This window comes from Endozoicomonas sp. ALB091 (assembly GCF_049310265.1).
In the GTDB taxonomy this organism is placed as follows: Bacteria; Pseudomonadota; Gammaproteobacteria; order Pseudomonadales; family Endozoicomonadaceae; genus Endozoicomonas.
Genome location: NZ_JBLYNQ010000008.1, coordinates 692059 through 807401 on the forward strand (window position 1 = coordinate 692059; position 115343 = coordinate 807401).

The 115343-nt window shown below is 49.7% G+C and carries 94 protein-coding genes, 1 other RNA gene, 1 pseudogene and 1 riboswitch (2 of these 97 only partly in view); of the genes and pseudogenes, 47 read left to right on the forward strand and 49 right to left on the reverse strand.

From position 1 onward, the window contains the following. The 3 genes from ACO6UX_RS19320 to hisD form a co-directional block, all read left to right on the forward strand. Positions 1 to 161: the end of a hypothetical protein gene (locus ACO6UX_RS19320; RefSeq protein WP_422449991.1), read on the forward strand. The gene continues 11629 nt to the left of window position 1, outside the view; 161 of the gene's 11790 nt are visible here — the last part of the coding sequence; the start codon falls outside the window, past its left edge; it ends in the stop codon at positions 159 to 161. Between the two features lie 518 nt (positions 162 to 679). Next, complete coding sequence (gene hisG, locus ACO6UX_RS19325; protein WP_422449992.1) at positions 680 to 1336, forward strand: ATP phosphoribosyltransferase; 657 nt, start codon at positions 680 to 682, stop codon at positions 1334 to 1336. After that, complete coding sequence (gene hisD, locus ACO6UX_RS19330; RefSeq protein WP_422449993.1) at positions 1333 to 2661, forward strand: histidinol dehydrogenase; 1329 nt, start codon at positions 1333 to 1335, stop codon at positions 2659 to 2661. The genes hisG and hisD overlap by 4 nt, the downstream gene beginning before the upstream one ends. A gap of 371 nt (positions 2662 to 3032) precedes the next feature. On the opposite strand, the gene ACO6UX_RS19335 is transcribed toward hisD, so the two are convergent. The 4 genes from ACO6UX_RS19335 to ACO6UX_RS19350 form a co-directional block, all read right to left on the reverse strand. Further along, positions 3033 to 3971 carry a hypothetical protein gene (locus ACO6UX_RS19335; RefSeq protein ID WP_422449994.1) on the reverse strand — a complete coding sequence of 313 codons (939 nt, stop codon included), beginning with the start codon at positions 3969 to 3971 and terminating at the stop codon, positions 3033 to 3035. A 316-nt stretch (positions 3972 to 4287) separates the two neighbouring features. After that, entirely contained in the window at positions 4288 to 5199 is a 912-nt protein-coding gene (locus tag ACO6UX_RS19340; protein ID WP_422449995.1) for a BadF/BadG/BcrA/BcrD ATPase family protein, read from the reverse strand. Positions 5200 to 5427: 228 nt separating this feature from the next. Further along, entirely contained in the window at positions 5428 to 6924 is a 1497-nt protein-coding gene (locus ACO6UX_RS19345; protein WP_422449996.1) for a CoA-acylating methylmalonate-semialdehyde dehydrogenase, read from the reverse strand. A gap of 216 nt (positions 6925 to 7140) precedes the next feature. Further along, positions 7141 to 8793: a BCCT family transporter gene (locus ACO6UX_RS19350; RefSeq protein ID WP_422449997.1), complete on the reverse strand. Its 1653-nt coding sequence runs from the start codon at positions 8791 to 8793 to the stop codon at positions 7141 to 7143. 856 nt (positions 8794 to 9649) lie between these two features. Between ACO6UX_RS19350 and gcvA the strand changes: the two genes are divergently transcribed. From gcvA to ACO6UX_RS19385, 7 genes are all read left to right on the forward strand, one after another. Next, positions 9650 to 10555: a transcriptional regulator GcvA gene (gcvA, locus tag ACO6UX_RS19355; RefSeq protein ID WP_422449998.1), complete on the forward strand. Its 906-nt coding sequence runs from the start codon at positions 9650 to 9652 to the stop codon at positions 10553 to 10555. A 239-nt stretch (positions 10556 to 10794) separates the two neighbouring features. Continuing rightward, the gene (locus ACO6UX_RS19360) at positions 10795 to 13293 is read left to right on the forward strand and encodes a CoA transferase (protein WP_422449999.1); all 2499 of its coding nucleotides are present in this window, start codon (positions 10795 to 10797) and stop codon (positions 13291 to 13293) included. 179 nt (positions 13294 to 13472) lie between these two features. Then, on the forward strand, positions 13473 to 15794 hold the full coding sequence (locus ACO6UX_RS19365; RefSeq protein WP_422450000.1) for an ankyrin repeat domain-containing protein: 2322 nt from the start codon (positions 13473 to 13475) through the stop codon (positions 15792 to 15794). Positions 15795 to 15798: 4 nt separating this feature from the next. Next, positions 15799 to 18393: an ankyrin repeat domain-containing protein gene (locus ACO6UX_RS19370; RefSeq protein WP_422450001.1), complete on the forward strand. Its 2595-nt coding sequence runs from the start codon at positions 15799 to 15801 to the stop codon at positions 18391 to 18393. Between the two features lie 4 nt (positions 18394 to 18397). Next, positions 18398 to 20881 (forward strand): ankyrin repeat domain-containing protein, encoded by a 2484-nt coding sequence (locus tag ACO6UX_RS19375; RefSeq protein WP_422450002.1) that lies wholly within the window; start codon positions 18398 to 18400, stop codon positions 20879 to 20881. A 4-nt stretch (positions 20882 to 20885) separates the two neighbouring features. Then, the gene (locus tag ACO6UX_RS19380; protein WP_422450003.1) at positions 20886 to 22169 is read left to right on the forward strand and encodes an ankyrin repeat domain-containing protein; all 1284 of its coding nucleotides are present in this window, start codon (positions 20886 to 20888) and stop codon (positions 22167 to 22169) included. 125 nt (positions 22170 to 22294) lie between these two features. Next, positions 22295 to 23113: a hypothetical protein gene (locus ACO6UX_RS19385; RefSeq protein ID WP_422450004.1), complete on the forward strand. Its 819-nt coding sequence runs from the start codon at positions 22295 to 22297 to the stop codon at positions 23111 to 23113. A gap of 203 nt (positions 23114 to 23316) precedes the next feature. On the opposite strand, the gene ACO6UX_RS19390 is transcribed toward ACO6UX_RS19385, so the two are convergent. After that, positions 23317 to 24426, reverse strand: a complete 1110-nt coding sequence (locus ACO6UX_RS19390) for a S1C family serine protease (RefSeq protein ID WP_422450005.1) — start codon at positions 24424 to 24426, stop codon at positions 23317 to 23319. A gap of 92 nt (positions 24427 to 24518) precedes the next feature. Between ACO6UX_RS19390 and ACO6UX_RS19395 the strand changes: the two genes are divergently transcribed. The 4 genes from ACO6UX_RS19395 (at position 24519) to cysN (ending at position 29661) form a co-directional block, all read left to right on the forward strand. After that, positions 24519 to 25307 (forward strand): Nif3-like dinuclear metal center hexameric protein, encoded by a 789-nt coding sequence (locus ACO6UX_RS19395; protein ID WP_422450006.1) that lies wholly within the window; start codon positions 24519 to 24521, stop codon positions 25305 to 25307. 261 nt (positions 25308 to 25568) lie between these two features. Then, positions 25569 to 26885 (forward strand): anaerobic C4-dicarboxylate transporter family protein, encoded by a 1317-nt coding sequence (locus tag ACO6UX_RS19400; protein WP_422450007.1) that lies wholly within the window; start codon positions 25569 to 25571, stop codon positions 26883 to 26885. Positions 26886 to 27157: 272 nt separating this feature from the next. Further along, complete coding sequence (gene cysD, locus ACO6UX_RS19405) at positions 27158 to 28066, forward strand: sulfate adenylyltransferase subunit CysD (protein WP_422450008.1); 909 nt, start codon at positions 27158 to 27160, stop codon at positions 28064 to 28066. Then, entirely contained in the window at positions 28066 to 29661 is a 1596-nt protein-coding gene (cysN, locus tag ACO6UX_RS19410) for a sulfate adenylyltransferase subunit CysN (protein ID WP_422450009.1), read from the forward strand. Before cysD ends, cysN begins: the two co-directional genes overlap by 1 nt. A gap of 269 nt (positions 29662 to 29930) precedes the next feature. Here cysN and ACO6UX_RS19415 read toward each other — a convergent pair whose 3' ends face one another. Then, positions 29931 to 30440 carry a hypothetical protein gene (locus ACO6UX_RS19415; protein ID WP_422450010.1) on the reverse strand — a complete coding sequence of 170 codons (510 nt, stop codon included), beginning with the start codon at positions 30438 to 30440 and terminating at the stop codon, positions 29931 to 29933. Positions 30441 to 30903: 463 nt separating this feature from the next. On the opposite strand from ACO6UX_RS19415, the gene ACO6UX_RS19420 reads away from it, so the two are divergent. Together ACO6UX_RS19420 and tdh are read left to right on the forward strand one after the other, a co-directional pair. Further along, the gene (locus ACO6UX_RS19420) at positions 30904 to 32112 is read left to right on the forward strand and encodes a glycine C-acetyltransferase (RefSeq protein ID WP_422450011.1); all 1209 of its coding nucleotides are present in this window, start codon (positions 30904 to 30906) and stop codon (positions 32110 to 32112) included. Between the two features lie 53 nt (positions 32113 to 32165). Beyond that, positions 32166 to 33191, forward strand: coding sequence for an L-threonine 3-dehydrogenase (gene tdh, locus ACO6UX_RS19425; RefSeq protein ID WP_422450550.1), 1026 nt, complete (start codon positions 32166 to 32168; stop codon positions 33189 to 33191). 59 nt (positions 33192 to 33250) lie between these two features. Here tdh and folE read toward each other — a convergent pair whose 3' ends face one another. Then, complete coding sequence (gene folE, locus ACO6UX_RS19430; RefSeq protein WP_101745113.1) at positions 33251 to 33802, reverse strand: GTP cyclohydrolase I FolE; 552 nt, start codon at positions 33800 to 33802, stop codon at positions 33251 to 33253. Positions 33803 to 34105: 303 nt separating this feature from the next. On the opposite strand from folE, the gene ACO6UX_RS19435 reads away from it, so the two are divergent. The 4 genes from ACO6UX_RS19435 (at position 34106) to ACO6UX_RS19450 (ending at position 38439) form a co-directional block, all read left to right on the forward strand. Continuing rightward, the gene (locus ACO6UX_RS19435; RefSeq protein WP_422450012.1) at positions 34106 to 35131 is read left to right on the forward strand and encodes an amino acid ABC transporter substrate-binding protein; all 1026 of its coding nucleotides are present in this window, start codon (positions 34106 to 34108) and stop codon (positions 35129 to 35131) included. 182 nt (positions 35132 to 35313) lie between these two features. Continuing rightward, the gene (locus ACO6UX_RS19440) at positions 35314 to 36483 is read left to right on the forward strand and encodes an amino acid ABC transporter permease (protein ID WP_422450551.1); all 1170 of its coding nucleotides are present in this window, start codon (positions 35314 to 35316) and stop codon (positions 36481 to 36483) included. 14 nt (positions 36484 to 36497) lie between these two features. Then, complete coding sequence (locus tag ACO6UX_RS19445) at positions 36498 to 37586, forward strand: amino acid ABC transporter permease (RefSeq protein ID WP_422450552.1); 1089 nt, start codon at positions 36498 to 36500, stop codon at positions 37584 to 37586. Between the two features lie 22 nt (positions 37587 to 37608). Continuing rightward, entirely contained in the window at positions 37609 to 38439 is an 831-nt protein-coding gene (locus tag ACO6UX_RS19450; protein WP_422450013.1) for an amino acid ABC transporter ATP-binding protein, read from the forward strand. Positions 38440 to 38701: 262 nt separating this feature from the next. Here the strand turns inward: ACO6UX_RS19450 and ACO6UX_RS19455 are convergent, their stop codons facing one another. Both ACO6UX_RS19455 and ACO6UX_RS19460 read right to left on the reverse strand, forming a co-directional pair. Beyond that, on the reverse strand, positions 38702 to 39997 hold the full coding sequence (locus tag ACO6UX_RS19455) for an OmpP1/FadL family transporter (RefSeq protein WP_422450014.1): 1296 nt from the start codon (positions 39995 to 39997) through the stop codon (positions 38702 to 38704). A gap of 490 nt (positions 39998 to 40487) precedes the next feature. Continuing rightward, positions 40488 to 40951: pseudogene (locus tag ACO6UX_RS19460) on the reverse strand (transposase); the annotation flags it as partial. 385 nt (positions 40952 to 41336) lie between these two features. Between ACO6UX_RS19460 and ACO6UX_RS19465 the strand changes: the two are divergent. Then, positions 41337 to 41912 (forward strand): hypothetical protein, encoded by a 576-nt coding sequence (locus ACO6UX_RS19465; protein WP_422450015.1) that lies wholly within the window; start codon positions 41337 to 41339, stop codon positions 41910 to 41912. Positions 41913 to 42100: 188 nt separating this feature from the next. Here the strand turns inward: ACO6UX_RS19465 and ACO6UX_RS19470 are convergent, their stop codons facing one another. The 11 genes from ACO6UX_RS19470 to nrdA all read right to left on the reverse strand — a co-directional run bounded on the left by ACO6UX_RS19470 (position 42101) and on the right by nrdA (position 56867). Next, positions 42101 to 44749 carry a hypothetical protein gene (locus tag ACO6UX_RS19470; RefSeq protein ID WP_422450016.1) on the reverse strand — a complete coding sequence of 883 codons (2649 nt, stop codon included), beginning with the start codon at positions 44747 to 44749 and terminating at the stop codon, positions 42101 to 42103. A gap of 90 nt (positions 44750 to 44839) precedes the next feature. Continuing rightward, the gene (gene yaaA / locus ACO6UX_RS19475; protein ID WP_422450017.1) at positions 44840 to 45628 is read right to left on the reverse strand and encodes a peroxide stress protein YaaA; all 789 of its coding nucleotides are present in this window, start codon (positions 45626 to 45628) and stop codon (positions 44840 to 44842) included. Between the two features lie 202 nt (positions 45629 to 45830). Beyond that, entirely contained in the window at positions 45831 to 47234 is a 1404-nt protein-coding gene (locus tag ACO6UX_RS19480) for a PhoH family protein (RefSeq protein ID WP_422450018.1), read from the reverse strand. Positions 47235 to 47504: 270 nt separating this feature from the next. Next, on the reverse strand, positions 47505 to 48911 hold the full coding sequence (gene rhlB, locus ACO6UX_RS19485) for an ATP-dependent RNA helicase RhlB (protein WP_422450019.1): 1407 nt from the start codon (positions 48909 to 48911) through the stop codon (positions 47505 to 47507). A gap of 345 nt (positions 48912 to 49256) precedes the next feature. Beyond that, complete coding sequence (locus ACO6UX_RS19490; protein ID WP_422450020.1) at positions 49257 to 49568, reverse strand: hypothetical protein; 312 nt, start codon at positions 49566 to 49568, stop codon at positions 49257 to 49259. Positions 49569 to 49727: 159 nt separating this feature from the next. Further along, the gene (gene pyrI / locus ACO6UX_RS19495; protein WP_101747838.1) at positions 49728 to 50186 is read right to left on the reverse strand and encodes an aspartate carbamoyltransferase regulatory subunit; all 459 of its coding nucleotides are present in this window, start codon (positions 50184 to 50186) and stop codon (positions 49728 to 49730) included. Between the two features lie 10 nt (positions 50187 to 50196). Further along, entirely contained in the window at positions 50197 to 51129 is a 933-nt protein-coding gene (gene pyrB, locus ACO6UX_RS19500; protein WP_422450021.1) for an aspartate carbamoyltransferase, read from the reverse strand. A gap of 362 nt (positions 51130 to 51491) precedes the next feature. After that, the gene (locus ACO6UX_RS19505; RefSeq protein ID WP_422450022.1) at positions 51492 to 52649 is read right to left on the reverse strand and encodes a hypothetical protein; all 1158 of its coding nucleotides are present in this window, start codon (positions 52647 to 52649) and stop codon (positions 51492 to 51494) included. Positions 52650 to 52780: 131 nt separating this feature from the next. Beyond that, positions 52781 to 53065 carry a class I ribonucleotide reductase maintenance protein YfaE gene (gene yfaE / locus ACO6UX_RS19510; protein WP_101747835.1) on the reverse strand — a complete coding sequence of 95 codons (285 nt, stop codon included), beginning with the start codon at positions 53063 to 53065 and terminating at the stop codon, positions 52781 to 52783. 91 nt (positions 53066 to 53156) lie between these two features. Further along, positions 53157 to 54287: a class Ia ribonucleoside-diphosphate reductase subunit beta gene (nrdB, locus tag ACO6UX_RS19515; protein ID WP_422450023.1), complete on the reverse strand. Its 1131-nt coding sequence runs from the start codon at positions 54285 to 54287 to the stop codon at positions 53157 to 53159. A gap of 309 nt (positions 54288 to 54596) precedes the next feature. Continuing rightward, entirely contained in the window at positions 54597 to 56867 is a 2271-nt protein-coding gene (gene nrdA, locus ACO6UX_RS19520) for a class 1a ribonucleoside-diphosphate reductase subunit alpha (protein WP_422450024.1), read from the reverse strand. Between the two features lie 817 nt (positions 56868 to 57684). On the opposite strand from nrdA, the gene ACO6UX_RS19525 reads away from it, so the two are divergent. After that, a complete protein-coding gene (locus tag ACO6UX_RS19525) occupies positions 57685 to 58401 on the forward strand; it encodes a winged helix-turn-helix domain-containing protein (RefSeq protein WP_422450025.1) in 717 nt (238 codons plus the stop codon). A gap of 28 nt (positions 58402 to 58429) precedes the next feature. Then, positions 58430 to 60016 (forward strand): ATP-binding protein, encoded by a 1587-nt coding sequence (locus tag ACO6UX_RS19530; protein ID WP_422450026.1) that lies wholly within the window; start codon positions 58430 to 58432, stop codon positions 60014 to 60016. On the opposite strand, the gene ACO6UX_RS19535 is transcribed toward ACO6UX_RS19530, so the two are convergent. After that, positions 59906 to 62050 carry a MutS-related protein gene (locus ACO6UX_RS19535; RefSeq protein WP_422450027.1) on the reverse strand — a complete coding sequence of 715 codons (2145 nt, stop codon included), beginning with the start codon at positions 62048 to 62050 and terminating at the stop codon, positions 59906 to 59908. The genes ACO6UX_RS19530 and ACO6UX_RS19535 overlap by 111 nt on opposite strands. 228 nt (positions 62051 to 62278) lie before the next feature. Between ACO6UX_RS19535 and ACO6UX_RS19540 the strand changes: the two genes are divergently transcribed. Next, positions 62279 to 62674, forward strand: a complete 396-nt coding sequence (locus ACO6UX_RS19540; protein ID WP_422450028.1) for an acyl-CoA thioesterase — start codon at positions 62279 to 62281, stop codon at positions 62672 to 62674. Positions 62675 to 62716: 42 nt separating this feature from the next. Here the strand turns inward: ACO6UX_RS19540 and ACO6UX_RS19545 are convergent, their stop codons facing one another. Continuing rightward, positions 62717 to 63310 (reverse strand): DoxX family protein, encoded by a 594-nt coding sequence (locus ACO6UX_RS19545; protein ID WP_422450029.1) that lies wholly within the window; start codon positions 63308 to 63310, stop codon positions 62717 to 62719. Between the two features lie 102 nt (positions 63311 to 63412). Between ACO6UX_RS19545 and ACO6UX_RS19550 the strand changes: the two genes are divergently transcribed. After that, entirely contained in the window at positions 63413 to 64009 is a 597-nt protein-coding gene (locus ACO6UX_RS19550; RefSeq protein WP_422450030.1) for an RNA polymerase sigma factor, read from the forward strand. Further along, the gene (locus tag ACO6UX_RS19555) at positions 64003 to 64248 is read left to right on the forward strand and encodes a zf-HC2 domain-containing protein (RefSeq protein WP_422450031.1); all 246 of its coding nucleotides are present in this window, start codon (positions 64003 to 64005) and stop codon (positions 64246 to 64248) included. Before ACO6UX_RS19550 ends, ACO6UX_RS19555 begins: the two co-directional genes overlap by 7 nt. 247 nt (positions 64249 to 64495) lie before the next feature. Here the strand turns inward: ACO6UX_RS19555 and ACO6UX_RS19560 are convergent, their stop codons facing one another. From ACO6UX_RS19560 to ACO6UX_RS19575, 4 genes are all read right to left on the reverse strand, one after another. Further along, positions 64496 to 65251, reverse strand: coding sequence for a DNA-binding domain-containing protein (locus ACO6UX_RS19560; RefSeq protein WP_422450032.1), 756 nt, complete (start codon positions 65249 to 65251; stop codon positions 64496 to 64498). Beyond that, positions 65244 to 66095, reverse strand: a complete 852-nt coding sequence (locus ACO6UX_RS19565; protein ID WP_422450033.1) for a DUF692 domain-containing protein — start codon at positions 66093 to 66095, stop codon at positions 65244 to 65246. The genes ACO6UX_RS19560 and ACO6UX_RS19565 overlap by 8 nt, the downstream gene beginning before the upstream one ends. Next, a complete protein-coding gene (locus ACO6UX_RS19570; protein WP_422450034.1) occupies positions 66095 to 66445 on the reverse strand; it encodes a hypothetical protein in 351 nt (116 codons plus the stop codon). The genes ACO6UX_RS19565 and ACO6UX_RS19570 overlap by 1 nt, the downstream gene beginning before the upstream one ends. A 140-nt stretch (positions 66446 to 66585) precedes the next feature. Further along, entirely contained in the window at positions 66586 to 67644 is a 1059-nt protein-coding gene (locus tag ACO6UX_RS19575) for an aldose epimerase family protein (protein WP_422450035.1), read from the reverse strand. A 417-nt stretch (positions 67645 to 68061) separates the two neighbouring features. Here ACO6UX_RS19575 and ssrA point away from each other — a divergent pair. Further along, positions 68062 to 68446, forward strand: a transfer-messenger RNA (tmRNA) gene (ssrA, locus tag ACO6UX_RS19580). Positions 68447 to 68716: 270 nt separating this feature from the next. On the opposite strand, the gene ACO6UX_RS19585 is transcribed toward ssrA, so the two are convergent. The 4 genes from ACO6UX_RS19585 to ACO6UX_RS19600 all read right to left on the reverse strand — a co-directional run bounded on the left by ACO6UX_RS19585 (position 68717) and on the right by ACO6UX_RS19600 (position 73216). Then, positions 68717 to 69100, reverse strand: coding sequence for a hypothetical protein (locus ACO6UX_RS19585; protein ID WP_422450036.1), 384 nt, complete (start codon positions 69098 to 69100; stop codon positions 68717 to 68719). A 50-nt stretch (positions 69101 to 69150) separates the two neighbouring features. Then, positions 69151 to 69447, reverse strand: a complete 297-nt coding sequence (locus ACO6UX_RS19590; protein WP_422450037.1) for a hypothetical protein — start codon at positions 69445 to 69447, stop codon at positions 69151 to 69153. 623 nt (positions 69448 to 70070) lie between these two features. Continuing rightward, positions 70071 to 70766, reverse strand: coding sequence for a hypothetical protein (locus tag ACO6UX_RS19595; RefSeq protein ID WP_422450038.1), 696 nt, complete (start codon positions 70764 to 70766; stop codon positions 70071 to 70073). A gap of 167 nt (positions 70767 to 70933) precedes the next feature. Beyond that, positions 70934 to 73216, reverse strand: coding sequence for a hypothetical protein (locus ACO6UX_RS19600; protein ID WP_422450039.1), 2283 nt, complete (start codon positions 73214 to 73216; stop codon positions 70934 to 70936). 700 nt (positions 73217 to 73916) lie between these two features. On the opposite strand from ACO6UX_RS19600, the gene ACO6UX_RS19605 reads away from it, so the two are divergent. Beyond that, positions 73917 to 75413 carry an Eco57I restriction-modification methylase domain-containing protein gene (locus ACO6UX_RS19605; RefSeq protein ID WP_422450040.1) on the forward strand — a complete coding sequence of 499 codons (1497 nt, stop codon included), beginning with the start codon at positions 73917 to 73919 and terminating at the stop codon, positions 75411 to 75413. Between the two features lie 69 nt (positions 75414 to 75482). Here ACO6UX_RS19605 and ACO6UX_RS19610 read toward each other — a convergent pair whose 3' ends face one another. Further along, positions 75483 to 75878 (reverse strand): hypothetical protein, encoded by a 396-nt coding sequence (locus ACO6UX_RS19610; RefSeq protein WP_422450041.1) that lies wholly within the window; start codon positions 75876 to 75878, stop codon positions 75483 to 75485. Between the two features lie 284 nt (positions 75879 to 76162). Between ACO6UX_RS19610 and ACO6UX_RS19615 the strand changes: the two genes are divergently transcribed. Both ACO6UX_RS19615 and ACO6UX_RS19620 read left to right on the forward strand, forming a co-directional pair. After that, positions 76163 to 76417, forward strand: a complete 255-nt coding sequence (locus tag ACO6UX_RS19615) for a hypothetical protein (protein WP_101745073.1) — start codon at positions 76163 to 76165, stop codon at positions 76415 to 76417. 163 nt (positions 76418 to 76580) lie between these two features. Beyond that, positions 76581 to 77540, forward strand: coding sequence for a transposase (locus ACO6UX_RS19620; RefSeq protein ID WP_422450042.1), 960 nt, complete (start codon positions 76581 to 76583; stop codon positions 77538 to 77540). 268 nt (positions 77541 to 77808) lie between these two features. Here ACO6UX_RS19620 and ACO6UX_RS19625 read toward each other — a convergent pair whose 3' ends face one another. After that, positions 77809 to 79944 carry a hypothetical protein gene (locus tag ACO6UX_RS19625; RefSeq protein WP_422450043.1) on the reverse strand — a complete coding sequence of 712 codons (2136 nt, stop codon included), beginning with the start codon at positions 79942 to 79944 and terminating at the stop codon, positions 77809 to 77811. Between the two features lie 361 nt (positions 79945 to 80305). Here ACO6UX_RS19625 and ACO6UX_RS19630 point away from each other — a divergent pair, with 361 nt between their 5' ends. Continuing rightward, positions 80306 to 80761, forward strand: coding sequence for a YcgN family cysteine cluster protein (locus ACO6UX_RS19630; protein WP_422450044.1), 456 nt, complete (start codon positions 80306 to 80308; stop codon positions 80759 to 80761). Positions 80762 to 80785: 24 nt separating this feature from the next. On the opposite strand, the gene ACO6UX_RS19635 is transcribed toward ACO6UX_RS19630, so the two are convergent. Continuing rightward, positions 80786 to 81544 carry an HpcH/HpaI aldolase family protein gene (locus ACO6UX_RS19635; protein WP_422450045.1) on the reverse strand — a complete coding sequence of 253 codons (759 nt, stop codon included), beginning with the start codon at positions 81542 to 81544 and terminating at the stop codon, positions 80786 to 80788. Positions 81545 to 81770: 226 nt separating this feature from the next. On the opposite strand from ACO6UX_RS19635, the gene ACO6UX_RS19640 reads away from it, so the two are divergent. The 8 genes from ACO6UX_RS19640 (at position 81771) to modC (ending at position 86818) form a co-directional block, all read left to right on the forward strand. Further along, the gene (locus ACO6UX_RS19640) at positions 81771 to 82349 is read left to right on the forward strand and encodes a molybdenum cofactor guanylyltransferase (protein WP_422450046.1); all 579 of its coding nucleotides are present in this window, start codon (positions 81771 to 81773) and stop codon (positions 82347 to 82349) included. A gap of 75 nt (positions 82350 to 82424) precedes the next feature. Continuing rightward, positions 82425 to 82961, forward strand: coding sequence for a molybdenum cofactor biosynthesis protein B (gene moaB / locus ACO6UX_RS19645; protein WP_269675561.1), 537 nt, complete (start codon positions 82425 to 82427; stop codon positions 82959 to 82961). A 2-nt stretch (positions 82962 to 82963) separates the two neighbouring features. Continuing rightward, positions 82964 to 83488, forward strand: coding sequence for a cyclic pyranopterin monophosphate synthase MoaC (moaC, locus tag ACO6UX_RS19650; RefSeq protein ID WP_422450047.1), 525 nt, complete (start codon positions 82964 to 82966; stop codon positions 83486 to 83488). Further along, positions 83485 to 83736, forward strand: a complete 252-nt coding sequence (locus ACO6UX_RS19655) for a MoaD/ThiS family protein (protein ID WP_269676508.1) — start codon at positions 83485 to 83487, stop codon at positions 83734 to 83736. The genes moaC and ACO6UX_RS19655 overlap by 4 nt, the downstream gene beginning before the upstream one ends. A 48-nt stretch (positions 83737 to 83784) precedes the next feature. Beyond that, positions 83785 to 84228: a molybdopterin synthase catalytic subunit MoaE gene (gene moaE / locus ACO6UX_RS19660; RefSeq protein ID WP_422450048.1), complete on the forward strand. Its 444-nt coding sequence runs from the start codon at positions 83785 to 83787 to the stop codon at positions 84226 to 84228. Between the two features lie 29 nt (positions 84229 to 84257). Continuing rightward, complete coding sequence (gene modA / locus ACO6UX_RS19665; protein WP_422450049.1) at positions 84258 to 85052, forward strand: molybdate ABC transporter substrate-binding protein; 795 nt, start codon at positions 84258 to 84260, stop codon at positions 85050 to 85052. Beyond that, entirely contained in the window at positions 85053 to 85745 is a 693-nt protein-coding gene (modB, locus tag ACO6UX_RS19670) for a molybdate ABC transporter permease subunit (RefSeq protein ID WP_422450050.1), read from the forward strand. Then, positions 85745 to 86818 carry a molybdenum ABC transporter ATP-binding protein gene (modC, locus tag ACO6UX_RS19675; protein ID WP_422450051.1) on the forward strand — a complete coding sequence of 358 codons (1074 nt, stop codon included), beginning with the start codon at positions 85745 to 85747 and terminating at the stop codon, positions 86816 to 86818. Before modB ends, modC begins: the two co-directional genes overlap by 1 nt. 478 nt (positions 86819 to 87296) lie before the next feature. Here modC and ACO6UX_RS19680 read toward each other — a convergent pair whose 3' ends face one another. The 13 genes from ACO6UX_RS19680 to mobB form a co-directional block, all read right to left on the reverse strand. Continuing rightward, the gene (locus tag ACO6UX_RS19680; RefSeq protein ID WP_101745061.1) at positions 87297 to 87506 is read right to left on the reverse strand and encodes a cold-shock protein; all 210 of its coding nucleotides are present in this window, start codon (positions 87504 to 87506) and stop codon (positions 87297 to 87299) included. Positions 87507 to 87826: 320 nt separating this feature from the next. Beyond that, entirely contained in the window at positions 87827 to 88354 is a 528-nt protein-coding gene (locus ACO6UX_RS19685) for an NYN domain-containing protein (protein ID WP_422450052.1), read from the reverse strand. Further along, the gene (locus tag ACO6UX_RS19690) at positions 88347 to 89030 is read right to left on the reverse strand and encodes a TVP38/TMEM64 family protein (RefSeq protein ID WP_422450053.1); all 684 of its coding nucleotides are present in this window, start codon (positions 89028 to 89030) and stop codon (positions 88347 to 88349) included. The genes ACO6UX_RS19685 and ACO6UX_RS19690 overlap by 8 nt, the downstream gene beginning before the upstream one ends. A gap of 155 nt (positions 89031 to 89185) precedes the next feature. After that, on the reverse strand, positions 89186 to 89797 hold the full coding sequence (locus tag ACO6UX_RS19695) for a response regulator transcription factor (RefSeq protein WP_269675553.1): 612 nt from the start codon (positions 89795 to 89797) through the stop codon (positions 89186 to 89188). Continuing rightward, a complete protein-coding gene (locus tag ACO6UX_RS19700; protein ID WP_422450054.1) occupies positions 89751 to 91061 on the reverse strand; it encodes an ATP-binding protein in 1311 nt (436 codons plus the stop codon). The genes ACO6UX_RS19695 and ACO6UX_RS19700 overlap by 47 nt, the downstream gene beginning before the upstream one ends. Before the next feature lie 67 nt (positions 91062 to 91128). Next, entirely contained in the window at positions 91129 to 92640 is a 1512-nt protein-coding gene (locus ACO6UX_RS19705) for a hypothetical protein (protein ID WP_422450055.1), read from the reverse strand. Between the two features lie 206 nt (positions 92641 to 92846). Beyond that, positions 92847 to 94322 (reverse strand): hypothetical protein, encoded by a 1476-nt coding sequence (locus ACO6UX_RS19710; RefSeq protein ID WP_422450056.1) that lies wholly within the window; start codon positions 94320 to 94322, stop codon positions 92847 to 92849. A gap of 149 nt (positions 94323 to 94471) precedes the next feature. Beyond that, positions 94472 to 95992, reverse strand: a complete 1521-nt coding sequence (locus ACO6UX_RS19715) for a hypothetical protein (protein WP_422450057.1) — start codon at positions 95990 to 95992, stop codon at positions 94472 to 94474. Positions 95993 to 96140: 148 nt separating this feature from the next. Next, the gene (locus tag ACO6UX_RS19720) at positions 96141 to 97637 is read right to left on the reverse strand and encodes a hypothetical protein (RefSeq protein WP_422450058.1); all 1497 of its coding nucleotides are present in this window, start codon (positions 97635 to 97637) and stop codon (positions 96141 to 96143) included. Between the two features lie 413 nt (positions 97638 to 98050). Continuing rightward, on the reverse strand, positions 98051 to 99223 hold the full coding sequence (locus tag ACO6UX_RS19725) for a Na/Pi symporter (RefSeq protein WP_422450059.1): 1173 nt from the start codon (positions 99221 to 99223) through the stop codon (positions 98051 to 98053). 85 nt (positions 99224 to 99308) lie between these two features. Beyond that, positions 99309 to 101090 carry a hypothetical protein gene (locus ACO6UX_RS19730; protein WP_422450060.1) on the reverse strand — a complete coding sequence of 594 codons (1782 nt, stop codon included), beginning with the start codon at positions 101088 to 101090 and terminating at the stop codon, positions 99309 to 99311. A gap of 367 nt (positions 101091 to 101457) precedes the next feature. Then, positions 101458 to 102696 carry a molybdopterin molybdotransferase MoeA gene (gene moeA / locus ACO6UX_RS19735; protein ID WP_422450061.1) on the reverse strand — a complete coding sequence of 413 codons (1239 nt, stop codon included), beginning with the start codon at positions 102694 to 102696 and terminating at the stop codon, positions 101458 to 101460. A 79-nt stretch (positions 102697 to 102775) separates the two neighbouring features. After that, positions 102776 to 103318: a molybdopterin-guanine dinucleotide biosynthesis protein B gene (gene mobB, locus ACO6UX_RS19740; RefSeq protein ID WP_422450062.1), complete on the reverse strand. Its 543-nt coding sequence runs from the start codon at positions 103316 to 103318 to the stop codon at positions 102776 to 102778. A 228-nt stretch (positions 103319 to 103546) separates the two neighbouring features. Further along, positions 103547 to 103694: riboswitch (molybdenum cofactor riboswitch) on the forward strand. On the opposite strand from mobB, the gene moaA reads away from it, so the two are divergent. The 5 genes from moaA (at position 103683) to ACO6UX_RS19765 (ending at position 110648) form a co-directional block, all read left to right on the forward strand. Beyond that, a complete protein-coding gene (gene moaA, locus ACO6UX_RS19745) occupies positions 103683 to 104675 on the forward strand; it encodes a GTP 3',8-cyclase MoaA (protein ID WP_422450063.1) in 993 nt (330 codons plus the stop codon). Its footprint overlaps the riboswitch before it by 12 nt. Positions 104676 to 104976: 301 nt before the next feature. After that, positions 104977 to 105903 carry a hypothetical protein gene (locus tag ACO6UX_RS19750; RefSeq protein WP_422450064.1) on the forward strand — a complete coding sequence of 309 codons (927 nt, stop codon included), beginning with the start codon at positions 104977 to 104979 and terminating at the stop codon, positions 105901 to 105903. A 159-nt stretch (positions 105904 to 106062) separates the two neighbouring features. Further along, positions 106063 to 107232 (forward strand): hypothetical protein, encoded by a 1170-nt coding sequence (locus tag ACO6UX_RS19755; protein WP_422450065.1) that lies wholly within the window; start codon positions 106063 to 106065, stop codon positions 107230 to 107232. A 60-nt stretch (positions 107233 to 107292) separates the two neighbouring features. After that, positions 107293 to 108264, forward strand: coding sequence for an aldo/keto reductase (locus ACO6UX_RS19760; RefSeq protein ID WP_422450066.1), 972 nt, complete (start codon positions 107293 to 107295; stop codon positions 108262 to 108264). A gap of 584 nt (positions 108265 to 108848) precedes the next feature. After that, positions 108849 to 110648 carry a DEAD/DEAH box helicase gene (locus tag ACO6UX_RS19765; RefSeq protein ID WP_422450067.1) on the forward strand — a complete coding sequence of 600 codons (1800 nt, stop codon included), beginning with the start codon at positions 108849 to 108851 and terminating at the stop codon, positions 110646 to 110648. 58 nt (positions 110649 to 110706) lie between these two features. Here ACO6UX_RS19765 and ACO6UX_RS19770 read toward each other — a convergent pair whose 3' ends face one another. Continuing rightward, complete coding sequence (locus tag ACO6UX_RS19770) at positions 110707 to 111654, reverse strand: cysteine peptidase family C39 domain-containing protein (RefSeq protein ID WP_422450068.1); 948 nt, start codon at positions 111652 to 111654, stop codon at positions 110707 to 110709. A 494-nt stretch (positions 111655 to 112148) separates the two neighbouring features. Continuing rightward, on the reverse strand, positions 112149 to 112823 hold the full coding sequence (gene trhA / locus ACO6UX_RS19775; RefSeq protein WP_422450069.1) for a PAQR family membrane homeostasis protein TrhA: 675 nt from the start codon (positions 112821 to 112823) through the stop codon (positions 112149 to 112151). Between the two features lie 355 nt (positions 112824 to 113178). On the opposite strand from trhA, the gene ACO6UX_RS19780 reads away from it, so the two are divergent. Further along, the gene (locus ACO6UX_RS19780; RefSeq protein WP_269675536.1) at positions 113179 to 113910 is read left to right on the forward strand and encodes an META domain-containing protein; all 732 of its coding nucleotides are present in this window, start codon (positions 113179 to 113181) and stop codon (positions 113908 to 113910) included. A 233-nt stretch (positions 113911 to 114143) separates the two neighbouring features. On the opposite strand, the gene ACO6UX_RS19785 is transcribed toward ACO6UX_RS19780, so the two are convergent. Continuing rightward, positions 114144 to 114536, reverse strand: a complete 393-nt coding sequence (locus ACO6UX_RS19785) for an acyl-CoA thioesterase (RefSeq protein ID WP_422450070.1) — start codon at positions 114534 to 114536, stop codon at positions 114144 to 114146. A gap of 198 nt (positions 114537 to 114734) precedes the next feature. On the opposite strand from ACO6UX_RS19785, the gene ACO6UX_RS19790 reads away from it, so the two are divergent. Together ACO6UX_RS19790 and ACO6UX_RS19795 are read left to right on the forward strand one after the other, a co-directional pair. Continuing rightward, on the forward strand, positions 114735 to 115067 hold the full coding sequence (locus ACO6UX_RS19790) for a PBPRA1643 family SWIM/SEC-C metal-binding motif protein (RefSeq protein ID WP_422450071.1): 333 nt from the start codon (positions 114735 to 114737) through the stop codon (positions 115065 to 115067). 238 nt (positions 115068 to 115305) lie between these two features. After that, positions 115306 to 115343, forward strand: the beginning of a protein-coding gene (locus ACO6UX_RS19795) for an aromatic amino acid transport family protein (RefSeq protein ID WP_422450072.1). Its footprint extends 1171 nt past the window's final position; only the first 38 of its 1209 coding nucleotides appear in the window; its start codon is at positions 115306 to 115308; its stop codon lies beyond the right edge, outside the window.

Here is a 115343-nt window from a genome sequence, read left to right on the forward strand (position 1 = left end):
AGCAGGATTTGCCGGTCAATTCCCGGGCAAATCCGTTGCCGCACTCTTCGCAGGGTGTATTGCCTGTTGGTCGTATAAAAGAGATGGACAGGTCAAAACGTCGGCTTAATGCCCCGGCAAATCCGAAGCTTTCGGAGGACTTTCCGGCCCTGGGAGGCTGACCGAGTAGATAAATAGCCAGGGCCTGTTGACGTTTCGTTGCGTGCTCAGCGGGACGCGCAGTCTGGCTCAGAAAGGCGTCAGATGCGCGAAAGACTTGTGCAGCGCGTAGTTATTCTACGCCAAGCAAGTCTGACAAAGCAGATGGCGCCTTTCTGAGCCACCCTTCGGGCGTATCAGGGCGCCCCTATGACTTCGTTGCGGCATTTTGAAAGGCAACCAGCCTTCCTGCAATGCCGCGCCTCGTCATAGGAGCGCCCTGATACGCTGAGCACGCAACGAAACGTCAACAGGCCCTAGTATGCTTCCAGGAAGAGCAGGCCCATGTAAACAACACATGCCAGCTTTGTATTAGTGCCTTTCTACGTACCTTTCCCTATATCTATGTTATTATCCAGACCAGTGATACTCTCTGGAAAAAGGGTACCTGTAAATAACAATTCATTAATTCTTAACTGTGCAGTTCTTCTACCTTCACCATTTTAACAACGCATGATAAGTAAGGAAGCCTGAGAGAAGTATGTCGAGCCAGATCACTATCGCGCTGTCCAAGGGGCGCATCCTGAAAGAGACTCTCCCTCTGTTGAAAACTGCGGGTATTGAGCCTGCGGAGGATCCGGATAAAAGTCGCAAACTGGTGATTGGTACCACGCATCCCCATGTAAACCTGCTGATTGTCCGCGCCAGCGATGTGCCAACCTATGTTGAGTACGGTGCCGCCGATATGGGCGTTGCTGGCAAGGATGTGCTGATGGAACACGGCTCCTCTGAGTTATATGAACCGCTGGATTTGAACATTGCCCGGTGCAAATTGATGACGGCGGGGAAGGTTGGCGCAGTACCATCTTCTGGCCGACTTAAGGTGGCGACGAAATTTGTCAATATTGCCAAGCAGTACTATGCCTCTCAGGGAATTCAGGCGGATATCATTAAACTCTATGGCTCCATGGAACTGGCTCCGCTGGTTGGCCTGGCGGATATCATTATTGATGTGGTGGATACCGGGAACACCCTGCGGGCCAATGGCCTGGAACCTCAGGAGCTGATTGCTGAAATCAGTTCCAGAATGGTGGTCAACAGGGCATCCATGAAAGTGAAGTACAAAATGATTGGTCAGTTACTGGATCAACTGTCCAGAACCATTGCAGAAACCAATGCAGTTGAGGAACCAGCATGACGTCGGAAGTCGTAACCCCGGTTCAGCTGGATTTCAGCAGTCCGGCGTTTTCATCTCAGCTTGATGCCCTGTTGGCCTGGGAGTCTGTTTCAAACGACAGTGTCCTGCAGCAGGTGAAAGAAATTATTGCTCAGGTGCGCAGCCAGAAAGATCAGGCTGTGATGGCCTGCACCTGTCGTTTTGATCGACGTCAGGTCTCCAGTATGGATGAGCTGACTCTCGATGCTGAGCGTTTGCACCAGGCGCTCAACAGCATTCAGCCTGAGCAGCGGGCAGCGCTGGAAACCGCCGCAAAGCGGATTCGTGACTACCATCAGCATCAACAGCAAAGCTCCTGGAATTACCGCGAGAGCGACGGCACATTGCTTGGCCAGCAGGTGACCCCGATGGATCGAGTGGGACTTTACGTGCCCGGTGGCCGTGCATCCTATCCTTCATCGGTACTAATGAATGCCATACCAGCCTCGGTTGCCGGGGTGCCTGAGGTGGTGATGGTGGTTCCCGCACCAGACGGTGAGCTGAATGAACTGGTACTGGCGGCGGCCGCTGTTGCCGGGGTCAGTCGTGTATTTACCATCGGTGGTGCCCAGGCGGTGGCGGCACTGGCCTATGGCACGGAAACGATCCCGAAGGTGGACAAGATTGTCGGTCCCGGCAATATTTATGTCGCTACCGCCAAGCGGGAAGTGTTTGGTCAGGTGGGTATCGATATGATTGCCGGTCCGTCAGAAATACTGGTGGTTTGTGATGGCCACAGTAACCCCGACTGGATCGCCATGGACCTGTTCTCCCAGGCGGAACACGATGAAGATGCCCAGGCAATTCTGATCTCACCGGACCGGGCTTTTCTGGCGCAGGTGCAGGAGAGCATGAACCGATTGCTGCCAACCATGGAACGGCAGGATATTATCGCAGCGTCGCTTAATAAGCGCGGAGCCCTGATTGCCGTACCTGACCTGGCGGCGGCCTGTGAACTGATAAATCGCATCGCACCGGAACACCTTGAACTGTCGGTTGAAGAACCCGAAAACTGGCTGCCAGAGATACGCCATGCCGGTGCTATTTTTATGGGCCGATATACGGCAGAAGCCCTGGGTGATTACTGCGCGGGTCCGAACCATGTATTGCCCACATCAGGAACCGCACGCTTCTCTTCACCTTTGGGGGTGTATGACTTCCAGAAACGCTCTTCCGTGATTCAGTTTTCTGCTGACGGCGCGTCGGAAATGGGGAAAGTGGCTTCTGTTCTGGCCAGGGGGGAATCGCTGACGGCACACGCACGTTCTGCAGAGTATCGTATTAACCACGAGGCTGTCCGAGAATAGACTGCCCTACACGGCAACTGCTCCTGCGTTGCTCTAGCTCCTGCATCCATGCAGTCGTGTGGCGACAGCAAATTGGTCTAAAAATCCGCTTTTGTTCGGCAAATAGCCCCGCTATTCACCTCACAAAACCGAATTTTTATCCTCAATTTTCTGCCGCCCTCGCTACGGGGTCGCCAAGCCCGGATATTTCATAGGTGAATATGCTCGTAATGATGACAAAGACGGTATTTACCAAACCCGTGCATGTTAATACGATGGAGGGGGGGTGGTCACTTCTACGCTTGTGGCTAAGGCCTCACAGGGGAATATCCCAAGAGGCTTCAGCCCTTAGTCAACTTGCTGGTTACACAGTCTGGAATTCGAAAAGAGCCTCAAAGAATTTTACAGGATTCAGGTATCCATTTAACATTACTGAGTAATGCTTTATCAAGATAATTTAAACACCAAGGGTTATACCTTTTCAGAGAGTTTTTATCTTCATAAATGCGTATGATTTCTGGAAGGTCGTCAATTGTTGCTTTTGGGTTCAGATTATTAACAACGGGATCTGAATCTTCTTTCATTGTTTTTAACTCTTCGAAAGATTCGTCAAAGATTTGCTCAAAAATAAATCTTGCTTCCTGTGGAGAGATATCCTTCAGGTAATCTTTGTGAGTAACAATAAAATGAGTGTGAATACCTCCCGCCTCATATTTTGGTTTTAATTTTTGAAAGATTGACTGTTCAATCGGATTCATTATCCCGGAATTAGCGGACTTTATTTTCAGATTCCCGTAGAAATGATGGACAATCCAACGAGGTGTACGAAGTAAAAAACCAATCATATCAGAACTGCAAGGTGTTTCTTTTAATGTTGGGATATATTGAAAAGCAGTTGTATAGAAGTTTTTCTTCAGTTCGTTTACTTTGAATTTTGGTTTCCCGATAGCCATAATGTTGACAGCTCCTTCACCCCGAGAATCATCTGTCAGTACTGCATAAACATTCATATTTTTGGAAAGTAATTCCCTGAAGTCTCGGTGTGTAATAAGTTGTTCACAGCCAAACTCAAGAGGTTTTTTATCTAAGGGCCGGTAAAATTTTTTTGTCAGGTGGATTGATGGCAAATCGGGCAGGGCCCTGGCAGCCTGTACAGAACTTGATGCAGCTACATCCCCTGCTGTATTACATGTTCTGTGAGTAATGGGATTGTTAGTTTCACTTTCCCTCTGCGAAACTTTATTATCAATATTATCAATTTTTTGATTTTTGTTTTCCTGGTGGGGATTGTAAGTGATTTTTGAAACATCACCACTATTTACACTCTGCATAGTCTGAAACCATTATTTTGAAAAAAAACACAAGATCCATTTTGATTAATGGTTCTTGACCCTTTGTGTTAATTCTGACCTTTTTTCTAAAATTAAGTTCCCAGAAATGACGTACTAGGAGGCTGTTCGAGAATAGCGCCCGTAGCGAGGATTGCGAGAAATTGAGGATAAAAATTTCTGATTCTGAGGAGAATAGCGGGGCTATTTGACGAAGAAGCAGGAATTTTTAGACCAATTTATCGCAACCGCAGTAGGGCAGTCTATTCTCGGACAGCCTCCTGGAGTATTCGGCTTCCCGATGGAAGCCGAACGTTTTTCAGAAGAGTTTCATAGCCATCAACAGAGCACCGTGCATGGCATCACCCTGTGGCAAGGTGGCAATGGCAGCGACATCTTCTGGCAGCCAGGGCATAACGAACTCACTCAGCCCTCCAACCAATGCGCACTGGTTAGCGCCACGCTGATAAAGTACCCGGATCATCATGGCGGCATCTTCAGCGCTTTCCCGAATTAACTGTTCCGCCAGTTGATCGCCCTTGCTTAAATGTTCAATCACCAGCGGTCCGTAAGATCCGTAGTCTCTGGGGAGTGCGCTGTCCTGCCAGGCAACGGCCTGTTCAGGACTGTGGTCAAACGTTGCCATGATGGCCAGGCTTAACGGTGTCTGTTCTTTCATGCCTTCGTGGGCCAGCAGGGAGTAACGAATCGCCGCAAGGCCCAGGCTGGCACCACTGCCATGATCCGAGATTGGAAAGCCCCAGCCGCCCAGGGTTTTCACTTCACCATCAATCAGGCTGGCACCACAGGAGCCCGTGCCCAGGATCAGGATCGCTCCATCCCTGCCATTAAAGGCACCCATGCAGGCGGCGAATGCGTCGGTTTCCAGGAAAATACCGGCAAACGGAAAGCCCCAACCCAGAACCAGATCTCGTTCTTTCTGCTGATTGACACCGGCCAGGCCAAGACCGGCATACATACGTCCGAAGTCGTTCTCTTCCAGGCCCGCTTGAGCCATCGCTGCACGGGTGGCCTGCATGATGGCATTGCAGGCTGAATCAAGCCCGGTCCGGGGGTTTGCGCTGCCTGAGAACCCTTCTCCCAGGATACTGCCGTCAAGATCGGCGATACGTGCCCGGCATGAAGTGCCACCGCCGTCTACCCCCAGAAAGAGCGGCTGTTTGTGGTCAGTTGTGTTTACGGCACTGTTCGTTAAGAGTGCGGATGCCATATTTGCTCCTGCGGGCAACGGTGATCGAATAGGGTAACACCCATACTGCCCGGGCGTGCTAAGTAGTTGGCCAAATGGAATCGTATATTTCTGGCTAAGTGGGCAGTTGCTATGCAAGGCGCAACGTAGGGAGCATAGCCGTAGCTATGTAACCGGAGTTGCAACGCCGCAGAGTGACTGACAACTTAGTCAGAAATATATGATTTCATTTGGTTAACTACTTATCTATTACTTCATTGTTGGCATCGAGAATTGAGCACCTTCGCGGATACCGGCAGAAGGCCAGCGTTGAGTAATGGTCTTGCGCCTGGTGTAAAAACGCACGGAGTCAGGGCCGTAGGCGTGCAAGTCACCAAACAGCGAGCGCTTCCAGCCACCAAAGCTGTGGTAAGCAACAGGTACTGGTAGCGGTATGTTAATGCCGACCATGCCCACCTGGATGTGATCAGAAAAGTAACGGGCTGCTTCGCCGTCGCGGGTAAAAATACAGGTACCGTTGCCGTATTCGTGGGCATCGATCAAGTCCATCGCTTCTTGCATGGTGTTAACGCGGACAACTTGCAGTACCGGACCAAAGATTTCTTCCTGGTAGCTGGTCATTTCCGGTGTTACCCGGTCAATCAGGGTGCCGCCAACAAAGAAGCCATCGGGGTAGCCATCGACGTTCGGGGTGCGGCCATCAACGACGATGCTTGCCCCCTGGCTTTCGGCATGACTGATGTAGCTGACCACCTTGTCGCGATGAGCACCGGTAATAACCGGGCCAAAGTCGTTGCTGCTATCGGTGCAGGCACCAACTTTCAGGCTTTTCATGGCCTCAGCCATTTTTGCCACTAATGCATCGGCGGTCTGATCGCCAACCGCTACTGCCACGGATAGCGCCATACAGCGCTGACCAGAGGAGCCAAAGGCGGCACCGAGTAACTGGTTTACGGCGTTATCCATATCGGCATCTGGCATCACAATGGCGTGGTTTTTGGCAGCGCCAAGCGCCTGGCATCGCTTGCCATTGTTATTGGCGGTTTGGTAGATGTATTCGGCAATGGGGGTTGAGCCAACAAAACTGACCGCTTTAATACGCGCGTCGTTTAGTAAAGTGTCCACCGCAACTTTATCACCGTTCACCACATTCAGAACGCCGTCAGGTAATCCCGCCTGCTGTAATAGTTCAGCGATCAGCATGGTGGCACCGGGATCGCGCTCAGACGGTTTTAGAACAAAGCAGTTGCCACAGGCAATGGCCATTGGGAACATCCACAGTGGCACCATAACCGGGAAGTTAAACGGGGTGATACCCGCGACCACGCCCAGTGGCTGGAATTCACTCCAGGCGTCGATATTCGGGCCAACGTTTTTGCTGTGTTCACCTTTTAACAATTCAGGGATACCACAGGCGTATTCGACATTTTCAATACCGCGTTGTAATTCACCCGCAGCGTCGTGTGAAATTTTGCCGTGCTCCTGACCAATAAGCTGGCAAATTTTTTCAGCGTTTTGTTCCAGTAATTCTTTAAACTTGAACATGACACGGGCGCGCTTTATTGCCGGGGTATTGCGCCATGCTGGATAAGCGGCTTCAGCCCTGGTGATCGCTTCTTCAACGGTAGCGACGGAAGCCAGCGCGACTTGTTTTTCTGCCTGGCCTGTTGCGGGGTTATACACTGCCTGGGTGCGTTCATTATCGTAGACCATTTCACCGTTGATAAAATGACCAATGGTATTCATTGATGTCCTCCCGGGGCTGATATTTTTAGCACTCAGGCACAGTTGATTTATGAGTGCTTGAGCATTGTGCTAATCCCATAGTGCCTGGTACATGCTCACGAGTTCTTCTGCGCTTGGTACTCTTGGGTTATTGCCCGGTGAGCCTGAGGCCAGGGCTTGTTCTGCCATTGTCGGGCAAACGGAGATTGTACACATCAAACTCATCGAAATGATGCACTAAACATTTTGATTAGTCGCCAGACACTCCGCTGTTTCCTGCTTACTGCGCTTGAGCGCATAGCTTTGACCGTATTCCGGTGGCAGTGGAGTATCGCCAGGGGTGACTGAGTATGGCATGTCAATATTGGGTTCCTCGCGAAAAGCCTTATACAAGCCCCAGGTAGTAAGCGCCAGCACAATTGAATAGGGCAGTGCCGCAACAATAGAGGCAGTTTGTAACGCTTTTAAGCCTCCGGCAATTAATAATACACCGGCAACCGCACCAATGAGTAAGCCCCAGAACATCCGCAACTTGGGTGGAGGTTTTTGTTCTCCCATAGATACTAACGTACAAATAACCAGGGTTGCCGAGTCAGCAGAAGTGATAAAGTAAGTCACCAGCATGACTATGCAGATAATGGCACCGATTCCCACAACAACCGTACCAAGGTCCATTAACTCCATGGTGACAAACAAAGCCGTAGTAATATCTTTATTTATGGCCTCTGTGACCCCGCCTGAACCAAAGAGTTCAATAAAAATAGCCGTATTACCAAACGCAGTGATCCAAAAGGTTGCCAGTAACGTTGGGGCGATCAAGACTCCCAGAATAAACTCTTTGACGGTACGGCCTTTAGAGATACGGGCAATAAAAATGCCGACAAAGGGTGCCCAGGCGATCCACCAGCCCCAATAAAACAGGGTCCAACAACTCTGCCATTGGCTTTTGGGATCCGGGTCAACCCAAAAACCGAGCCCGACGGCATGTGTCATGTAATCACCCAGGTTAGTGACAAAGGCTCCCAGTAAATAAGCAGTTGGCCCCAGAACAATAAAGAAGGTGAGCATTAATGCGGTAAGGCGCATGTTTAATTCGCTGACTTTTTTCAGGCCTTTGTCCAGGCCTCTTAACGTTGAGAGCGTTGCCAATCCGGTAATGAGCGTAATAATGATCACCTGGTTGGCCGGGCTGATATTGATACCAGACAGATAGCTAATACCTGCGTTCATCTGCTGTGCGCCAAGTCCTAACGAGGTGGCGATACCAAATACAGTACCGAAAACCGCCAGCAAGTCCGCCATGTGGCCAATCGGGCCGTATATTTTGTTGCCAAAGGTCGGGTACAAGCCAGAGCGGATCGATAATGGCAGGCCTTTGCGGTAGGTGAAATAAGCTAATGCCATACCCGTAATCGCAAATAGTGCCCAACCGTGTAAGCCCCAGTGAAAGATACTGAAGCGCATCGCTACCTGTGCGGCTGCCACGGTTTTTGTCTGCCCTTCGGCAATAAAAGGATTGCTTTGCAAGTGGTAAATTGGCTCGGCAATACTCCAGAACAGGATGCCGATACCAATACCTGCACTGAACAGCATCGAGAACCAGGAAAAGAAGCCGTATTCGGGTTTGTCGTGGTCATGGCCTAACTTAATGCGGCCAAAGCGACTAAACGCTGTGTATATGGCCAGGAGTAAAAAGAAACTCATCAGGAGAGTGTAATACCAGGCCAGACTTGTGGCGATAAAGCGCTTGGCGGCTTCATAGAGACTATTAGCGTATGCCGGGGCAATGATCGTAAAAAGGACAAAGGCGACAATGACTATCGCCGAGCCTCTGCTCATCACGGGATGGGTATTGGCGAAAATACCGGTTCCTGACTTCGGGCTGTTCATAGTATCGCTCCGCTCGGTAAACCTGGACGCACGGGTAAGTACTCAAAAACGCCTGCACTGACTTGCGCAAGGGTTATTGTGCAGGGGTAAGGTCGGGTCATCCGGAACACTGAGCCGTTCTTTCCTGACTGCTTTTGAATGGTCTTAACCTTAATTTCCATCGCCTGATCGGAGCTGGGCTCCCGACCGTAACGGGTGGATCCCTCGGGAATGTCTTCATGCGCAATCACCTCTTCTGCACAAACAGGAGGGCATGGTGGTTGGGAGCGTTATCGAGTTGTTCAATCCGGGCCTGTTGCCGGGCAACCGCTCATGCAGCTGAACATTCTGGTCCTGCCGTTGAGCAATATACTCAGGCAGGCTGGATGGTAAGTCTTCGGGAAGTGATATAAACATAGAGATCAGGTTAGACGACAGGAAGTAATATTTCCTCATGTACCTGTTTTTGCGTACTAGCGACTTTTACGACATGGCATGATTTTGAGCAGCTTTCGGTTTGAAGACAATCAATAAAACTTATGGCAAAGGTATAAAATAATTTGTAAGTGCTGTTTATTAAGTTATGTAATATTAAGTAGCTAACCATATGAAATCATATATTTCTGACTCCTTGTTCAGGCACTCTGCTTCGTTACAACTCCGGTCACATAGCTACGGCTATGCTCCCTCCGTTGTGCCTCGCATAGCACCTGCCCAAGTAGCCAGAAATATGTGATTCCATATGGCCAGCTACTTAAAAACAAAGCTAAAAAATCTTGAAATAATAATTAAACATTTGTTTAAGTCGTTAACTTCCCTTTGATCTGGTCAGTTTGCAATATGATTTCAAATGCTCAGGCACTTATACGGTGTTCTTATGAAAAAACGACTGCCGCCCTTAAACTGGATCAGGGCGTTTGAGGCCTCCGCCCGGCACCTGAGTTTTACTCATGCGGCTAACGAGTTAAACCTGACTCAGGCTGCCGTGAGCCAGCAGGTCAAGGGGCTGGAGAGCCAGTTGGGTTGTTTATTGTTTCGCCGGTTGCCAAGGGGACTGGAGCTGACCGATGCCGGGGCTGCCTATCTACCCGCTGTCCACGATTCTGTTGAACGCCTGACCGTTGCTACGGAAGAGATCTTTGGCCATGGTCGAACGAGCCTGCTGACCATTAAAGTGAATATGGTGTTTTTTATTAAGTGGTTAGCGCCGAGGCTGAAAAATTTTAGAAGGCAATACCCGGATACTAACCTGCGTTTGACCAGCAATATCTGGGTGAATGAAGTTGAGCGGGAAAACAGCCTGGACAGCGATCTGGAAATTCGTTACGGCAAGGGCCATTGGCAGGGGATGACCAGCGACCGGTTAACCTGGGATGAGCTCTTTCCTGTGTGCAGTCCCGACTATCTGGCAAAATACCCGATTGACGAAGACACCTTTGATCTCTCTGAGCATATGTTGCTGCACGTGATGGGCTATGAAGAAGGTTGGGGACACTGGCTCTGCCAGGCCAATTATAAAGATATGAAGACCAGCCAGGGCTTTTATATGGACACGCTGGTATCGGCATTGGAGTTGGCGGTATTGGGGGAGGGTATTGCGCTTGGTCGCACCAGCCTGGTAAAGGATCTTATTGATTCGGGTAAGTTGGTTACCCCGTTTAAAACTAAAATTCCAACCGATGAAGCTTTTTATCTCGTTTACCCCAGCTCTAATGTTAAACATCAGGATATCGAGGCATTTCGTACCTGGTTACTCAGTGAGGCTCAACCGGTCAAAACATGATGTCTGGCTGCTATAAAAAAATTAAGATCAAAGGTAATGTTTTTATTGCTGGTCACTTTTTGTCAAGCGTTTACTATGTCAGTGTTTAATAAATTTGAAAGGTAACTACTCAGTTTTCAAATGGGCTAATTAATTAATAACGACTTTTATGATAAACAAAATTATTACTTTTCACGTTTTTACGCTGGAGATTGAAAGTCAGAACTACTAATTAAATAGAGTGAGAAAACACATTGAGTATGAAAGCAAATCTACCATTAATCGGTATTCGGGTTATTGATTTTGGCCAGCAAATAGCCGGGCCTGCAGTCGCCATGATTCTGGCTGACCTGGGGGCAACGGTGATTCATATTGATCCACCAACCGGGCCACAATGGCAGAGCCCTGCCAATGCTGTTTTGAATCGGAACAAAACCACGGTAACTATTGATCTGAAATCCGATCAGGGTCTGGTACAGGCGTTAACCTTAATTGATCACGCCGATATTGTTTTGGAAAGTTTTCGTCCCGGAGTCTTAAAGCGCCTGGGAATTGATTTTGCGCAGTTGCGGCAAGCACGTCCTGAGCTGATCACAATTTCCATGCCGGGCTACGCCAGTAATGATCAATTGCGCAGTCAGTGGAAAGCAACAGAGGCTATTGTTGCCGCTAACTCTGGTGCTTTCACCGATATGGGCTTTAACCGGGTGTTGATGGGCGTGGATCCCAGTTTTTCTCCTTTGTCATTGTGCTCAGCCTATGCGACAACGCTGGCGGCCAGCTCGGTGGTGATGGCACTGTTCGCCCGGGAAAAACTCGGTGTTGGTGATCATATTGAAGTGCCGATTGTCGCTGCCTTAATGGAAGGGTTGTCGTACAACTCCATCGTTATTGAAGATTTGCCCAAACGCTACCTGACCATGCGCGAGCATGAAATCAGCCATCGCAAGGAAAACAATCTGCCGATGGATGTTAGCTACGACGATTTACAAGAGTATCTGGATCCCTTTTATCGCACTTACCAATGCAAAGACGGTCGCTTTTTCTACGTCGTTTGTCCATCCCATCGCAATCATGCCAAACGCTGTTTACAGGTGACGGGCTTATATGATGAGTTGTTGGCCGAAGGCTTACCTGAGGTGCACAATCTGCATTTACCGGTTGATGAGTGGGATGACGAAACCTCCATTGGCGTTTATCCACTGCCGAAGAAGTGGGCTGATATTATCTCGGCCAAAATGAAGCGGGTGTTTTTAACCAAAACCTCAGAAGAGTGGGGGGTTATCTTTGGTGAAGGGCAAATTCCGGGGGCACCGCATCGCACCACTCAGGAATGGGTGAACAGTGACCACTGTGCGCAGGCGGGATTGATCGTTGAAGTGGATGATCCTGAATACGGAATGATGAAACAACCGGGGCCTATGGTCTGGCTGGAAGAATCGGCCGAACAAATGTTACAGCCAAGGGCCAGAGTCACGGTTGATTTTGAGGCAGCACTGGCTGAGCTTTCAGAGGTTAAAGCAACGCCCCGGCCCACTGGCGCGGTTGCGGCACCGGACAACCGCCAGGCCTGGTTGGCAGGGGTGAAAATACTCGACTTAACCAATGTCATTGCCGGCCCCCATTCTGCTGCCTTTTTAAGTCGCTTTGGTGCCGAGGTGATCAAATTGGATCCGGTGACACCATTGTATGATCCACTGATTGGCACCGTGTACAGTTTTCAAGCCAATATTGGCAAAAAGAGTGCGTTGGTTGATATCAATACTGAACAGGGACGGGATATTTTTCACCAGCTAATTCGATCCGTTGACCTGGTGTTAATAAATGCCCCCGAGCGTCAGATAGCGCCTCTGGGCCTGGACGAAGCCAGCTTACAGGCCGTTAATCCGGGCGTGTTATTCTGTCGTTTAGACTGCCTGGGAGGACCAACCCGTGGACCCAAAACAGACTACATAGGCTACGACGATATTATTCAGGCAAATAGCGGCATTATGAGCCGTTTTGGTGGACCACAAACGCCAGAAGAGCACGCACACCTGGGCACTTTGGATGTTAATTGTGGTTTTGTGGGCGGTTTGGGGATGGCCTTAAGTCTTTATCACAAAATGCACACCGGGCGGCATAGCCGGGCGTGTACTTCGTTATCTGCGGCAACCAATCTGGCACAAATTAAATTTGCCTATGATTATCAGGGGCGTGCTCCGTTTGATGAAGCATCCGGGCGAGAAGCCCTGGGTAATCACGATTTATCGCATTTTTACACAACGAAAGACGGCAATTTATTTATTGATGCCAGCGAGCAGGAGTTGATCAAGCTGGAACGCGTTCCGGGCCTTGCTGGCATTAGTGAAGCAAAAAATAAGAAGGCCTTTTTGACCGAGGTTCTCTCCCGGGAAAGTGCCGATCATTGGGCGCAGGCGCTGCGGGAACAGGATATTGCAGCGGTGCGCTCAGTGGGGATCGCCGAGCTTCGGGAGCGTTACACTCGCCCTGCCGATGGCAAAGTGGGAATTGACCTTGGCAGTTATGCGTTTTCCAGCTACCGCGATCACCCCAGTGGACACGCAGTGACTATTATTGATCACTACTCAATCAGGCCTTCACGGGCACAGATTATTGCGCAAACACCAACCGAGCGATTAGGCCGTTCGACTACTGAGATTGTTGCGGGTCTTGGCTATACCGATGAACAAATTGCCACCATGCTAAACGACAAAGTTATCGGTACTGGCTGGGGGAAAGAGTACTTGCCGAGTTAAGCATGAACGCTTGCCCGGTATTGTCACCAGAACAAAACACAGGCAACAGGCTTGCACAACGGGCCTTTTGAACTAGCCTCTATTCGTCATTTGTCTCTTAAAATGATGAAACGCCGGATTCAGTAACGAAAAGGCAGGTATCAACCTCCCCCTTTGGGACTTTCCAGCGACGGACAGACATGAGCCCAGATATCAGACAGTGTTTATTACCCTGGGATGATACTGATAATCCGGAGGAAGGGACCGGGAGTTCCAATGCACAGCCATCGCCTGCTATCCAGCAACCTGTTGCCAGCGCAGAAAATAGTTCAGCACGTGGGGTGGCTTCCCCAGATAACGGGATCTTACGTCCACTGACGTTTGATTTCGATTTGCGGGGCCTGGGAGATCAACTGGCAGCGGCAATCAGGAAGCGAGATCTGGCAGCCGTCAACGACCTGCTGAACCTGGTGCAGGATCTGGGGATTGACCCCAATCTCTGCGACCGGCAAGGCTACTATCCGCTTTATTGGGCCAGTCGCTGGGGCAGCGCTGACAGAATTCTCAAGACCCTGCTGGACAGGGGAACGAACCCCAATCTCTGCAACATTGACCCGTGGAATGGAAGAAAGAACATACCTCTGCTTTGTGCCGCCGAAAGCGGCAGTTATGAGGTCAGCAAGGTCTTGCTGGAATACGGAGCTGATCCGCAAGCCCGTGACGGCTCTGATTGGACGGCACTGCACTGGGCCACACGGAACTTCGGCAAACAGAGCATCATGCTCATGAAGTGCCTGCTGGATCACGGTGCTGATATTAATGCCCGTAATAGTATGGGACGCACCCCGCTGCTCAATGCCGTCATTCGTGACACTCTTCTGGCCGTTAACATCCTGCTGAGCGAAGGTGCCGATCCCAATATTCCTGATAATTACGGTCGTACCGCGCTAGACAGTGCAGTCTTGGGCATGAGCACCAATATGGTTGACGACTTGCTGGCTCATGGTGCCAATCCTGATACGCCCGGCGGCATCGACAGCGATGGGAGAAGCAACGCACTGTGCATGGCATTAAGTAAGCAATACAGAGACGACATTGTGGATATGCTCCTTGCTTACGGTGCCAACCCCAACAGGGCGAGCAAAGAGGGCGATACCCCGCTGCATCTGGCGATAGAGAAAAGCAACGCAACCGGTGTTGACAAGCTGCTGGCCCATGGTGCCAATCCCAATATTCGCAACCAGTCAGGCCAGACCGCCCTAGAGGCTGCCCTCGTTACAGGGTCACCTCCGCGCATCATTGATGCCCTGCGTGAGCCCTTTAAACCGGGGTCGCTGCAGTTTTGTGCCCGACGCTGTATTCGTGCAACCCTGATGCGGCCCCGGATGACCCAGAAAAAAAACCGGATAAAACCGCTGTCAAAAGAATCTCAACACCTGCCGTCAGCAGATCCTTTGACAGAAATGGACTCAAGCATCAGACAATGTTCACCTGACGCCGCCAATCCGGAGGAAACGGCCGGGGATCCCCACACACAGCCAGTAACTTCTCTCCAGCAACCTTTTGCCAGCGCAGAAAATATTTCAGCACATGGGGTTGCTTCCCCAGGCAACGGGAGCATGCATCCATCGACGTCTGATCTTGATTTGGTTGATCAACTGGTAGCAGCAACCAGTGATGGTGACCGGGAAATCGTGGACAACCTGCTGGACCTGCTGGAGGAGCGGGGGATTGACCCCAATCTCTGTGACCGGCAAGGCCACCACCCGCTCTATGGTATCAGTGACCGATTCAACAGAGTGGCAAATGTCATCAAGACCCTGCTGACCAGGGGGGTTGACCCCAATTTCGCCACTTTCGACCCATTGACTAATAGAGAGTACATACCTCTGCTTCTGGCCGCCGAAGATGGCAGTTATGTGATCAGCAAGGCCTTGCTGGACCACGGGGCTGATCTGCAAGCCCATGACTGTGGGTGGACGGTGCTGCACTTTGCCGCACGGCGATTTAGCGAACAGAAAGTCATGCTCCTGAAGTGCCTGCTGGATCACGGTGCCGATATTAATGCCCGTAATCATGATGGGCACACCCCGCTGTGCATTGCGGTCCTTCGTAAGGAACTTATGAACGTTAACATCCTGCTGGGCGAAGGTGCCGATCCTAATATTCCTGATAAAGATGGTAAAACCGCACTGGACTATGCAGTCTTTAACAGGTGCGCCAACATGGTCGACGACTTGCTGGCTCATGGTGCCAATCCTGATATTCGCAACCAGTCAGGCCAGACCGCCCTGGAGGCTGCCCTCGCTACAGGGGCATCTGTACACATCACTGATGCCCTGCGTGAGCCCTTTAAACCCGGGGCGACGAAAGTTTGTGCCCGAAACTGTATTCTTGCAACCCGGGTGCAGCCGCAGATGACTCTGAAAAAAACTCGGGCAAAACCGCTGTCACTGGTAACTCAACGTTTGCCGTTGCCAAATACGTTGAAAAAATTTGTTTCTAACCCACTGACGTTTTAACGAAATGTTCTCAAGCATCAGACAATGTTCATCTTCCCGGGATGACACTGGCAATCCGGAGGAAACGGCCGAGGGTTCCCAAGCACAGCCATTACCTTCTCTCCAGCAACCCGTTGCCAGTGCAGAAAATATTTCAGCACGAGCGGTGGCATCCCCCGGCAACGGGAGCTTACATCCACTGACGTCTGATGTCGATTTGCGGGGCTTGGGCAATCAACTGGCACTGGCAATCCTGGAACAAGACCTGCCAGCCGTCAATAACCTGCTGAATCTGGTGCAGGATCTGGGGATTGACCCCGATCTCTGCGACCGGCAAGGCTACTACCCGCTTTATTGGGCCAGTGCCGTGGGCGAAGATAACAGAATTCTCAAGACCCTGCTGGACAGGGGGGCGAACCCCAATCTTTGCAACATTGATCAGTGGAATGAAAAAAAGAACATACCTCTACTTTGTGCCGCCCGTAAAGGCAGTTATGAGGTCAGCAAGGTCTTGCTGGAATACGGAGCTGATCCGCAAGCCCGTGATGGCGCAAATTGGACGGCGCTGCACTGGGCCACATGGGAATACAAGATACAAAGCGTCATGCTCCTGAAGTGCCTGCTGGATCACGGTGTCGATATTAATGCCCGTAATAATCGGGGACACACCCCGCTGTGCACTGCCATCCTTCGCGGCGAACTTCCGGTCGTTAACACCCTGCTGAGCGAAGGTGCCGATCCCAATATTCCTGATAATGACGGTAGTACCGCGCTAGACTATGCAGTCTCTAAAGGGTACACCAACATGGTCGACGACTTGCTGGCTCACGGTGCCAATCCTGATACGCCCGGTGCCATCCACAGCTACGGGTGGAGCAACGCACTGTGCATAGCATTAAGTATGCAATACACAGACGACATTGTGGATATGCTCCTTGCTTACGGTGCCAACCCCAACAAGGCGAGCAAAAAGGGCGATACCCCGCTGCATCTGGCGATAGAGAAAAGCAACGCAAGCTGTGTTGACAAGCTGCTGGCCCATGGAGCCAATCCCAATATTCGCAACCAGTCAGGCCAGACCGCCCTGGAGGTTGCCGTCGTTGCAGGGGCACCATCTCGCATCATTGATGCCCTGCGTGAGCCCTTTAAACCCGGGTCGCTGCAGATTTGTGCCCGAAACTGTATTCGTGCAACCCTGATGCGGCCTCGGATGATCCCGAAAAAAAACCGGGCAAAACCGCTGTTAATAGCATCTCAACACCTGCTGTTGTCAGAACCCTTGAAGAAATTTGTGTCCAACCCACTGACTTTTAAAGAAATGTACTCAAGCATCAGACAATGTTTATTTCCCTGGGATGACTCTGTCAATCCGCAGGAAACGGCCGAGGGTTCCCACGCACGGGCAGTACCCTCTCTCCAGCAACCTGTTGTCAGCGCAGAAAATATTTCAGCACGTGCGGTGGCTTCCCCGGGCAACGGAAGCATACGTCCATCAGCGTCTGATCTCGATTTGGGTGATTTGGGCAATCAACTGGCAGCGGCAATCAGGAAGGGAGACCTGCCAGCCCTCGACAACCTGCTGAACCTGCTGGAGAAGCGGGGGATTGCCCCCAATCTCTGCGACCAGCAAGGCTACTACCCGCTTTTTTGGTTCAGGGACTCATACAGAGTGCACAAATGTCTCAAGACACTGCTGGACAGAGGGATTGACCCCAATATCGCCACTATCGATCCGTTGACTGATGAAGCGAACATACCTCTGCTTCTGGCTGCCAAAAAAGGCAGTTATGAGGTCTGCAAGGCCTTGCTGGATCACGGGGCTGACCCGCAAGTCCATGACCTCGCTAATTGGACGGCGCTGCACTGGGCCACATCGGAACCAGGCTATCAGACCGTCATGCTCCTGAAGTGCCTGCTGGATCACGGTGTTGATATTAATGCCCGTAATAGTATGGGACGCACCCCGCTGTGCAATGCCGTCATTGGTGACGTATTTTCACTTTCACTTTTGGCCGTTAACACTCTGCTGGGCGAAGGTGCCGATCCCAATATTCCTGATAATGAGGGTAGTACCGCGCTGGACCATGCCGTTTTTAACGAGCGCACCAACATGGTTGACGATTTGCTGGCTCACGGTGCCAATCCTGATACGCCCGGCGACACCTCCAGCTGCGGGTGGAGTAACTCACTTTGCATGGCATTAAGTAAGCAATACACAGACGACATTGTGGATATGCTCCTTGCTTACGGTGCCAATCCCAATAAGGCGGGCATTAAGGGTGATCCCCCGCTGCATATGGCGATAGAGAAAAGCAACGCAAGCTGTGTTGACATGCTGCTGGCCCATGGTGCCAATCCCAATATTCGCAACCAGTCAGGCCAGACCGCCCTGCAGATTGCCGTAGTTGCAGGGTCACCTCCTCGCATCATTGGTGCCCTGCGTGAGCCCTTTAAACCCGGGTCGCTGAAAGTTTGTGCCCGAAACTGTATTCGTGCCACCCTGATGCGGCCACAGATGACCCAGAAAAAAAAACGGGCAAAACCGCTGTCAATAGCATCTCAACACCTGTCGTTGCCAAATACCTTTACAAAATTTGTGTCCAACCCACTGACTCTTTAACGAAATGTTCTCAAGCATCAGACAATGTTCATCTTCCCGGGATGACACTGCCAATCCGGAGGAAACGGCCGAGGGTTCCCACGCACAGCCAGTACCTTCTCTCCAGCAACCCGTTGCCAGTGCAGAAAATAGTTCAGCACGTGGGGGTGCTTCCCCGGGCAATGGGAGCATGCATCCATCGACGTCTGGTCTCGATTTGGTTGATTTGGGCAATCAACTGGTAGCAGCCACCAGGGAGGGTGACCACAAAGCCGTAGACAACCTGCTGAATCTGCTGGAGGAACGGGGGATTGACCCTAATCTCTGCGACCAGCAAGGCCGCCACCCGCTCTATTGGATCAGTTACCAATACAGCGGAGTGTCAAATGTCCTCAAGACCCTGCTGACCAGGGGGATTGACCCCAATTTCGCCACTATCGACCGGTTGTCTAATAAAAATTGCATACCTCTGCTTCTGGCTGCCGAACAGGGCAGTTATGAGATCAGCAAGGCCTTGCTGGACCACGGAGCGGATCCGCAAGCCCGTGACGGCGCTAATTGGACGGCGCTGCACTTTGCCGCACGGCATGTAAGCGAACAGAGCGTCATGCTCGTGAAGTGTCTGCTGGATCACGGTATCGATATTAATGCCCGTAATGATGTTGGGGACACCCCGCTGTGCATTGCCGTCCTTCACAGGGAACTTCTGACTGTTAACATCCTGCTGGGCGAAGGTGCCGATCCCAATATTCCTGATATAGATGGTAAAACCGCGCTGGACCATGCAGTCTTTAACAGGTGCGATAACATTGTCGACGACTTGCTGGCTCATGGTGCCAATCCTGATACGCCAGGCAGTATTCACAGCTACGGGGTGAGCAACTCACTTTGCGTGGCATTACGCAGGCAATACACAGACGACATTGTGGATATGCTCCTTGAATACGGCGCCAACCCTGACAAGGCGAGCAAAAAGGGCTATACCCCGCTGCATCTGGCGATAAAGAAAAGCAACTCAACCTGTGTTGATATGCTGCTGGCCCATGGTGCCAATCCCAATATTCGCAATTCGTCTGGCCAGACCGCCCTGGAGTTTGCCTTGGTTAAAGGTTCACCTCCTGGCATCATTGATACCCTGCGTGAGCCCTTTAGACCCTTGTCGCTGCAGATTTGTACTCGAAACTGTATTCGTGCAACCCTGCTGCGGCCCCGGATGATCCTGAAAAAAACTCGGACAAAACCGCTGTCGATAAAATCTCAACGCCTGTCGTTGTCAGATCCTTTGACAAAATTTGTGTCCAAACCGCTGGCTCTTAACGAAACGTACGCAAACATCAGACCCTGTTTATCCCCGGATGACACGGCCAATTCGGCGGCAACGGCCGAGGGTTGGCACGCACAGCCAGTACCTTCTCTTTTGCAACCCGTTGCCAGCGAAGGAAATATTTCAGCACGTACGCTGGCTTCCCCGGGTAACGGGAACATACATCCATCGACGTCTGACCTCGATTTGGGTGATTTGGGTGATCAACTGGCAGTAGCAATCAGGAAAGGAAAGAAAGGTGATCTGTCAGCCCTCTACGATCTGCTGAACCTGCTGGAGGAGCAGGGAATCAATCCCAACCTCTGTGACCAGCAAGGCCGCTACCCGCTTTTCTGGTTCAGGGACTCCTACAGAGTGCACGAATGTCTCAAGACACTGCTGGACAGAGGGATTGACCCCAATGTCGCCACTATCGATCCGTTGACGAATGAAGAGTTCATACCTCTGCTTATGGCTGCCAAAAAAGGCAGTTATGATGTCTGCAAGGCCTTGCTGGATCACGAGGCTGATCCGCAAGTCCATGACCTCGCTCACTGGACGGCGCTGCACTGGGCCGGATCGAAACCAGACAATCAGACCGTCATGCTCCTGAAGTGCCTGCTGGATCACGGTGCCGATATTAATGCCCGTAATAGTATGGGACACACCCCGCTGTGCAATGCTGTCATTGGTGGCGTATTTTCACTTTTGACCGTTAACATCCTACTGGGCGAAGGTGCCGATCCCAATATTCCTGATAATGACGGTAGTACCGCGCTGGATCATGCAGTATTTAACGGGCGCACCAACATGGTTGACGATTTGCTGGCTCACGGTGCCAATCCCGACAAGGCGAGCCAAAAGGGCGAAACCCCGCTGCATCTGGCGATAAAGAAAAGCAACTCAACCTGCGTTGACATGCTGCTGGCCCATGGTGCCAATCCTGATATTCGCAACCAGTCAGGCCAGACCGCCCTGGAGGCTGCCCTCGCTACAGGGGCACCTGTGCACATCATTGATGCCCTGCGTGAGCCCTTTAAACCCGGGGCGACCAAAGTTTGTGCCCGAAACTGTATGCGTGCAACCCGGGTGCAGCCACAGATGACTCCGAAAAAAAACCGGGCAAAACCGCTGTCACTGGTAACTCAACGTTTGCCGTTGCCAAATCCGTTGAAAAAATTTGTGTCCAACCCACTGACGTTTTAACGAAATGTTCGCAAGTATCAGACAATGTCTGTATCCCTGGATTGGCAGCGACCAGCCAGAGGAACCGACCGGCAGTTTACCTGCAACGCCTTTGCTGTCTCTGCAGCAGCCGGGCACCTCAGCAGACCACAATCCGGGATTTGCAGCCGCTTCGGCAAGTAAACGAAGAGTACCGTTATCGATGGACTACAAAACGACATTAGTCGTTAAATATAATGACCCGCCAGCCCTTAATGACCAGCTGCTGGATGCTGCCTGGCATGGCAATTATGATAGGGTCAAAGCCTTGCTGCACCGGGGAGCAGACCCGAAAACCTGTGACAGCGGCCACTTTACTGCGTTGCATTTTGCTACAAGGAACAGCAACGATCAGACCGCGATGCTCCTGAATTGCCTGCTGAATCACGGTGCCGACCTTAATGCCGTGACTGCACTGAACCGTACCCCGCTGCAATGTGCCGTTATCTGTGGCAATCTTTCGGCCGTAAGTACTCTGTTGGAGCACGGTGCTGACCCCGATATTCCAGACCAGTTCGGTTTTACCCCACTTAATAAAGCGGCGGAACAAGGGGCGTGCAAAATAGTTGACCAGTTGCTGGCTCACAGTGCCAACCCCGACACGTTTGGCGTCTGGACCCTGAACCCACTTTACAAGGCAGTATCCAAACAACACACCGATATTGTCCATACCCTGTTGAATCACGGTGCCAACCCCGATCCCGACCTGTGCAACAGCTCTGGCCGAACCACCTTGAACTGTCTGGTAGAAAAACTGCGACCTGTTGCTGAAGTCAGGCTGATGCTGGCTAACGGTGCTGACCCCAATACTTGCAGCAATTCTGGCCAGACCACGCTGAATTTTGTGGTAAACAGAGATGATGGCTGCGCTGTCCAGCTGCTCAAGCTCTTACTGGCTAACGGCGCTGACCCCAATGCCCGTGGTGAAGATGGCGATACCCCGCTGCATCTGGGGATAGCAAATCAAAGCCCGGAATTGGTCAGGATTCTGGTGGATAATGGTGCCGATCCCGGTGTGCGTAACCAGCTGGGCTGGACAGCTCTGAAGAGTGCTGAAGCTGGAAGAGCTGACCCCGAAATCATCGATTCCCTGCGTAATCATATACCCGTTTATCAACCCGGATCGCTGCAAGCCTGTGCCCGAACCTGTATTCGTCAACGCCTGGTGCAAAATCGGATATTATTGGCAGAAGTGCTGTCAACAGACTCTGACTGTCTGCCACTGAAGGATTCCTTAAAAGCTTTTGTCTACCACCCGCTGAAAATTTAACCGGTGTTTTTCAAGGATGATGTTTGAACTTTTGCCTGAATTGGAAGTCTTATATTTAAACAGCTAACTGGATTGTTGGCGTAGAACGAATTCTTTTAACGGTTCCCAATCAGGGAGATATTATTATGAACGCAAGCAGTGGCAGCATGCCAACCATTTCCATTGGTACAACACATAATGAATTTCTCAAGCTCATCCGTAATTCTCCATTAAATCCAAAAGATACCAGGTCATTTGTTTTGACAGGCGTCGGTAAAACTCGCACCCTGACTGTCTTCACGCAAAATGACCTCTATTTAACACACGCAGATAAAACCCCAAACGTATCCCAGATTGAAAGTTTTTCGCGTGATGGAAAATTGGTCAAGATTACAGATTGTGACTGCTACGTCCGCCTCTTTTCTGTTCATAATCCCAGCAAGGAAGCGGAATTAGTAGCAAGTAAGCTTGGCTCAAAAGCAGGAGCAGCATTTAAAGCAGATGCATCCAAAGTATCAGAAGGTCATTATGCCGTTATCACAACCTTTTACCCAGTCACTCCAGGCGAGGGATGTAAACCAAAAGACCCTTATGTGCCATTAAAACCGGGTTTTAAGCAGCAACGCCTGGAATATGTTTTTTGCTCCGAACACCAGAATCACCCCCTTGAAGTGATTAGCAATTCAACGCTTGAGATCCGTACCAGAAGATTGGGTTCGAGTGAGGTGAAGTACAGAACACTGGATAGTAAGAAACCTGTGTACGCCCATGGGATTAACCTGACATCGTATTATAAGGCTATCTATTCCAAAAAAGACCAGACCAAGCCACAATCCGGGGCTCAGGGATGCTGGCGAATGCAAAACGTTGACCCTTTTTCAAACGATGGCCCCAATGGTCAGGATGTTCGCCCCTCTGGCAATATGGCTAATTTCATGGGTGGCTCGAATTTTCATAATAATTAGGCTCCTGGTACATGGTTTCAATGAGTTTGACGGGTTGTCATGCCTCCGCACTCCGTTCGTCCTGAGTGCTGAGCTTGTCGAAGCATCGAAGGGCGGAAACTCCGGACTCTGATAGATCGTGCCAAGCACCCTTCGACTCCGCTCAGGGTGAACGGAGATTGTACACGTCAAACTCATTGAAACCATGCACGAGTGCATTGCATTCAGTTAACAATAGTTGGCCTTGTCGTTGCCTGTGCGGTTAACTCAATTGCTTCGCCATCCCTCAACACCTGCATGGTCATCTGTTGGCCCGGTGGAATACGGGCCACCATATTCATTACCTTGCGGCCATCCCGGGTGCTCTGGCCATTGATGCCGGTAAGAATATCGCCACGTCGCAAACCCGCCCGGTCGGCAGGACCATCTTCATAAACCCCGGTAATCAAAATCCCAACTTTTGTGCTGACACCGTAGGCTTCTGCCAGTGCCGAGCTCAGTGGCTGTGATTCAATACCCAGCCAGCCCCGAATCACCCGGCCATATTTAATGATGGAATCCATAACAAAGCGGGCCATATTGGAGGGAATCACAAAGCCAACCCCTTCACTGCCCCCACCACGGGAAAACAATAGTGTACTGATGCCAATCAGATCACCATAGGCATTGACCAGGGCACCACCGGAGTTGCCGATATTGATGGCGGCATCGGTCTGGATAAAGTCTTCATAGGTATTCAGTTGCAGGTCATTCCGGCCGGTGGCGCTGATAATGCCCATGGTTACCGTCTGTCCCAGTCCGAATGGGTTGCCAATGGCCAGCACTACATCACCAATTTCTGCGCTGCCAGAGTCCACCAGATCCAGGTAAGGCAAATCCTTCAGGTTGACTTTCAGCACGGCAAGATCGCTTTCCGGGTCGGTGCCAATAATGCGGGCTTTGACTTCCCGGCCATCGCGCAGGGTAATCATCAGCCTGGCCGCATTTTGAATCACATGGTGGTTGGTCAGGATAAAACCTTCAGGATCAACAATAACGCCGGAACCTTCCGGGGTGCTGCGGGCATGGGTTCTCTGGGGCAGTGGCAGGTTGCTGTCACCACGCTGTGACAGGCTGTTGGTAGAGATACTGACCACAGCCGGTGCAGCCTTTTTCACGGCATCACTGTAGGAAACCTGCCCGGTGACATTGAACACTCTGGAGGATTGTTCAATAAAGCGGTTGCGGGATTTTTCTGAAATACCACCGAACTCAGGCCTGATCAGCAGTACTGTGATCGCGGTGAATAGCCCGATCAGGATGGGTAAGCCCACCGACTTAAGCAGTTTTTTCATTCGCAGCCCATGGGAATTGCCGTTATGTGATTATAATGAGACCAACAAAATACGATTCTTAATATACAGCGATGTAAGGATGGAGAGAACCAATGGTGCCCACATCACAAGATATGACCTTAAAAGAAATGGTGACATTACTGGATCAGGAGTTACAGCCTGGTCTGTTTAAAGATTACTGTCCCAATGGTATTCAGGTCGATGCCAGCCCGGCAGCGGACACGCCAATAAAGAAAATAGTCACGGGGGTCACGGCCTGTCAGGCGCTGATTGACCGGGCCATTGAACTGAAGGCCGATGCCATTCTGGTTCATCATGGCTATTTCTGGCGTGGTGAAGACGCGGTGATTACCGGCAGCAAACGTCGGCGCATCGAAACGCTGCTGGCGAACCATATCAGCCTGGTGGCCTATCATTTGCCACTGGATGCCCATCCGGTGTTTGGCAATAACGCAGAGCTTGCCCGCTTGATGGGGTGGGATGTCGTAGGTGGCATGGAGCCGGGAGCCAAATTGCCGGTGGGAAACTGGGGCACAACAGGGCGAAAGCTGTCGCTGGATGAGTTGAGCCAGGACATTTCCGGCAAGCTGGGGCGTGATCCACTGGTGATTGCCGGAGGAAACCACCCCATAAAAACCATTGCCTGGTGTACCGGAGCCGCTCAAAGCATGATTGATAAGGCTCTTAACCTGGGGGTGGATGCTTTTGTCAGCGGTGAGATTTCTGAGTCAACGGTGCATTTTGCCAGGGAAAATGGCATTCACTATATCAGCGCCGGTCATCATGCTACCGAACGTTATGGGGTTCAGGCACTGGCTCGCTGGCTGCATGAGGAAACAGGCATTGAGCATGAGTTTGTTGATATCGATTCTCCGGTATAAATTTTCTTTTATTAATTTTGTGCCGTGTTGTTAGAAAAAACAGGTGGCTTGTTCTTCTTTGATTACAGTTGAAATAGCACATTCATTAATTATTTAAACGCCGTTGAAATTGTTGCTGTAAGTCAATCTGTATAAAAAATAACTCTCGTACACTTGTCCTCGCTTTTTCTTCTGCCTCGCTGTTAAGCCTGAGTGGCCACAGCACGAGGCAGTTTTGTCTTGTCGTTTTGGACAGCACCGTCGTGTTGTTGGGGGGTAATTATGATCTGGCTACAGTTGGCCATAGTGATTCTGTGCATCCTGGTTGGTGCACGTATCGGGGGAATCGGTCTTGGTTTAATGGGGGGGGTGGGTCTTGCCATTCTCTCTTTTGTGTTCGGTATTCAGCCGACCTCCCCTCCGATTGATGTAATGCTGATGATTCTGGCTGTGATTTCTGCTGCCGCCTGTATGCAGGCGGCCGGTGGTATGGACTACCTGGTACAGGTGGCTGAACGTATTCTCAGAAGAAATCCAAAGCGTATTACCTTTATTGCACCGGCGGTGACTTACTTTTTCACCATGTTTGCCGGTACCGGTCACGTCGCTTACTCTGTGCTGCCGGTTATTGCCGAAGTTGCCCGCCGTACGGGTGTTCGCCCGGAGCGTCCTATGTCCATCGCGGTAATCGCTTCTCAGGTGGGTATTGTGGCCAGCCCGATTGCCGCAGCCACCGTTGCCATGCTGACTATTATGTCGACAAAGTATGACATTACCCTGGGACAGATTCTGGGCACCACGATTCCAGCAACGATGGTTGGCCTGTTCCTCGCTGCTCTGGTGACCAATAAGCTGGGTAAAGAGCTGAAGGATGACCCTGAATTTCAGCGCCGTATGCAAGACCCGGAGTTTCGACGCAAGATGGAAGAAACCACCACGGTTTCTGTTGCTGAACTGAAGCCAGGTGCGAAGACCTCCGTTCTGCTGTTCCTGTCAGGTGCCGTTATGGTGGTGGTGATGGGGGCTATTCCTGCTATACGTCCTCAGTTCAATGGCTCTGCCATGTCCATGGCGCACACCATTGAAATCATCATGCTGGTGGTATCCGCACTGATTGTATGGCTGGGTAAAGCTGATGTTGGTGAAGCAAGCCGTGGTGATGTATTCCTCTCCGGTATGCGTGCAATTATTGCTATCTTCGGTATTGCCTGGCTGGGGGACAGCTTTTTCGCTGCCCACGATGTGCTGCTCAAAGGCGGTATCTCTGATCTGGTTCACAGTGCTCCATGGGCATTTGCCATCGCACTGTTTATTCTCTCTGTGATGGTTAACAGCCAGGGCGCGACTACGTCGACACTGATGCCTCTGGGTGTGGCTCTTGGTTTGCCAGTAGCCTCTCTGGTCGCTATGTTCCCGGCGGTTAACGGTTACTTCTTTGTACCTAACTACGGTCCGATCATTGCCTCTATCGACTTTGACAGCACTGGCACGACCCGCATTGGCAAGTATGTGTTCAACCACAGTTTTATGCTGCCAGGACTGATGGCGATTGTGTTCTCTGTGATTGCCGGTTTTGTGTTCAGCAGTATTGTGCTGTAAAGATAATGGCGCATTGATAGAGCGGAGTTTAAGGGCCTGCTGACGTTTTGTTGCAGGCCCGGCGTATCCGGATGCCCTGATACGCCGAACCATCTTTGAGTATCGACTGTGGGTTTAGCGTTTAGCTGACGGGTTCGCCACTGAATTCAGGGAGAATCAGCAAGCGATATATTTATATATAAAAACAATATATATTTTGAATTTATTATTCTATTTTCACTGATAGTATTTCACTTAGAGCACAACAATAACTTCGCTTTAGGTCGAAATGCATGTCGGATCAAGACTTCAATCATCTAAAACAGCTGGAAGCGGAAAGCATCCATATCATCCGGGAAGTGGCTGCTGAGTTTGAAAACCCTGTCATGCTTTACTCTATTGGCAAAGATTCTGCCGTGATGCTGCATCTGGCCATGAAAGCGTTTTACCCGGGTAAACCGCCCTTTCCTTTATTACACGTAGATACCACCTGGAAATTCCGGGAAATGATTGAGTTCCGGGATCAGCTGGCACAAAGACTGGGTCTTGAGCTGCTGGTGCATACCAATCCGGAAGGTCTGGCGCAGGGCGTCGGGCCATTTACCCATGGCAGCGCAAAACATACCGATGTGATGAAGACCCAGGCACTCAAGCAGGCATTGGATAAATACGGCTTTGATGCTGCGTTTGGTGGTGCCCGTCGGGATGAAGAAAAATCCAGGGCGAAAGAGCGGGTTTACTCTTTTCGCGACAAAAACCATCGCTGGGATCCGAAAAACCAGAGACCGGAACTTTGGAATATCTACAATAGCCAGGTTGAGAAGGGCGAGAGTATTCGCGTGTTCCCGCTGTCAAACTGGACGGAACTCGATATCTGGCAGTATATCCATCTGGAAAAGATCCCTATTGTGCCACTGTATCTTGCCAAAGAACGCCCGGTGGTGGAGCGTGATGGCAACCTGATTATGGTGGACGATGAGCGGATGCCGTTGCAACCGGGTGAAGAACCCCAGTTACGAAAAGTACGCTTCAGAACCCTGGGATGCTACCCGCTGACCGGTGCCGTAGAATCTGAAGCCGATACACTGACCGACGTGATTCAGGAGATGCTCCTGACCAGAACCTCTGAGCGACAGGGCCGGGTGATCGACCATGACAGTGCCGGCTCCATGGAAAAGAAAAAGCAGGAAGGGTATTTCTGATGTCACACCAATCTGAACTTATTGCCACCGATATCGAAGAGTACCTGAACCGTCATGAACAGAAAGAGATGCTGCGTTTTCTCACCTGTGGCAGTGTTGATGATGGTAAAAGCACCCTGATTGGCCGTCTTTTACACGACACCAGCATGATTTATGAAGATCAGCTGGCTGCCGTAGAAAACGACAGTAAACGAGTAGGTACCCAGGGGGAAAAACTGGATCTGGCGCTGCTGGTGGATGGTCTGCAGGCAGAACGTGAGCAGGGCATTACCATTGATGTGGCCTACCGCTATTTTTCCACCGAAAAACGTAAGTACATCATTGCCGATACGCCCGGGCATGAGCAGTACACCCGAAATATGGCCACCGGTGCTTCCACCTGTGATCTGGCGATTATTTTGATTGATGCCCGTCAGGGTGTGCTGACCCAGACCCGGCGGCATACCTACATAGCCAGCTTGCTGGGCATAAAGCATATTGTCGTGGCCATCAATAAGATGGATCTGGTGGATTTCAGCAAGGCTCGGTTTGAAGAGATTCGTAACCAATACCTTGATTTTGCAGAACCGTTGCAATTGGGTGATATCCAGTTTGTGCCCATGTCGGCGCTGGAGGGCGACAATGTGGTACACCGCAGCGAACGGATGTCCTGGTATCGTGACAGTACGCTGATGGACGTGTTGGAAAATGTCGAGATCGCCCGGGACCGTAACCTGAATGACTTCCGCTTCCCGATTCAATATGTGAATCGCCCTAACCTGGATTTTCGTGGTTTTTCAGGAACGCTGGCTTCAGGCAAGATTAAGCCCGGCGATCAGATCAAGGTACTACCCTCGGGTCAGGTGAGCACCATTGCCCGCATTGTGACCTGGGATGGTGATCTGCCAGAAGCCCATGCGGGTCAGGCGGTTACCCTGACCCTGACCGATGAAATTGATATCAGCCGTGGTGATATGCTGGTGCGCCGGGACAGCAGTGTTCAGGTGGCTGCTGATCTGGATGTGGATCTGGTGTGGATGGCGGAACAGCCCATGAGCCCCGGCAGGCAGTATCAGATCAAGTTTTCTGCCGACAAGGTTCCGGGCAGTTTTGCCGGGGTTGATCACCGGGTTGATGTGAACTCCCTGGCCCATCACCCGGCAGAGCAGCTGGCACTGAATGAAATTGGCCTGTGCCAGCTCAGGCTGACCAGGGCGGTACCTGTGGACAGCTACCAGCGTAACCGCCAGACCGGTGCCTTTATTGTTATTGACCGGCTCAGTAACGCCACGGTTGCTGCCGGTATGGTACGGGGAGTCAGTGAGCGTACTCGGCAGGATTCACTCTCCAGAGTCCATCGGCAACAGCGCCTGGGTCAGAAAGGCGGTGTATTCAAAGTTGCCGGACAGCACGCCAAAATTATTGAACGACAGCTGTTTGATCGTGGGTTTTATCCATTGGTGATTGGCAGTGATGATGAACAGTGGGCTGCCAAGGCAGATGCGTTACTCAAGGCTGAAGTGGCCGTCTTGATTACCTCGGAAGATGAGGTGGCGGATAATGCTTCTGTAGACTCGGTGGTGGATACCATTGTGGCCTCTCTGACTCTTCCATAAACCTTTCCTCAGGCCTCTCTTCACCTGACAGAGAGGCCTATCAAAATCTACTGTGTTAGAACGGCAACAAACCCATTGAAACCATGCATTAGTACATAGTTTCAATGAGTTTGACGGATTGTCGTGCCTCCGTACTCCGTTCGTCCTGAGCCTGTCGAAGGACCCAAAGGGCCTAAAGGCGGAAACTCCGAACTCTGATAGATTGTGCCAAGCACCCTTCGACTCCGCTCAGGATGAACGGGGTGTACGGGTATTAAAGCTTTTCTGCGCTAATCCCTCGGCACTAACACCTCCTCCATGGGAGGACTGGCAGAATTATCCCGGGAACCGAAAAAGTCTGGTAGCGGTGGCAACAGGTAATTGGTAATTAAGGAGGTCGCGATTATAGCCACCAGTCTAAAGGTTACAGAGCTCATCGATTCGGGCAGCATTTGCCGGAGGTACTCCGATAAAATCTCCGACTCTGAAACGAATTGCCGGGCAAATTCCGGGGAAACGCCAGTATGCTCGGTGTCGGTCCTGACCACTCTATCAAGTAGCTCGTCCAGGCCCAAATAAGGCAGTAATGATCGAGCCAGGCGGTCAGCCAGTGGTTTGACAAAGCAGGGAATGTGGGCGTTGCAGTCAGTCTGGGGGCAACGCCGGAAGCAATCCCGCTGAATCAGGCAGCTACGGTGGAATGCGTGCCCCCGGGCGCATTTGACCATATCAGCGTTGCGATCAGGAGCCCGAGCGCCACGGCACAGAAAACAACTGCTGGCCGAATGTACATTATCCATGTGGCAAGAAACTCCGTGTGATGAAGTTCATCAGTTACCATTTGTTTTTGAATTTTTATTAGACCCCTTGTTTTCCCAAAAGGTTCAATGAAATGCTGTTGAAGGATGCCTTTTTTGACCGGTCAGCCAACCATTGACTGCCGCCATGGCGGCCTTGATTGCGTACGGTGTTCTCAGGCAGCCTTTGATTTCTCCCTGGAATTCTGCGCTGCTTCAACCACTTAACCAGAGGTCAGCAGTGACCCACCGGATTCATCAGGTGAATGGGCAAAAGCCCTGATAATAGGTACAAATGCCGGTTCAATGGGAATCCTCGCTGATCCACTATTAGGCCAATCATCTACAATGATCTGATTGATGACAGAAAGACATCCCCATTGGCCTGACAGCCTCCCAGGAAAACTGTGCCCCTGGCAGATGCTCAAAGGCGGGATGCTGGAAATTACCGAGAACAGGAGTCGAAATGAAGGCCGATTTTTATCAAGGGCTGCGCCGGCAGCTGGATGAGCTCAAACAGGAAGGGCTTTATAAAAGTGAACGGGTGATCAGCTCCCAGCAACAGGCTGAAATCAAAGTACTCTCCAATGGTGAGAGCGGTGATGAAGTGCTTAACTTCTGTGCCAATAACTACCTGGGCCTGGCCAATGCACCGGAGCTGATTGAAGCGGGTAAACAGGGGCTTGATCAATATGGCTTTGGCATGGCTTCCGTGCGCTTTATCTGCGGTACCCAAACCGTTCATAAAGATCTGGAAGCTCATATCTCCCGGTTCCTGGGCATGGAAGATACCATTCTCTATCCTTCCTGTTTTGATGCCAATGGTGGCCTGTTTGAAACCATCCTGGGGCCGGATGACGCCATTATCAGTGATGCGCTCAACCATGCCAGTATTATTGATGGTGTGCGCCTGTCCAAAGCCAAACGTTTCCGCTATGCCAATAACGATATGGCCGATCTGGAAGCGCAACTGCAGGCGGCCGAGGCTGCCGGTGCCAAAACCAGACTGATTGCTACCGATGGCGTATTCTCCATGGATGGGGTTATCGCCAACCTGAAAGGCATCTGCGATCTGGCCGATAAATACGGTGCGCTGGTGATGGTGGATGACTGTCATGCCACCGGTTTTATTGGTGAGAAAGGGGTTGGTACTCCTGAGTTCTGTGATGTTATGGGACGTGTGGATATTCTCACCGGTACCCTGGGTAAAGCACTGGGTGGTGCTTCCGGCGGTTACACCTCCGGTAAAAAGGAAGTGATTGACTGGTTGCGTAATCGTTCCCGTCCATACCTCTTCTCCAACACGCTGTCACCCAGCATTGCTGCCGCTTCGATCAAAGTGTTTGAGATGCTGGCTGAAGGCGCAGAACTGCGCCGGAAGGTACGTGATAATGCCGACTATTTCCGCGCTGAAATGACCAGACTGGGCTTTACCCTGGCCGGAGCCGATCATCCGATTGTACCGGTGATGCTGGGTGATGCGTCACTGGCTGGCCAGTTTGCCGACCGTATGCTGGAAGAAGGGATTTACGTGGTTGGTTTCTCCTTCCCGGTAGTGCCAAAAGGGCAGGCGAGAATTCGTACCCAGATGTCCGCTGCCCACAGCAGAGAGCACCTGGACAAAGCCATTGCCGCTTTCGCCAGGGTTGGTCGAGAGTTGGGCGTTATCCACTGATTCACACACAAGGCTTGCTATTGAATAGCAAGCCCATTGAGAAAACTGACACTGTGAAGACATTAGCAAAAAGCAAAGCAGAACCCGGAATCTGGATGGAAGACCGCCCCATGCCAGAAGTGGGTTACAACGATGTACTGATCAAAATCCGCAAAACCGCCATTTGTGGTACTGACATGCATATCTATCACTGGGATGAGTGGTCGCAGAACACCATTCCGGTGGGTATGCACGTTGGCCATGAATTTGTCGGCGAAATCGTTGACATGGGTGACGGTGTGCGTGGCTTTGAGGTCGGTCAGCGGGTTTCCGGTGAAGGCCATATTACCTGTGGCCACTGTCGTAACTGCCGTGCTGGCCGCCGTCATCTCTGCAACTTTACTGTGGGTGTTGGCGTCAATCGTGACGGTGCGTTTGCCGAATACCTGGTGATTCCGGCGGTTAATGCCTTCCCGATTCCTGATGATATCAGTGACGACCTGGCCGCAATTTTTGACCCGTTTGGTAATGCGGTGCACACCGCACTCTCTTTTGACCTGGTGGGAGAAGATGTACTGATCACCGGTGCCGGCCCCATCGGCATTATGGCGGCCGCCATCTGCCGGCATGTCGGTGCCCGCAATGTGGTGATTACCGATGTCAACGAATACCGTCTGGACCTGGCCCGTAAAATGGGTGCGACCCGCGCCGTGAATGTTGCTAATACCGGTCTGCCGGACGTGATGGCTGAGCTGGGCATGGTTGAAGGCTTTGATGTGGGCCTTGAAATGTCCGGCAATGGTCGTGCATTTAAGCAGATGCTGGAAAATATGAACTACGGTGGCAAGATTGCACTGTTAGGCATTCCAGCCAGTGACACGGTGATTGACTGGAACCAGGTGATCTTCAAAGGTCTGGTGATCAAAGGTATTTATGGTCGCGAGATGTTTGAGACCTGGTACAAGATGACCAGCATGTTGCAGTCTGGTTTGGATATTTCTCCAATCATTACGCACCGCTTCCCGGTTGATGATTTTGACAAAGGTTTTGAAATCATGGGGTCCGGACAATCTGGGAAAGTGATTCTGGACTGGTGTTGAATCCAGGCAACAAAAAAGCCAGCAAATGCTGGCTTTTTTGTTGTCAATGATCAGGTTTGTCACCGAATAAAACGCAGAAACTCTTCCCGGGTTGGCTGATTATCTTTCATCAGGCCACGCATGACCGAAGAGGTCATGGATGAGTTCTGTTTTTCCACACCGCGCATCATCATGCACATATGTTGCGCCTCAATCACCACGGCAACCCCTTTGGCGTCGGTGACTTCCATAATGGCATCGGCAATCTGTTTGGTCATGTTTTCCTGAATCTGCAGGCGGCGGGCGAACATATCCACAATGCGGGCAAATTTGGATAGGCCGAGCACCTTACCATTGGGTACATAGCCAATATGACACTTGCCAATAAAGGGCAGCAGATGATGCTCACACATTGAGTACAGCTCAATGTCTTTGATCACGACCATTTCGCTGATGTCGGATTCAAACACCGCACCATTAACGATCTCTTCCAGTGTCTGGCTATAGCCTCTGGTCAGGTATTGCATTGCTTTGGCAGCGCGAAGCGGCGTATCTCTAAGGCCTTCCCGATGAATATCTTCACCGACGGACTCAATAATGGCCTTGTAGTGTTCGCTGATTCTTTGAGACATTGGAAGAATTATCACTGCATGGTTATCGAAGTGGACGGCAGTTTAACACAATTAATACATAACCCGGAAAGCAGCTGAACGACTTTCTTTGCAAGGTTTGGTACAGGCTGAGCAATTTGAACAAGAAGAAGGGATGGCCAGGACAAACATGAACGGCATAACAGTTGCTAGTGTTTTTGCTTGCAGGTATGGTTGAAAAACCATGAGCCAAAGCGCGGTTGCAATTGTCAGGTGGTTGAGCAGGATTAACCTGTGCCGGACATCCCGTGCTGAAAATAATAACAACACCAAAGGAAAGATCTCATGCTGAAAAGTCTGAAAACAGTCGCTGCGCTGGGCGCATTGGCGGCAGCGGGTTTGGCACCGGTCGCCAGCGCTTCGGCAACGCTGGAGTCGGTAAAGGAAAAAGGTTATGTGGCCTGTGGTGTCAGCACCGGCCTTCCGGGCTTCAGTAACCCGGATGATAAAGGGCAGTGGAGTGGGCTGGATGTTGATGTCTGTCGTGCCGTTGCTGCAGCGACGTTGAAAGATGCTGGCAAGGTCAAGTTTGTACCGCTTACCGCTAAAGAGCGTTTTACCGCTCTGCAATCAGGAGAGATTGATGTGCTCTCCAGAAATACCACCTGGACCCTGACCCGTGATGCCTCCCTGGGCCTGAACTTCACCGGCGTCTCTTACTACGACGGCCAGGGCTTTATGGTGAAGAAAGACCTGGGTGTGAAAAGTGCCAAAGAGTTGGATGGTGCTTCTATCTGTATCCAGTCCGGTACCACCAGTGAGCTGAATCTTGCCGATTATTTCCGGGCTAATAATATGGAGTATCAGCCCGTGGTCTTTGATACCTCTGACAGTACGGCAAAGGGCTTTGATGCGGGGCGTTGTGATGTCCTGACTTCTGACCAATCTCAGCTTTATGCCTTGAGAGTTCGTCTGTCCAAGCCTGATTCCGCAGTGGTTCTGCCAGAAGTGATTTCAAAAGAGCCGCTCGGTCCCGTAGTGCGTCAGGGCGACGACCAGTGGTTTAATATTGTCAAGTGGAGCCTGGCCGCCATGATTAATGGTGAAGAGCTGGGCCTGAACTCGGGCAATATCAACGCGCAAAAAGCCTCTTCTGATCCCAATGTACGTCGTTTGTTGGGTATTGACGGCCCTAAAGGTAAAGGTCTTGCCCTGGATGATGACTGGTCTCTGCGGATTATCGAGCAGGTGGGCAACTATGAGGAGATCTTTGAGCGTAATGTAGGTGCAGAATCACCGCTTCAGATCGATCGTGGCCTGAACGCTCTCTGGAACGAAGGCGGTATCCTCTACGCTCCTCCCTTCCGTTAATTCAATCGTTATGACATATACCCCGCTTGCACGCAACGCGTGAGAGCGGGAGTATGGACAGTCCTGCATTTCTGCAGAACTTCTGAAGCGCGGGAACAAGATAAGAAAAAGGGAGTTAGGTCGTGAGTGATCCTGAGCACGTATCCCATAAAAAAAATGCAAGACCCTCCTTTTTGGAGAAGATGTTGAAAGAGATGCTGAGGCTATGGCGTGATGCCTCCTTCAGACCGCTGTTGATGCAGGGAATTGTGGTGCTGTTGGTGGTGATGCTCGGTGTCTGGGTGATCAATAACACCATGAACAACCTGGAGCATCGGGGCATCAGCACCGGATTCGATTTTCTTTCCCAGGAAGCGGGCTTTGGCATTATTCAATCGCTGGTGGCCTATGACGAATCCCACAGCTACGGCCGCACCTTTGTTGTGGGCATACTCAATACCCTGCTGGTGTCCGGATTAGGCATCTTCTTCGCCACCCTGTTGGGTTTTCTGGTGGGTGTTGCCAGACTGTCGTCTAACTGGCTGCTGGCCAGAATGGCATCGGTGTTTATTGAAACCTTTCGCAATATTCCATTACTGCTGCAAATCTTTTTCTGGTATTTCGCCGTTCTGGCGGCGTTACCCCATCCCCGGCAAAGTTATGCCCTCGGCGATACCATTTTTTTAAATCTGCGTGGTCTTTTTCTGCCCAAACCTATTATTGAGCAGGGGCTGCTGCCGGTTCTGGTCAGTTGCCTGGTGGCCATTGGTCTGGCGTTATTGCTAAGGGCCAGAAACCGGCAGAGAAGAGTGGCAACCGGTAAGGGCATTTCCGGTGCGCCCTGGTATATGGCTGCACTATTAATAGGCATTCCTGCGCTTATCTGGCACTTTTCTGGTGCATCGTTGGTTCTGGATACGCCAGCGCTGAAAGGTTTTAACTTCCGTGGTGGTATTGCCATCATTCCTGAGCTGGGCGCATTGTTACTGGCCCTGACCATTTATACCGCTGCCTTTATTGCCGAGGTGGTAAGAGCCGGTATTGAGTCTGTCCAGAAAGGGCAGAAAGAGGCTGCCGCGTCACTGGGGCTAAAGCCAGGGAAAGTGTTGACCCTGGTGGTGATTCCCCAGGCGATGAAGGTGATTATTCCACCATTGACCAATCAATATCTGAATCTGGCCAAAAACTCTTCACTGGCGACAGCGATAGGTTATCCGGACCTGGTCAGTGTCTTTGCCGGCACAACCCTGAACCAAACCGGGCAGGCGGTGGAAGTAATTGCCATGACCATGGCCGTTTATCTCACCATCAGTTTGAGTGTATCCCTGCTGATGAATATCTATAACAGACGTGTGGCGCTTATCGAGCGGTAAGGTTGAGAGAAATGATCAGTTACGATAGCAACATGATTCCTGCCCGTGAGCCACCGGCAACAGCCGTCGGTGTACTGGCATGGGTAAAAAATAATCTGTTTGCCAACCCGCTGAGTGCGCTGACCACGCTGCTGATTGCTTACGGTCTGTATTTATTGGTACCACCGCTGGTGCAGTGGGCATTTATTGAGGCTACCTGGTTTGGCACCGACAGCACTGCCTGCAGCAGTGAAGGGGCCTGCTGGGCTTTTATCACCGCAAGGCTTGATCAGTTTATTTACGGGTTTTATCCGGAAGAACAGCAGTGGCGGGCAGATCTCTTTTTTGCTCAACTGGCCCTGTTGATTGCCTGGCTGTCGTTTAAAGCGACACCCGGTAAAAAGTGGGTGTTGGGCTACAGCCTGGTACTGATGCCGGTGGTTTCCTGGTTTTTGCTTTATGGCGACCTGTTGGGGCTTGAGAAGGTGGAGACCCATCAGTGGGGTGGGGTGATGCTGACACTGTTGCTGGCACTGTGCGGGATGATCGCCTCTTTGCCATTCGGTGTGCTGCTGGCCCTTGGCCGTCGTTCCAATATGCCGGTCATACGGTCTTTATGTACCGGATATATTGAACTCTGGCGCGGTGTTCCCCTGATCACTGTGCTCTTTATGGCCTCGGTCATGCTGCCACTGTTTGTGCCGGAAGAGGTGGTGTTCGATAAACTGCTGCGGGCGCTGATCGGCATTATTCTGTTTCAGGCGGCCTATATGGCGGAAGTGGTGCGAGGTGGGTTGCAGGCCATCCCCAAAGGACAGTTTGAAGCGTTTAACAGTCTTGGCCTGAGTTACTGGCAGGGGATGATTATGATTATCCTGCCCCAGGCTATGAGACTGGTTATTCCCGGGGTGGTAAATACCTTTATTGCCCTGTTTAAAGACACCAGTCTGGTACTGGTTATCGGCCTGTTTGATCTGCTGGCCATTATTCAGGCCGGGCTGAATGATCCCGCCTGGCTGGGTAACTCCATAGAGGGCTATCTGTTTGCCGGGCTGGTTTTCTGGGTCTTCTGTTTTGGCATATCAAAGTACAGCCAGCGATTGGAACAACAATTACAGCGATAATGAAATCAGGGATGCCAATGGTATGAGTGATTATCTTGACGAGCCTCGTCTGCAAAAGCCATTACCGAAAAGTGGCCAGCCAGAGGTGACGATTCAGCGTGAAGCCGCTGTTGAGCAGGCCAGCCTGATTGAGATCAGTGGCCTGAATAAATGGTATGGTCAATTTCATGTGCTGCGTGATATTAACCTGAACGTTAAGAAGGGGGAGAAGATCGTTATCTGTGGGCCTTCCGGCTCTGGTAAGTCCACATTGATCCGCTGCATTAATTGCCTTGAGGAGCATCAGGAAGGCAGCATTGTGGTGGATGGCACCCGACTGACCAATGACCTGAAAAATATAGAAACCATCCGTCGTGAAGTGGGAATGGTATTCCAGCAGTTTAATCTGTTTCCACATCTGACCATTCTGGAGAACTGTACACTGGCACCTATCTGGGTCCGTAAGCAGTCAAAAAAGGCTGCGGAAAAGTTGGCCATGGAATACCTGGAGCGGGTGAGGATTCCGGATCAGGCCAATAAATATCCCGGACAACTGTCTGGTGGCCAGCAGCAGCGGGTGGCGATTGCCCGAAGCCTGTGTATGAATCCGGAAGTCATGCTGTTTGATGAGCCCACCTCTGCCCTTGATCCGGAGATGATTAAAGAAGTGCTGGAGGTTATGGTCGAGCTGGCGCAGGAAGGGATGACCATGCTCTGTGTTACCCATGAAATGGGCTTTGCCCGGACGGTGGCTGACCGGGTGATCTTTATGGATGAAGGTCAGATTATTGAACAGGCTCCGCCGGAAGCGTTTTTCAGCAACCCACGTTCAGAGCGAACCCGCAGGTTTCTTGGGCAGGTGTTGAATCACTAGTACATTGTTTCAATGAGTTTGACGGGTTGTCGTGCCTCCGCACTCCGTTCGTCCTGAGCTTGTCGAAGGACCCATAGGGCCTAAAGGCGGAAACTCCGGACTCTGATAGATCGTGCCAATCACCCTTCGACTCCGCTCAGGGTGAACGGAGATTGTACTCATCGAAATGATGTACCAGGGAACTCAAACCGGTTTTGGGTTAATAAAAAAATACCGGCATGAATGGTTCACGCCGGTATTTTATGTCACTTGGCAATCAAAATTAGAACTTGTAGCGCAGAGTGGCGTGCAGTGCCCAGGCATTGGTGTCGTATTTGCCAGAGCTGGCTTTTGAAGTAGCGGTCAGGTCACCACCTCCTTTTACCGTATCATTTTTAGCTAAGTTATATTCTGCTCCCATATCAAGTGCCAATTTGTCGTCCATCAAGGTGGTACCTGCACCCATGGTAAAGGTATGAGCACCAGCAGGAGTGGAGAAGGTTGGTGCGGCGTATTCTTCTGGGGTCACGGCTGTTGTATAAATATAACCTGCTCTCAACGCCCAGTTGTCCATGCCGGTGTACTCAGTAGCAAAGCGGAAGTTCCACTGGTCATTCCAGTTAGTATTAATGCTGTCTACAGCCAGATTTCTTTCACTGCTGACAAACTTGATCGCTTCAATAGAGCTGTACTGCGACCAGGTAACTTCACCAAACAGCTTCCAGTCATCATTCAGACTGTAGTCTACACCTGTGGAAATCTGGGTTGGTAATGCTGTTTTAGCGGTAGCGTCTCTGCCTGCATAAATCGGACGATCTATAGGGCCCAATTCAAAGCTAGCTTTGCCGTCTGCTTCTATATTAACGTCAGAGCGGTAATTCAGGCCCCAGCCCCAGCGGTTATCATCGGAGCGATACATCGCGCCAAGACGCACACCAAATGTGTTAAAGCCGGAAAGGTCATTGTAGCCCACAAGCGCACCAGCAGGACCGACCTTTGAAGCCAGATTGATATCAGCCCGGGCATAAGTTAAACGATAGGTGCCCCCGATAGACCAGTTGTCATTGATCTGATAAGCCAGTGCCAGGCCGGCTTCCATTATCTTGATATCGGTTGAATACTCGCCAGTCATGCGCAGATCAACCATGTTACCCATGATCGGTACAACACTACCGACAGTAACATCTTCATAACTGGCAGAAGCACCACCGGCACCGTAGAAACCATAACCCATAACAAACTTTTCATTCAGCCGAAAAGCGCCGGTTATACCAGCATTGGGAACAAAGTTTCTCTCACCTTTCACATAGGATTTATCGCCTTCAGCAGGACCGTTGGTCTGAACAAAGGTAGGAGAGGCATTCAGGGCAAAATCATTGCCCTCAATACGAGCCAGACCCGCCGGGTTGTAGAAAACGGCGCTGGAGGTATTAACGGAAGAAACAGCGGCACCGGCCAGGGCAGCGTATTTCGCGTCCCACATGGTCGCTTTTTCAAAGCCACCTGCAACGGCATTACCGGTGAATACGGCAAAAGCCAGAGAGGAAAGAATAAATAAACGGCCTTGGCGCGAAACCATAGACATGAAACTCCACAAAAGTCTATTGAGCAGTACTCTGACAAGTCGTTTCCTGAAATTGACTGTCAGTGGATGATACCGCTAAGAAAGAAGCACGCAGAAAGTGTGCCGAATAAAACTGAAAGGAATATTATTCAGATTTTAAAAAATTTTCTGTTATGTTTTGTTTCTAAAAGAGTTTTTCAAGATAGTTGTCCCGAAAACTGAATTTTAGGCGGCCTTTTTCTCGTCAATGCTTACTTCTGACAATCGCTCAGGATTCAGTGCTACTGGACCCTGCAGGCTCCCAGTTTCTGATACCTCCTGAGCAACGCGTTGGATTAGCTTCTCGCGCTTTGGTATACATCTGTTTCCGGTGCTTCAGGATTTACTGATACTTTGCTCATGACGTTGTGCTTGTGTCACAAAGCGGATTGAGCTATGACGGTGTTCATTGTTATAAAACCGCTCAAACTTCAGCATCCACTGACGACTGTCTTCTGTAGAAGGCATCGAGCTTTTTTGACAGCACCAGCAGGGCAGCAGCTTCTGCCAACGCCTTGTCTTTACGGAGAAGCTCTTTTTCAAGGCTCTGGATGTGTTTGCGCTCTTGTTTTAATTGCTTGATTTCTTGGTCTTCACGCTGAGAAGCCTGAGCACCTGAAATACAAGCGTGCTTCCACTCCTTGACTTGTTGAGGGTAAAGCCCTTTTTTACGACAGTACTCGCTCAACTCGGTTTCTGACAAAGCTGCAGTTTCAACGACCACGGCAACTTACTTTCTGCAGACCATTGTTCTGATTTTTGTTCGCTTCCTGGCGCAGGCAATCCTTTGTCCCGTAGTTTTTTACGCCAATTATACAGGGTTTATTCGCTGATACCTTCCTCTCTGGCAACATCCGGCACAGAGCGATTGTGTGGTGGTAACAGTTTTTTCAAAACAGCTGATTTACGTTCCTCTGAAAAACGAGGCATATTCAACGTCCATCGCCCACTGTTTGGTTTTTATTGGTTAAGAACGGGACAACTATCCTGACACAGCGGGAATGTCGGTCATGAGTATTTGTAAGAGATATCTTAAAAATCTGTGAGTTATTTGCGCTGTCAATAAAATGGCGTTGACGTATAAAATGGCATTTCTTTAGAGTTCACCTACCCAGAATTGGTTTGTATAAATTATGTAAGTCGGCAATAACCAAAAAAGTTGGAATATATAAATCAAATATAGTTGACAGGTGTTCAACATAAAATGTTTGGTTATGGCGAAAGGAGTCACAAATGAAAAAATGTATAAGAAGTATAGGTAGCTGCTGGTTTTGAACTGGCAGCTTATTAGCTTTGCCTTCCGGTGAGCATTTTTATGTCTAGATTTATCGCTTTTTTTTCAGTGTTATTCTCTCTTCAGGTGCTAGCTTCAGATATTGAAAGCTATGAAAGGCATCTGTCTGATCGTTTGGAGGGAAGATTAAATGAGTTTATGGATGTTATTGAAAGCTCTACTTCGGATGATGAATATGCGCCATCCATCCATGCTACAGAGGAAGAGATTCTTGAGCATATAGCGCCATCGAAAGATTATAAATCAAGATTTTTAGAGGCTTTCTCACACCAACTGAAAGAAATTGATTCTGTGCTGTCGGAGTTATCGACCAGCGATTATGTAGAAGAAAAAGCTCAATGCGGTAGCGTGATTGAACGCTATAGACACAAAGAAATGGACATACTCAAGCAGTGGGAAAAAGGTTTTTCAGGGTTGCCTTTTGAAACAGCTGAGCAACGTGTGAATTTTTCTTCAAGAGTTAATGCATTTATGGCAATGCCTGCATTTCTGGCGGGAAATGTCACTAATGTGTATATAGCTTGCCTGTATCCTGAGTCGAAGCCATTGATTGTTTTTGATCCGGATAAAATGGGGAGTATGGTCCAATGGCACTGACTTAAGGCCTCAGCCCTTGATAATTCAAGGGCTGAGGCCTTAAGTCAGTGCCATTGGGTTATAACTGCATTTTCATGATCATAAAGCTCAAAGAACCCCGCAGACATGACAGATACGGGAACGTTATCGCCTAAAGGCGACATTACCGGTCAGCCAGGTTACATTGAACTCACCGGAATGTGTGGTGCTTAATTAAAATCGTCTTCTTTGTCTTTACCATCATTGGCTTGCCTGATTGGAAACAATCTCTTTCTCAGAGAACCAAACAGATCATTGGGGTTGGGTGCCTGCTCTTTTTTTTCCTTTGCCTCTTTTTTTGCCTCTTGGATTTGTTGCTCAATATCCTTGTCGCTGCTCTGACGCTTGTTATCCATGGCGGTAGCAGCGTTTTCCAGAGCTTTTTTGAATGTCTCACTGCCAAAGAAGCCCTGGTTTGATGGCTTGCTTTTAGCTCCGTTACCTGATTCCGTTTTGTTTGCGTTGTCCGGGCTATTGGCCTGAGCAGTGCTGGTTGATGCCGGAGCCTTCCTGGTCCTGGCGGACAATATTTCCTGGGATATTGGTGGAGGTACTGGTGGTGCAGCGGGAGCCAATGGCGTTGTGGCATCATTGTTCAAAATTGGCTGAGCGGTTTCTCCCGGTTCTTCTGGAGAGAGGGCGGCATTTATGTTGTTCAGGTCAGCGGTTACATCCTCCGGGAGCTGGTCATCAGATACGGACGAGTCTGTGATGTCGTCAGCATCCATGGTATCTGAACTTCTTCTCAGCATCTTTGCCACGGCGGCTTCCAACTCTGCTTTAAACTGGGCATCGTTAAACGTCTTGTTACCGGATGATGTGGTTTTCGTTTCGCCCTTTGGTACGGCAATGTTACTGGTTGCCTTGCTATTCGTCTGAGAAGAGCTTCTCTGCCCGGCCGGTAACTCATTCGCCGCAGGGAACGGTGGAAAGGAAACCGTTGTTTCAGCAGGCTTGTAACCGTTGGATGATAGTGCCGACTGGGAGGGCTGAGCCGTTTCTTCCATTGCTCTGTTTCTTGCCGCTACTTTTTCCATCAGTTCATCGATAAAGGGAAGGTGGCTATTTTCCAATCTCTCCGCCGTCTGAGCCCATTTCCTGGCAACATTGCTATCCAGAGTGTCAACTTCTTCTGGTGTTTTGGGTCTTCTGTCGGCCAGTTTTTTGGTCAATTCCGCCATGAGTTCGGGGTGACTCCCGGGCCGAGAGGCTTTTGGTGTGTTTGCCGTATCGTCATTGGGTGAAAGTCTGTCACTGGTTTGAGTGCTATTGCCTTCGATGGGCTGGTTTGGCTTTGTTGATTTTAGTTCCCTTTGTCTATTTTTTAGCTCTCTGAGCAGTGCTGCATGCAAGTTCTCTTGTTTTTCTGGCTGTCGGACTTGTGATTTGGCCGTCTGTTCCGTTATCGGGTCCGTTGACGGTTCTGCCTGTTGCAGTGCCATTGCTGGCTCAACGTCGGATTGTTCTGCCGGGACAGAGGCTGATTCCCGGATTTCTTCCCGGGCGAGGGATGGTGCTGGTATGGTTTCCGGCAAGGGGGAGAGACTATCAACGGGCATTGTTTCCTGTGGACTCTCTGCGCTGTCTGGTACGGCGTCAGTTTGCTCTTTCAAAGCTGAAACGGGCTCGGTGACAGCGAGGTCTTCTTCTGTTGGCATACTCTCTGTATGTTCAGCTGCGGGAGTGCTTTCTTGTTCTGTCTCCTGAATAAGTGGAGAGCTTTGCGCGACTGCGTCAGTAGCCTGCTGTTCACTCTTTGGTAAAGCCGGTTCGGCCTCTTCATGCGGAGGTGGAACGACGGTTTGCGAACTCACTAAAGGCAGTGGTACGGGATAAACCGGAGGTGGAGGCTGAGTGTTTACAGGTGAATCGGTGACTATGGGGGCAGCTGGCTTCTGTGCACCGGAAGAAGTTGTTGTGGTTAAGTCTTGCTCTTCAGGGTGACCATTACCTTTCTCAATACCCGGAGAATCTTCTCTGGCAGTGATAGCCGAACTTTCCTCTGTTGCTGGCCGGGCGCTTGTATCATGGTGCCTGGTCTCGACATAGCTTTTCTCAACGGGGTTTCGATGATGAACGGTGATTGCACACTTTCTGTTACTGAGCTTGTCAAACGCCTGTGCGCCTTCACCCTGGCCCAGGGTTTCCCTGCCCGCAATCTCGTTATCGTTGCGCACGAGGGACTGTCTTATTTCTTCGGCTTCACTGACACTTGCTTCTGTATTGGTATGCTGCTGACGCTTAAGGGCCTCTACGGTTTTTTCCATTAACTGGTCAAGATTCTTCTGGTTCTCCAATTCATCGCCCGGGGGTATCAGGCTCAGTGGTTTTTCGGACTGAGACTTAAGGGTGATTTTAACGCTAAGGCCAGCCGGGAACTCCATACTCCTGAGCATTGCCAGCACCTGCTCAGGGCTATTAGCTTGAGCTTTTTCCAGCGCTTCCAGCGAAATACCGACGACTTTCCTGGCGTTAATGGCACCAAGAACACTGTCTGCCCGTTGCAGTAAATCAGTCCGTTGCTGCAAAAGTTTTGCAGCCTGGCTATCCGGTTTATTCTCTTTTAAACCCGTCGTGTGATGAGCGGGTACCTGGGTCGCTTCTGTTTTTAGCGGCGATGGACTGTCTGCACCGGTTACCACGCTTTTCTGTTCCGCCAAGTAGCTTGTGGTATCGGCATTTTCAATTTTCCTGCCTCTATGGCTACCAACCGGTGCCTCAGCCTCTTTTGGCGTTGGCTCATAATTGGTGTGGACAGGGCCTGAACCCCCGACTCCTGGCGCTTGGTGACAAAGTGGGTTTCTGGGTAGTTTGAACATAATTAAGTAGGCTGGCCGGTAATATTGTTAGTGATATCGGCAGCAGGAGGAAATTGTTACCGGTCAGCTTTATTTAGCTGACCGGCGTTTTTATTTATTTTCTGCCCTGTCCCCTTCCCGGGTGAAAACCCACTCTTTATCCGAGGACATGGCCTCATTAAAGGCATAACCTTCATAGTTAAAACTTTTCATTTTTTCTGGCTGATCAATATTATGGTCGATAATATAGCGACACATCAGGCCCCGGGCTTTTTTGGCGTAGAAACTGATGATTTTATATTGACCGTTCTTCCAGTCTTTAAATACCGGCGTAATAATCTGGCCATTAATCTGCTTTGGCTGAACAGACTTGTAATATTCATTGGACGCGAGGTTGACCAGTACCTGGCTCTTCTGACTGGCCAGCTCGTTGTTCAGCTGCTCTGTAATCCTGCTTCCCCAGAACTGGTAAAGGTCTTTCCCCCGCTGATTGGCAAATCGCGTGCCCATTTCCAGACGGTAAGCCTGCATTAAATCCAGCGGGCGAAGCAGGCCATAAAGGCCAGAGAGAATTCGCAGGTGTTTCTGGGTAAATGACAGCTGCTTTTCACTCAGTGTTTCTGCGTCGAGACCGGTGTATACATCCCCCTTGAAGGCCAGTACCGCCTGCTTGGCATTATCCGGACTGAACGGTGTTGACCATGCCTGGAAACGGGCGGCATTGAGCTGGGACAGCTTATCACTGATGCTCATCAGGCTGCCAATCGCTGCCGGGCTTAATTCAAGGAGCTCTTCAATCAGTAGGGCGGACTGGTCAAGAAAGTCTGGCTGAGTGAATTTTCTTGTTGTGGGTGGTGTGTCATAGTCCAGGGTTTTCGCTGGAGAAATAACGAGCAGCATTCAACTCTCCCTGATTTTTCAAGCTTAAGATAATGATGACAATAGTAGAGCAGGGAGCGTTTCTTTAATAGGGTTGAATGGGTTAATAAGACCTATCATGTCCATTGATAATGGCTATCACTTTAAGAAGCAGGAGTGTGATCAATTTGTTAATAAATAGAAAGCCCCGGCGATCCGGGGCTTTGTCGTGAAGAGGAATGAGCTACAGATGGGTTTCAGCGTACGCTGCCAGTGGTGACCTTGGTACACCCTGAAGCTGCATTGAACCTCCATTGGGGAAATGCTTCAGGCGCTCAGTCATATAGGTTAAGCCGGAGCTGGTGGCGGCCAGATAAGGGGTGTCGATCTGGGCCAGGTTGCCAAGGCAGATCACTTTACTGCCGACACCGGCGCGGGTGATGATGGTTTTGATCTGGTGGGGAGTCAGATTCTGACATTCATCAATGATGATCAGACTCTGCTGGAAACTCCTGCCACGGATGTAGTTCAGGGATTTGAAATGCAGCGGTACCCGGTCGAGTATGTACTCCACACTGCTGTTGGTGGATTCGTCATCATTGTGCAGCGCTTCCAGGTTATCGGTAATAGCCCCCAGCCAGGGTTCCATTTTTTCAGCCTCGGTACCTGGCAGGAAGCCAATGTCTTCATCCAATCCCCGGGTGGAACGGGTGGCAATAATTCTCCGGTATTGTTTCGTGGCAATGGTCATTTCAATGGCGGCTGCCAGGGCCAGAATGGTCTTGCCAGAACCGGCGGCACCATTGAGATTCACCAGATGCACATCCGGGTCAAGCAGCAGATTCAGGGCCATGGCCTGGTTGATGTTCAAGGGTCTCAACCCCCAGGCTTCCTGATGCATCAGGCTTTCTCTGCTGTAGTGTTGAAGACTTACCTGGTCGTCCGATAGGTCAATGACTTTTGCTACAAACCCCTGGTCGTCTAAAAGGAACTTGTTGAGATACAACTCTTCGGCAAACTCACTTTTATCCAGGGTGTGAATGGTTTTGCCATCAAGCTGTACTGTTTTTACTTCATTGACCCGTTCCCAGAAGTTGCCTTCATAGTGGATATAACCTTTGGTCAGTAAGCCAATATCACTGACCAGCTGGTCACTGTGATAGTCTTCGGTAAGAATACCGCAGCCCCGGGCTTTGAGGCGCATATTTATGTCTTTGGTGACCAGTATGAACTGCCGGTCCGGATGGGCTTTCTGATACTGACAGATGTCGTTAATTATCTGGTTGTCGTTATTACTGCTGGGGAGTGTGGTGATTTTATCGTCGGCATGACTCATCATGATGGAGAGTGTGCCGGATGTTTCCTTGCTGTGGCTTCTCTGGATAGGGACTCCCTGCTCTATCTCCGCAGGTGTTGCAGTACCCAGAATATTATCAATCAGTCGTATGGCCTGACGACAGTCGGCGGCTATGGTTTGTTTGCCGTTCTTGAGTTTGTCCAGTTCTTCCAGAACGGTGATGGGAATGATTACCTGATGTTCTTCAAAGTTGAGGATAGAGTTAGGGTCGTGAATCAGGACGTTACTGTCCAGTATGTAGGTGGTTGTGATGGGTGAGTTTTCTGGCCTGGTTTCCAGGGCATGTCCCATAGGCAGCTCCCTTGTCTGTTTTTGGGTTACTCATATTTGATTCTTATCGAAAAGCGTTAATCCGGCAAGGCTAAATTTCGATGAAGAATAAAAAAATTTTTTTCTCCTCCTAAAGGGTTTAAGTGAATGTGTTTTACTCTTATGCTTGAAAGGATATATCGTATTTTTTTATAAAAATTTTACTGTTTTTTTGATCGATATTTCTTTTGATTATTACTGTTCTCTCCCATGTCAGCAGGCGAATCGTTAGCATTCGCCTGCTCTATTAGCTTATCGGTGCTTAGTGTTTCGGGGATCAACAAGAAGCTGTTCCGGTGGGTAGTCCTTCTTCAGTTTATCCCCGAGCAGCGCTTCAAGATCCGGAATCAGGAACGAATCATCTTCACAGGCAAAGCTGATGCTGGTTCCGCTCGCCCCCGCTCTCCCGGTTCTGCCAATCCTGTGGACGTAGTCATCAGGGTCTTCAGGCAGGTTGTAGTTGATCACATGGCTGATTCCGTCAATGTGGATGCCCCGGCCAGCAACATCGGTAGCCACCAGTACTGAAATTTTTCCGGAGCGGAAATCTTCCAGAGTCCTGAGGCGCTTGTTCTGGGGAACTTCGCCGGAGATTTGGTCTGCCCTGATCCCAACCTTTTGCAGCTGTTCGGTCAGCTTGCGGGTCTGGTCCCTGCGATTGGTGAAAACAATGACTTTTTCCAGCTGGTGATGGTTAATCAGGTTTACCAGCAGGGGAAACTTCTGTTCCGATGAGAGAATGTAAACCTTTTGCTCCACCGTGTCGGTGGCCACACTGTCAGGCTCAATCTCAACCTTTACCGGGTTCCAGGTCCACTGTTCTCCAAGCCTTAATACATCATCTGTGAATGTTGCCGAGAATAGCAGCGTCTGACGGTCTCCCGGTCTTGGCGTCATGCGGATAATACGCCGTACCTGCGGGATAAAACCCATGTCCAGCATGCGGTCCGCTTCGTCGATCACCATGACTTCAACCAGGTCCAGAAACAGGTCTTTACGCTCACAGTAGTCCAGCAGACGCCCGGGCGTGGCAACGAGAATATCCACATAATTTTCGCCGATACGTTTACGCTGTTTCTCATAATCCATACCACCCACCACGGTGACAACGTGCAGCGGAAGGTATTGGGTCAGGGCTTCAGCGTCCTTACCGATCTGCAACGCCAGCTCCCGTGTAGGGGCGATAATGACCGCGCGTGGCTCGCCCAGGTAGCGGGTATCCGGTGCCGGGGTGTCAATCAGCTGCTTGATCGTGCTGATCAGAAATGCTGCCGTTTTACCGGTTCCCGTCTGAGCCTTGCCGATCGCATCCCGACCCGCCAGAGTGCTGCCCAGCACCTCTGCCTGAATTGGTGTGCAGTACTTGAAGCCCTGGTCAGCAATCGCATGCATCAGTTCGCCGGGCAGGGCAAAATCATGAAAGCGGGTCTTTTCAGGGTCAGGCGCTACCTGGAACTGATCAATACTCCAGCTTTCCTGAGCCCGGGCAGGACGGTCTGACTTTCTGCTGCTTGTCCGCTTCGGACGCTTTGATGATTTGACGTTGTTTCTGGAATGCGCAGCCTGTTTTTTGCTGCCGGAAAGCGCTTTCTTCCCTTTTTCAGGGGAAGCGTCTTTACTCGCGCTGCTTTTCTTAAAAAATCCTAGAAAACCACTCAATGCCTTAATCTCGTTCCTTTCAGTCCTGAACAATGGCTTTACCAATTGGCAGCCGGGTGAGCCAGCTATAAGGATACAATCTTTATCCTGATCGTCGCAGAGATGGGCGAGGAAGAAGTTAGCTGGTTAATACCATGCCCACTTTACGGTGGGAGTGGGTATGGTATAGCGTGAGAGCAACCTTGAGAGGATCTTCACGGTAAATGACATGGCGTATTATCGCGCCGATTTAATGGACAAATCAAACGAACTGTACGGATTCGCGCGAATCATGGAAATAGTGTCTTTCCACCAGGCAAATCCGGCGACGGCTAAATGGGATGCCGTGCAGTTAACACGGTCTGGTCAATCGTCCTCGAATTTTCCCCACTCGCCAGATGGCTCATCATCCGCCCGCTTGCCCAGCCACAATTGTTCAGACTTGCCTTTTTTGGACACTTTTCTTTTTTTCCTTTCCAGCCACTGCTTGTTAAGAACCATCATCAAGCCAGGATCAGGCACTGGTCGTACCGTGAGATTTTTGAACAAGGCGGTGAAAAAGCTGGCTTCTTCAGCAAATTTCTGGTTCTTTTCCCCAACAGACTCCGCTCTTACAGGGTCTGGCATGCAGCGATTACCGATAAAATTAGATATTGGACAAGAACTCATAGTTGTCACCCACCATCTGGCTGAAAATTTAATAATAGGTAGAGATGCCGTGTCTGGAAGTTAGACATTGGTGGGAAAGGAAGGATTTTATTTTTTATTTCAATCAGTTGTTTGATCAGGCCGGAAATAGAAGGCGCTCTTTATCTGCCATTGAACGCCCTCTTGCCGTTATCTGAGTTCTGCCACAATTTCCTTGCTGAAGGATTTTTCGCAATAGTGGCACTTCAGCTGGATATCATGACTTTTCTGACGCAGGTAGAAATAGCTTGCCACCGGTTCATTATGCGTAATGCAGTTAGAGTTGGGGCAGGCAAACGCGGCTCTCAGCGTTTTCGGAATGGCCATGGTGAACTTATCCACCACCCGGTAATCATCAATCACGTTGATGGTTGCGCTGGGTGCGAACAGTGCCAGTTCATTGGCCTCCTGTTCGGTAAACATCCGTCCCTCGACTTTTATAATATCTTTGAAGCCCCGGGCTTTACTGGGCAAATTAAAGCCCACGGTAATACGTGCTTCACTGTTCAGCAGATGAAGACGGTCAAGGATTTTTACCCCCTGTCCCGCCGGAATATGGTCGATGACAGTGCCCTGGCAGATGGCTTCAACCTGAAGTTTGTTACTCATCGATCATTCCTCACATCTGGTCATCAAAGGATTCATTGAGAATCAGGGCCAGCAGGGCCTGACGGGCAAATACCCCGTTTCGGGCCTGTTCAAAGTAATAGGCGTGGGGGGTTTGATCGACTTCAACGGCTATCTCATCAACCCTTGGCAGCGGGTGCAGTACTTTCAGGTGTGCAGGTGCCTGTTTCAGGGTTTCATTGGTCAGTACATAGTTTGAGGCGATGTGCTTATACTCGGTTTCATCGAATCGCTCTTTCTGAACCCGGGTCATGTAGATGATATCTGTATCGGCAACCACTTCTTCGATGCTTTCCGCCCGACGCCAACGGATGCCTTTTTCATCCAGTTCCTGCAGGAGGTAGTCCGGCATTGCCAGTGCATCCGGGGCAATAAAATTAAATTCTGCGTTAAAGTGGGTCAGGGCCTGAGCCAGGGAGTGCACCGTCCGGCCATATTTCAGGTCACCGACAAAGGTGACTTTCAGGTTATCCAGTCGACCCTGGCACTCGCGAATACTAAACAGGTCCAGCAGGGTTTGGGTTGGGTGCTGGTTGGAGCCGTCGCCGCCATTGATAATGGGGACACTGGAGAATTCCGAGGCCAGCCGGGCAGCACCTTCCTGAGGGTGGCGCATCACCACCGCATCGGTATAGGAGCTGATGATTTTGATGGAGTCCGCGAGGGTTTCCCCTTTTTTGGCAGAGGTGTTGCCACCGTCAGCAAAACCAATCAGGGTGCCGCCTAACCTCTGAACGGCTGTTTCAAACGAGAGGCGTGTGCGGGTGGATGCCTCAAAAAAACAGCTGGCAATCACTTTGCCCTGCAATAGACCGGGGCGTGGCGTGTGTTTGAGTTCAGCTGCCACTGCAAGAATCTGTTCCATATCTTCCCGGGTAAGGTCGGCTATGGAGATAATGTTCCTGTTAAAGAACCTGTTTCCCATGGGGGTAATACCTGTCGCCTTTGGTCATTTTCAAGTCAAAAAAAAGCCCCTGGATCAAGGGGCTTTATTTTGCAATACAGATAAAGTGGTTAGCACCAGTAATAAGGATTCTGCTTGTTCTTTTGATTGACTGACGGTTCATGTGCAGTGTCATCGAAACCTTATCCCGGGTGAGTGTCGTTCAGGTTAACTCTTTTTGGTCAATCAGTCAGCTTCTTTGTTGGGTAAAAGCAGTCCGGTTGACAAATTGTATGGCATTTTACACTTCAACTGTCGTTGGTCAAGGGATTTCAGTGTTCTGGCCAGGGGCGGCGGCCTGACCGGAGACTGGCCAGTCCCGCTCACGCTCTTGTCTGAAGAAATTACCAGGGGAGATCAAGCTTTAAACTTGCCTCAAATGCCCTTAGAACCGACTCTTTGGAGTGTAAGATCCAGATGCTGGTGACAAAGTTATAAAAGGTGTCCAGCCAGCTGTCATGATGGTTCAGCTGGTAGATATGTCGTATGTTGGTTTCAAGCCCGCTGGAAGGAATCTTCATCCCGGCAACCACCACCTTGTTCGGCGGCAGTTTCCATCGGGAATATCGGCTGAGCGGATTATAGTCCTGTCCATGAAGAAAGCTGCCTTCAACATAGGAGTGATGAATTCTGGCCAATCGGCTGTCGGGCATACCTGCCAACCAGCTTGGGTGAATACCGTAGCTGTTGAAAATGTAGGCTTGCTCAATGGTCTCGGATATTGACATGGCGGCCTGGGCAATAGCGCCGCTGAAGGAGTAACCGGTTATCTCCACTGAATGGTCCGGATACATATCTTTCAGGGAATCAGCGAGATCGCTGATATCCTGCAGCTGTTTTACCGCAAGAGAGCAGGGAGAGCTGCCGGGGTGAGCGGGTTTTGATTGGGTAACCAGGCATTGGACAGCCTCATCGGACTTTTCACCGGCCAGGGCCAGAACGATCTTGCTCTTGGTCTGGGCGTTGGATGAAGGGTCTTCAGTCAGTTTAAATACCCTGACCTTGATGTTCGAGTCCGGGATAGTGACCTGGCCGATTATCTGGTGGCGGGTCTGGCCAGATTTTCGTTTCTCCTCGGCGGTGCTGGTAAAATGGGGCTGCCATTGCTCAGGGATGGCTTCCGGGTCCGCCACGAATAGAAACTGTCTGGAGCCCAGGTAAGAGAGCCTGAAAATAGCAAATATCTGTTTTTCCGGATCATCGGAGGTCAGGATTGCGTCCATTTCGGAAAAATAGCTCATCAAGGCATAGGGGTAACGCTCCAATAGCAGTTCAGTGGTGGCCCGGTAGTCTACGGTTCTTTTTTGAACGGTTTGCTGTTGATCGTTTTCATTGGATTCGGGCGTTTGTTCAGGCTCCATGCCGGAATTGGCGGGTGGCGGCGCAGTCCATTCAGCGGTGATGCCAGACGCCTGTGGCGTGGCGTCAGCAATAGCGAACAAACTGAGAATGCTCAGCAGTAAGGGGACTGCAATGATTAGGCGTATAGAGTTAGGGTGCATGGGGCTTTCCTGACCAATATAAAACCAGAGGTTAATAACTATGACCAGAAAAAGAGGCTAACGTTCAAATTTAAAGGTGTGAGGGGATTAATCAAAGCGCCTGATCCGCTGATGAGGGTGGAATAACAGGCTTACAAGTTGTGTTTCTTCATTTTGCACCCGCCCGGGATTTCAATGGTGACGTCACTGTTCAGCTGGCAGCAGCAGGTCAGTATTTTTCCTTCCGGAATAAAGGCGATGGGGTCGGTGGTATAGGTGACTTCACCATCAACAAGGGTGACCTGGCAGCTGCCACAAAACCCTTCACGGCATTGATACTCCATGTCGACGTTTTCCTGCTCAAGGGCTTCCAGAAGCGTCAGCTCTTTGCGGGGAATAAAGCTGAAGCCTTCAAGAATCTTAACAATATGAGCCATGGTGTTTCGCCTGTATCAGCCAGGCTTGAAACAGGCCTGGCTATGGGACGTTGGGTATCGGAACTGCTTACACTGTTTTTTAATGCAGGACTTATAGCGAAAAGTTGCTGAAATCTTCGGACTGCACTTCGCTGTCTATTTGTCCAACCAGGTAGGAGCTGACCTCCACCTCCTGAGGCGCAACCTGAACGTTGTCGCTGTTAAGCCAGCTGTTCATCCAGGGCAGAGGGTTCTGTTTGATGGCAAACGCCGGTTCAAAGCCGACGGCAACCATCCGCTGGTTGGTGATGTATTCAACGTACTGGCCAAGAATGTCCCGGTTCAGGCCAATCATGGAGCCATCACGGAACAGGTAGTCTGCCCAGTCTTTTTCCTGTTCTGCCGCGTCGATAAAAATCTGCCTGGCCTGGTCTTTCAGCTCACGGGCAATCACTGCCATTTCCGGGTCATCTTTGCCATCGGCCAGCAGTTGCAGGATATGCTGGGTGCCGGTCAGGTGAAGAGCTTCATCGCGGGCGATCAATTTGATGATTTTGGCATTGCCCTCCATTGTGGAGCGCTCGGCAAAGGCAAAGCTGCAGGCAAAACTGACGTAAAAACGGATCGCTTCCAATACGTTCACAGACACCACAGTGAGGTAGAGCCTGCGCTTCAGGTCGGTAATGCTGATGTTGATTTCTTCGCCGTTAACGGTGTGTTTACCTTCACCCAGCTGATGGTAAAGGCTGACACCTTCGATCAGGGCGTCGTAGTAGCGGGTGATGTCCCGGGCGCGTTTGGTAATCGCCTCATTGGTCACGATATCGTCGAAGATACGGGCCGGTTCGGTGACGATATTGCGGATAATATGGGTATAGGAACGGGAGTGGATGGTCTCACTGAAGGCCCAGGTTTCGATCCAGGTTTCCAGTTCCGGCAGGGAAACAATAGGCAGCAGGGCAACGTTCGGTGAGCGGCCCTGCACCGAGTCCAGTAGGGTCTGGTATTTCAGGTTGCTGAGAAAGATGTGCCTTTCATGATCGGGAAGCGCAGCAAAGTCACGGCGATCGGTTGAGAGGTCCACCTCCTCAGGACGCCAGAAAAAGGAGAGCTGCTTCTCAATCAGCTTCTCAAAGATCGGGTATTTCTGGACATCATAACGGGATACATTGACATTACGGCCAAAGAACATGGGCTCCTGAGTAGCATTGAAGTGTTCCCGGTTAAATGTGGTGTATGTCATTGTTCGATTTGCCCCAATTCAGTGGTTTCCGCGTATGGTTTGCTGGCCTGGGAGCCTGTCGGACTTAAGGGTCCGTAGCGAGGATTGCGAGAAATTGAGGATAAAAATTTCTGCTTCTGAGGAGAATAGCGGGGCTATTTGACGAAGAAGCAGGAATTTTTAGACCAATTTATCGCAACCGCAGTAGGACAGTCTTAAGTCCGACAGGCTCCTAGAGTGATGCGAACCGCGTTATTTATCTATAAGCATTTGCGCTATAGACAGGATTGCTGTTCGCTATTGATCAATAGTTCTGACAAGGGATGTTCATCAGATTTTGCAGGCCCCCCCTGCGCAGTCATCATCCATGTCATTCTGAGCGTCAGCGGCACCATCACGGGTATTGTGGTAATACAGTGTTTTTACGCCCAGTTTGTAAGCGGTCAGCAGGTCTTTCAGCAGCAGCTTCATCGGAACTTTGCCGCCTTCAAAGAGACCGGGATCATAGTTGGTGTTGGCTGAGATCGTCTGGTCGACAAACTTCTGCATGATGGCAACCAGCTGAAGGTAGCCATCGTTGTTCGGGATGTTCCAGAGCAGTTCATAACGATCCTTAAGCTCGACGAAATCAGGAACAACCTGCTTGAGAATGCCATCTTTGCTGGCCTTAACGCTGACAAAGCCCCGGGGCGGCTCAATACCGTTGGTGGCGTTACTGATCTGGGATGATGTCTCGGATGGCATCAGGGCGGTCAGTGTTGAGTTGCGCAGGCCGAACGACTTGATCTCCTCACGCAAGCTTTCCCAGTCAAGATGCAGGGACTCTTCACAAACCGTATCAAGGTCACGTTTGTAGGTATCGATAGGTAAGATACCCTTGGCATACGTGGTCTCATTGAATTTGGAGCAGGTGCCTTTCTCTCTGGCCAGCTTGTTTGACGCTTTCAACAGGTAGTATTGAATGGCTTCAAAGGTGCGGTGGGTCAGGCCATTGGCGGAGCCATCCGAATACCGGACATTGTTTTTGGCCAGGTAGTTGGCGAAGTTAATCACCCCGACACCCAGGGGACGCCGTCCCATGGTTGAGTTGTAAGCAGCAGCAACCGGGTAGTCCTGGTAGTCCAGCAGGCTGTCGAGGGCACGCACAATCAGTTCTGACAACTCTTCCAGTTCTGCCAGATCCTTCAGGGCACCCAGGTTAAATGCGGCCAGGGTGCACAGGGCAATCTCGCCCTCTTCGTCATGGATATGATCCAGGGGTTTGGTGGGCAGGGCAATTTCCAGGCACAGGTTACTCTGGCGAACCGGGGCCACTGCCGGATCAAATGGGCTGTGGGTATTGCAGTGATCGACGTTTTGCAGGTAGATCCGCCCGGTACTGGCCCGCTCGGAGGCAAACAGTGAAAAGAGTTCAATCGCCTTCAGCGTGGTCTTACGGATGCTGCTGTCCTGCTCATATTGCTTATAGAGCCTTTCAAACGCTTCCTGGTCAGCAAAGAACGCATCATAAAGTCCCGGCACATCGCTGGGTGAAAAGAGGGTGATATTACCGCCTTCGATCAGGCGCTGGTACATCAGCTTGTTAAACTGCACGCCATAGTCGAGGTGGCGAACGCGGTTATCATCCACCCCCCGGTTGTTTTTCAGAACCAGCAGGTTTTCAACTTCCAGGTGCCAGATCGGGTAGAAGAGGGTCGCTGCGCCACCGCGAACACCACCTTGAGAGCACGATTTTACGGCCGTCTGGAAGTGCTTGTAGAAAGGGATACAGCCGGTATGGAAGGCTTCTCCCCCACGGATCGGGCTGCCCAGGGCGCGAATATTACCGGCGTTGATACCAATCCCCGCCCGCTGGCTGACGTATTTAACAATAGCGCTGGACGTGGCATTGATGGAGTCCAGTGAGTCCCCGCATTCAATCAGTACGCAAGAGCTGAACTGACGGGTAGGTGTACGTACCCCGGACATGATCGGGGTGGGCAGAGAGAGTCTGAAGGTGGACACCGCATGGTAGAAACGCTCAATGAAATCCAGGCGAGTCTCTTTCGGGTATTGTGCAAACAGGCAGGCACCAATGAGCATGTACAGAATCTGGGGGCTCTCGTAGTACTCGCCGGTTACCCGGTTCTGCACCAGGTATTTGCCCTCAAGTTGCTTGACCGCTGCATAGCTGAAGTTCATATCCCGGCGGTGATCAATAAAGCGTTCCATCTGATCAAACTCAGCTTCACTGTAGTCCGTCAGGAGGTGCTGGTCATACTTCTTCATCTCCACCAGTTTGACCACATGGCTATACAGTCCGGGCGGTTCAAACTGGCCGTAGGCCTTTTTCCGCAGGTGGAAGATGGCCAGGCGGGCAGCCAGATACTGATAGTCCGGAGCCTGGGCCGAAATCAGGTCGGCAGCGGATTTGATCAGTGTTTCATGGATATCCGTGGTCTTGATGCCATCGTAGAACTGTATGTGAGACTTAAGTTCAACTTCAGAAACGGAGACGTTGTCCAGGCCCTCGGCTGCCCATGTAATCACTTTATGGATCTTCTCAAGATCCAGTTGTTCCTTATCTCCGTCACGCTTGGTGACCAGGATATTTTTATTCATTCAGCCCTTACCTGTGTATTCAATGAACACGCTTGATCAAGCGCGGCTATCAATGACCTTGCAGCACGCTTCATGGCCCGGTCAGACCAGCAGACAGTATTACTGCACGTGCTGTCCATCACTGTCTTATCGCCAGCCACTGTACACTGCGGTGGCTGTGAGACTATGAATCTGTCCGGGATATACCTGATGAGTCAGATCCCCGCCTCTGCGAGACAGGCTGTAGCGGCGGAACCGCGAGGCCGCGCAGCTGACAATCTGTATAAGCATTCTTCCCTGATTACCGTCCGCTCTTCCGTTATGTGCTGCTGCCAACAGTAAATCCGCTGTTTGGCTGGACTGTTGCCTGAGGCATTTCCGGTATGCCGGGTTGCTCGGGCGGCAATGTGTTACTCAGCAGCGAGGGGTACCATATATAGTGTAGCGGCCGTTTATCTACACAAGATAATGCGCAGTCGGGAGAAATTCAAGCCGATAAAACCGGGGGGGTGCTGTGGATAAGATGTGGATTTCTTTCGGTGTTGGTGCCCACTAACTCCCGGGTAACTTTTTCAGACAGAACGAGAAGTTTGCAAGCTCAAGATGGGATTTTGTCAAAATAAAAAAATATTCTGAGTCCGCTTCGGAGAAAAAAATCATGAATACTCTGGCTTCCGGACGTTGATTCAGAAATGTTTGGGCCTGCTCCGGTTCCGGGGAGGACGTTCGATCGTCGGTAGTGTAACATCTACGGCCCATAAACCATCAGATTGCCAGTGAAGTGCCGGTTTTTTGCCGCTTTCAATATTTCGTCTCTTAAACCCTGGGGTGTAAAACAATGGCTTTGGATAATGCAGAAACGGGTCGCATCCTGATTGTTGAGGATGATGAGCGTCTGGCAACCCTGACCCGTGAGTATCTTGAAAATAATGGCCTTCAGGTGTCGGTGGAAGGTGATGGTGGTAAGGCCGTTGAACGTATTTTGAGTGAGCGCCCCGATCTGGTGGTACTGGATCTGATGCTGCCGGGGGAAGATGGGGTGTCCATCTGTCGCCGGGTGCGAGGCCAGTATCATGGTCAGATACTGATGCTGACTGCCCGCACCGATGACCTTGACGAAGTGCTGGGGCTGGAAATGGGTGCGGATGATTATGTTGCCAAACCGGTCCGTCCAAGAGTATTGCTTGCCCGTATAAGAGCCCTGCTGAGAAGGGGCTCGGCACCGTTAGAAGACGAGCCGGAAGTGCAGAATAGCCTTCGCTTTGGCGCGCTGGTGGTTGATAACTCCATGCGTGAGGCCTGGCTGGATGACCAGAGCGTCGACCTCACCAGCGCTGAATTTGATCTGCTCTGGCTGCTCTGTTCAAATGCTGGCCGGGTGTTGAGCCGGGAAGAGATCTTTGCCCAGTTGCGCGGGATTGAATACGACGGTCAGGACCGTTCCATCGATGTCAGGGTTTCACGCATTCGCCCCAAAATTGGCGACGACCCGATGCACCCTCGTCTGATCAAGACGGTGCGCAGTAAAGGGTATCTTTTTGTGAAGAGCATGTGACAAATGAGTAAGTTGCTGGCATAGCGTCATGAGCAGTATTTTTCTTCGTATCTATGGCGGCCTGCTGTTTTCCCTGGTTCTGGTCTCAGTGCTGTCTGGCATAGTGGTCACTATTGTCAATGGTGTTCGATTGGCCGAGTACCGGGAAGATATGGCCCGAGGGACCTTCCGTCTCGTCTCTGAAGTACTGGCCGCCATGCCAGAAGAGCAGCGGCATAAGTGGCTGGGAGAGTGGGGACATAAACTGTCGATTCCTTTTTCAATGTTGCCTTTGGAGCGATCCGACTTCACACCTAAAGAGATTGAGCAGCTCTCTTTAGGGGGGATTGATGTTCAGATGCTGACGGAAAAGGCCGCAGTTATTACCGCCTTGATTGATGACCGGTGGTTGTTGCAGGGACGGGTGGCGGAGATATCTGAACAAATGGCAAGTGGTACCATTGTTTTTCTCAGACACCTGCTCAGCCATTACTCTGCGGATGAGCGAGTGACGGTATTGGCTCAGCGATCCGGAGAATCGCTGAGCTTTCCTGTGTCCATTGTTCACTCCGCTACGTCGTTAACGCCCCTGCAAAACACCCAGTTGCAGCAGGGCAGTATTGTGACTGTGTTGAACATCAGGGATGAATCGCTCCAGCTCTATGCCCAGATGAAGGACAGTGATCAGATACTCCATCTTGGTCCATTGAAATTACTGAACCCTTATCCTTTTAAACTGATCCTGACCCTGGGGCTGTTCGTCTTGATCTCTCTGAGCCTTGCCATCTATATCCTGGTCAGGGGAATGGAGAAGCGGCTGCGAAAACTGGAAAGAGCGGCGACACGCTTTAGCCGGGGAGACTTTGAAGTACGGGTTAATGTTGGCGGGGCGGATTCCATTGGTCGCCTGGCCATGGCGTTTAATGCCATGGCCGACCATATTCAGCGTCTGCTGAGTCTGCAAAAAGAGATGATTCATGGCGTATCCCATGAATTAAGAACCCCCGTAGCAAGGTTGCGCTTTGGCCTGGATTTGATTGCCGATGCCAGAACACAGGAAGCGCGGGAGGCCCAGCTGGAGGGCATGGACCAGGATATCCAGGAACTGGATCATCTGGTGGATGAGTTTCTGACCTATGCCAACCTGGAGCAGGGAACCCCGACCCTCCGTTTGAAACGTCATGACGTTGATAAAGTAGTGGCCCAGGTGGTTGGCGAGCATCTCAGATTACAGAACCGGGTTGAGATCGAGCATATTCCCTGCAATGTGTTAAACCCGAGGCGGTTTGTCGAAATTGACCGGCGCTATATTCATCGGGCGATACAGAACCTGGTAGGCAATGCCTGTCGCTATGCGGACAGTAAAGTTCAGGTGCGTTTTTCATCCACCCAGGACACTTGTCGTATTGATGTGGATGATGACGGGGCCGGGATTCCGGAAGAGCAGTGGGAACGGGTATTTTCTGCTTTTTCCCGACTGGACGACAGCAGAACACGCAAGTCAGGAGGCTATGGTCTGGGGCTCTCAATCGTCCGGCGGATTATGTACTGGCATGGGGGGCGGGCGCTGGTCAGCCACAGTCCCCTGGGGGGAGCCCGGTTCAGTCTGGTCTGGCCCAGGAAGCAGAGGCATTAAAGTTTCTGATGTTTCCGGGAACGTCTCCCCGGGAACATCAAGAAGATCTTGAAGAATTTCAAGAAAGTCCTCCTGGACGCCTTCCTCTTTGAGAATATGGAAGGCAACGTTCTGGGTTGAGAAGCCGGGTTTCAGGACATAATCATAGTGCAGGCGGCCTTCACTGTTGATCTCAGCGCTGACATGAAGATTTTGAAACCTGTCCGGGAACTGATCAGCCAGTGAGGCCAGCCGGGCATAGTGGGTAGAAGAAATGCTGATCGTCCCGGGTAAATCGCCAATCGATTTTATATAGGTGAGTGCACCGATCTCCCCTTCTTCAGGGCTGGTATTGCTGAAAATTTCATCCAGAAAAGCAATGCTGAACTGACCAGTCTCCAATGCGCGTAATGCCTCCAGCAGCTTGATAGCGCGTTTTGATTCTGCGCTGAAACTGGAAACGCCAGTAATCATTTCAGGCTCAATGACGGTATGAATAAAGGAAAATGGTGTCAGTTTAAAGGACGCAGCCGGAGATATACCCAGTGTCTGCGCCATAATGACGTTGAGTGCAGCAGCAATCATGGCATTGGATTTTCCTGCAGCATTCGGCCCGGTAATAATGATATTGGTCGGTGCTATGGCGTGGTTGGCGGCAAGGTCATTGGAAACCGCAATGGCAGGGGAGAGCAGAGGGTTCCAGAAGCCCTGAAGCTCGATACCCGGTTGTGCTGATACTTGATATTGTGCAAAGCACAACGGATTATTTTCCCGGTAAGAAGACGACCGCAGCAGCTTGGCAACGGTCAGCCAGGCATCAATCTCACCGGTGGCCTGCATAATCCTGATCAGTGGGATGTGGTTTCGGCGCAGCAGCATCAGGCTTCTTTTGTAGCGTCCCATGTTGGTTACCAGATAGGTGAGTGTGTCGGGTGTTTTCTCTGGCGCATCGTTTAACAGTGTGGCTATCTCCTGAATCTGGGTGGAATTGCGAAATTTCAGGAAGCCGCTGTCATGGTCCAGAATATCCTCAAGGGCCGGGTGATGCCGGGCCAGTTGCTTTAGTTCTCTGGCGCTGGCCAATGCTCTTCCGGGTCTGCGGCTGCGCTCCATGACAAACGTGTAAGCGGCCCGATTATCCTGAAAGAGCCAGTATGATTGATAAATGGCGATCATTTGCAGTACCGCAAAGCTACCGAAGGTGAAAATTTTGACCGGTGGTGGAAGCCCCTGAAAGTGATCGTGCATTTCAGAGATGGCCAGGTTCATATTGGCTGGCAGGTTGATGGCTGAATTGAGAAGCCCATGAATAATCCCGTATTGCGAGTCAAACTTGCCAAGCAGCGTCGACCCGATCAGGCCGATAGGTACATTCAATGCACTCATAACACTAATGATGTCGTTTAATCGGCGGGCAATCTCTTCATAGAAGGCATCGGAGGTGAGCCCCGGAATGTATGTCTGGTAATCAATCTCATCAAAATGGGGGCTGTTCACGGCATCAGAAGGGTCGAGCAGGGCAATGAGTCCATCTTCATCCGCGGCATAGCGGATCAGTTGCTCCTCAATCTGAAAGATGACTTTGGGGTGATCCAGCAAGTATTGAAGTGCGTTTTGGCGTTTTTCAAGAACCTCTATATCCGTAATTGGGGATATCAGCAGGTTGGCCAACATAATTTCACCCGCGACCGTCATCGGAGAGCCTAAATTGCCGAGCAGGCTATGTCCGGGGTTTTGTACGGTGCCACTGAGAATATGCAGGTCTTTAACGGCATGATGGGTCATTATCTCGTTGCCCGTTTTATGAGTACGGGAAAAATTTTGCAAAAGAATGCTGCGTCTTTCTCCCGGGGACAGAAGAATTTCAGGTAACTCCTGTTTCTGGTTACGCGAGTTTATGGCGTTTTTGTATTTATCTGCGGAGTGGATTTTTGCCAGGTGATCATGTATCAGCTGATAAGTGTTGGTGATCTCCATGCCTGCGTCAGCATTAAGACTTGCGCTAATGGTTGTGATTAACAGGAATATTAAATAATCAGTGGCTCTTGATTTCATTGGGTATTTTCGATGGACAGTTTTTATTGTTTAACATTTCATGTTGCACATCAGAGGCCTTTGGGTAATCAGGGTTACAATCCCGGTTTTTTAGGCCAATGAGCGGATTTATTGTCAATTGAGCAACTCATATCCCCTTAAGCTTGTGTAAAAATAGATGAGAAGCCATAGTCTCGCCATACACTGATGATGTGATCCATTTCAAGCGATTGATCGAGAGAGTAAAGCATGTCATTCCGTCTGGAGATGAAGGTTCGCGACTATGAGTGCGACCTGCAGGGAATCGTCAACAACAGTGTCTATTTCAATTATCTGGAGCATGCACGGCATGAGTTTCTGCACGCTAACGCTATCGACTTTGCCAGTCTGGCTGCAGAGAAAATTCATCTGGTGGTGCTGAGAAGTGAGATGGATTACAAAATGTCGCTGGTACCTGGGGATGAATTTTATGTAGAAGTAGAACCCGTGCGACTTTCCAAACTGAAATTTGGTTTTAAACAGAAAATCTTCCGGAAACGGGATAACAGGCTGGCCATCGATGCGCTGGTTATTGGTACATCAGTGAACGCTAAAGGGCGGCCTTTTCTATCAGAAGACATTGACCGGGTATTTCCACTGGCATGACAAAGGATAAAAACGTCAGCGCTTGTCTGACGTTTCTGATCGTTATTTGTTCAGCAGTTTCCTTCCGGCAAAATAATCCAGACTGACATAACGTCCGGCTCCCTGGAAAACCAGCACCAGCAACATCACCAGGTAGGTGGCGGCAAACTCAATGCCATTGTTCAGAATCACCGGCTTGCCAAACTCGGTAATATAGTGGTAGCGGCCGGGATGGTTTGACTTCAGCCAGCCCAGAAACCCATTCAGTCTTTGGGTTGCTTCAGCGGCGTGTTCATTGGCAGCAAAGCTGCCCGGGTCAGCAATGGCCTGCCAGCCATGGGGCCAGTGCACCGCGAAAATAGCCACCAGCATAGTGATGATCAATGGGACTGAAATCAACCGAATGCCCAGGCCGGCCACCAGCAGCACAGCGCCGATAATCTCTGTCCAGGTCGCCAGTGCTGCCATCAGCCAGGGGAAGGGGAGGGCCAGTCCATGCTCAAACCACATCACAATATCGTCAAAGTGCGCCAGTTTGTTGGTGCCGGCAATCCAGAAGATGGGGGCAAGGTACAGGCGCAGGGCCAGCAACGGAAGCCCATCAGCGTGATGGAGGTAACCTGCTGTTTTTTGGTAGAGTGACAGGATCTTATTCATGGCTGATTCCCTGGATGTTCTTATTGAGTTATTCACTCAACGTTTCAGCCGTGGGATTGTTACAGTGTGCAGGTTATTTTTTCATTCCGGGTTTGTAACGATATGGACGATGAAGCGTTAATAATAAAACAGGCACAAAATGGTGATCAGCAGGCGTTTACAGTGCTGGTGAAGCATTACTATCGCTTGATGCGCTTCGTTGCCCTGCCGATTGTGGGCGAAAGTGATGCCGATGAGATTGTCCAGGAAGCCTGGTTGACGGTGCATCAGAAACTGCCTCAATGGCAGCCCAGAGGCAGTTTCAAGGGATGGTTGCTGACCATTACCGCCAATGAAGCCCGTTCCCGCTATCGTCGGCAGAAACGTGAGCTGCTGTCCGATGCTCCGGAAGAAGCGCCGCTGGCCCATCGTTTTAAAGAAGATGGCCATTGGCAACAGCCGCCTTCCAACTGGCACATCGATGGGCCGGGGGCGCTATTGGATAAACGGGAACTGATGGACTGCCTGAACCATAAGATCACCATGTTGCCGGAGAAGCAGCGTCTGGTGTTTGGCTTGAAAGATTTCAGCCAGATGTCACTGGATGATATTTCCGGTTTTATCGGTGAGTCCGCAGCCAATGTCAGGGTTCTGCTGCACCGGGCGCGGGCAACGCTGTATTCCGGTATTGAACAGTTTCAGGAGACAGGCCGATGTTGAAATGTCGGGATATCGAGCAAATGGCGGGTCAGCTTCAGGATGACGAGCTGAACTGGCGACAGCGTCTGAGTATGCGAATGCATTTGATCATGTGCCACCATTGCCGACGTTTTCTCAAACAGTTTGCCGCCATTAAAAAGCTGGCAGAGCACTCCGTCAGTGAACCGGCGTCTGATGATGAAGTGAAGTCGGTCATGGATAAAATTAACGGTTCACCCTGGGAGCCTGACCGAGAATAGACTGCCCTACGCGGCAACTGCTCTCCTGCGTTGCCCTAGCTCCTGCATCCATGCAGTCGTGCGGTGGCAGCAAATTGGTCTAAAATCCGCTTTTGTTCGGCAAATAGCCCCGCTATTCACCTCACAAAACCGAATTTTTATCCTCAATTTTCTGCCATCCTCGCTACGGGCGCTATTCTCGGTCAGGCTCCCAGGGGTAGAGTGCCCCTGGGTTTTTTAGTCATAACTGTCGAATATTATTCTTGCTTTAAAGCCTTCCCACAATCAAACCCAGTTGATAAAAACGCATCAATGCCTGCTCAGCATAAGGCTTGACCCGGGTTCGCTCGGCCACCGTCAGGTGTTGCAATGTCTGCTTGATAAGCTGCTCCTGGTTCACCGGCTGATCAAGGGTGGAGGCAGTTTGAAAAAGCTGCCAGGCCAGTGCATCCACCGTCAGAAACCGCGTTTCATTTTCCTGACGGTAAACAATCAGCAGGGTTGGTTGTTCGGGAGCGGCCTGTGGTTGAAAGTCACGGCTGATTTTATGGACAGGGTATTGGTAGGCGGCGGCCACGGCATTAACCGACCATATCAGTGCATCTTCACAGTCTGAAAAAACCGCGATTGCTGTGGCGGCTGGTTCGTCCTGTTCATTGCCCAGCAACAGGGTTTCCAGCCATTCATAGTGGGCCAGTTCCCGGAGGAACGGTGGCAGAGTGTGGGACTTATCAGTCACTGGATTAGTATTAAGCCAGGCCAGAAACTCCCCGGAGATATCAATAAAGTAGGGGGAGCTGGCAGGGTGATCGGCAATAAAGCGATCCACCAGATGATTGAACGCCTCCTCCGGCAATAACTTTTTCAACACCGGGAAGCCTTGGCTGACAAAGTTAGATATATTGTTTCGGATCAGCCGGGAGTAAACGGCAAAGCGTTCCGGCTTTATCTGCTCAAATGGATTATCAGTCTGATGACGTATAGCCTCGGTAAACTGCTGTTGAACTATCTGGAAATCATCCACAGGCGTACTCCTTCTGCTGATGCATCACAGAGTGCTGAATCCGGTGTATGGAATCGAGCTCTTCAACCAGTTTATCCAGTGGCGGAATATTAAAGTCCCGCTCCAGTAGCGTTGGGAAAACGCCGTGGTATTGGTAAGCTTTGCCAAGCAGCTGCCAGACATCATCGCGAACTGGTGCGCCATGACTGTCGATAATAAGGTCCGGCTGCTCAACATAATGACCGGCAATATGGCCGTAGCTGATACGCTCAGTGGGCAACTGCCTCAGAAACGTATCTGCGTCATAACCATGATTGACGCTGTTGACAAAAATATTGTTGATATCCAGCAGCAGCTCACAATCCGCCAGTTCCAGAACCCGATGAATAAACTCAATTTCCGGCATCTGTTGCCCGGGAGCGCAGTAGTAAGAGACGTTCTCCACCGCAATGGGCTCACCCAGAAAGTCCTGGGTCTGTTTTATCCGGTCCGCCACGTAATGTGAAGCCGCTTTGGTAAAGGGAATAGGCATCAGGTCATAGAGATGCCCCTGGTCAGAGCAGTAACTCAGGTGTTCGGTGTAACGAACTACCTGATGCGCCTGTAGAAATGCCCTGATATCGCGCAGCAGATTCATATCCAGCGGTGTCGGACCACCCAGTGACAGGGAGAGACCGTGGCAAACCAGCGGTGTCTGATCGAGAATCTGCTCCAGCAGCTCGCGTCTCTGTTGCGGCGCTTTAATCCAGTTTTCCGGAGCAACCTCCAGAAACTGAACAGAGGAGGGCACCTTTTTGGCCAGGCTCTGAAGATGCTCCCGGCGCAGGCCAAGGCCTGCACCGCTGAGTGAAGGAACAGGCTTCATCAGGCGGCTCCGCACTTGCCTTCGCCGCATTTGCCTTCTTCATCCTTGCTGGCTGATTCGCCGCACTTGCCTTCACCGCATTTGCCTTCGCCCGCTTTCATGGCACTGTCGCCACCGCATTTGCCCTCACCACACTTCCCTTCGTCCGCTTTGGCCGATGCCGAAGATGCACCACATTTGCCTTCACCACATTTGCCCTCATCCACCTGTTTTTCCGCCAGCACAATGCCCTCATAGCCCTGGCTCAAAGAGCTGATGGAGCCGGTCATATCGGCACTGACGGTGACGGATGCAGCGGAAACCAGAGTGGCAGCAACCAGGTTGGTCAGTTTGTTGGTTTTTGTTGTCATGGTGACTCTCCTGTCGTTTTTTAACCGACCGCAAAGTGCGGACTTATCAATACAACGGGAAAGTCGGTGGGATGTTACAGATTCGTTGAAAAAAAATGGAAAAATAATTTCAGGCCGGTGGTTCCGGCCTGAAAGGGCCTTTATAAAAGGCCAAAGCGGAAAATAGTTTTTTCCTGATAGGTTTCACCGGGATTCAGCCGGGTTGAAGGAAACTCCAGCCTGTTGGGGGAGTCCGGAAAATGCTGGGTCTCCAGGCAGAAACCTGCCCGCATACCATATTGGCTGCCACCCCGTGCAGGCTCACCTGCCAGATAGTTGCCGGTATAGAACTGCACTCCCGGTTGAGTGGTAAGTACCTCCAGGGTACGACCACTGTCTGGTTCTTCTACTCGGGCGACAGGTGTCAGAGCGCGATCATTCCCCCTCTCCGTCCAGATAACCCAGTTATGATCGTATCCCCTGGCCTGCTTCAGCTGAACAAAGTCTTGGGCGATATCCTGACCAATAGGCTTCATAGTGGTGAAATCCATGGGGGTGTTAATGACTGGCTCAATCTCACCGTATGGAATGGACGTTTCATCCGTTGGGGTGAACTGGCGGCAGTGCAGCAGCAGCCGGTGGCTGAGACAGTCGTCACTGCCATTAAGGTTGAAATAAGCGTGGTTGGTCAGGTTAACCACGGTGGGGGCGTCCGTCGTTGCCCGATACTCAATACCCAGCTCATTCTGGTTATTCAGGGTGTAGATCACGTTGACACTCAGGTTACCGGGATAACCCTCTTCACCATCTTCTGATTCATAGTTAAGGGACAGTGTGCTTATGTCGTCACTGGTCTGGGACTCTGCCCGCCACAGGTGATGATCAAACCCAACCTTGCCACCATGCAGGTGATTTGGTGCATTGTTGCAGGCCAGCTGAAACGGTTCACCCTCAAGTTCAAATTCTCCCCTGGCGATACGGTTGGCATAACGGCCAACAATGGCACCAAAATAAGCACTGGACCGCTCGTAATCCGCCACCGAATCACAGCCCAGGGTGACTTCGCCCATATTGCCTGCTTTATCCGGCACACGAATGCTCTGGATAATACCGCCCATTGTCAGGATGGTGACTTCCATGCCTTGCTGGTTACAGAGCCGGAAGGCATACACCGGTTTACCGGAGCGAGTGGCTCCAAACACTTCCTGAAAAATCTTCATAAATACGCCATTGCCCTGGAAAACAAATCGCCAACTTTCATAACCCAACTTGCAGAGAAAGTGGAGTGAGGTCTGAGGAGTGTTCACATGGAAAATTGTGAACATCCCTGGTAGGTAAAGAAAAATTCTCGCAGTCAGCGTTATCACCAAAGATAGCTATAGTATCCAAGGCTTGTATATCAATTCACTGATGGACGTCATGCCCGTGGGTATTTTTAGCACATTTTGTAACCGCTGATCGTATGCCAGTGCTGCTTGGTAATGACTACACCATCGGGCAGGGGAGATACGATTATGGCCCGGCCTGTTGCACCACCGGATCGCATTGGTGCGTCATGGCGTGAACAGCGTAATGTAGCCACTGATGTTCTCCAGCCATTGCGACATCGGCCTCTATGCTCTATAACTATTAACTCTGGGGGCGATTCGGATTCGACGACGGTATTGAACCCTGAGGTGCATGCCGAGGGCGTAGTGGTTCTCGTTAATCAAAACACTACAAACCTATTAGTTGCCAATGATAGCAACTTTGAAGCTGCAGCAGCCGCTGCTTAATCGTACTTAACACTACGAAGCTTCCAGTCTAACCGGCTCGTCTGCTGGCCGGTATTCAGACTGTCATCGTAAGCGGGCTCGCCACGATCAGCAGGTCTCTGGCTGACGGGTTAAAACCTGTGAGAATCGCACTGAAGAACCCCGACCACTGGGTCGCTACGGTGTAAAAACTAAAGGTGGATCTAAGCATGTAGAGCCAAAGGCTGAGAGCTGGCGGACGCGGGTTCAAGTCCCGCCGCCTCCACCACATATAAACCTCGTAGGTTATTCATCTACGAGGTTTTTTTATGGTTGACCAGAAGGTAGTTTTGTCTAATCGTTCAGAAAGTGTCCAACCGGATTTTTTTGAAGTGAGTCGGATTGGCTCAATACACACAAATAGAAATAATTTATACACTGGTGATTCATGAGAACCAATATTTCAATGGCATGAAGCTTCCAGACAGAAAGTGCTGGGTATTCAGCGTCGGAGCCGACCACAGCGACAACCCCTATGGCACGGTGGATATTGAGAACATTACTGAGACAATTGTCGAATTGCAGCATCATAAAACCTGCATGCCCTGTCGTGTAGATATTTGCCAATTTCGTACATTTTGTAATGGCCAACACTGGCACCAAAAACAACTAAAGACAATACAAGTGATTGTTCATCAATTATTGAATCATCTTGCTTGAGTTCCAGATACTTAAGGTATGCTTCGGGAGTCGTACGCTTGGCAAAATAATTCTCGGCGGGTGAACTGTAAAAAGCATTGATCTGATTGCAAATAGCGACGGTTGCCACTCCAGTACACACTGAGAAGATGCCTTTTTTAATCAATTCAGCTGATGATATTGGTGATAATGCAGGAGGCATTTGCAGATTGGCTGAAATTGCAGAGTTGTTGACAGGTCCCACGGTATAACCTCGATTGAAATGACAAATTATTGATTTTTTTATCTGTGAGATCAGGCAAAGTAGCTGCATGTCCGGTTGTATATGGATTTAGCTATGGACGTACCAAGGTTATACAAATCAGTCAGGCCACCACTGGCAGAAAATATGACTATCGGGATTAACACATCCTGGACAGTAATGCCAAAATCGTTGAGTTTAATGTATTCAAGACGTTGACCATGAGGCAGGTTATCGAAAGCAAAATTCCTGGCAGGCAATTCATGCTTCCGGCGAATTTCATCACAGGCAAAGGCGGTAACAAATCCAGCTTGAACTGAGAGATTGGCTTTTAATCCAACCTTACTCAACTGTGAAAATATTGTAAGAGTCTCCGAATTCCGTGGTGGTATAGTTGCCACGGAATTATTGGCAGTAGAGAGCGTTAGCATTTATGAACCTCTAATCGAATTTTTTAGGATTATTTGACTAAACAAATATTGACCACGCTGACAGAAGTAAAGTTCAATCCAGCGTATTTTTTTATAAGCCTTAATCTTGCCTGTGCAAGACAGCTCAAAGCGAATAGTCAGGCAGAATGGCGAATTATGGCGTTAACAGAACAATCGTTCCGTATATGAGATGTGCATCAGATATATTGATTTGTTATGCCTCCTTACCCCTCTTTTAGAAACAGCTTCGATGGAATCGCATTTTTATGGTCAAAAGAAGTATGTATCCGACCTTCACCACCCCTTGGTAACATTTTGATTTTAAACGATTAAAAATCGTGCCAACCATATATTCGAATAGAATATATGCTTCAAAATCAAATGATTACGTTATTTTGGTGGTGAAAGTGGGATGTATAAATCTAGGACTAAAACTATATGAATCCAAGTTTTTGGAATTTGAGGTGTTGAGAGACAGCGGCATCACTGACAGTGGGCTGTCCCAGTTTATGAAAGTGGTGCAGGCGCTTCAGAGCGCCTTACTATTCATGCTCAAGAATATGAGAGATGTGGTTTGATAGTGGAGTGTTATCATGAACTGTCTTTATTAGATTCTCTACTTCCTGAAAAGTCCTCCCCGAATAAATGGCATCAACTCTTAAACCAGATGGATCTCCTTTAAATAAAACATTGTTGGGATTATTTGGATCTTCTACAATATTACAGGCTTTACGAGGTGCCATAAGAAATACATGCCCATTTTCAAATAACCCTGTGAGCAAAGGGTATACTTTATCACTGTATTTAAGGGTTGTGTTACTCAGATTCATAATTGCATAGAGATTTTTTATATTTACTTGCTTTGGCTCATAATTAAGCCCTGAGCGGTGGTCATATTCATAACGTGTATAAGAATGTTCAAATATGCCTGAGTTGTAAATTGATATAAAATTCTTATATTTATCAGGATTTGCTATTGCTTCCATATTCTTGAATTGAATTGGACGCTGTAAATCTTCGATAGCCCTTTGATCAATAGATTTGTTGGTATTATGGCATGTCTGCTCCAGTTGGAGTTCGTCAGGCTGAGCCAGTTCATTTGCGTTAGGTTGAATCGCCTCAACTGGCAAATAGTTGAAATTGCCAGGTTGTCGCTGTTGGTCTTCTGTTGAGTTTGCTGATTGCGGTAGAGCTTTGGGCAATAATTCTGTTGGATTATTTGAAATATTGGTTAGCATAAGATCGTCATTAAATTTTATTTACCTATATTTTTGATCCTAAGTTTACAAAAAAGTTCCATTTACGGAAATTTCCTGGCTGCTACACAGTTAATAGTCCAATTCCCTGTTCCCTCTTAACCATTCCCTCACAAACTGTTTTATTTCAGCCAGCAGATTTGACTCACTTATCTGACAGCATTCCAGTTGTCCGAAATCGCAGGTAACCCCATTGCCTTATATATGCAGTTACTCCCTTTTTCCTGATTAAAGCAGTCAAGAGCCAGTGGATTTCTCACCTTTACAGGGAAGGCCTGCCTCTGATCACTTCTGCCAACCACAAGATAATAGCCACCTGTCGGTTTGTCATGGAACAAGGCAATGACCATGCTTTTGATGTGCTCGGCCCTGGCCCTTTCAACGCTGGTGGTTGGTCGTTTTGTGTTTGTCCCGGCTCCTTCAACGATCTGTTTCAGTGTGGATATAACGTCTGAGCCAAAAAGTGTCTCCAGAAATGTGTGTCTTTGCTGAGCTGTGAATAGTTCCAGCCGCTTGCAGTCTCTGTAATCAAATAAGGGCCTGCCAATGAAATCGTCGTACATCGCCTTGGCCATAAGCTCGAACTCCTGATCAGCAGGAGATGCTTTGCGCTCCTGGTCATATCCCCAGCCGAATGGATATTGCTTCAGCTTAAAGAGTCGTAATATATCATCGGCGTATTTCCGGACACATTGGCGCTGACTCTCTGAGTGTCTGGAGGCTCCTTTGTCAAACTCAGCCAAAAATTCCCCGCGAGTCCATTTTGCCGGATCCCCTTTGACATCCCAGCTTTTTGGAAAGACCACTGATTGTTTCAGCAGGTGCAGCATTGTTCCATCAATATTGCCCCCGTTGCCAGGCACTTTTTTATTGTCTGCTATTTCAGAGAGTTTTCTTGCCGAGGGTGGAGCAATCTTTTCGGCAATCTGGCGGTAGCCTACGGTTTGTGAAAACTTGTGGACACATTCGCTGGGTTTCATGGCCTGCTGTTTGACCCGGTTAAGATCACTGACAATGGCTTTTGATTTTTCTGCACAGCGCTCTTCCAGAAATTGATCCAGCTCTTTTCTTTCAGGCTCGCTTTGACAGTTTTCTACAAACTTCAGCACCGCATCTGCAATAGCCATATCCCCCTTAAGCTTGCGGATGTCGGCGATTGATGGGTAGGTTTTGGTGACAGTGACAGGCTTTGCTGTTTCCCTGGCAACAGCTGGTTTGCTGGTGACAGGTTTTGCTGCGGGCTGTGGAGTAGATGGTTTCGACCTCACTGGCGCTGGCTTTGTCTCTTCTTCTTTGTTCTTTTTGGACTGTTCAAGGAATTTCCACCCCTCTTCAAGTGTTCTGTCTACCTCCTCCATTTCCTTATCTATGGCTTCGCGGCGCTTTCTTTCCACTTCTGACTCTTTTTGGCCATCATTATTTGAGTCTGGCTCATTGACACCAGAATCAGAGCCCGGGTCTCTGCTCTCTGGAGCAGAAGGGATAGAAACTCCAGAGTCTCTTACCAGTGCGTTTACTTCATTGCTCATGAAGTTAAAAGCGGAAAGTGTCTGTAACCTGCGAAGAAGGGATTTATCGGTATCCGATTCAACCTTCTCCAGAGCATCTTTAAACGTGGGGTTACTGAAGGCTTCCGATATGCAGGCAGTTCTGACGTCGTCCATCAGCATGCCCAATTTCTCGGTCATTTGTTCGATCGCATGCTTGATGATTTCGCCCTTTGCTTTCATTCCTGCTGGCATTTGTCTGTCGAGCTGATACACGCGTCGTACGAACTCAGTAAAATGATGTGCTGCTTTTTCCTTATCGGGAGAGACAAAGTCGTGAGCCCTGAAAGTAAATAGCTCTTTTAATTCCAAAATGGCTTTTTGTCCCTTCCCCTCTCTGATTTTTCTCAAATTCTGGGAAAGTTTAATTTCAAACGTCTGATAACCCTGATCAGGTAATTCAGGAATAAAAGGGAGTGCTATATCTTCATCGAACAGTTCATCCAGCTCTGAGTCTGAAATTTCAATCTCATCGGCTTGCTTCCGGGAAGGTGGCTCTTTAGGCCTTTCCGGCTCTTTAGGCCTTGCCGGTTCTTTAGGCCTTTCCAGCTCTTTAGGCCTTTCCGGCTCTTTCCTCTTCTTTTTGGGTGCTGGTTTTTCCATCTCTGGCATCATCATGCCGAACAGTTTTTCATGTTCCAGGCAGGAAGCCTTGTCAGCCCGCCTCGGGAGAAAAGTGTGTACTTTGCTGACAACCTGGGGGTTGTACTTGTCGAGGCTTTTCCGGGTGGACGCAAAACTCTTACTGAAATTAAATGGTTGGCCTGGATCTTTATCTCCCCGGTGGCAAGTCTGTTGCTCTGTATGGGCAGAGTCACTGCCACGGCGGGCAGCAGAAGAATGTGTGTCCAGTTTGTATAGAAAGAGCTGGTTATTAGTATCCACTTGATAATCCCTGACTTAAATAACTTGAGTTAATTAAAGTTGGAGTTTTGTGAGTCCAAAAAATTCAATTTCAGCTCAGGGAATTCATCATTAATTTATAAATTACTGAATAAAAAAGTTATTTTATACTCCTTTGGATGCGTTTAAATGACGGTTTATTTGGGATAATAGTACCTATTAGCTCTCCGCAGGGGGGCAATTCTCAAAACTAACTGGATGCAGGAGCTAGTACATCATTTCGATGAGATTGATATGTACAATCTCCGTTCACCCTGAGCGGAGTCGAAGGGTGATTGGCACAGTCTTTATGCAGGGTATGGTGTTTAAGCTCTTCGTCCGTGCATCCTGAGCCGAAGGGCGCTCAGGACGAACGGAGCTTGGGAGTCATTGAAAAAGGAACCCATCAATTACATTGAAACCATTTACCAGAGCAACGCAGGAACAGTTGCCGAGAGTGACTGTCCACTTAATCAGAAAATATGATTTCATTTGGTTAACTACTTATATAATAAACCGCTAGAATCAACCCTCTATCGAAGCAATAAATGATTTAAATAATGAAAATCCCGGTTGCTTCCGGCCAGCTTTGCCATTATGTTTAACTGTTTTTTTATACAGTCTGGGTTTTCTGGTAAACGCAGATGCACCGATTAGCCTGTCAGATTCATTACAACCAGCAAAGCATGGAGACTTCAGGGACTTGTTACACATTATTGATGATATTCGGCAACAAGCCGCCTTGAAACTTGATCAAGCCAAACGGAGCGAGCAAGGTCAGTATATGACACCCGCTCCAACAGCTGAGCTGTTGGCGTCCATGTTTGATAATCTCAGCGGCGATATCTCATTGCTGGACGCAGGGGCAGGTGTTGGCTCCCTGACCGCTGCTTTTTTGCAAAGAGTGGTTCAGGAAGGCGATGTCAATAAAATTACCGCTACCGCCTACGAAACCGACAAGGTTTTGATTAATAACTTGCACAATAGCATGGCTCTGTTTGCCGAAGTTGCAGGGGAGCAAAAGATTCAGTGGCACAGTAATATTATCCCGGCCGATTTTATTGAGAGTGCTGTCAATCAATTGCAGGCGATTTATGTCGATGCAACCCCTATAATTCGTTACAACAAGGCGATTCTTAATCCACCTTATTTCAAGATCGGCAGTAAAAGCCGCCATCGAAAGTTACTCCAGCAGGTAGGCATCGAAACCGGCAACCTCTATTCCGCCTTTGTTGCACTTGCCATCAAACTTCTTGAGCCTGGTGGTGAACTGGTGGCCATTACCCCGCGCAGTTTCTGCAATGGCCCGTACTTTAAAGGATTCAGGGATATCCTGTTAGAGGATACTGCACTGAAGAAAATCCGGGTATTCAACAGCCGTACGAAAGCGTTTAAAGGCGACAAAGTCCTGCAGGAAAATGTGATTTTCCACCTGGTAAAGGGGGAGCCACAGGGGGATGTGGAAATTTCATCCAGCAGTTGTGCTGAAGACCCAGAACCGATTATTCGAATCACCCCTTTCCATGAAGTGGTTAATTCAGATAATCCAGACCGTTTTATCCATATTGTGACCTCAGAGCAGGAAGCCGATATCGCCGTTAAGGTGGGCGGTTTGCCGTGCTCATTGTCTGATTTGGGTCTTGATGTCAGCACCGGAAAAGTGGTTGATTTCAGGACCAGGGATAACCTCAGAATGGAGCCCGAAGCGCAGACTGTGCCACTGATTTATCCCATGCATTTAAAAAATGGTTCTATCGTATGGCCAATAAGCAATGTAAAAAAACCGAATGCCCTGCTTAACAACAGTGAAACCGCCAAACTGATGGTTCCCAACGGCACTTATATATTGACCAAACGACTGACAGCAAAAGAAGAAAAACGCCGGATTGTTGCCTCCCTCTATGAACCGTCTGTTGCTGACGTAGACGTTGTAGGCTTTGAGAATAAAACCAACTATTTTCATGCCTTGGGCAAACCGTTGCCGCAGGATCTTGCCAGAGGCTTATGGCTGTTTTTGAATAGCACCATTGTTGATCAATATTTTCGGCAGTTTAACGGGCACACCCAGGTCAACGCCACAGACCTGAGAAACTTGCGTTACCCCACAATAGAGCAGTTGCAAGCTTTAGGGCATGGAGCAAAAGGAAGCTCGCTGCCATCTCAGGAGGAGATCAATCGTCTGGTGTCGGCTATTTTATAGACAGCGGATCACGCTTGCAAAATATGAATATTTCTTGATGGGTCCTCCTGAATCCACAACCAAGTATCATCAGCAAGGTTTTTCAATCGGCCCTGTCGATCTGCCGCCTTTCTCCCAAAGAGGTTTCAGCCAGTAATCCCTTCCTTCACGATCAAGCTTAGTATTCTGGCCTCTTTGTAAGATACCAATATGTGCTCCAACGTGAGCTGTAGCTGCGCCATCTTTGAATGCTGTACCAATGGGTGCCTTACTGAACCAGTTGGAGCGGGTATCCAGGAGAGCAAAAACAGCATCCACCATGTCTGGTGTTTTTCGGTCAATTCTCTGAAGTACTTCAGCAATTTTCGTCTTTGATATTCCGGAAAACTCTTCGGGTACTGCGGTCCCTTCTTCAGAAATCAGTTTGTTTCTCAGTGCAATAGCATCGTCGACTACGCCCATGATTACTTCAACCTTTTGGCACATGTGCGCGAATTTTATCGATCTATTAGAAAGGAATATACAACGGAATACTTCTGACTAATTTACACAATAATTCGACTCAATTGCTTATCTGAGCCGCCTGGTTCCGTGTTTTTGTAAAATACTCGCATTGCAACGTATCAATGCTTGCGATTATCCGGGGTGCTCAGCCAAGGATAATCCCATTTTTCCCATATTGGGGATGGGATACCGTTTCTGAACTTAGTACCATTGTCTTCTAGTCGTCTGCTGCGCTCAGCAGAAGTAATATCAAAGGAGACGTTGCTATGGATCGTATCCATCTGGCACAGGTGCCACGAAACAACCAGGGCAAGATCAGTTACTCGTCTATCCCGTCCATGGCAGTGCGGGTGATGGTGGCTGAAGAGGAACTGTCGGTTCTGCAACGGCGGGTGAAGCGGCACCATGATGTTCGTGACCGGTTGCACATTGGTGAAGAGGAACTGGCTGGGCTGGAGGCGCATATTGCTGATTTGGAAGAGAAGTTGGTTGAGTGGCGGGCGTTACTGGCGGAGGCGTGAAAGCGGTTACTTTTACAGCCTGATGGTCACAGCCGCCAGAGTCTCTTCACTGAGAAAAATAAGACATCCACATTTTTCTTGATCATTCAGACATCTCGACTACTTTTTAAGCATCAAAAACTTAAAGATCGCTACTAAAGTCATGACGACTGCTCGGAAAAACTTGATAGACCCAGCCTGTACACCTTATTACCACTGCATGGCTCGCTGCGTTCGTCAAGCCTTTCTCTGTGGTAAAGATTCGTTTTCCGGCAAGGACTGCGAACACCGTCGCCTATGGGGGGAAGACCGAATTCAACAGCTATCGTCAATCTTTGCATTGGAAGTTTGTGCTTATGCGGTCATGTCCAATCATTACCACATCGTGCTTTACATCAACCGTAAACAGGCCAGGAGCTGGTCTACCAATGAGATTCTCACTCGTTGGTCTTCCCTATTTTCAGGCCCGATGCTGGTCCAACGATTTCTCTCTGGCGAACAATTGCGCGAGGCAGACAAGCTACGGGTGGATGAGTTTGCTGAAGAATATCGTTGTCGTTTGATGGATATCGGCTGGTTTATGAGATGCCTCAACGAACATCTGGCCAGAAAAGCCAATAAAGAGGATAACTGTAAGGGAAGGTTCTGGGAAGGACGTTACAAAAGCCAGGCGCTGCTCGACGATGCGGCTCTGCTGACTTGTATGGCCTATGTTGATTTAAACCCTGTTCGAGCCAAAATGGCGAAATCGCCAGAGACCTCTGAATACACTTCTATCAGCAAACGGACGAAATACTACTCAGCTCCATCCGGCAAAAAGCAACCTGCCAAATTGAAGCCCTTCAAAGAGCCAGGACAAAACCCTGACCATGCATTGCCTTATGCACTCAGTAGTTATTTTGAACTGGTTGACTGGTCGGGAGGAATTGTTCGTCAAGGTAAGCGAGGTTGTTTAAACGACAACATTCCCTCAATACTTAAGTTTTTCGATATTCCGCCGGATGAGTGGTTTAAAACCATGCAGTGGAATAACCGTTTCTATCGGGCCGTTGGTACGCTGGCATCACTGAAAAGTTATGCTGAAAAAATGGGAAAGTCCTGGATACATGGTCAGAGTACCAGCGCTTTGTTATTTGCAGGCTAACTTTCCGTCCGCCATATTGTTGAAGCTGAAAAAAACTCTGACTTCAGCCCCTGTCCTTCACTACGCTATAGACTCTGGCAGCTCATAAGTGAACATTTCTGAGTTCTGATTGCTTTTCTCTTCCTTGACTGTGACTTTCATTTCCGCAATTAGCGAACGAAATATTTGATTATCCTGGCTTTAAAATCTTTGGGTGTCCTTTTCTTCCCTTCAAAATCTTTGGGTGTCCTTTTCTTCTCCTTTTCTTCCTTGTCAGGCTAATGAATGATTAATCATCATTCGGCTCTTCAATCTGCATATTTCTCAGTACGCTCATGGTCACAACATCCGAATCAACCTGACGATGGGTGTAATAACGCCAGGCGAATAAAGCACCGAGACCCAGAGCAGCCGCCACCCCTATAGAAATCCCGACAATGGCCCCAGTGCTTAGGGTTGTTCCTGCCTGGACTCCTGTTACCAGGGAGGTTAATGCTGTTGAGGCTCCGGTATAATTCACCAGTCCGGTATTCAGCGTCGATGGAGCACTTGAACTTGGCAGGGAGGAGGGTGCAAACAGCAAATCCGTTGCTGTACAGTTCCCGTAACCTTTTGAAGGCTGATTAATTACCCGACAATCATTGGTCACAAATCGTTGATCAGCAATATCACACAACTGATCTAAAGAGGACTGGGACACATTGCCGACATTTTGCAACCTGCCGTTTACAGTGACGTTCACTGCCTGAACACTGTTTGTCATTTTAATAACAGAGGGGTGACTGGTAGAATAGATGAATTGATCCATCGATCCAGCAGCAATACCTCTTTCTGCATATTTACCTCTGGCAGTAATGCCGCCTCTCACCGCAATAATGTCCTCTGTTTTTCCCCCATTAAAATAACCGGTCCCAATGGCAGCATCAGCGTAATCTCCGGAGGTATTGACGAAACAGTCAATGGCCCTGGTATCAAGAACCTCACATCGAGTTTCACCCACACCAATGGCGGCTTCCGCGCCATCTCCCAGGGTCGTTACATTACATGCTATTGCTGTTGTTCCTGCTAGCAGTCCACCAGATTTACATTCACCAGCACCGATACCAGCATCTGAAAAAACTCCTTCGGTCTTCACTAAACTGTTCACAGCGGTCAACTTTTCCAGTTTGCCCCCGTCATATATTATTCCCCCACCAATGCCGGCGAAACTATCAGTCGCATCCGTTTCAACCTGACTGTCCAGAACGGTAAGATGGTTAATTCGGCCCTCAACGATTCCGGCACCAATGCCGGCGCGGGAGTGGTCACGATTTGTTTTGACCCGACTGTTGTTTACAGTCACATGTTGTATATCTCCTTCAGCCCTACCACTGACAATACCAACAGCTCCAGATTTACCAGTACTGGTCACTGAGCAATTATTGACCCCAACTTGCTCAATATAGCTATTCTCCTGCTGGTGGCTTGTTATCACACCTGCATGAGTCATCGATGCTGCGCCACGCTCGCCATCCTTGTTAGTCAAAACGCTGGAATGTTCTATCAGCAGGTTTTCCAGACGGCTTCCTTCGCCCATTTTACAGACGACTACGGAACTGTATTTATCATTACTCTCAACATGGGCCTGCTCCATGCGCAGATCACGGACAACACCATGCTTTGCAACCTTGCCAAATAAACAATGTCTCTGACCAGTGATCTTATGGCATCCGCCATCGTAATCCCCATAAAACGGCTGATCTTCACTGCCAATGGTGACATCGCAGTTGATATCCTGAGTCTGGACATAATGACCCGATAACGGGTAACTGTCATTTTGGCCAATTTGTTCCAATGTTTCCCGGTTTGGTACCGGAATCGGGCGATCCGTTGCATTGCTCGGTGGAGGTGTAGCAGCAGAAACGGGTATCTGCCCCATAGTGACCATGGCAGCAGCGGTGAGCACTTCCCGGGTCATACTACTTTGGGCGATCGGTCGGCGCTTCTCACCGGTACATTTTTGCCCGGAAAGCTCTCCCTTTACAGCATCTTTTTCTTGCATGTAGTCAATGGCTTTACCGGCAAAATTACCAGCGAAACATAATTTAGAAGCCACATCAGCCAACACTTTCACTTGCGGAACCCAGGCTCCCGCCAGTTGAGCGACTAATCCAGCACCCTGGCAGATATCATTCAGCATTGATTGGCTGGGTAGTGCAACTGGCTTTGAATCATACGGCACTGATTCATTATTATTGGCTGAAGGCTGCTGGTAATCAGGAGAGAGCGACTGAAAAAAAGGAATGACGGCAGAGCGAACAATGACACTCGAACCATTTAACTGCCCGGTATTACCCGTCCCAGTGTTCTCCTGCTCGGGAGATGTACTGAAAACGTTGCCCGGGTATGTTACTGCAGCATAATTCTTTTCGGTTGGTGTTTGCATACTCTTTCTCCAGATTCATGAGGAAAATCATAATCATTGTGATTGCTTTTAATAACAAAAGACTAATGCACGACTTTAGACGGCATCACGAGTATAAAAAAAGCAATGAAAACAACAGTCAAACGACGATATTCTGTTATTCATCTCAACGCATCCCATCTGCCGAACAGATTAGAGGAGGAGGGATAAATCGCCAATTTGAAGCAAACCAGAATTCAGCGAAGCAGTGTCGATGACCTTCAGCCCATTATCGATGGTTATAACGTGCGATAATTACTGAACCGTGAACTCGCGTATTGCCATCTTTTGAAGGGGTAGTATGCTCAGTTAAATCCAATGTTATATCGTGTTCAGGTGTTTGATGAGTGAGCAGGAACCTGCATTCTGGCAGGTAAAATCGTTAACCGAGATGACGCCCGAAGAGTGGGAGTCGCTCTGTGATGGCTGTGGTCGCTGCTGCCTCAATAAGATTATTGATGCGGATACGGATGAGATTCACACAACGGCGGTAGCCTGTCGGCTGCTGGATCTGGAGACCTGCCGCTGCAGGCATTATAAACACCGTCGCAAGTATGTGGATGACTGCATCAAGTTTACCCCGAAAACCCTGCATGAGCATTTGCCATGGCTGCCGGACAGCTGCGCTTATCATCTGCTCTACCATGGTTATGACCTGCCACAATGGCATCCTCTGAAAACCGGAAGCTCGGACTCTGTCCATGAATCCGGTTTCTCCATCAAGGGCAGGGACATCGCTTCAGAAGAAGATGTTCCGGCCCCTTCGGACTGGTTTGATTATATTATCAGGGTGAAATAAGGCGGTTTCTGAACGACTTTCAGATTACGGCCTCAGTGATTGGATGGTGTGTGTGGCACCCGCGCGGACGAAGTCAGCGTCACAGCCAGCGGTGACCAGGCTGAACCCTTTTTTTCGCATACGATCAGCGAACTGTGGCCCCATGCAATGAATGGCTGCGGGAACATTATGTTTTTTGCTGCAGGCAAGGATATGTTCGATGGCCTCCATAACGGGAGCCTCATAGTGGTCAGGTTGGGGCTGACAGCCCAGGGCGTAGGACAGGTCAAAGGGGCCAATATAGATGGCTCCCAGTCCTTCGGTGCTGAGGATATCATCCAGGTTATCCAGAGCCTGACGGGTCTCTATCATGACCATGGGCAAAATGGTCTCTTCTGCTTTTTCCGGGTAATCACTGCCTGCATAGATCATCGCCCTGCTGGGGCCAAAGCTGCGGTTGCCTTTGCCGGGGTAACGGCAGGTGGCGACAAACTCCCGGGTCTGCTCTGCGGTTTCAATCATTGGGCAGATAACGCCATAAGCACCGGCATCCAGCATCTTCATAATGATGCCCGGATCAAGCCAGGGAACCCTGACCAGCGGAGTCACCGGGGTGGTGGATATGGCTTGCAACATGGCCAGGGCTGATTCAAAGCCAATCATGCCGTGCTGCATATCGATGGTTATTGAGTCAAAACCCTGGTGGGCAATCAGCTCCGCCGTCATTGGGCTTGGATGGATAAGCCAGCAGTTGATGGCTGTCTGGTTCTGCTGGAAAAGGCTCAGTACCTGATTCTTTCTCATTGTTGATCATTGTTATCTATTTGCTGTGGTCAAAACAGTATAGCCAACGGACGAACGGGTTAAGCGGCGGCTTTTCTGTATGATAATTGATCTCAAGGCTTGTCAGCGGGGTGGAAAACCTTACACTAGCCGTTTGTCTGTCCGGAGACAGGGGCGTTCTGACGGACGCTATTTCCGGACCATCTCCGGGTTAAATTGAATATTGGCACAAAGAGTCTGTGATCGAATGACAGCCCATGGCACACTCTACGGCCTGGTTCTGGCTGGTGGTCGTTCCTCCCGTATGGGGCAGGATAAGTCACGGCTGAACTGGTGTGGCAAACCGCTTTACCAACATATAGCTGCTCTGCTGGCTGGGGCCGGGATTGATCAGGTTCTGATCAGTGGGTCCGGTTTTGCCCCGGATGACTCTGTTATTGCCGATGTGGTTCCCGGAAGAGGCCCGCTCAGCGGCATTCATGCGGCTTTACAGCGACTGCAGGATGGCGACCGGCTGCTGGTGATTCCTGTGGATATGCCACTGGTTCCTGCCGATGCGATCCGGACACTTGGCGATCAACAGCAGGCGTGCTGTTTTGCGGGTTTTAATCTGCCGATGATATTGCCGGTCACTTCAACATTGCGGCAAGCCGTTGAGCGTGCCATAACCAGTGATAATCCGAAGGACTATGCCCTGTGGCGTTTGCATCAGCTTTCAGATGGACAGACCCTGGCGCTGCCGTCATCTATGGCAGACCTTTTTGTCAACGTCAATACGCCAGAAGACTGGCATAATCTGGTTAATAAGGCGGTTGTTCAGACGTAAGATGTCGTCCATATTGCACACCTGGTCATGAGCACCCCTGAATACGATTGAAAATAGACTGGAGCGAGAATAGCCATGGCTCATAATCAGTTTGATGAGTTTATTCCTGTAAATATTGCCGTGTTGACGGTGTCCGACACCCGTACCGAAGAAAACGACACATCTGGTCACTTACTGGTTGATAGCCTGACCGCCGCTGGTCACAAACTTGTTGACAAGGCCATTGTAAAAGACGACATCTACAAGATTCGCGAAGTCGTATCCCGCTGGATTGCCAGTGATGCAGGGTCCCCAGACTGTGTGCAGGCCGTGCTGGTCACAGGCGGTACCGGTTTCTCTGGCAGAGACAGCACACCAGAAGCGCTGTTGCCTGTTTTTGACAAGCAGATTGATGGTTATGGCGAGCTGTTCCGCCAGCTTTCCTATGATCAGATCAAAACCTCCACCATCCAGTCCCGTACCGTGGCGGGCATGGCCAACGGCACCGTTATTTTTGTTATGCCCGGCTCCAATAATGCCTGTAAGACCGCCTGGGAAGGCATTATCAGGGATCAGCTGAACAGCCAGCATCGTCCGTGTAACTTTGTTGAACAATTAAAAAAGGCAGGGTAATCATGTCGTCTGCCAATAGTGCCCTCAGCCATATTGATAGTGATGGTAAGGCCAGCATGGTTGATGTTGGTGAAAAAGACATCACACGCCGTGAAGCCAGGGCCGAAGGTTATATCTACATGGCACCTGAGACACTGGCGCTGGTAAAAGACAACGGCCTTAAAAAAGGGGACGTACTTGCCGTGGCCAGAATTGCCGGCATTCAGGCGGCTAAACAGTGCAGCCAGCTGGTGCCGCTTTGCCACCCGTTGATGCTGAACTTTATCGGTGTTGAGTTTCAGCTTGAAGACGCGGCTTCAGTGAATGGTGAAGCCTGCATTCGAATTGAAACCTGTTGTCGTTTGAATGGCAAAACCGGCGTTGAGATTGAAGCGCTGACAGCGGCATCGGTTGCTGCCCTGACGATCTATGATATGTGCAAGGCAGTGGATAAAGAGATGCATATTGAAGGCATTCGTGTGCTGGAAAAGGGTGGTGGTCGCAGTGGTCACTATATTCATGGTTCAGCGACAGGTGGTGCAGCATGATTACAGTACGTTTCTTTGCCAGTTTTCGGGAAAAGCTGAACTGCGAACAGTTGACCTTGGAAGAAGGGGAGTATGCTCCCTTGCTGTCCGCATTAAAAAGTCAGTTGGCGGACCAAGGTGAAGGCTGGCGTGAAGTCATGATGAGTGAGCGTACTCTGGTTGCCATCAATCAGACCATGACTCGCCAGGATGTCACATTGCAGTCAGGTGATGAGGTCGCCTTTTTTCCTCCGGTGACCGGCGGGTGATTTTTATTTGTGGTGAAAAGTGGTGCCAAAACAAACAGGATCAGAACCTTGATTGCCATTCAAACAGAAGACTTTAGCCCCGGTCTGGAATATAAACGTCTGGAAGGGAATAAGTCATCAGGAGCGATTGTCACTTTTACCGGTACGGTTCGCGATATGAACCTTGGGGATAAGGTGGGAGGCCTGTTTCTGGAACATTATCCGGGGATGACGGAAAAAGCCCTGCAGGAAATTATCGATGAGGCCATGGCACGTTGGGAGCTTCAAACTGTCCGGGTTATCCATCGCATTGGTCAGATGTACCCCGGGGACCGAATTGTTTTTGTGGGTGTCGCCAGCGCCCATCGCAAAGAAGCGTTTGCAGCCTGTGAGTTTATTATGGATTACCTGAAAACCCGTGCGCCGTTCTGGAAGAAAGAGACGACACCGGAAGGGGATCGCTGGGTGGATGAGCGTGAGTCTGACCGGGCAGCGGCAGATCGCTGGCTTTAACCTTCGAACTCATAAAGAACACCTGCTTCATGTTAAGAACAGTATTTTTAGCATTCTTGCTCTCTTGCCTGGGGGTGTTGGTCTACGCAGAAGAACTGAAAGTGGCCGTTGCAGCAAACTTCAAACCATCGCTGGACGTTTTGGCAAAGGCATTTGAGGCAGACACCGGGCACCGGTTGTTGATCTCCTCGGCCTCGACCGGTGTGCTGTATAACCAGATTACCCACGGTGCGCCTTTCGATATCTTTCTGTCAGCAGATAGCCTCAGACCGAAGCTGCTGGAACAAAAAGGACTGACGCTAAAGGCCAGTCGACACCCTTATGCCCTGGGAGTACTGGTGCTATGGAGCCCCGGGTTTTCCGCTAAAGAAGGGAAAATCATGACCCTGGAGGATCTGGCGGTTTATCAGGGACGCCTGGCCATTGCCAATCCGGCAACGGCACCTTATGGTCTGGCGGCACAGCAGGTGCTGGAAAAGCTGGGTTTCTGGTCCTCGTTCCGCACCCGTCTGGTTCAGGGGGCCAGTGTCCAGCAGGCCTGGCAGTTTGTGGCCAGCGGTAATATTCCCGCTGGGCTGGTGGCGAAAGCGCAGCTGGTAGACCACGATGGTCATATTTTTTCGATTCCTGCAACGTTGTATGATCCGATTCAGCAGGATCTGGTTATCTTAAAGCGCACCAGGCAACCTGAGGCGGCCAGGGCATTTGTGGCGTTTATTTTGTCACCATCTGCCCAGCGCACCATTGCCAGACAGGGGTACTTCCCTGTATCAACGACAATGGCCGATAAAACAACGTCCGAAAATCGAAGGGAAGCGCTCTGAATGCTGCTCACTGCTGTCTGGGTCACGCTGAAACTGGCCACCATTACCACCGTGATTCTGATGCTGCTGGCGATTCCCATGGCCTGGGGGCTGGCCAATATGCAGAGTCGGCTAAGGCCCCTGTTGGAAGCCCTGGTGGGGCTGCCAATGGTATTACCGCCCACCGTCCTTGGCTTTTATATACTGTTGCTTTGCTCACCAAATTACGCTCCCGGGCAGCTCTGGCTGTCCCTGACCGGCACCACCGTGGCGTTCAGTTTTACCGGGCTAGTGATCGCTTCTGTTATCTGCTCAATGCCCTTTGTCGTGCAGCCTTTACAACGGGCGTTTGAACAACTTGATAAAGGTCTGCTTGAGGCGGCAGCCATGATGGGGGCCGGGCGCATGGACCGTTTCTTTAATGTGGTACTGCCCTGTACCCGCCGGGCGATGATTCTGGCGGCCTGCATGGGGTTTGCCCATACCGTTGGGGAGTTTGGTGTGGTGCTGATGATTGGCGGCAATATTCCCGGAGAGACACAGGTGCTGTCCATTGCCCTGTTCGATGCCGTGGAATCACAGCAGTTTACCGAAGCGCACCAGATTGCCGCGGGACTGATGGTGTTTGCCATGATTCTGCTGGTTACCCTTTACAGCCTTGATCGTCAGCCCGTGGCTCAATTACCCCTCCAATCACACCCTGGTCGTTATTAATGCTAAGAATTGATATTCAGCTGCCCCGGGACCGCTTTGTTCTTAGTGTTGATGAGTCACTGGATACCGATAACACCTGGGCCATGATGGGGCGTTCCGGGTGTGGTAAAACCTCTTTGCTGAGAACCATCGCGGGTTTGGAAAGTCATGCCAGGGGGCGGCTTCAGTTTAATGATGAAATCTGGCAGGACTCGGAACAGGGAATGTGGGTTCCGCCGGAGCAACGGGGCATTGGCTATATATTTCAGGAAGCCAGGCTGTTTCCCCATCTGGACGTTATGGAAAACCTCCGGTTTGCCTTGCAGCGGGCCAGAGCCAATGTTGCCATGCCGTCATTATCCGAGGTGGTTGAGCAGCTCGATATTGTGCATCTACTGGGGCGTACGGTTGATAAACTGTCTGGCGGTGAGAAACAGCGTGTGGCTATTGCCCGCACCTTATTAAGTGCACCCCGTCTTCTATTAATGGATGAACCGCTGGCGTCACTGGACTGGTCATCAAAAACAAGCATTCTTCCCTGTTTGAGAAATATCCATCAGCACTTTGGCATACCGGTTGTTATGGTGAGTCATGCCCGTGAAGAGGTGGCACGGCTGGCTGATAAACTGCTGCTTATTGATCAGGGGCAGGTTGTATCCCGGGGCGAGTGTCGTCAATTACTCAGTCGGCCAGGTTCTTTATTAACCCGGGATGACTGTGCACTGTCGATTCTGGAAGTACAGGTGGGCAGCCACGATCAGGAATATGGTTTCACTGAGCTGTTATTGGGTGACCAGAAATTGCTGGTCAATCAGGTTTCAGCACTGCCGGGAACCGGCCTGAGAGTGATATTGCCGGCTCAGGAAGTCAGTATTGTGGTGGAAGATATCCACTGCACAAGTGTTCAGAATCGAGTGGCAACAACGATTCAGGCTATTCAGGAACTGGATTCCAAAAATGTCATGCTGTTTATGGCGGCGGAAGGGCAGACATTGCTGGCGCTGGTCACCAGAAGAGCGCTGGGGTTATTGAATTTGTCGGTGGGGCAACGTGTTTTTGCCCATTTTAAAGGCTCCTGTCTGGATGTTATCTAATACTCAACGAAGGAGAGGTTTTGAATGGAAGCATGTGCTAACTTTTGACAAAGGTTTCAAGTAGAAAAAGTAAAACGCTCCCATTTTGTTTTTCTTTTGTCGTTAGCATTGGATCAAATGAAACCGGGTTTTGATTCCATTAGTCCGACCCTCATTGGATGGGAACTTCTGTGCGCCATTGTATCGTTTTGGAACTTTTTTCTACCAATGGGCTGTGCAGTGCTACTGGTTTGATTTTCTCAAGAGGGCTGGATTACGTAATTAACCAAATGAAATCATATATTTCTGACTAAGTTGTCAGTCACTCTGCGGCGTTGCAACTCCGGTCACATAGCTACGGCTATGCTCCCTACGTTGCGCCTTGCATAGCAACTGCCCACTTAGCCAGAAATATACGATTCCATTTGGCCAATTACTTACCTATAAAAAAAGAGCACCTGATGGTGCTCTTTTTCTGTTTTCCCGAAAAAGGAAAAGCTTATACTTTCTCTACGTTGGCAGCCTGAAGACCTTTCTGGCCCTGCTCAACGTCAAAGGTCACAGCCTGACCTTCAGCGAGAGTTTTGAAACCGTCACCAATGATGGCACGGAAGTGAACGAAAACGTCTGGACCGCCGTTATCCTGAGCGATAAAGCCAAAGCCTTTCTCTTCACTGAACCACTTTACCGTTCCGGTCGATTTAGACATGCAATGTCTCCTGAATATTTCTATAAAAATGCGTTGTACACGCGTTAAGCCAATGTGTAGTCACATCTTCATATATCTATTTAAGAGTAAAGCAATCAAAGCAGCATAACTTAAACTAAGAAGTGGTGTGACGATCAGGAAGTACTCAAAAAGTAAAACGATTTTTCGTTCTTCTCAATAATGGCCAATAGGAACTCTAATAGCTGTCCGAAGGGATGTCAAAGATTTTATCAAGTTTGTGAAAAACAAATTATCGGAGGAATTTTAACCACAAATCAGGGGTTGGAAGAGCCGCTTGGATAAGAAATTAATGCTTTGATTTATATAGTGTTTGTTACTTTTTGTTGACTGTTTTTCGCACTCTTGATTGGCAGTAACAGGTCATGGGTAATTGGAATAAAGTGACTGGACGATTGAATCAGGGAAGATGCTGTCAGCGCCTCAACACTGTAGACCTCAGTTTGCCGACCAAAATCCTGCTGCACCTTTTGCAATAGCAGGTCAAAGTCACCATCACCGGAAGCGAGGGCAATGGTATCGACCTCGGGTGCCCAGCTCATAACATCCAGTGTTATCCCGACATCCCAGTCCCCCTTTGAGGTGCCATCGCTTCTTTGAATATAGGGTTTCAGCTTTACTTCAAAGCCAATGGCTCGAAGAATGTCCTGGAATTGCCGCTGTTTTGGATCTCCGCGATCAATCGCGTAGGCGATGGCCTTGGTGATCTTTCTGTCTTTACTGACGAGTGCCCAGAATGCGTTGTAATCAAAGTGACTGTTATAGAACTGTCGGGTGGTGTAATAGATGTTCTGCACATCAACAAACAGCGCAACATGCTTTTCAGTCATAGGTTCTGGTCTCCCCGCGTTTGTTTGCCGCCTGTCTTATGATGATGGTGGCTGATGCTTTCTGGGCAAGATAAAGCAGTCCGCCAATGGAAAGAATCGATGCTATCACCACGACGATAACGGACAGATTACCTTGCGTCGGGTTGTTCAGTAAAGAGATCAGGTCTCTTGCCTGCATGCCTGCCCAAAGGGCAAACAGCGTTCTGGGTAACATGCCAATAAAGCCAGCGATCAGGAATGCAGGAAGGCGGATACCAATCGCGGGTAACACCAGGTTCATTAATGAAAAGGGCAGCACCGGGGAAATCCGGGTCAGAACGACCAGCGGCCACTGATGATGTTTCAGCTCCTCAAGCATCAGATGTATTCGGGAGTTCGGCGGGAGTGTTCGCATCAGCTTCCCATGATCCAGTGATTTCCCGACCAGATAACCGAGGACAGACGCTGCCGGGTAGGAAATCAGGATATAGAAAAGTGCTGTCCACCCCAGAAAATAGCCACTGATCAGGGCAATCAGCGTAGACGGTGTCAGGGCCAGCGCCATGGTCAGGGCGCTGGCTGAAAAGAGCCAGGCCCACTGGCTGATGGATAGCGTGGAAAGCATGTCCTGCCAGGTGATCGACAGTGTGGTGACCAGGGTGCTGCCAAAGAGGGAGGTAATACTGAGCAGGCCCATCAGTGAGAGTATCTGACGATTCTTTCTGAAAAAAGAGCCTCGCAAGAAAGCGCTACGAAACAATAAGCAATTCACTGGAAAAGACTGGCCGCTGCCTGTAAAACCCACAAGCATAATGGCTACGACAGAGAAGAGGCAATAATGCGTGGATAATTTCAGCGAGAGCCTGATCGTTTGTTGAGTTTTCGCTGCAGTGTCCTGCGGTGCATGCCCAGGCTTCGGGCGGCGGCAGAGATATTGCCATTGTGCTCCAGAAGGACTTTTTGCAGATACTCCCATTCCAGCTGGTAAACCGGCATTCTTGTTTCCGGGATGACAGGGCCGGGTTCATGAGGCCGCTGGCTGATATTGAGTGCCGAGAGTATCTGCAAGGTATCGACCGGCTTGCAGAGATAGTCTTTAGCCCCAAGTTTGATGGCGCTGACTGCGGTGGCAATGCTGGCATACCCGGTTAGTACGATGATCTCAATATCTGGATTGACGTTGCGTAACAGTGAAATAAGCCGGAGGCCACTCTCACTGCCGATTTTCAGATCAACAACCGCACTGGCCGGGCGGTGTTGTTGTTGCAGGGTGGTCGCCTTACTAATGGTGTCTGCCGTAATGGGGTTGAACCCCCTTTTTCTGAGAGAGGTGGCAAGGGTGTGTAACAGGATCTGGTCATCATCGGCAATCAAGATAGTCGATAACTCCAGAGCTTTTCCGGGGTTCATCGTCGCTTTACGGTTCCTGTTCTGGTTGGCTGAGGATGGGGAGTTGGACTTCAATCAAGCTTCCCCCGCAGGTCAGGGGGCGCATCTGTATCAGACCTCCCAGCCGTTCAATACTGGCCTGGCTGAGTAGCAAACCAATCCCGAGGCCATCTTCTTTTAAGCTATAAGGCGTCCTTGATAAGGTGGTTGGGTTCCCTTCTTTTATAGGGGCTGAGCTTTTTTTGGGTCTGCATTGCGGGAAGCCCGCACCTTTATCCAGAATCTGCAGGGTCAGGTTTTGGCGGTTCTGCATCACGTGCAGTGACACCTGGCCCGGGCTGGCATCTTCTGCATTATCAAGTAATGACGTGATTGCCTGATACAGTGTCAGATCACAGGGAATAGATACTGAAACAGGCCATTGAGCGGCGTTGTAACAAAGCTCGGATTCAGGTCTGATCAGCTGCCATTTTTGGATGACTTTAGTCAGAAAATCCTGGCTATCGATACTCTCAATACCTTTATATTGGCTTTCCGATACCAACTGTTGCAGCCTTTTCTTGCATTCATCGATCTGATCCCGGAGAAATATCAAGCGCTCAGCCAGTGCGCTGCCCTGGTATTCCTCCTGCAGATCCCTGAGCACAATGGCCATTGTGGTGAGTGGCGTTCCCAGTTCATGGGCTGCACCCGCTGCCTGAAGGGCAATGGCAAGAATGCTTTCATCTCTCAGTTGACGTTCTCTGCTGATGGCTATATCCCTTTGCTGTTTTCTCAGGGCTGAGGCCATCAGTTCGACAAAGTAATTGATCAGAAAGGCACTCAGCACAAACGTTAGCCACATGCCAAGCAAATGAATGTCGATCATCAGCTGCTGTTCTGGCAAGTGAAGCATCGAACCAGGGCCGGATGGAACGTACCATTTCATCAGCAGGGTATAGAGCAGCGTTGCAGTGAATGTCACGCCCCAGCTGTATTTGCCCGGCAGCAGTGCAGCGCCGATACAGACAGTGATCAAATAGGTCGATACCAGTGGGTTGGTATAACCACCACTAAAGAATAACAGCGTACTCTGGGAGAGAAGGTCCAGCAGCAGTTGAACAAAGAACTCCTGATCGCAGACATGGCTTTTGATCGCATGTAACCGAATGATAGTACCAATAATCATCAGCAAGGCGATGAAACCGGCCAGAACAAGGCCGGTGATCTGGATGTCAAAATGGCGGCTGGCCAGGAAAAAGGCCATACCCTCAACCGCAATCAGGGTTCCACGGAGCCAGCACAGGCGCTTGAGGTTTTCTGCACCAATCGAGAGGTTGGGTATTGTGTTCGTCGTCATTAAGTAGTTAATCAAATGAAATCATATTGAATACCCTTAGACTCGAAAATTGGTTTTTTTATCCCGGTCAGGGATTTTCCACGTCATCCTCTGCATCTGTGCTCTCAATGGAAACCGAAATACTCTTTAGCTTTAATGAATGAATGGTCTTCCGATCACAAAGCAGCTCATCTGTCTGGGTGCAAAGAGTTTCTGCCTCTGCTTTCTGAGCAACGATTTTGTCTCGCAATGCGTTTTCACCCTCAGAGTTGCGATAACCCATTTCCATTAACAGGTCACCGAGTGACGTCACGATGAGCGAATGCATGTTGATCATTGGGAAATAAGAGTCTTTTCCCGAAAGGATTTCTTCCTGCACCGCTTTCTTATGCCATTCCATCTCCTTATGGATAAACTGCTTACTGATTTCTTCCTGTTTAATTTTCAGTTCTTCCATAGTACTGGTATTTTCAAGCTGCATCAGTTCATCATACGCAATGGATTGCCTGACCAGGCCCGCACAATCAGTCATGTATTGTTCAGAGAATGCCAAGCGACTGATTGCTTTATTAATGGCAACAGAGAGATTGGGGTACTTTTGCGAGCAGGCATTCAACGTCTTGATGACCGATTGACAAAACCATATAGACTTCTGGTAAGGAGCCAAAAAAAACTTCGCTTCCCGTAACGATTTGTTCAACATCTCCTCATTTTCAATGCTTTCTGGGGAGTCATCGTTATCTCTCTGATCCTTCCTTATCTGAGAAATTATTGCCTCATACTTCGTTTCGATAAGCTCAGTCCCTTGCAGGATGGGTAGTTCGGTATCAGCAGGTCTGATGAGAAGCAGGTCATCATCGTTCGTCGGTGAAGGTGCATAAACGGAAGAGACATAAGCTGCCTGGGGAACCTGGCCAGTTTCGATGATAGGGTGCTGCAATAAATCATGGCCGACATAATCTTTGTATTCAAGGAGCTGCTCGTCTGAGATTGACAGGTCGAAGCCATAATATGATACAGTTAAATTGTTAAAATCATTGATATTGTAAAGGGGCTGGCTTTTCTTGCTCAATGATCCATTCATATCATCCCCGGGCATAAGGAAAAATCCAGATTTTGCTAATTCAGCTATACGTTCATCAGATAATTGAGGATGCCTAGACGTATTGAAATGATAAAACGATTGACGCCTGTTCTGCTCACCAACCTCTCCAAGCGTTTGGTATTTATTGTCACTAACCAAGACAGCAACCCTGCTTTTCGCCAGTGTTTTCAGGGAGATTGTTTCACAGCGGTTAAAAAACTCAGCGGGCATAAATCGAATATTCGGATTGAGGCGAACTATTTCCGTGTCTATCGTTTTGAGCACGCGCTTATAATCAAAACCTCTAAATAAATACTCGTCACCATAATAATAAGAATAACTGGGTATAAACGGAATGGCAAAGTAGGCTGCTTTGACTGGCACCTGAAACAATTTAATAACATGATCTCGGTCATGCGGTTTCTCCCTGTGCGCTTGACCCTCCGTAAAATTGTCATCAGGTATGCTAAAGGGCTTGCCAAAAGTGGTGCAATTGGCAAACAGGCTGACATTCATTTTCATTTCCATCTGTTGCTATTGTATGTTGAGACTTGACAGGAGTTTTCCCGGGAGGCTGTCCTGTTTTCCGTCTTCTTAGACACTGGTTATCGTTAAATAGTTCTTGTCCAAAAACGCAATTCTCGGTCAGCCTCCTGGCTCGCTCCTTTATCCAGAATCTGTAGGGTCAGGGATTTTCAACGTCATCCTCAGCATCTGTGCTCTCAAAGGGAAACCGAAATACTCTTTAGCTTTAATGAATGAATGGCCTTCCGATCAGAAAGCAGCTCATCTGTCTGGGTACAAATAGTTTTTGCCTCTGCTTTCTGAGCAACGATTTTGTCTCGCAATGCGTTTTCGCCTGGTGAGTTGCGATAACCCATTTCCATTAACAGGTCACTGAGTGATGTCATGATGAGCAAATGCATGTTGATCATTTGGAAAAAAGAGTCTTTTCCCGAAAGGATTTTTTCCTGCGCCGCTTTCTTATGCCATTCCATCTCCTTATGGATAAACTGCTTACTGATTTCTTCCTGTTTGATTTTCAGTTCTTCCATCGTACTGGTATTTTCAAGCTGCATCAGTTCATCATACACAATGGCTTGCCTGACCAGGCCCGCACAATCAGTCATGTATTGTTCGGAGAATGCCAATCGACTGATTGCTCTATTAATGGCAACAGAGAGATCGGGGTGCTCTTGCGGGTAGGCATTCAACGTCTCGATGGCCGATTGACAAAAGAGTATAGACTCCTGGTAAGGAACCATAAAAAACTTCGCTTCCCGTAACAATTTGATCAACACCTCCTCATTTTTAAGAGGTGTTGGTTGACCAACGTTATTAGCCAGATCAATCGTTATCCGGGTAATTATTGCCTTATACTTCGTTTCGATAAGCTCAGTCCCTTGCAGCATCGGTAGTTTGGTATCAGCAGGCCTGATGAGAAGCAGGTGATTATCGTTCGTCGGTGAATAAACGGAAGAGACATAAGCAGCCTGGGCAACCTGGCCAGTTTCGATGATAGGGTGCTGCAATAAATCATGGCCGACTAAATGTTTGTATTCAGGAAGCTGCTCGCCTGAGATTAACTGGTCGAAACAATGATATTTTTCACTGAAACCATCAATATCATTGATATTGAAAACGGGATGGCTTTCTCTACTAAATGCTCCACTCAAATCATCCCCGGGCACAAGGAAAAATCCAAGTTTTGCTAATTCAGCTATACGTTCATCAGATAATTCAGGATGCCTGGGCGTATTGGAATGATAAAACGATTGACGCCTGCTCTGCTCACCAACCTCTCCGAGCGTTTGGTATTTATGGTCACTAACCAAGACAGCAACCTTCCTGTTCGCCAGTATTTTCAGGGGGATTGTTGCACAGCGGCTAAAAATCTCAGCGGGCATAAATCGGAGATCCGGATTGAGGCGGATCATTTCTGTGTCTACCACTTCGAGCGTATGCGCAAAATCATAATCTCCAGATAAATACCTAAACTTATAATTATTATAAGGCTCAGGCACAAACCGATTGGCAAAGTAGGCTGTTTTGACTGGCACCCGAATCAATTTAATAAGATGACTTCGGTCATGCCGCATCTCCCTATGCCCTTCACCCTTCGTAAAATTGTAATGAGGTGTGCTGCAGGTATTGGGCACGCCAAAAGTGGTGCCATTGGGAAACAGGTTGATATTCATTTTCATCCCCATCTGTTGCTATTTATGTTGAGACTTAACAGGAGTTTTCCCGGGAGGCTGTTCTGTTTTCCGTCGCCTTGGACACTGGCTATCGTTAAATAGTTCTTGTCCAAAAACGCAATCCGCTCCTTTATCCAGAGTCTGTAGGGTCAGGGATTTTCAACGTCATCCTCTGCATCTGCGCTCTCAATGGAAACCCAAATACTCTTTAGCTTTAATGAATGAATGGTCTTCCGATCAGAAAGCAGCTCATCTGTCTGGGCACAAAGAGTTTCTGCCTCTGCTTTCCGAGCAACGATTTTGTCTCGCAATGCGTTTTCGCCTGGTGAGTTGCGATAACCCATTTCCATTAACAGGTCACTGAGTGATGTCATGATGAGCAAATGCATGTTGATCATTTGGAAAAAAGAGTCTTTTCCCGAAAGGATTTTTTCCTGCGCCGCTTTCTTATGCCATTCCATCTCCTTATGGATAAACTGCTTACTGATTTCTTCCTGTTTGATTTTCAGTTCTTCCATCGTACTGGTATTTTCAAGCTGCATCAGTTCATCATACACAATGGCTTGCCTGACCAGGCCCGCACAATCAGTCATGTATTGTTCGGAGAATGCCAATCGACGGATTGCTTTATTAATGGCAACAGAGAGATCGGGGTGCTCTTGCGGGTAGGCATTCAACGTCTCGATGGCCGATTGACAAAACTGTATAGACTCCTGGTAAGGAACCATAAAAAACTTCGCTTCCCGTAACAATTTGATCAACACCTCCTCATTTTTAAGAGGTGTTGGTTGACCAACGTTATTAGCCAGATCAATCGTTATCCGGGTAATTATTGCCTTATACTTCGTTTCGATAAGCTCAGTCCCTTGCAGCATGGGTAGTTTGGTATCAGCAGGCCTGATGAGAAACAGGTGATTTTTGTTCGTCGGTGAATAAACGGAAGAGACATAAGCTGCCTGGGAAACCTGGCCAGTTTCGATGATGGGGTACTGCAATAAATCGCCGACTAAATGTTTGTATTCAGGATATTTGTATTCAGGGAGCTGCTCGTCTGAGATTAACAGGTCGAAGCAATGAGAACTTACACTGAAATCGTCAATACCATTGATATTGAAAACGGGATGTCTTTCTCTACTAAATTCTCCATTCACATAATCCCCGGGCACAAGGAAAAATCCAAGTTTTGCTAATTCAGCTATACGTTCATCAGATAATTCAGGATGCCTGGGCGTATTGGAATGATAAAATGATTGACGCCTGTTCTGCTCACCAACCTCTCCGAGCGTTTGGTATTTATTGTCACTAACCACGACAGCAACCTTCCTGTTCGCCAGTATTTCCAGGGGGATTGCTTCACAGCGGCTAAAAATCTCAGCGGGCATAAATCGGAGATCCGGATTGAGGCGGATCATTTCTATGTCTACCTTTTTTTTGAGCATGTACTCAAAATCAAAATCTCCAAATAAATACCTTGCCTTGCCATAAGGCCTGGGTATAAACGGAATGGCAAAGTAGGCTGTTTTGACTGGCACCCGCATCAATTTAATAAGATGACTTCGGTCATGCAGTTTCTCCCTATGCCCTTCACCCTCCGTAAAATTGTGATGAGGTCTGCTACAGGTATAGGGCACGCCAAAAGTGGTGCCATTGGCAAACAGGTTGATATTCATTTTCATCCCCATCTCTGCTATTTATGTTGAGACTTGACAGGAGTTTTCCCGGGAGGCTGTCCTGTTTTCCGTCTTCTTAGACACTGGTTATCGTTAAATAGTTCTTGTCCAAAAACGCAATCCGCTCCTTTATCCAGAGTCTGTAGGGTCAGGGATTTTCAACGTCATCCTCTGCATCTGCGCTCTCAATGGAAACCCAAATACTCTTTAGCTTTAATGAATGAATGGTCTTCCGATCAGAAAGCAGCTCATCTGTCTGGGCACAAAGAGTTTCTGCCTCTGCTTTCCGAGCAACGATTTTGTCTCTCAATGCGTTTTCGCCCGGTGAGTTGCGATAACCCATTTCCATTAACAGGTCACCGAGTGACGTCATGATGAGCGAATGCATGTTGATCATTGGGAAATACGAGTCTTTTCCCGAAAGGATTTCTTCCTGCACCGCTTTCTTATGCCATTCCACCTCCTTATGGATAAACTGCTTACTGATTTCTTCCTGTTTAATTTTCAGTTCTTCCATCGTACTGGTATTTTCAAGCTGCATCAGTTCATCATACACAATGGCTTGCCTGACCAGGCCCGCACAATCAGTCATGTATTGTTCGGAGAATGCCAATCGACAGATTGCTTTATTAATGGCAACAGAGAGATTGGGGTGCTCTTGCGGGTAGGCATTCAACGTCTCGATGGCCGATTGACAAAACCTTATAGACTCTTGGTAAGGAGCCATAAAAAACTCCGCTTCCCGTAACGATTTGACCACCCCCTCATTTTTAATACTTGTTGGTTGGCCAGCGTTAACGGCCCGATCAATCATTGCCTGATACTTCGTTTCGATAAGCTCAGTCCCTTGCAGCATGGGTAGTTTGGTATCAGCAGGCCTGATGAGAAACAGGTGATTTTTGTTCGTCGGTGAATAAACGGAAGAGACATAAGCTGCCTGGGAAATCTGACCAGTTTCGATGATGGGGTACTGCAATAAATCATGGCCGACTAAATGTTTGTATTCAGGGAGCTGCTCGTCTGAGATTAACAGGTCGAAGCAATGAAGTGATTCACCGAAAGTGCCGCTAAAATTGATATTGAAAACAGGCTGGCTTTCTTTCCTCAATAATTTAAATGTACTCATTCTTTCCCCCTCCCAGGGCATAAGGAAAAATCCAGGTTTTGCCAATTCAGCTATACGTTCATCACATAATTCAGGATGCCTGGGCGTATTGGAATAATAATAAAACGATTGACGCCTGTTCTGCTCACCAACCTCTCCGAGCGTTTGGTATTTATTGTCACTAACCACGACAGCAACCTTCCTGTCCGCCAGTATTTTCAGGGGGATTGCTTCACAGCGGCTAAAAATCTCAGCGGGCATAAATCGGAGATCCGGATTGAGGTGGATCATTTCTGTGTCGACCATTTTGAGCATACGCTCAAAATCAAAATCTCCAATTGAATTCCTTGTTTCGCCACAAGGCATGGGCATAAACGGATTGGCAAAGTAGGCTGTTTTGTCTGGCACCGGAATCGATTTAATAAGACGACTTCTGTCATGCAGTTTCTCCCTACACCCTTGACCCTCCGTAAACCTCTCAGGAGGGACACTGTAGGGCACGCCAAAAGTGGTGCCATTGGCAAACAGGTTGATATTCATTTTCATCCCCATCTGTTGCTATTTTGTTGAAACTTGACAGGAGTTTCCCCGGGAGGCTGTCCTGTTCTCCGTCTTCCTGGACGGCCATCGTCAAATAGTTCTTGTCCAAAAAGGCGACCCGTAGTCTAGCCCGGATATTTCATAAACGTGCTCCCGATCTCGCTTGTCCTTTGCCACTCTAAGGGAGTTTTGCTTAGTCGACCGTACTCCCCGGTACGGCGCTCCTTCACAAAATCCCTTAGAGCGACAAAGTCCTTCGCGATATTCGGGGCAGTTTATGAAATATCCGGGCTGGTGCATAAAAGCGTTAATACCCGTACACCACGTTCTGTTTCATGGGGTTAAGCCTGCAAAAAAAAACCTGCTGTGCAGCCAAGGCACAGCAGGTTTTTTTGCAGGAGGAATCTTACCGATCACGCTGTCAGGAAAATAAGGACACCTGGCAGAATGAAGAAGGCGATGAACAGATAGGCAAATGCATACATTCTGTTTCTGGCTGCCAGATCAGACAGTTTGTCAGCCATATACAGCGGGATCTCTCTCAGCCACTTGATCCCGTAAATCAGAACTACGGCACAGAGGTTAAAGAAGAAATGCACCATGGCGATGGTCAGTGCCGGCAGGGCCGCAGGACCGGTAATTGCCGTGGCAGCCAGCAGGGCGGTAATGGTTGTACCGATATTGGCACCCAGGGTGAAAGGGTACATCTGTCGTACAGTAAACAGACCATTGGCCACCATTGGAACCATCAGGCTGGTGGTGGTTGAGGACGACTGAACCATCACGGTCATGGTCATACCGGACAGAATGCCGCTGATCGGACCCCGGCCAATGGACTTGTGCAGGGCATCTTTGGCTTTACCCACCATGACCTTTTTGAGCAGCTTGCCCAGACGAACCACCGAGAAAAAGATCAGGACAATACCGATACCAATCATGGCAATACCTGCCAGTGTGCTGTCCGGCAGTACCGATACAAAACCTTTGACAATGTCTTCAGCCGGAGAGGTTAACGGGTCAATAAAATTCAGGCCTTTCATTGACATATTCTGACCGCCAACCAGCATGCTGGCTACCGATACAGAAAGCTTGCTCAAAACGCCTGTGAACAGCTCCAGAGGCAGAAGAATGAGAACCGCCAGCCAGTTAAAGAAGTCATGAACGGTAGAGGCGGCAAACGCCTGCTTGAACTCTTTATGGCAGCGAATATGACCAAGACTTACGATGGTGTTGGTGATGGTTGTGCCGATGTTGGCACCCATAATCATCGGGATGGCCAGGTGAACCGGCAGGCCGCCAGCGACCAGGCCGACAATAACAGAGGTGACTGTACTGGAAGATTGTACGAGCGCTGTCGCCAGTGTGCCCGCCAGCAGACCCATAACGGCATTGTTGGCAAAGCTGAACAGCTGTGCTGCGGCTTCACTACCACCCACCGCCATTTTAAAGCCGGAGCCGATGACACTAACAGCTACCAGCAGAGCGTAAATCCATAGAACAACGCGCAGCCAGATACGACCGTAATGTCGCGTGGTCATGGTTTCGAAATCAGCGCCCTGTGAAGAAGCAGATGTCATTTCAGACATAGAGAGTGCACCCCGGTGCATATAAAGTTGATGCTAAAAGTATCGAGTCTTTATTACAGTTTTATGACAACTTCTTCACAAACAATCAGCAGATTTTCTTTTTCGGGGGTTCATAACAGTCTGAAGCGCTCTCTTGATCGACCTGTTTTTGCAAAAAGTCGATCATATATTTTCTGTCTTCTTTCGGTTTTTCCCTGGCTCTGACGATCTCTTTATCCAACAGTTCTTGCGGTTTTTCCGGTTGGGACTTGAAGGTGGTGAGCTGGTGTTTTAACAGCCATCCTGCGATATAGGGATCACTGAACTCCAATGCTCTCTCCAGGATACGTGGCGCAAATGGTCGCAATTCCTCAAGGGATGCGCCTCCCACCTCTAATAACCAGTCTATTGGCTGGTGGGTGTAGATGGGCTCCACCACTTCTTCCCGGGAAAGATAGCCATCAAAATAACTGAGCAATGCCGAGGTGGCTTTACCGGGGTTCTGTTTGGCCTGGTGATTATCCATCAGCCATTGGGCTACCCGGGTATTATAATGGCTCATGGCCTGCTCAAATTGATGCTGGGCTTGCAGATTGGCTCCCTGATCAATCAGCCATCGGGCGTTGGCAAGATACCCGCAGTAAAGGGAGGTATTCAGAGCCTGGTTGAGCAGCGCAGCGGAGGCTTCGGGTGTCAGGCTTGCCCCATTGGCCAGCAGCCAGTCTGCCTGAATGGCCATATCGATATGAGTCTCAGCAATAACCTCCAGCAATGTTGTATTGATATCGTTGCTGAACGAGCCGATGCCCTGGGATCGCCTGTTGATTGATGGGGCGGTTGCTGTGGTGGTCAGGTGTTCTGTTATGTTGCCGGGCTGATTGGGATCTGACCGGGATTTCAGCTGGCGCAACGTTGTCATCGCTGTTTTGATATTTGCCCCGTTTTCCAGGCACCATTGTGCAGTTCTGGTATACCCCTGCAAAATAGCGTGGGGCAACAGCTTATCCAGTCTTTCGGATTCTGTCAGTTTCCTGAGTTCTTTACCCACCAGCGGTGTCAGCTCCAGATCCTTCCCGAACCGCCCTGAATTCTCGGCTTTACGCTGTTGGAGTTGCTGTAATTCACGACACTTTTCAAGCTGTGCAAACGCGGCATCCGGCAGATCGCTGGTTTCCCTGAGCCTGCCGACTTCCCTGGATTTAAGGTTTATTTTCGCGGTGACGACCGGATGCACTGGACCATCATCAAGTTCAGCCCAGAGTGTTTCTTTCATTGCCCAATTGACCAGAGTTTCATCATGCTTCCATTGTTGACCGGTCCGGCTGACATCAAACAATAACTGATCGTCGACCCATGGGTTAAGAATCCAGTCCTCCAGGGCCAGAAAATCACTGTGAATCTCTGCTCTGAGGCGCTGGTCAGGGATATACCGGTCACTGTAAGGTATGACCCGCTGATAAATTGACCTGACGGTAAATGCACTCTGTCGAACCTCCGCCTCCGGGTGATTATGGAGAGTTTCGGTTGGTGGCGGTGCTGGCAGATCCGTTTTGCTGGCAGGCGGAGGAGGTAGTTTTGGATGGGCGGGATGGGTGGTCAATGTGCGTGAAGTATTTACGACGGGGGCAGGTAATCTCTGGCCCGGCGGCGTTTGCCTGACGTAACAGTCAGAAGCGTGGCTTGGCTGTAAGCTAAACCCAAGGTATCCGGACATCCGGTTGGCTGGTACATGGCTCCCGATATTGTCAGCCCCCCTGCCGGGACTTGTGTTAACCTCTCCGGTGTGCTGCTGAAGATGGCCACTGCTGTTATGTTGATGAATACAGCCCTTGGCGGCCTGTCTGTAGTACTCTCTGGAGAGAGGGGCCTTGAAATGGGCGTTATCCACGTTTCCACCAGTTCTTTTACGGAAGCATATAAAATTGACCCGATATTCGAGATTAAGTTCCACATCGGTGGTCATCAAGTGAAGGATAAACGTTAGTTTAAATTAGAAGGGAAATGGGAATAGCCTCGCGAATAAACGAGCAGGCTATTCTTATAGTGGCTAGTGCAGCTAGGACATGGTTTCAATGAGTTTGACGGGTTGTCGTGCCCCCGCACTCCGTTCGTCCTGAGCCTGTCGAAGGGCGGAAACTCCGGACTCTGATAGATCGTGCCAAGCACCCTTCGTCCGTGCATCCTGAGCGGAGCCGAAGGACGCTCAGGGTGAACGGAGACTGTACACGTCAAACTCGTTGAAACCATGTACTGGTTTATTTCAGCAGGTCATCAAACAGCTGCACATTCACCAGCTCACCCGCTGGTTTATCACCGTCTTCTTCCGCCAGTACGATATAGCAGTCAGAATGACTCATGGTACTGAGAACTCCAGACCCCTGATGACCGGTTGACATAACCTGCAGTTCACCGGATTCCCGGTAAACCAGCTTTGCCCTCTGGAAATCCCGGCGTCCCGGGCGCTTTCTGAGCGGGGTTTCCGTCGCCAGTGTAAGCTCCACTTTTGGTTCCGGTTGCTGGTGCATCATATGGCGTAATGCTGGCGCGGCCAGCTGCTGGAAGGTGACGGTAGCCGATACCGGGTTACCGGGCAGGCCAAAGAAGACACTGTTCGGGAGCTGTCCAAAGGCAAACGGCTTGCCCGGTTTGATGGCCAGTTTCCAGAAGCCGGTTTCTCCCAGCTCATCAAGAATGTCTTTGGTGTAATCCGCATCGCCGACAGAAACGCCTCCGGAGCTGATCACTGCGTCAGCTTCCTGATCGGCTTGCAGAAAGGCTTCTCTTAACGCCGCTTTATCATCAGGAATTCTGCCAAGGTCGATGATGTCGACGGCCATTTTTTTCAGCATGGCTTTGATAACAAAACGATTACTGTCGTAAATATCACCCTGTTTCAGTGGCTCACCGGGCAGCTTTAATTCATCACCTGTGGAAAATACCGCAACTTTGACTTTCCGGTAGACCGTGACATTGGCAATACCCAGCGAGGCCAGCAGCCCGATATCCTGAGGGCGAACTCTCCGGCCCGGTGTGAACACCCGGGTGCCTTCCGGAATATCTTCCCCCGCTGTTCGGATATTGTTACCGGGCTGGTCCGGTTTCCGCAGAAATCGAATGCCTTGTTCTGTGGTTTCAGTCTGCTCCTGCATGACCACCACATCGGCACCTGCTGGAAGGCTGGCCCCGGTCATAATGCGGATACAATGTCCGGCGGGAATCTCCCCGGAAAAAGGGTGACCGGCCAGGGACTGGCCTGCCAGGGGTAAAGTATCACGGTTGTGCAAATCCTTCAGCGCCAGGGCATAACCATCCATGGCCGAGTTGTCATGGGAGGGCACATTGATGGGCGATACGATAGGCTCTGCGAGTACCCTGCCAAGGCTGTCTTCCAGGGCAACGGTCTCGGTTTCGGATACTGGCTTGACACTGCTGATCAGCGTTGCCAGGGCTGTTTCCAGCCTTATTAATCCATCAGTGGCACAGCAGTCACTCATGATTGCCCTCGTTCATTGACCATAGCGGGTGGAAAAAATAGCGTGTTTAACTCTCTGTGATGCCAGGTGGTGATGCAAGCTATTTTTCATGACAATAGTTTTCAATAAAGCTGGCAATATGTTCTGGGCTGTTGATATCCAGTTCTGCCAGATGACCAGGAAGGTTGATGCCGGGATTGCCATCCCAGGCGATGGCGATGATATGGGGGTCCTCAGTAAACAGGAAGGGCTTGTCATAATCACTGCGATGAAGCTCGATTTTAGCGATGGGAGCCTCACGAAAACCTTCCACCAGGATTAAATCCAGCTGATCCTGATTGAGAAGTTGCAGTTGCTCCTGCAGCTGTCGTTCATATCCATTCGGGTACTCGGTATAGCAAAGGGATCGACCAGGCATGCTCAACACCAGTTGACTGGCACCGGCATGGCGTAAACGGTAACTGTCTTTTCCCGGTGGGTCGGGTTCTATCCTGTGATGCGTGGCTTTGACCACACCGGTTCGAAGTCCCTGGCCTGCTAACAGTAGCAGTAGTTTCTCGATAAGCGTGGTTTTACCGGTACCGCTAAAGGCGGCGATACCAATAACCGGGATGGAGGCACTGATCTTTGGGGGTATCATCATAGAAGACATCTTTCGTTTTTTGCAACCTGCTCGTCCGGATATTTCATCAATCAAAAGGGGCCCATGGGCGGCAGGTTTACCGGGTAATCCAATAAAACAATAGTACCTGATAGCATGGTTTTTCGAGAAATAAGCAGGTAGGATTCACTGGGCTGTTGATAAAACGATCTCCCGGGAATTTTTTTTTAACAGTCAAATGAGGTTGTTTAACGTAGTGATTAAACTGAATTAACAAGCGAGCGCCGAGCTTCGGTACCTAATGGGTATGATCCTATGGACTGGAAGCCGCAGCCAGAGTGCGTATCACTGGCTGCCAGGGCTGTAAAAGAAACTTTGCAGCCTCCCGCGATTGGAAAGGTGTTCTATGCATTCTAATTTACCAGAGCTGCAGGACCGTCAGGGACGGAAATTCCCTTACTTGCGACTGTCAGTCACAGACTTGTGCAACTTTCGTTGCAATTACTGTTTGCCAGACGGCTGCCTTGACCATCATCACAGTGAAGCACTGACCATTGACGAAATACGTCGTCTGGTAATGGCTTTTGCTGCGGTCGGTGTGGAAAAAATTCGCCTGACCGGGGGGGAGCCTACCTTACGTCAGGACTTTTCCGACATTGTCAGAACCATCAAGCAGATCCCCGGCATAAAGAAGCTGGCCATGACCACCAACGGCTACAAAATGGACCAGCGGGTTATGGACTGGCTGGATGCGGGTATTGATGCCATCAATGTCAGTGTCGACAGTCTTGACCCCCGGGCCTTTGAGCTGATTACCGGCCACAACCGGCTGCGGGAAATTCTGGCCGGTATTCAACAGGCATTTGACCATGGTCTGCCATCCATCAAGGTGAATGCGGTGGCGATGAAAGGCATTAATGATGATGAACTTGATGTCTTTCTTGGCTGGATCCGGGATTATCCCGTCTCTTTTCGTTTTATCGAGTTGATGCAAACCGGGAACAATCAGGATTTTTTCCAGAAGCACCACTTCCCCGGAAAACAGATTCAGGAACTGCTCCTGGCGCGCGGCTGGGTAAGAAAAATGCGTCTGGCCGACGCCGGGCCTGCCCAGGAGTATTGCCACAGTGATTATGAAGGTACGGTTGGCTTGATTATGCCTTACAGCAAGGACTTCTGTAACGACTGTAATCGACTGAGGGTGACCAGTCTGGGGCAGCTCCAGCTTTGTCTGTTTGCTGAGTCCGGCATTGATCTGAGAGACCTTCTGCACAGCGATGATCAGCAGGAAGTGCTGGTGGCTCGAATTCGTGATTCCCTGCAGCTTAAAGACGACAGTCATTTCCTTGAGCAGGGCTGGACGGGTGGCACGGATAACCTTTCTCAGATGGGGGGGTAGTACACGGTTTCAATAAGTTTGACGTGTACAATCTCCGTTCACCCTGAGCGGATTCGAAGGGTGCTTGGCACGATCTATCAGAGTCTGGAGTTTCCGCCTTTAGGCCCTATGGGGCCTTCGACAGGCTCAGGACGAACGGAGTGCGGAGGCACGACAACCCATCAAACTCATCGAAACGATGACCAGTACACTACCAAATCAATTTATTGAATAAAGTCGAACATAACGTGTAGAGGGAACTTATTTTAATGAAACCCGACTAACTTGTGCCACGCAGCAACTTAGTGATGGGTGCTTTAACATGAATCCAATAACGAGTTCTTCCGATCAGCTTCCGGTACATCCACAGACAAGTTCTCTCAATCCCGGTTCAAGTGATGACAGCAGAGTAGCGGATCTGCAAGCATCACTCAGCCGCATGAGTATTCCTGATGATCCGCCAGGTGCAGGCAGCACACCAAACCCGGTTAACATCGCTGACAGATCGGCCAGTATTCCTGCCAGGCCGACTACCTACGACTATGTGTGCGCTACTGATGGTAAAACTTACAAGGTGCTACCTAAGCAATTTACCCATCGTGATGGTTCTTGCGGCCTTAGATTAAAGCTGGAAAATGGCGAAAGGTTTATGCAGTGCTCAATACGATTTTCCAGTTATTCTCAGCTGGTACGCAGCTATACCGATCCTGATTTTAATGAAGATCAACATATAAAAAAATTGGTGCTGATCAAGGACCTTGAAGGAAACAAAGGATGCCTGGATTTTCTGATAAAGAACGATATTGTAAAAGTAGTGGGCAAGGTGGATTCCGAGGGCGCTGACTGCACGATAGTTCAGTTAACTGCAGATAGAAAGTTAAGTAAAAAAAGTATTGGGTTGGGTTCGGCTGATGCTATATCAGCCCGAATTGATGCCTTTTCCGCAAGAGTTCTGGTTCCCCTATCATCGAAATCATTTCAGAATTTTCTTTCAAAAGGAATGAGAACCAAGGAAAAAATGCCCCCAGCACAGTTGATAGTGCTCAGGAAATACGTTGCTGAAGGTGATCCGAAAATACTTGAACGCTCTTCTTTTAGACACATTGCTGCCTTTATTGATCATGGTCAACAAACGGACAGACTGCCCGTTGGCTGTAGTGATTTCGGCTACACGTTAGAAGAACTGAAACAGTTTCGTCTGGAAAAGAAAAGTTCAGTTGATGTTGCTTTTGAAGTGCTACTAAGGTAACGGCTTTTCGACCTTGAATTATCTTTTTTTCATCTTCCGGGAGTGACGGGATATTCAACGTTTTAAGTTGGCCTGGCAGGGCATGGCCGCTTTTCTGTCTTCTAACTGCAACAATGATTTTTCTGAATCGATACTCAGAATTAGAATAAAGAGGCTGTAATGACTTACGGAACTATTGCTGATCGATACGCTTATGAATCACCCTGGTTAAGGAGTCGGACGAAGGAAGCATGCCCTGATAATGACCAAAAGTCGTGCATGGGGGCTCGTTCTGCTGAATCCGTCGAGCCTGATAGTTATTTATCCCGGGCTAAGGATCTTATTTGTTCTGTCCCCGGAACCTGCTATTCAATTTTATCAAGATCTGCGGTTGTCCTGACGCCTTTTCATTGGATGATTGAAAACCGGCTGGGGGTTGCCAAGGTTGTTGGTATTGCCCTGGTGCGATCGCAAGTGTTTCCATGGCTTGGCAAGACTTTTCCTGACAAGTTTCCGTGTCTGGCGAAATTTCCGGGCTTACAGGAAAGTCGTGAGATTGTTAAGGAAGCCTGTGAGGCAAACAATACCCATGGCTTTTGGTTTGAGCCGCTCCCGATTAAACATGATTCGGGCATATTGCAGGGTGTGATTTGTTATCCTCCCGACTGGGACCCGAATAATAGTCAATGCATTCTTTATCACAATCCAAATGGTATGGTTCTTTCACAGCTGCTGGGTAGAGGTTGTCTTCATCCGGGGTCAGCACCCGGACGAATACAGTCAGAAAAAAAATGCCCGGTCATTCTTTATGACTATAGGGGGACGGGGTTAAACCAGAGCGATGGGTTGTCGGGTTATCTGCCTTTCTCAACCTATGAAACCGTTGTTCAGGACGGTGCTGCGGCCCTGGGCTATGCGTTGGAAAATTTTGAGTATGTCTACGTCGCTGGGACTTCTCTGGGCGGAGGTGTGGCAACCGTCTCGCTTGCCAGACACCTTGAAGCCAGGGGAGGGCAGGATGATTCAAGGGTCGAGTTACTGTCCCATGACTCGTTTACCACAGCGCCAAGAGTTGTCATGCCAGACCGGCCCCGGCTTGCCAATTTTCTGGGGTGGCTGATAGGTGGGAATCTGGATGCTGAAGCCCCTATGCGTAAACTGATCGATCGTAAGGTTTACATCGTGTCACTGAACCATCGTGATGATCCGGTTATCCCGAAAGGGGCTCGTATGTCAGAATTTATTAAGTCGCTTCATCATGGTGAGCTGGATCCCGGGCAGGTATTTGCCAAGGAATTTTCCGGCAATAGCCACGCAGTACTGACTTATGAAATGGTAAAGTACCTTTGAGTGAATCAATGTTACTATGTCTGCACCATATAATAAGTAACCCGATTGGGTTGGAGTCTTATGAATCAAATTCCCCTGACTATTTTCCTACCTGAAGCCAGCAGAATCGCCGCCGGCTGTATGGGGTTGGGTGGAGGCTGGGATAATAACCCGGTTTCAAAAGATCATATGATGCAGGCGCACCAGTTTCTCGATAGTGCCCTGGAGAGCGGCATCAACTGCTTTGACCACGCCGATATCTATACCTTTGGTAAGGCTGAGCAGGTATTTGGTGGCGTGCTGGGTGATCGGCCGGAGCTGAGGGAGAAGATATTCCTGCAAGGCAAGTGCGGCATTCGCTTCGCCGAAGGGAGCATTCCCAATCGCTACGACTTCTCCCGGGATTGGATTCTGCACAGTGTGGAAAAGAGTCTTGCCCGTTTAAACACCGACTATCTGGACCTTCTGCTGCTGCACAGACCGGATCCGCTGATGCAGCCAGAGGAGGTTGCCGGGGCGTTTCATCAGCTGCAGAAAGATGGCAAGGTCAAGCATTTTGGCGTGTCAAATATGAATGGCCACCTGATCAAATACCTTCAGTCATTCCTTGATCAACCTATTGTGGTCAACCAGTTGCAGATGAGCCTGGCCCATCTGGACTGGCTGGATGAAGGTGTGCTGTTCAATCACCCGGAAGGGCAGGCGGTCAGCTTTACCCCGGGCACTGTTGAATATTGTCGCGGCCACAATATTCAGCTGCAGGCCTGGGGCTGCCTGAGCAACGGTGTGTTCACCGGGAAAGATACTCATGGTGAGCCTGAGTCTATTCAGAAAACGGCTGGGCTGGTCAAAACGTTTGCAGAGCAGCTGGGTGTTTCCAGAGAGGCTATTGTGCTGGCCTGGCTGATGCGCCACCCCGCAGGTATCCAGCCGGTGATTGGCACAACAAATGCCCAGCGTATCAGGGCCTGTAGCGAGGCTGAGACTATTCAGTTAAGTCGTGAGCAGTGGTATCAGTTGTATGTAAGTGCCCGGGGCCGTGCACTGCCGTAGCCTGAAACGATTGGGGTAATATCCATGGATGTGATAATCCCCTAGTTCATTCAGGGATAAAAACAGTATTCACTGTCTAAAAAACACGCTAGACTAGCAGACCTTTTTCTATCCCCATGTGCAGTCCTTCTTATGGACACAGGGGTTTGTTGGGAAGTCCTGGCACTTCGTTTCCTGCATTTAATCCGGCAACTGTCCGCTCTTTTGAAAGTCTATGACAATCAAGAGCTCAGCCACTGGAAGATCAATAGATCTTATTATCCTCTGCCAATGCAGGCCAAGCTTGTTCATCAAGCCTCTCCAAACGCAGTCGTGGACCTCACAGGCGATTCGGTAACGTCTTTCTGTATTCGATCAGAGGGGTGTTCCGGATAGCGGCACCAGGAAGTCCATGGCTGCAAATTTTCCGAATGCTACTGGAACAGCGTCGGAAAAGTGTACTGCCATCCTATTTCTGTTTGCTCCAAACGTCGCCAGCACTATGAGCCGGTTTACCGGACGATCAAATGCCGTCTGATCCTGACAGCTTTTGACAGCAAAATGGCGGCATTTTTATGGCAAAGAATGAATTTACGGAGTATCAAATGACTGATACCAACAACGCAATGACTTTTGCGGACCTGCCCCTGTCGGAAGCGGTAATCAAGGCTGTTCAGGATGTCGGCTATGAGAGCCCGTCACCCATCCAGGCACAAAGTATCCCTCACCTGCTGGAAGGTCGTGACCTTCTGGGTCTGGCGCAGACCGGTACCGGTAAAACCGCCGCATTTGCATTGCCATTGCTGTCAGCCATTGATTTGAAACAGCGCGATCCGCAGGTTCTGGTCTTAACGCCGACCCGTGAGCTGGCTATACAGGTGGCAGAAGCCTTTCAACGCTACGCCCGTCACATGAAAGGATTCCATGTGCTGCCCGTTTACGGTGGTCAGGATATGCGCGGCCAGTTGCGCAGCCTTCAGCGTGGAGCCCATGTGATTGTGGGCACGCCGGGCCGGGTCATGGACCATCTGCGCCGTGAAAGCCTGAAGCTGGATAGCCTGAAAACCGTGGTTCTGGATGAAGCGGATGAAATGCTGCGCATGGGCTTCGTGGATGACATCGAATGGATCATGGAGCAGACGCCCGCTGACCGTCAGGTGGCCCTGTTCTCTGCCACCATGCCTTACCAGATTCGCAAAATTGCAGATACTCACTTAAAAGAGCCTGCTACGGTGGAGATCAAAGCCAAAACGGCGACGGTTGACACCATTACCCAGAAGGTCTGCATGGTCAGCGGTTTCCACAAGCTGGATGCCCTGACACGGATTCTGGAAGTGGAATCATTTGATGCCATGATCATTTTCGTGCGCACCAAAACCGCCACGGTTGAACTGGCGGAAAAACTGGAAGCCCGTGGTTTCGCTGCGGCGGCGCTGAATGGCGATATGAGTCAGGCACTGCGAGAGAAAGTGGTGGATCGTCTCAAGAAAAAATCCCTGGATATTCTGATTGCTACCGACGTAGCGGCCAGGGGCCTGGATGTTGAGCGTATGAGCCACGTAGTGAACTACGATATCCCGTACGATACAGAAGCCTACGTTCACCGAATTGGCCGTACCGGGCGTGCTGGCCGTCAGGGCACTGCGATCCTGTTTGCTACCCATCGTGAGCGCAGGATGCTTCGTGCCATCGAAAGTGCTACACGACAGCGTATTGATACCATGCGCTTGCCTTCCATGAGTGACGTGCGTGATATTCGTATCCGTCAGTTCAAGGAAGATGTCGTCAAAGCAATGGACATGGGCGAAGAGCTGGATGTATTCCGTGAGATTGTTGCCGAGCTTGAGCAGGAAAATGCCCTGAGCTATGAAGATATGGCAGCAGCGCTCTGCTTTATGGCCCAGAAAGAACGCCCGTTCCCGGATGCCAAAGAACCGGAGCAGCCCCGTCGTGAAGGCCGTGATCGTGGCGAAAGACGTCGTGATGGCGAAAGACGTGGTGAGCGTGGCCGTGAACGCAACAATGATGGCATGGTCCGTTACCGTGTCGAACTGGGTCGCGACCAGGGCATCAACCCCGGTGACCTGGTGGGTGCCATTGCCAATGAAGGCAAAATTTCCGGACAGAGCATTGGCCATATCCGACTGTTTGATAACTGCTCGTCAGTCTATCTGCCAGAAGGAATGGACAAGAGCGTTATTGAAGCCCTGAAAGGTGCCAGGATTCGCAACCGGCCAATGGAGTTGAAACTGTGGACCGGTGACGAGCCTCAGACAGAGCGCCGTGGCCGACGTGATGGTGGTCGTGGTCGCTACGAAGGTGGTCGCCGTGAAGGCGGTGCCCGTCGTGAAGGTGGCCGTGGTGGCGATCGTCGTCCGCGTCGTGATAATAACGGCAATCGTTAATATCATTCCGGGCTATTGGTTTTTCCAGTAGCCCGGACTTTCTGAAACCGGGAATTTATCAGTTTTCTATCAGCTGTTTCACCTGAATGGCGTCCCTTACCCAGGAATTCTCAAAAGCACCCCGGCTGATCTCGATTTCCCAACCGTGGTATGGGTCTCGAATAAGAACAGACTTGTCTGTAACCGCATCAACAATAATGACGTGTCCTCCCGATTTGCATCTGCCTACGGAGACTATTGCAGACCCACGCTTATTAACCGCATTGGCCAGTTTTTCAAGATTTGAACACCGGGTTTTAATCGGGGTCAGGCCAGCAGTAGATAATGTTCGACGTATCAGCCTGTCATCGCCAAGGTTGGTTGACTGTAAGGCACTTACCGAAAAGGTGCGGTGATGTTGATGTAACAGCATTGCTGCGGCAGCGTAAGTACAGCCTCTGGTTGCCTGTTGTTGAATGATGGGTCTGCCATTACAGGTGTATTTGACTTCAATCGGTTTAAACTTCTCAGACTCCTGAATATGTTCTGTTCTTATCGGTTGATGCACTGTTAAGATTTCATGGTCAAGATATGTGAGCACATATCCATGCGCTCCAGAAAACGATATATTTTTGAGAACAGGGTCAAACCGGAAAGCATACTGGACAACAATTTCCAGCAGAGAGCCCGGTCTATTCCACATAAAATGATCTTTATTAAACATTTCCTCTCTCAGGCTTTCCGCTGCCAGAAATTTTTTAAAACCTCTATCCTCAAGTAACTTATAGGAGGCAATAATATCTTCAACCGTCTTTTTGGTTTGTTCACAGGTTGTCTCGTCACCCACACGAACGGTGTCAACAGTGGATACTGGTGGGTATTGTCTCTGGTAAACGGAAGAGGGGATACCAGCCAATTTTAACAGTGTGGCCATAAGTTCCGGCGTTGGTTTATAAAAGGGGTTACTACTCTTGCCAGAAGGAGAATTAAGCGGCGTACGCCGACCGGGTGATGTCAGTTCTGGCATTTGTGAGGCAGGCTTGCCTGACGGCCCACTGGCCTTAATTTGAATAATGGGAAGCCTGGCTCTGTGTAGCCTTGTTTTTTCATGAAATGGTTTTCGGCCATTGGAGGACAATGACGGACCTTGTTTCAGGGGAGAAGATATTGGTGGAACCTGTTTGACCAGATGGCCACTGGAATCTGCTGTTTGCTTACATGGAGAAATAACTTCGTCTTTCAGAGCGATGTCTGTTTTCGGAGCAGTATAGCCGGATGAGGGCTCGTTCAAGGGGATCATAAACCAGTATCTTCAAAAAGTGCTTTATTACCAGTACACGGTTTCGATGCAATTGACAGGCTCCTGCATAGACCTCAAGGCTCCATTCACCCTGAGTGGAGTCGAAAGACGCTCAGGGTGAACGGAGATTGTACACATCAAACTCATCGAAATGATGTGATGGTTTTGATTGAGTAATCGCCAAATAGTTTCCAGAGAAGCTAAAAAAAATTTATTTTTCTTCAGGCTGGCGGTAATACATGGAATAAAACCGAAAAGAAGTGACAGGCCGACCCACCTAATACAAAGAGATGCCAGATTGCGTGATTGAAAGGCAGCTTTTTCCATAAATAAAAGATCACGCCAACGGTATAAAGCAATCCACCGGCAACCAGCCAGTATATGCCATTGGTTGATAAGTTCTCTGCCAGCTCTTTGGAGGCTGCCAGAACCAGCCAGCCCATCAGAATGTACGTGGTTAACGACAGTTTTTTATACCTGGCCCCAAACACCGCCTTGAAGATAATGCCTAATGCGGCCAGGGTCCAGATGACAGCAAAAAGAATCCAGCCAGTCACACTTCTCATGCTAACCAGAAGAAAAGGCGTGTAGGTTCCGGCAATCAGCAGATAGATGGAACAGTGATCCAGTATCTTGAAGACGCGCTTGGTTTTTGGATGTTGAAAACTGTGGTAAAGCGTAGAGGCCAGAAACAGCAGAATCAGGGTGCTGCCGTAGATGCTGAAACTGACCACCCGCCAGACATCAGCCTGATGGGCGGCATAGGTGACCAGTAGTGTCAGACCGGCGACACTGAGCAGAGCCCCCAGACCGTGAGTAATACTGTTGGCAATCTCTTCAGCCAGGCTGTAGCCACGGTTGATCAATTGGTTTCCTGCGGTAGATTTCGGAGCCATAAAGCGGTTTCTAATGGGAGCCAGTGCTGCTGATCATACTGAATCTTATGCCCTGATGCATGGGAATTATCAGCTCATCCTGAATGTAGTCTCGGACAGCCTCCCTGGGACCAGGTTCGGGTGGAAAATTAGAATGGCGGCAATACCTGATGATCGACTACTTTAACACTATCAGTTTCTGCTTTGCTGGCTGATCAAAGGGTATTTTTGCCAAGGTCATCTGCCCCAGGCAGTCACCCTCTACAGGTTATCGCTGATGGCTGTCCCGCAGGAGTCTCCTGAACTCAGACTTACCACCCACGCTTAAGTCCGACAGCCTGCAAGTTTATCTTTATTCCCGTTGCTGGAGTATGACATGAAAAGGTTGATCCACTCTTGTATTGTTTTGGTTGCAGGTGCTGCCCTGTTCGGGTGCAGCTCCCACAAGCTGACCAGTGTTGAGCCCCGGTTGGTTGAGAACAAAACCTGGGTATTGACGACAATGAACGGTCAGCCGGCATCGGGCCCGAGAGTCACCATGGAGCTTCGCCCTGCCACGGCCCTGGATGGACGCATTGGTGGCCAGGCACCTTGTAACCGCTACTTTGGCAACTACCAGGTTGCCAGCCATAAAATTCACTTTACCTCAATGGGGAGCAACCGAATGGCCTGCCCGCCACCATTGATGACCAGTGAAGCAGAGTATCTGGCAATGTTCCCAAAACTGGACAATATCACCATAAAAGAACATGGACTGGTATTGAACAGCGCAAGCGGTGACCAGGAACTGACCTACGTGACCGAATCAGCCAATGTGAGCGGTCAGATTACTGCCAGTGAAGGCACTTTTGCACCAGGCTCTGAAATTATTGTGGTTCTGCAAGATAGCGCCATGCCCGATGACCCGGCTGGCATCATTGGCATTGAGCGAATCCGGGTAGGCAGGGCGGTGGATGTAGTGGATTATGTGGTCCACTATGCACCTGAACTGGTGAATCCGGGCAGCAACTATGAGCTGTTGGCAGAAGTGATCCAGAATGGTCAGGTGATGTTTGCCACTGCGGTGAAGCCCTCTGTTCAGCTTAAGACTGCTCCGGCAAATCACTGAATCGTTTGTGGGTGAAGGGCGCCACTGGTGCATGGTTTCGATGGGTTTGATGGGTTTTCGTGCCTCCGCACTCCGTTCGTCCTGAGCCTGTCGAAGGACCCATAGGGCCTAAAGGCGGAAACTCCGAACTCTGATAGATCGTGCCAAGCACCCTTCGACTTCGCTCAGGGTGAACGGAGTTTGTACACGTCAAACTCATTGAACCATGCACTGGTGCACACTTACTCACAGCATCAAGCCATTTCCGGCACTTCTGACTCCTTCTCTGCCCTGATACGGTGCGGAGTCGGATTGCCCATTTCGTCAACACAGACAAACACAATACGATCAACGACGATAATCACCTGTCGGGTGACCTTATTGCGTACCACACAACAGATGGTCAGTGAGGTCTTACCGGTACTGACCACTTCAATACCGAACTCCAGAATATCACCGCAGGCGGCGGAGCTGACAAAGTCGATTTCTGACATATATTTGGTCACCAGCAATTTGCCCGGGCCCATTTTGCAGGAAGCATAGATAGCGGCTTCCTCATCAATCCAGGCCAGCAGTGTGCCACCAAACAGTCGGTATGCAGGGTTGAGGTCGCCGGGTTTTACCGCGCGGCGTGAAAAATACTTCATTCTGATGCTCCTTGCCTGATTATTATGACAACAGATTTATTGTGAATAATTTATATGACATTAATAAGGCAATTCTCATGCCGGAAAGAATTGGTCGGTGGCTAATGACGGGCACTTCCAGTAAACTGCTCCGGTTTTGCATTTCCCTTTTGCTCTCGTTCCGAGAGGTCAACATTTTCCAGCTTAACAGGTGATCAAATGGGCAAATTTTATACCCAGACCAATCTTCAAATTGACGATAAACAGGCTTACCGGGTTTTCGACGGTAAAAAACAAGCCCGTCTCGGAACAGAAAAGAACCCTGCCGTTCTTACTGTGCAGACCGAAGAGCGCCGGGCTGAGCTGGAACAAGAGTTTCTGGAGAATGGCTGGTTTTGCCAGATTCACGTGGATGAAGAAGCCGCAGAGGATACCTCTGCCCTGCAACTGTTGAAGGGTACGCCCAAAACCACAGTACTGGAAAAAGTGCCGGGCCGAAATGATCCTTGCCCTTGTGGCAGCGGGAAAAAATATAAAAAGTGCTGCGCCTGATAGCCAGGGTCTATTAAGGGTTTACTGCGAGCAAGCAAAAAAACTCTATAGGCCCGGGGTCAAACTCCCTTCAGATTGCTGGCAAAACACCGGATAAGTAGAAAAAATTCTAATTCAGTCCATTATTAGTACTGACAGGTTATTTATAGAGCCATGTTGTCGATCTATTTTATATAAGTTTCCCACTTTCAAAAGCCACTTTTAGTGGCTTTTGTTTTATCAAGCAGGTGGACCGAATATGAAAAGTCAGACGTTGGGTAGCAGCCTTCTGGTCGC

Bases quoted from the DNA above. Each gene is read 5' to 3' on its own strand.
- cysN (WP_422450009.1), top strand. From the start codon at position 28,066: ATGTCACACCAATCTGAACTTATTGCCACCGATATCGAAGAGTACCTG.
- ACO6UX_RS19530 (WP_422450026.1), top strand. From the start codon at position 58,430: ATGAGCAGTATTTTTCTTCGTATCTATGGCGGCCTGCTGTTTTCCCTG.
- ACO6UX_RS19370 (WP_422450001.1), top strand. From the start codon at position 15,799: ATGTTCTCAAGCATCAGACAATGTTCATCTTCCCGGGATGACACTGGC.
- ACO6UX_RS19335 (WP_422449994.1), bottom strand. From the start codon at position 3,971: ATGCAGAGTGTAAATAGTGGTGATGTTTCAAAAATCACTTACAATCCC.
- modC (WP_422450051.1), top strand. From the start codon at position 85,745: ATGCTAAGAATTGATATTCAGCTGCCCCGGGACCGCTTTGTTCTTAGT.
- modB (WP_422450050.1), top strand. From the start codon at position 85,053: ATGCTGCTCACTGCTGTCTGGGTCACGCTGAAACTGGCCACCATTACC.
- hisD (WP_422449993.1), top strand. From the start codon at position 1,333: ATGACGTCGGAAGTCGTAACCCCGGTTCAGCTGGATTTCAGCAGTCCG.
- ACO6UX_RS19700 (WP_422450054.1), bottom strand. From the start codon at position 91,061: ATGACGACGAACACAATACCCAACCTCTCGATTGGTGCAGAAAACCTC.
- ACO6UX_RS19555 (WP_422450031.1), top strand. From the start codon at position 64,003: ATGTTGAAATGTCGGGATATCGAGCAAATGGCGGGTCAGCTTCAGGAT.
- ACO6UX_RS19415 (WP_422450010.1), bottom strand. From the start codon at position 30,440: ATGGATAATGTACATTCGGCCAGCAGTTGTTTTCTGTGCCGTGGCGCT.
- ACO6UX_RS19375 (WP_422450002.1), top strand. From the start codon at position 18,398: ATGTTCTCAAGCATCAGACAATGTTCATCTTCCCGGGATGACACTGCC.
- ACO6UX_RS19655 (WP_269676508.1), top strand. From the start codon at position 83,485: ATGATTACAGTACGTTTCTTTGCCAGTTTTCGGGAAAAGCTGAACTGC.
- hisG (WP_422449992.1), top strand. From the start codon at position 680: ATGTCGAGCCAGATCACTATCGCGCTGTCCAAGGGGCGCATCCTGAAA.
- moaC (WP_422450047.1), top strand. From the start codon at position 82,964: ATGTCGTCTGCCAATAGTGCCCTCAGCCATATTGATAGTGATGGTAAG.
- ACO6UX_RS19535 (WP_422450027.1), bottom strand. From the start codon at position 62,050: ATGAAATCAAGAGCCACTGATTATTTAATATTCCTGTTAATCACAACC.
- yaaA (WP_422450017.1), bottom strand. From the start codon at position 45,628: ATGCTGCTCGTTATTTCTCCAGCGAAAACCCTGGACTATGACACACCA.
- ACO6UX_RS19725 (WP_422450059.1), bottom strand. From the start codon at position 99,223: ATGTCTGAAATGACATCTGCTTCTTCACAGGGCGCTGATTTCGAAACC.
- moeA (WP_422450061.1), bottom strand. From the start codon at position 102,696: ATGAGTGACTGCTGTGCCACTGATGGATTAATAAGGCTGGAAACAGCC.
- ACO6UX_RS19390 (WP_422450005.1), bottom strand. From the start codon at position 24,426: ATGAAAAAACTGCTTAAGTCGGTGGGCTTACCCATCCTGATCGGGCTA.
- ACO6UX_RS19785 (WP_422450070.1), bottom strand. From the start codon at position 114,536: ATGAAGTATTTTTCACGCCGCGCGGTAAAACCCGGCGACCTCAACCCT.
- ACO6UX_RS19565 (WP_422450033.1), bottom strand. From the start codon at position 66,095: ATGAAGCCTGTTCCTTCACTCAGCGGTGCAGGCCTTGGCCTGCGCCGG.
- ACO6UX_RS19635 (WP_422450045.1), bottom strand. From the start codon at position 81,544: ATGAGAAAGAATCAGGTACTGAGCCTTTTCCAGCAGAACCAGACAGCC.
- ACO6UX_RS19380 (WP_422450003.1), top strand. From the start codon at position 20,886: ATGTTCGCAAGTATCAGACAATGTCTGTATCCCTGGATTGGCAGCGAC.
- ACO6UX_RS19395 (WP_422450006.1), top strand. From the start codon at position 24,519: ATGGTGCCCACATCACAAGATATGACCTTAAAAGAAATGGTGACATTA.
- ACO6UX_RS19710 (WP_422450056.1), bottom strand. From the start codon at position 94,322: ATGAATATCAACCTGTTTCCCAATGGCACCACTTTTGGCGTGCCCAAT.
- ACO6UX_RS19790 (WP_422450071.1), top strand. From the start codon at position 114,735: ATGGGCAAATTTTATACCCAGACCAATCTTCAAATTGACGATAAACAG.
- ACO6UX_RS19610 (WP_422450041.1), bottom strand. From the start codon at position 75,878: ATGTGCCAAAAGGTTGAAGTAATCATGGGCGTAGTCGACGATGCTATT.
- ACO6UX_RS19345 (WP_422449996.1), bottom strand. From the start codon at position 6,924: ATGAATACCATTGGTCATTTTATCAACGGTGAAATGGTCTACGATAAT.
- pyrI (WP_101747838.1), bottom strand. From the start codon at position 50,186: ATGAGTAACAAACTTCAGGTTGAAGCCATCTGCCAGGGCACTGTCATC.
- ACO6UX_RS19470 (WP_422450016.1), bottom strand. From the start codon at position 44,749: ATGTTCAAACTACCCAGAAACCCACTTTGTCACCAAGCGCCAGGAGTC.
- ACO6UX_RS19545 (WP_422450029.1), bottom strand. From the start codon at position 63,310: ATGAATAAGATCCTGTCACTCTACCAAAAAACAGCAGGTTACCTCCAT.
- ACO6UX_RS19525 (WP_422450025.1), top strand. From the start codon at position 57,685: ATGGCTTTGGATAATGCAGAAACGGGTCGCATCCTGATTGTTGAGGAT.
- ACO6UX_RS19685 (WP_422450052.1), bottom strand. From the start codon at position 88,354: ATGACTGAAAAGCATGTTGCGCTGTTTGTTGATGTGCAGAACATCTAT.
- ACO6UX_RS19435 (WP_422450012.1), top strand. From the start codon at position 34,106: ATGCTGAAAAGTCTGAAAACAGTCGCTGCGCTGGGCGCATTGGCGGCA.
- ACO6UX_RS19680 (WP_101745061.1), bottom strand. From the start codon at position 87,506: ATGTCTAAATCGACCGGAACGGTAAAGTGGTTCAGTGAAGAGAAAGGC.
- moaA (WP_422450063.1), top strand. From the start codon at position 103,683: ATGCATTCTAATTTACCAGAGCTGCAGGACCGTCAGGGACGGAAATTC.
- ACO6UX_RS19780 (WP_269675536.1), top strand. From the start codon at position 113,179: ATGAAAAGGTTGATCCACTCTTGTATTGTTTTGGTTGCAGGTGCTGCC.
- ACO6UX_RS19750 (WP_422450064.1), top strand. From the start codon at position 104,977: ATGAATCCAATAACGAGTTCTTCCGATCAGCTTCCGGTACATCCACAG.
- ACO6UX_RS19595 (WP_422450038.1), bottom strand. From the start codon at position 70,766: ATGCTAACCAATATTTCAAATAATCCAACAGAATTATTGCCCAAAGCT.
- ACO6UX_RS19765 (WP_422450067.1), top strand. From the start codon at position 108,849: ATGACTGATACCAACAACGCAATGACTTTTGCGGACCTGCCCCTGTCG.
- ACO6UX_RS19615 (WP_101745073.1), top strand. From the start codon at position 76,163: ATGGATCGTATCCATCTGGCACAGGTGCCACGAAACAACCAGGGCAAG.
- ACO6UX_RS19625 (WP_422450043.1), bottom strand. From the start codon at position 79,944: ATGCAAACACCAACCGAAAAGAATTATGCTGCAGTAACATACCCGGGC.
- mobB (WP_422450062.1), bottom strand. From the start codon at position 103,318: ATGATGATACCCCCAAAGATCAGTGCCTCCATCCCGGTTATTGGTATC.
- ACO6UX_RS19640 (WP_422450046.1), top strand. From the start codon at position 81,771: ATGACAGCCCATGGCACACTCTACGGCCTGGTTCTGGCTGGTGGTCGT.
- ACO6UX_RS19715 (WP_422450057.1), bottom strand. From the start codon at position 95,992: ATGAATATCAACCTGTTTGCCAATGGCACCACTTTTGGCGTGCCCTAT.
- ACO6UX_RS19450 (WP_422450013.1), top strand. From the start codon at position 37,609: ATGAGTGATTATCTTGACGAGCCTCGTCTGCAAAAGCCATTACCGAAA.
- ACO6UX_RS19540 (WP_422450028.1), top strand. From the start codon at position 62,279: ATGTCATTCCGTCTGGAGATGAAGGTTCGCGACTATGAGTGCGACCTG.
- ACO6UX_RS19440 (WP_422450551.1), top strand. From the start codon at position 35,314: ATGTTGAAAGAGATGCTGAGGCTATGGCGTGATGCCTCCTTCAGACCG.
- nrdA (WP_422450024.1), bottom strand. From the start codon at position 56,867: ATGAATAAAAATATCCTGGTCACCAAGCGTGACGGAGATAAGGAACAA.
- ACO6UX_RS19400 (WP_422450007.1), top strand. From the start codon at position 25,569: ATGATCTGGCTACAGTTGGCCATAGTGATTCTGTGCATCCTGGTTGGT.
- ACO6UX_RS19770 (WP_422450068.1), bottom strand. From the start codon at position 111,654: ATGCCAGAACTGACATCACCCGGTCGGCGTACGCCGCTTAATTCTCCT.
- moaB (WP_269675561.1), top strand. From the start codon at position 82,425: ATGGCTCATAATCAGTTTGATGAGTTTATTCCTGTAAATATTGCCGTG.
- ACO6UX_RS19420 (WP_422450011.1), top strand. From the start codon at position 30,904: ATGAAGGCCGATTTTTATCAAGGGCTGCGCCGGCAGCTGGATGAGCTC.
- ACO6UX_RS19465 (WP_422450015.1), top strand. From the start codon at position 41,337: ATGTCTAGATTTATCGCTTTTTTTTCAGTGTTATTCTCTCTTCAGGTG.
- ACO6UX_RS19720 (WP_422450058.1), bottom strand. From the start codon at position 97,637: ATGAATATCAACCTGTTTGCCAATGGCACCACTTTTGGCGTGCCCTAC.
- ACO6UX_RS19505 (WP_422450022.1), bottom strand. From the start codon at position 52,649: ATGCACCCTAACTCTATACGCCTAATCATTGCAGTCCCCTTACTGCTG.
- pyrB (WP_422450021.1), bottom strand. From the start codon at position 51,129: ATGGGAAACAGGTTCTTTAACAGGAACATTATCTCCATAGCCGACCTT.
- ACO6UX_RS19575 (WP_422450035.1), bottom strand. From the start codon at position 67,644: ATGAAGATTTTTCAGGAAGTGTTTGGAGCCACTCGCTCCGGTAAACCG.
- ACO6UX_RS19760 (WP_422450066.1), top strand. From the start codon at position 107,293: ATGAATCAAATTCCCCTGACTATTTTCCTACCTGAAGCCAGCAGAATC.
- ACO6UX_RS19455 (WP_422450014.1), bottom strand. From the start codon at position 39,997: ATGGTTTCGCGCCAAGGCCGTTTATTTATTCTTTCCTCTCTGGCTTTT.
- yfaE (WP_101747835.1), bottom strand. From the start codon at position 53,065: ATGGCTCATATTGTTAAGATTCTTGAAGGCTTCAGCTTTATTCCCCGC.
- ACO6UX_RS19705 (WP_422450055.1), bottom strand. From the start codon at position 92,640: ATGAATGTCAGCCTGTTTGCCAATTGCACCACTTTTGGCAAGCCCTTT.
- ACO6UX_RS19385 (WP_422450004.1), top strand. From the start codon at position 22,295: ATGAACGCAAGCAGTGGCAGCATGCCAACCATTTCCATTGGTACAACA.
- nrdB (WP_422450023.1), bottom strand. From the start codon at position 54,287: ATGACATACACCACATTTAACCGGGAACACTTCAATGCTACTCAGGAG.
- ACO6UX_RS19360 (WP_422449999.1), top strand. From the start codon at position 10,795: ATGAAAGCAAATCTACCATTAATCGGTATTCGGGTTATTGATTTTGGC.
- ACO6UX_RS19570 (WP_422450034.1), bottom strand. From the start codon at position 66,445: ATGACAACAAAAACCAACAAACTGACCAACCTGGTTGCTGCCACTCTG.
- ACO6UX_RS19365 (WP_422450000.1), top strand. From the start codon at position 13,473: ATGAGCCCAGATATCAGACAGTGTTTATTACCCTGGGATGATACTGAT.
- ACO6UX_RS19630 (WP_422450044.1), top strand. From the start codon at position 80,306: ATGAGTGAGCAGGAACCTGCATTCTGGCAGGTAAAATCGTTAACCGAG.
- ACO6UX_RS19550 (WP_422450030.1), top strand. From the start codon at position 63,413: ATGGACGATGAAGCGTTAATAATAAAACAGGCACAAAATGGTGATCAG.
- cysD (WP_422450008.1), top strand. From the start codon at position 27,158: ATGTCGGATCAAGACTTCAATCATCTAAAACAGCTGGAAGCGGAAAGC.
- trhA (WP_422450069.1), bottom strand. From the start codon at position 112,823: ATGGCTCCGAAATCTACCGCAGGAAACCAATTGATCAACCGTGGCTAC.
- ACO6UX_RS19690 (WP_422450053.1), bottom strand. From the start codon at position 89,030: ATGGGCCTGCTCAGTATTACCTCCCTCTTTGGCAGCACCCTGGTCACC.
- ACO6UX_RS19755 (WP_422450065.1), top strand. From the start codon at position 106,063: ATGACTTACGGAACTATTGCTGATCGATACGCTTATGAATCACCCTGG.
- ACO6UX_RS19480 (WP_422450018.1), bottom strand. From the start codon at position 47,234: ATGGGACATGCCCTGGAAACCAGGCCAGAAAACTCACCCATCACAACC.
- folE (WP_101745113.1), bottom strand. From the start codon at position 33,802: ATGTCTCAAAGAATCAGCGAACACTACAAGGCCATTATTGAGTCCGTC.
- ACO6UX_RS19350 (WP_422449997.1), bottom strand. From the start codon at position 8,793: ATGAACAGCCCGAAGTCAGGAACCGGTATTTTCGCCAATACCCATCCC.
- modA (WP_422450049.1), top strand. From the start codon at position 84,258: ATGTTAAGAACAGTATTTTTAGCATTCTTGCTCTCTTGCCTGGGGGTG.
- gcvA (WP_422449998.1), top strand. From the start codon at position 9,650: ATGAAAAAACGACTGCCGCCCTTAAACTGGATCAGGGCGTTTGAGGCC.
- ACO6UX_RS19340 (WP_422449995.1), bottom strand. From the start codon at position 5,199: ATGGCATCCGCACTCTTAACGAACAGTGCCGTAAACACAACTGACCAC.